This is a genomic window from Aromatoleum bremense (assembly GCF_017894365.1).
Taxonomy (GTDB): domain Bacteria; phylum Pseudomonadota; class Gammaproteobacteria; order Burkholderiales; family Rhodocyclaceae; genus Aromatoleum; species Aromatoleum bremense.
On the sequence record NZ_CP059467.1, the window covers coordinates 1 to 115,343 of the forward strand.

Annotated in this window: 90 protein-coding genes and 6 pseudogenes (1 of these 96 running past the window's edge); 46 read left to right on the top strand and 50 right to left on the bottom strand. The window is 61.1% G+C overall.

Annotated features, from left to right (window positions below):
* Positions 1-50 precede the first annotated feature (50 nt).
* From pbN1_RS00005 to pbN1_RS00080, 16 genes are all read right to left on the bottom strand, one after another.
* On the bottom strand, positions 51-800 hold the full coding sequence (locus pbN1_RS00005) for an SDR family NAD(P)-dependent oxidoreductase (RefSeq protein WP_169203730.1): 750 nt from the start codon (positions 798-800) through the stop codon (positions 51-53).
* Positions 801-983: 183 nt separating this feature from the next.
* Entirely contained in the window at positions 984-1,649 is a 666-nt protein-coding gene (gene ebdD, locus pbN1_RS00010) for an ethylbenzene dehydrogenase subunit delta (protein ID WP_169203729.1), read from the bottom strand.
* A gap of 10 nt (positions 1,650-1,659) precedes the next feature.
* Positions 1,660-2,304, bottom strand: coding sequence for an ethylbenzene dehydrogenase subunit gamma (gene ebdC / locus pbN1_RS00015; RefSeq protein ID WP_169203728.1), 645 nt, complete (start codon positions 2,302-2,304; stop codon positions 1,660-1,662).
* Positions 2,305-2,321: 17 nt separating this feature from the next.
* Complete coding sequence (ebdB, locus tag pbN1_RS00020) at positions 2,322-3,380, bottom strand: ethylbenzene dehydrogenase subunit beta (RefSeq protein ID WP_169203727.1); 1,059 nt, start codon at positions 3,378-3,380, stop codon at positions 2,322-2,324.
* A 30-nt stretch (positions 3,381-3,410) separates the two neighbouring features.
* The gene (ebdA, locus tag pbN1_RS00025; RefSeq protein WP_169203726.1) at positions 3,411-6,344 is read right to left on the bottom strand and encodes an ethylbenzene dehydrogenase subunit alpha; all 2,934 of its coding nucleotides are present in this window, start codon (positions 6,342-6,344) and stop codon (positions 3,411-3,413) included.
* An 803-nt stretch (positions 6,345-7,147) separates the two neighbouring features.
* Positions 7,148-7,378, bottom strand: a complete 231-nt coding sequence (locus tag pbN1_RS21080) for an EthD family reductase (RefSeq protein WP_169203725.1) — start codon at positions 7,376-7,378, stop codon at positions 7,148-7,150.
* Entirely contained in the window at positions 7,338-7,517 is a 180-nt protein-coding gene (locus pbN1_RS00035) for a hypothetical protein (RefSeq protein WP_169203713.1), read from the bottom strand. Before pbN1_RS00035 ends, pbN1_RS21080 begins: the two co-directional genes overlap by 41 nt.
* A 12-nt stretch (positions 7,518-7,529) precedes the next feature.
* The gene (locus pbN1_RS00040) at positions 7,530-8,483 is read right to left on the bottom strand and encodes a YCF48-related protein (protein ID WP_169203724.1); all 954 of its coding nucleotides are present in this window, start codon (positions 8,481-8,483) and stop codon (positions 7,530-7,532) included.
* Positions 8,484-8,561: 78 nt separating this feature from the next.
* A complete protein-coding gene (gene bal, locus pbN1_RS00045; RefSeq protein ID WP_169203723.1) occupies positions 8,562-9,947 on the bottom strand; it encodes a benzoylacetate-CoA ligase Bal in 1,386 nt (461 codons plus the stop codon).
* Positions 9,948-9,963: 16 nt separating this feature from the next.
* The gene (gene apcE, locus pbN1_RS00050) at positions 9,964-10,845 is read right to left on the bottom strand and encodes an acetophenone carboxylase subunit epsilon (protein ID WP_169203722.1); all 882 of its coding nucleotides are present in this window, start codon (positions 10,843-10,845) and stop codon (positions 9,964-9,966) included.
* A 45-nt stretch (positions 10,846-10,890) separates the two neighbouring features.
* Positions 10,891-12,945, bottom strand: a complete 2,055-nt coding sequence (locus pbN1_RS00055; protein ID WP_169203721.1) for a hydantoinase B/oxoprolinase family protein — start codon at positions 12,943-12,945, stop codon at positions 10,891-10,893.
* Between the two features lie 25 nt (positions 12,946-12,970).
* Positions 12,971-15,172 (bottom strand): acetophenone carboxylase subunit gamma, encoded by a 2,202-nt coding sequence (apcC, locus tag pbN1_RS00060; RefSeq protein WP_169203720.1) that lies wholly within the window; start codon positions 15,170-15,172, stop codon positions 12,971-12,973.
* Entirely contained in the window at positions 15,169-15,576 is a 408-nt protein-coding gene (apcB, locus tag pbN1_RS00065) for an acetophenone carboxylase subunit beta (protein ID WP_169203719.1), read from the bottom strand. The genes apcC and apcB overlap by 4 nt, the downstream gene beginning before the upstream one ends.
* A 26-nt stretch (positions 15,577-15,602) precedes the next feature.
* Entirely contained in the window at positions 15,603-17,579 is a 1,977-nt protein-coding gene (locus tag pbN1_RS00070) for a hydantoinase/oxoprolinase family protein (protein ID WP_169203718.1), read from the bottom strand.
* 892 nt (positions 17,580-18,471) lie between these two features.
* Positions 18,472-19,551 carry an NAD(P)/FAD-dependent oxidoreductase gene (locus pbN1_RS00075; RefSeq protein WP_169203717.1) on the bottom strand — a complete coding sequence of 360 codons (1,080 nt, stop codon included), beginning with the start codon at positions 19,549-19,551 and terminating at the stop codon, positions 18,472-18,474.
* 562 nt (positions 19,552-20,113) lie between these two features.
* Positions 20,114-21,925, bottom strand: coding sequence for a sigma-54-dependent Fis family transcriptional regulator (locus pbN1_RS00080; RefSeq protein ID WP_244857070.1), 1,812 nt, complete (start codon positions 21,923-21,925; stop codon positions 20,114-20,116).
* Positions 21,926-22,393: 468 nt separating this feature from the next.
* Here pbN1_RS00080 and pbN1_RS00085 point away from each other — a divergent pair, with 468 nt between their 5' ends.
* From pbN1_RS00085 to pbN1_RS00095, 3 genes are all read left to right on the top strand, one after another.
* On the top strand, positions 22,394-22,660 hold the full coding sequence (locus tag pbN1_RS00085; RefSeq protein WP_169203716.1) for a hypothetical protein: 267 nt from the start codon (positions 22,394-22,396) through the stop codon (positions 22,658-22,660).
* Positions 22,661-22,763: 103 nt separating this feature from the next.
* Positions 22,764-24,470, top strand: coding sequence for a PAS domain-containing sensor histidine kinase (locus pbN1_RS00090; RefSeq protein ID WP_169203715.1), 1,707 nt, complete (start codon positions 22,764-22,766; stop codon positions 24,468-24,470).
* On the top strand, positions 24,436-25,116 hold the full coding sequence (locus pbN1_RS00095; protein WP_169203714.1) for a response regulator transcription factor: 681 nt from the start codon (positions 24,436-24,438) through the stop codon (positions 25,114-25,116). Before pbN1_RS00090 ends, pbN1_RS00095 begins: the two co-directional genes overlap by 35 nt.
* Before the next feature lie 157 nt (positions 25,117-25,273).
* On the opposite strand, the gene pbN1_RS00100 is transcribed toward pbN1_RS00095, so the two are convergent.
* Positions 25,274-26,455, bottom strand: coding sequence for a transposase (locus tag pbN1_RS00100; protein WP_169204315.1), 1,182 nt, complete (start codon positions 26,453-26,455; stop codon positions 25,274-25,276).
* Between the two features lie 166 nt (positions 26,456-26,621).
* Between pbN1_RS00100 and pbN1_RS00105 the strand changes: the two are divergent.
* Positions 26,622-26,909 (top strand): annotated as a pseudogene (locus pbN1_RS00105) (transposase); the annotation flags it as partial.
* Between the two features lie 335 nt (positions 26,910-27,244).
* Positions 27,245-27,820, top strand: coding sequence for an IS3 family transposase (locus pbN1_RS00110; RefSeq protein ID WP_210147606.1), 576 nt, complete (start codon positions 27,245-27,247; stop codon positions 27,818-27,820).
* A gap of 146 nt (positions 27,821-27,966) precedes the next feature.
* Here the strand turns inward: pbN1_RS00110 and pbN1_RS20905 are convergent, their stop codons facing one another.
* The 5 genes from pbN1_RS20905 to pbN1_RS00135 form a co-directional block, all read right to left on the bottom strand.
* The gene (locus tag pbN1_RS20905; RefSeq protein ID WP_280516169.1) at positions 27,967-28,095 is read right to left on the bottom strand and encodes a hypothetical protein; all 129 of its coding nucleotides are present in this window, start codon (positions 28,093-28,095) and stop codon (positions 27,967-27,969) included.
* Between the two features lie 23 nt (positions 28,096-28,118).
* Positions 28,119-28,646, bottom strand: a complete 528-nt coding sequence (styC, locus tag pbN1_RS00120) for a styrene-oxide isomerase StyC (RefSeq protein WP_210147607.1) — start codon at positions 28,644-28,646, stop codon at positions 28,119-28,121.
* Positions 28,647-28,764: 118 nt separating this feature from the next.
* Positions 28,765-29,742, bottom strand: coding sequence for a helix-turn-helix domain-containing protein (locus tag pbN1_RS00125; protein ID WP_169202408.1), 978 nt, complete (start codon positions 29,740-29,742; stop codon positions 28,765-28,767).
* Between the two features lie 190 nt (positions 29,743-29,932).
* Positions 29,933-30,466 (bottom strand): flavin reductase family protein, encoded by a 534-nt coding sequence (locus tag pbN1_RS00130; protein WP_169202407.1) that lies wholly within the window; start codon positions 30,464-30,466, stop codon positions 29,933-29,935.
* 15 nt (positions 30,467-30,481) lie between these two features.
* Positions 30,482-31,729, bottom strand: a complete 1,248-nt coding sequence (locus pbN1_RS00135; protein WP_169202406.1) for a styrene monooxygenase/indole monooxygenase family protein — start codon at positions 31,727-31,729, stop codon at positions 30,482-30,484.
* Between the two features lie 371 nt (positions 31,730-32,100).
* On the opposite strand from pbN1_RS00135, the gene pbN1_RS00140 reads away from it, so the two are divergent.
* Together pbN1_RS00140 and pbN1_RS00145 are read left to right on the top strand one after the other, a co-directional pair.
* Positions 32,101-33,153 carry an AraC family transcriptional regulator gene (locus tag pbN1_RS00140; RefSeq protein ID WP_169202405.1) on the top strand — a complete coding sequence of 351 codons (1,053 nt, stop codon included), beginning with the start codon at positions 32,101-32,103 and terminating at the stop codon, positions 33,151-33,153.
* Positions 33,154-33,359: 206 nt separating this feature from the next.
* Positions 33,360-33,635, top strand: coding sequence for a PAS domain-containing protein (locus pbN1_RS00145; RefSeq protein WP_169202404.1), 276 nt, complete (start codon positions 33,360-33,362; stop codon positions 33,633-33,635).
* A gap of 126 nt (positions 33,636-33,761) precedes the next feature.
* On the opposite strand, the gene pbN1_RS00150 is transcribed toward pbN1_RS00145, so the two are convergent.
* Positions 33,762-33,974, bottom strand: a complete 213-nt coding sequence (locus pbN1_RS00150; RefSeq protein WP_169202403.1) for a hypothetical protein — start codon at positions 33,972-33,974, stop codon at positions 33,762-33,764.
* Positions 33,971-34,408: an ATP-binding protein gene (locus pbN1_RS00155; protein WP_244857072.1), complete on the bottom strand. Its 438-nt coding sequence runs from the start codon at positions 34,406-34,408 to the stop codon at positions 33,971-33,973. The genes pbN1_RS00150 and pbN1_RS00155 overlap by 4 nt, the downstream gene beginning before the upstream one ends.
* Before the next feature lie 65 nt (positions 34,409-34,473).
* On the opposite strand from pbN1_RS00155, the pseudogene pbN1_RS00160 reads away from it, so the two are divergent.
* The 3 genes and pseudogenes from pbN1_RS00160 to pbN1_RS00170 form a co-directional block, all read left to right on the top strand.
* Positions 34,474-35,388: pseudogene (locus pbN1_RS00160) on the top strand (ISAs1-like element ISAzo3 family transposase); the annotation flags it as partial.
* Between the two features lie 557 nt (positions 35,389-35,945).
* Positions 35,946-37,196 carry a group II intron reverse transcriptase/maturase gene (ltrA, locus tag pbN1_RS00165; protein WP_169202402.1) on the top strand — a complete coding sequence of 417 codons (1,251 nt, stop codon included), beginning with the start codon at positions 35,946-35,948 and terminating at the stop codon, positions 37,194-37,196.
* A gap of 76 nt (positions 37,197-37,272) precedes the next feature.
* Positions 37,273-37,485: pseudogene (locus tag pbN1_RS00170) on the top strand (transposase); the annotation flags it as partial.
* 159 nt (positions 37,486-37,644) lie between these two features.
* Here pbN1_RS00170 and pbN1_RS00175 read toward each other — a convergent pair.
* The 3 genes from pbN1_RS00175 to pbN1_RS00185 form a co-directional block, all read right to left on the bottom strand.
* Positions 37,645-38,592: an MBL fold metallo-hydrolase gene (locus pbN1_RS00175; RefSeq protein ID WP_169202401.1), complete on the bottom strand. Its 948-nt coding sequence runs from the start codon at positions 38,590-38,592 to the stop codon at positions 37,645-37,647.
* A gap of 150 nt (positions 38,593-38,742) precedes the next feature.
* Positions 38,743-40,326: a UbiD family decarboxylase gene (locus pbN1_RS00180; protein WP_169202400.1), complete on the bottom strand. Its 1,584-nt coding sequence runs from the start codon at positions 40,324-40,326 to the stop codon at positions 38,743-38,745.
* 43 nt (positions 40,327-40,369) lie between these two features.
* Entirely contained in the window at positions 40,370-40,969 is a 600-nt protein-coding gene (locus pbN1_RS00185; protein ID WP_169202399.1) for a UbiX family flavin prenyltransferase, read from the bottom strand.
* A gap of 788 nt (positions 40,970-41,757) precedes the next feature.
* On the opposite strand from pbN1_RS00185, the gene idi reads away from it, so the two are divergent.
* The 6 genes and pseudogenes from idi (at position 41,758) to pbN1_RS00215 (ending at position 48,673) form a co-directional block, all read left to right on the top strand.
* Positions 41,758-42,297, top strand: coding sequence for an isopentenyl-diphosphate Delta-isomerase (idi, locus tag pbN1_RS00190; protein ID WP_169202398.1), 540 nt, complete (start codon positions 41,758-41,760; stop codon positions 42,295-42,297).
* A gap of 2 nt (positions 42,298-42,299) precedes the next feature.
* A pseudogene (aroC, locus tag pbN1_RS00195) lies at positions 42,300-43,385 on the top strand (chorismate synthase).
* Positions 43,386-43,392: 7 nt separating this feature from the next.
* On the top strand, positions 43,393-43,908 hold the full coding sequence (locus pbN1_RS00200; protein ID WP_169202397.1) for a pyridoxamine 5'-phosphate oxidase family protein: 516 nt from the start codon (positions 43,393-43,395) through the stop codon (positions 43,906-43,908).
* A 67-nt stretch (positions 43,909-43,975) separates the two neighbouring features.
* The gene (gene ribBA / locus pbN1_RS00205; protein ID WP_169202412.1) at positions 43,976-45,064 is read left to right on the top strand and encodes a bifunctional 3,4-dihydroxy-2-butanone-4-phosphate synthase/GTP cyclohydrolase II; all 1,089 of its coding nucleotides are present in this window, start codon (positions 43,976-43,978) and stop codon (positions 45,062-45,064) included.
* Positions 45,065-45,636: 572 nt separating this feature from the next.
* Positions 45,637-45,936 (top strand): annotated as a pseudogene (locus tag pbN1_RS00210) (integration host factor subunit alpha); the annotation flags it as partial.
* Between the two features lie 691 nt (positions 45,937-46,627).
* A complete protein-coding gene (locus pbN1_RS00215; RefSeq protein WP_169202395.1) occupies positions 46,628-48,673 on the top strand; it encodes a putative bifunctional diguanylate cyclase/phosphodiesterase in 2,046 nt (681 codons plus the stop codon).
* 126 nt (positions 48,674-48,799) lie between these two features.
* Here the strand turns inward: pbN1_RS00215 and pbN1_RS00220 are convergent, their stop codons facing one another.
* The 4 genes from pbN1_RS00220 to pbN1_RS00235 are packed head-to-tail and all read right to left on the bottom strand — an operon-like array spanning position 48,800 to position 54,929.
* Entirely contained in the window at positions 48,800-51,625 is a 2,826-nt protein-coding gene (locus tag pbN1_RS00220) for an ATP-binding protein (RefSeq protein WP_169202394.1), read from the bottom strand.
* Positions 51,622-52,689 carry a PDDEXK nuclease domain-containing protein gene (locus pbN1_RS00225; RefSeq protein ID WP_244857074.1) on the bottom strand — a complete coding sequence of 356 codons (1,068 nt, stop codon included), beginning with the start codon at positions 52,687-52,689 and terminating at the stop codon, positions 51,622-51,624. The genes pbN1_RS00220 and pbN1_RS00225 overlap by 4 nt, the downstream gene beginning before the upstream one ends.
* Complete coding sequence (locus pbN1_RS00230) at positions 52,682-53,344, bottom strand: AbiU2 domain-containing protein (protein ID WP_169202392.1); 663 nt, start codon at positions 53,342-53,344, stop codon at positions 52,682-52,684. The genes pbN1_RS00225 and pbN1_RS00230 overlap by 8 nt, the downstream gene beginning before the upstream one ends.
* 7 nt (positions 53,345-53,351) lie before the next feature.
* Entirely contained in the window at positions 53,352-54,929 is a 1,578-nt protein-coding gene (locus tag pbN1_RS00235; protein WP_210147609.1) for a DUF1156 domain-containing protein, read from the bottom strand.
* 101 nt (positions 54,930-55,030) lie between these two features.
* Here pbN1_RS00235 and pbN1_RS00240 point away from each other — a divergent pair, with 101 nt between their 5' ends.
* The gene (locus pbN1_RS00240; RefSeq protein ID WP_169202411.1) at positions 55,031-56,170 is read left to right on the top strand and encodes an IS630 family transposase; all 1,140 of its coding nucleotides are present in this window, start codon (positions 55,031-55,033) and stop codon (positions 56,168-56,170) included.
* 1,088 nt (positions 56,171-57,258) lie between these two features.
* Here pbN1_RS00240 and pbN1_RS20620 read toward each other — a convergent pair.
* The 4 genes and pseudogenes from pbN1_RS20620 to pbN1_RS00260 all read right to left on the bottom strand — a co-directional run.
* Positions 57,259-57,510 (bottom strand): annotated as a pseudogene (locus tag pbN1_RS20620) (DUF1156 domain-containing protein); the annotation flags it as partial.
* Entirely contained in the window at positions 57,507-57,785 is a 279-nt protein-coding gene (locus tag pbN1_RS00250; protein ID WP_169202391.1) for a hypothetical protein, read from the bottom strand. The pseudogene pbN1_RS20620 and the gene pbN1_RS00250, both read right to left, overlap by 4 nt.
* Entirely contained in the window at positions 57,779-61,324 is a 3,546-nt protein-coding gene (locus tag pbN1_RS00255) for a helicase-related protein (RefSeq protein WP_169202390.1), read from the bottom strand. Before pbN1_RS00255 ends, pbN1_RS00250 begins: the two co-directional genes overlap by 7 nt.
* A 3-nt stretch (positions 61,325-61,327) precedes the next feature.
* Positions 61,328-62,221: a WYL domain-containing protein gene (locus pbN1_RS00260; RefSeq protein ID WP_169202389.1), complete on the bottom strand. Its 894-nt coding sequence runs from the start codon at positions 62,219-62,221 to the stop codon at positions 61,328-61,330.
* Between the two features lie 188 nt (positions 62,222-62,409).
* Between pbN1_RS00260 and pbN1_RS00265 the strand changes: the two genes are divergently transcribed.
* The 6 genes from pbN1_RS00265 to pbN1_RS00290 all read left to right on the top strand — a co-directional run bounded on the left by pbN1_RS00265 (position 62,410) and on the right by pbN1_RS00290 (position 67,335).
* Complete coding sequence (locus tag pbN1_RS00265; protein ID WP_169202388.1) at positions 62,410-63,360, top strand: CBASS oligonucleotide cyclase; 951 nt, start codon at positions 62,410-62,412, stop codon at positions 63,358-63,360.
* Positions 63,357-63,851, top strand: a complete 495-nt coding sequence (locus pbN1_RS00270; protein ID WP_169202387.1) for an HORMA-1 domain-containing protein — start codon at positions 63,357-63,359, stop codon at positions 63,849-63,851. Before pbN1_RS00265 ends, pbN1_RS00270 begins: the two co-directional genes overlap by 4 nt.
* Complete coding sequence (locus tag pbN1_RS00275; protein ID WP_169202386.1) at positions 63,848-64,744, top strand: AAA family ATPase; 897 nt, start codon at positions 63,848-63,850, stop codon at positions 64,742-64,744. Before pbN1_RS00270 ends, pbN1_RS00275 begins: the two co-directional genes overlap by 4 nt.
* Positions 64,744-65,907 (top strand): hypothetical protein, encoded by a 1,164-nt coding sequence (locus tag pbN1_RS00280; protein ID WP_169202385.1) that lies wholly within the window; start codon positions 64,744-64,746, stop codon positions 65,905-65,907. Before pbN1_RS00275 ends, pbN1_RS00280 begins: the two co-directional genes overlap by 1 nt.
* Entirely contained in the window at positions 65,904-66,458 is a 555-nt protein-coding gene (locus pbN1_RS00285) for a 3'-5' exonuclease (protein ID WP_169202384.1), read from the top strand. Before pbN1_RS00280 ends, pbN1_RS00285 begins: the two co-directional genes overlap by 4 nt.
* Before the next feature lie 553 nt (positions 66,459-67,011).
* Positions 67,012-67,335, top strand: coding sequence for a TrfB-related DNA-binding protein (locus pbN1_RS00290; RefSeq protein ID WP_169202383.1), 324 nt, complete (start codon positions 67,012-67,014; stop codon positions 67,333-67,335).
* 55 nt (positions 67,336-67,390) lie between these two features.
* Here the strand turns inward: pbN1_RS00290 and pbN1_RS00295 are convergent, their stop codons facing one another.
* The 7 genes from pbN1_RS00295 to pbN1_RS00325 form a co-directional block, all read right to left on the bottom strand.
* Complete coding sequence (locus pbN1_RS00295) at positions 67,391-69,679, bottom strand: SNF2-related protein (protein ID WP_169202382.1); 2,289 nt, start codon at positions 69,677-69,679, stop codon at positions 67,391-67,393.
* Positions 69,680-69,789: 110 nt separating this feature from the next.
* Positions 69,790-70,752, bottom strand: a complete 963-nt coding sequence (locus tag pbN1_RS00300; RefSeq protein WP_210147610.1) for a hypothetical protein — start codon at positions 70,750-70,752, stop codon at positions 69,790-69,792.
* A gap of 258 nt (positions 70,753-71,010) precedes the next feature.
* The gene (locus pbN1_RS00305; RefSeq protein WP_169202381.1) at positions 71,011-71,346 is read right to left on the bottom strand and encodes a hypothetical protein; all 336 of its coding nucleotides are present in this window, start codon (positions 71,344-71,346) and stop codon (positions 71,011-71,013) included.
* Positions 71,347-71,432: 86 nt separating this feature from the next.
* Positions 71,433-72,077, bottom strand: coding sequence for a hypothetical protein (locus tag pbN1_RS00310; protein WP_169202380.1), 645 nt, complete (start codon positions 72,075-72,077; stop codon positions 71,433-71,435).
* Between the two features lie 170 nt (positions 72,078-72,247).
* Positions 72,248-73,351 (bottom strand): DUF6094 domain-containing protein, encoded by a 1,104-nt coding sequence (locus pbN1_RS00315; protein WP_169202379.1) that lies wholly within the window; start codon positions 73,349-73,351, stop codon positions 72,248-72,250.
* A gap of 503 nt (positions 73,352-73,854) precedes the next feature.
* Positions 73,855-74,514, bottom strand: coding sequence for a DUF3275 family protein (locus pbN1_RS00320; RefSeq protein ID WP_169202378.1), 660 nt, complete (start codon positions 74,512-74,514; stop codon positions 73,855-73,857).
* Positions 74,515-74,843: 329 nt separating this feature from the next.
* Entirely contained in the window at positions 74,844-75,323 is a 480-nt protein-coding gene (locus tag pbN1_RS00325) for a DUF3577 domain-containing protein (RefSeq protein WP_169202377.1), read from the bottom strand.
* A 239-nt stretch (positions 75,324-75,562) separates the two neighbouring features.
* Here pbN1_RS00325 and pbN1_RS00330 point away from each other — a divergent pair, with 239 nt between their 5' ends.
* The 10 genes from pbN1_RS00330 (at position 75,563) to pbN1_RS00375 (ending at position 96,128) form a co-directional block, all read left to right on the top strand.
* Positions 75,563-75,736, top strand: a complete 174-nt coding sequence (locus pbN1_RS00330) for a hypothetical protein (protein ID WP_169202376.1) — start codon at positions 75,563-75,565, stop codon at positions 75,734-75,736.
* A 326-nt stretch (positions 75,737-76,062) separates the two neighbouring features.
* Positions 76,063-76,380 carry a hypothetical protein gene (locus pbN1_RS00335; RefSeq protein ID WP_169202375.1) on the top strand — a complete coding sequence of 106 codons (318 nt, stop codon included), beginning with the start codon at positions 76,063-76,065 and terminating at the stop codon, positions 76,378-76,380.
* 102 nt (positions 76,381-76,482) lie between these two features.
* The gene (locus pbN1_RS00340; protein WP_169202374.1) at positions 76,483-77,457 is read left to right on the top strand and encodes a replication protein RepA; all 975 of its coding nucleotides are present in this window, start codon (positions 76,483-76,485) and stop codon (positions 77,455-77,457) included.
* 1,270 nt (positions 77,458-78,727) lie between these two features.
* The gene (locus tag pbN1_RS00345) at positions 78,728-85,465 is read left to right on the top strand and encodes a hypothetical protein (protein ID WP_169202373.1); all 6,738 of its coding nucleotides are present in this window, start codon (positions 78,728-78,730) and stop codon (positions 85,463-85,465) included.
* The gene (locus pbN1_RS00350) at positions 85,462-88,266 is read left to right on the top strand and encodes a DISARM anti-phage system protein DrmE domain-containing protein (protein WP_169202372.1); all 2,805 of its coding nucleotides are present in this window, start codon (positions 85,462-85,464) and stop codon (positions 88,264-88,266) included. The genes pbN1_RS00345 and pbN1_RS00350 overlap by 4 nt, the downstream gene beginning before the upstream one ends.
* A gap of 34 nt (positions 88,267-88,300) precedes the next feature.
* The gene (locus pbN1_RS00355; protein ID WP_169202371.1) at positions 88,301-89,086 is read left to right on the top strand and encodes a hypothetical protein; all 786 of its coding nucleotides are present in this window, start codon (positions 88,301-88,303) and stop codon (positions 89,084-89,086) included.
* A gap of 68 nt (positions 89,087-89,154) precedes the next feature.
* Positions 89,155-90,372: an IS256 family transposase gene (locus tag pbN1_RS00360; protein WP_169204317.1), complete on the top strand. Its 1,218-nt coding sequence runs from the start codon at positions 89,155-89,157 to the stop codon at positions 90,370-90,372.
* A gap of 51 nt (positions 90,373-90,423) precedes the next feature.
* Positions 90,424-93,249 (top strand): helicase C-terminal domain-containing protein, encoded by a 2,826-nt coding sequence (locus pbN1_RS00365; protein ID WP_169203985.1) that lies wholly within the window; start codon positions 90,424-90,426, stop codon positions 93,247-93,249.
* A 12-nt stretch (positions 93,250-93,261) separates the two neighbouring features.
* Positions 93,262-95,331, top strand: coding sequence for a hypothetical protein (locus pbN1_RS00370; protein WP_169203986.1), 2,070 nt, complete (start codon positions 93,262-93,264; stop codon positions 95,329-95,331).
* An 11-nt stretch (positions 95,332-95,342) separates the two neighbouring features.
* A complete protein-coding gene (locus tag pbN1_RS00375; RefSeq protein WP_169203987.1) occupies positions 95,343-96,128 on the top strand; it encodes a phospholipase D-like domain-containing protein in 786 nt (261 codons plus the stop codon).
* A 453-nt stretch (positions 96,129-96,581) separates the two neighbouring features.
* Here pbN1_RS00375 and pbN1_RS00380 read toward each other — a convergent pair whose 3' ends face one another.
* The 8 genes from pbN1_RS00380 to pbN1_RS00415 form a co-directional block, all read right to left on the bottom strand.
* Complete coding sequence (locus pbN1_RS00380) at positions 96,582-96,998, bottom strand: single-stranded DNA-binding protein (RefSeq protein WP_169203988.1); 417 nt, start codon at positions 96,996-96,998, stop codon at positions 96,582-96,584.
* A gap of 532 nt (positions 96,999-97,530) precedes the next feature.
* The gene (locus pbN1_RS00385) at positions 97,531-98,676 is read right to left on the bottom strand and encodes a PFL_4669 family integrating conjugative element protein (protein ID WP_169203989.1); all 1,146 of its coding nucleotides are present in this window, start codon (positions 98,674-98,676) and stop codon (positions 97,531-97,533) included.
* Positions 98,677-98,687: 11 nt separating this feature from the next.
* Positions 98,688-99,083 (bottom strand): hypothetical protein, encoded by a 396-nt coding sequence (locus tag pbN1_RS00390; protein ID WP_169203990.1) that lies wholly within the window; start codon positions 99,081-99,083, stop codon positions 98,688-98,690.
* Between the two features lie 163 nt (positions 99,084-99,246).
* A complete protein-coding gene (locus pbN1_RS00395; RefSeq protein WP_169203991.1) occupies positions 99,247-99,801 on the bottom strand; it encodes an STY4526/YPO1902 family pathogenicity island replication protein in 555 nt (184 codons plus the stop codon).
* 150 nt (positions 99,802-99,951) lie between these two features.
* On the bottom strand, positions 99,952-101,475 hold the full coding sequence (locus pbN1_RS00400; protein WP_244857076.1) for a ParB family protein: 1,524 nt from the start codon (positions 101,473-101,475) through the stop codon (positions 99,952-99,954).
* Entirely contained in the window at positions 101,450-102,352 is a 903-nt protein-coding gene (locus pbN1_RS00405) for a ParA family protein (protein WP_169203992.1), read from the bottom strand. Before pbN1_RS00405 ends, pbN1_RS00400 begins: the two co-directional genes overlap by 26 nt.
* Before the next feature lie 205 nt (positions 102,353-102,557).
* Positions 102,558-104,714, bottom strand: coding sequence for a MobH family relaxase (gene mobH / locus pbN1_RS00410; RefSeq protein WP_169203993.1), 2,157 nt, complete (start codon positions 104,712-104,714; stop codon positions 102,558-102,560).
* Positions 104,711-105,178, bottom strand: coding sequence for a hypothetical protein (locus pbN1_RS00415; RefSeq protein ID WP_169203994.1), 468 nt, complete (start codon positions 105,176-105,178; stop codon positions 104,711-104,713). The genes mobH and pbN1_RS00415 overlap by 4 nt, the downstream gene beginning before the upstream one ends.
* 596 nt (positions 105,179-105,774) lie before the next feature.
* Between pbN1_RS00415 and pilL2 the strand changes: the two genes are divergently transcribed.
* The 13 genes from pilL2 to pbN1_RS00480 form a co-directional block, all read left to right on the top strand.
* The gene (pilL2, locus tag pbN1_RS00420) at positions 105,775-106,290 is read left to right on the top strand and encodes a PFGI-1 class ICE element type IV pilus protein PilL2 (protein WP_169202861.1); all 516 of its coding nucleotides are present in this window, start codon (positions 105,775-105,777) and stop codon (positions 106,288-106,290) included.
* Positions 106,287-106,979, top strand: a complete 693-nt coding sequence (locus pbN1_RS00425; RefSeq protein WP_169202860.1) for a hypothetical protein — start codon at positions 106,287-106,289, stop codon at positions 106,977-106,979. Before pilL2 ends, pbN1_RS00425 begins: the two co-directional genes overlap by 4 nt.
* 12 nt (positions 106,980-106,991) lie before the next feature.
* The gene (locus tag pbN1_RS00430; protein WP_169202859.1) at positions 106,992-107,492 is read left to right on the top strand and encodes an integrating conjugative element protein; all 501 of its coding nucleotides are present in this window, start codon (positions 106,992-106,994) and stop codon (positions 107,490-107,492) included.
* A complete protein-coding gene (locus pbN1_RS00435) occupies positions 107,489-108,076 on the top strand; it encodes a transglycosylase SLT domain-containing protein (RefSeq protein ID WP_169202858.1) in 588 nt (195 codons plus the stop codon). The genes pbN1_RS00430 and pbN1_RS00435 overlap by 4 nt, the downstream gene beginning before the upstream one ends.
* 192 nt (positions 108,077-108,268) lie before the next feature.
* A complete protein-coding gene (gene traD, locus pbN1_RS00440) occupies positions 108,269-110,410 on the top strand; it encodes a type IV conjugative transfer system coupling protein TraD (protein WP_169202857.1) in 2,142 nt (713 codons plus the stop codon).
* On the top strand, positions 110,407-111,183 hold the full coding sequence (locus tag pbN1_RS00445; protein WP_169202856.1) for a TIGR03747 family integrating conjugative element membrane protein: 777 nt from the start codon (positions 110,407-110,409) through the stop codon (positions 111,181-111,183). The genes traD and pbN1_RS00445 overlap by 4 nt, the downstream gene beginning before the upstream one ends.
* A gap of 12 nt (positions 111,184-111,195) precedes the next feature.
* Complete coding sequence (locus pbN1_RS00450; RefSeq protein ID WP_169202855.1) at positions 111,196-111,504, top strand: integrative conjugative element protein, RAQPRD family; 309 nt, start codon at positions 111,196-111,198, stop codon at positions 111,502-111,504.
* An 11-nt stretch (positions 111,505-111,515) separates the two neighbouring features.
* On the top strand, positions 111,516-111,746 hold the full coding sequence (locus pbN1_RS00455; RefSeq protein ID WP_169202854.1) for a DUF3262 family protein: 231 nt from the start codon (positions 111,516-111,518) through the stop codon (positions 111,744-111,746).
* An 82-nt stretch (positions 111,747-111,828) separates the two neighbouring features.
* The gene (locus pbN1_RS00460) at positions 111,829-112,263 is read left to right on the top strand and encodes a TIGR03745 family integrating conjugative element membrane protein (RefSeq protein ID WP_169202853.1); all 435 of its coding nucleotides are present in this window, start codon (positions 111,829-111,831) and stop codon (positions 112,261-112,263) included.
* An 8-nt stretch (positions 112,264-112,271) separates the two neighbouring features.
* Complete coding sequence (locus tag pbN1_RS00465) at positions 112,272-112,703, top strand: TIGR03750 family conjugal transfer protein (RefSeq protein WP_169202852.1); 432 nt, start codon at positions 112,272-112,274, stop codon at positions 112,701-112,703.
* A gap of 13 nt (positions 112,704-112,716) precedes the next feature.
* On the top strand, positions 112,717-113,484 hold the full coding sequence (locus pbN1_RS00470; protein WP_169202851.1) for a PFL_4703 family integrating conjugative element protein: 768 nt from the start codon (positions 112,717-112,719) through the stop codon (positions 113,482-113,484).
* A 5-nt stretch (positions 113,485-113,489) separates the two neighbouring features.
* A complete protein-coding gene (locus pbN1_RS00475) occupies positions 113,490-114,533 on the top strand; it encodes a TIGR03749 family integrating conjugative element protein (RefSeq protein WP_169202850.1) in 1,044 nt (347 codons plus the stop codon).
* Positions 114,534-114,542: 9 nt separating this feature from the next.
* Positions 114,543-115,343, top strand: the 5' portion of a protein-coding gene (locus tag pbN1_RS00480) for a TIGR03752 family integrating conjugative element protein (protein ID WP_169202849.1). Its footprint extends 672 nt past the window's final position; 801 of the gene's 1,473 nt are visible here — the first part of the coding sequence; the start codon lies at positions 114,543-114,545; its stop codon lies off the right edge, out of view.

Below are 115,343 nucleotides of genomic sequence, written 5' to 3' on the forward strand. Positions count from 1 at the left end.
CACAAATGCCGGGCGCGGAGAAAAGCGTGCGCGAATTTCACGGCCGCCTCTTAGTGCCTTACCATGCCGCCGTCAACGGCAATCGTCTGGCCGGTAATAAAGCTGGCATCGTCGGAGGCAAGAAAGGTCGCTGTACCCGTCAGGTCCTGCGGCACCTGAAGACGCGGAATCGCCTGAAGCATATTCGGTAGCACATCGAACATTTCCGACAACGGCGAAGCTTCGGTCGTTGCTGTGCGAACAAGGCTGGGCGCGATGGCATTGACAGTGATGCCATGCTTCCCAAGCTCCGAGGCTAGCGCACGTGTGAAACCAATGTTTGCTGCTTTGGTGCTGATGTAGTGGGTGTACGCCTCGATCTTCAGCCAATACGTTGTCGAGGTCAGATTGATGATACGCCCCCATCCCGCCTTCTTCATTCCCGGCACGAAGGCTTTTGCCATCAGAAACCCGGAATCGACGTTGATTTCGAATGTCTTTTTCCACTGTTCGAAGGTGAGGTCGTCGAACGGGATGAGCGGATAGATGCCGGCATTATTGACAAGGATGTCGCAGCGACCGAAGGTCGATATCACCTTCTGGCCGAATGCCTCGACATCATCCGGCTTCGAGACATCACATTTGACCGTGAGCACACGCCGACCATACTCCTTGACTGCCGCCTCGGTCTGCGGGGCCAGCGCCAGATCAGCAATCACAATATCTGCGCCTTCACTCGCAAACCGTTCAGCAATCGCCTGGCCTATGCCGTTAGCGCCACCCGTGATGACCGCAATCTTGTCTTTCAGTTTCTTGGTCATGGGACATCCTCCTAATGATTGGCCGCACGCGGCAAATATTTTGACTCTGTTTGAATCGCTTGGTTGGTCGCTGCATGGCGCACCCATGCAGCAAACCCCAATGCACCAGCCGTCGAATCATGAAGCCGAGGTCTTGATCCCGGCCTCATCGGTTACTGCCAAAGTTCAAACGTGGCATCTCAGCTACTGAATGGTCCGACGACGTCGGTTAAATTCCGTATCTCCCTCGACAAACTGTGCGAGAACCTGGGCCAAGGACCCGTAAGGGGTGTCTTCCGCCATTGAGCGAAGTTTCTCGCTAAACTTCGGAACCCAGTCGGCAACATGTTTTTCCAGAAAGTCGCCTTCGGCCGCCACGTAAATGTCTGCCACGTCCTCAGGCGCCCCAGCCTCCAGGAATGTCAGGTAATGCAGAAATTCAAGTTGAATGCCAACGTGATCGGGCCATTCCTTGCATCTACCGAGGTCGTAGTTCAACCCAAAATGCTCATAGAATCGAATCAGTTCTTCCCAGACGTACTTGGTGTCTTTCTTGGAATAGTCCTTTTCGTGCAATGACACGGCTGGCCGCCCCGAGCAATTGTCGAAAATACCGCTGTACATCACCGCGAAGTTCTCGGCATCCGCCCCCTGCGACGCATCAAACTGCGCGATGGATTCGATTGCGGGAACCGGGAATGGAAGTTCGTCCGCCGCCTCACGTAACTGACGCCTGGTTTCAATCAAGAAATCCTGCTGCAAGCCGTCCGGCGGATAGGCGAAAACCCGACTCAATATCTTGTAAAATTGCGACCGAGCGGCCGTGATTCGGTTGTGCGACGAGAGTTCAACATCAAGATCGCTGTTCATTTGACGGCCCTCATTTCCGAATATCGAAATCAACAAAATCGCCGGAAAAGGACTTTCGTCCCGACCGCTCGGCATTCCCACCGCTCCAGACGGCAAATGCAATCTTCGAACTGCCGCCGGCCTGAAGCGTGGCGAATCCTTCGCCGCTCGTCAATGACCGGCGAAGGATCACGTTCCATTCTCCGTTCCGATGCTGGGCAACAGCCTTGAGGTCGCTGCCCGCATTGTCTTTCAAGCGACGAACCGCAGAAAACCCTTCGGCAACAATCTCCATTGGCTCTTTCGCATTCGCCTTCCAGTACCACGCATTTACCGGCTTGCCCTTCGCGCCCATCGTGACTGCGGTCGCACCTCGTGCCACAGGAAAAAGTACGCCGACACCATCGACAAAGGAATCCAGATCAGCCACCTTGTCGTGCTTATCCGACGCCCACTTAAGACGAAGCGCAAGCATGCTTCCGTTGTGCAGTGCCGCGACCTCCAAACGCCTTATCACCCCGTGGCCTTCACTCAGTGCCAGGAAAGGGGAAACCTCCTGCACGATTGCCAGAGGTGTGGGAAACATCTCGAACGCCGCATTTTCAGCACCTGACCAAATTGCCGCGTCCAGATCAAGCAGCGCGTCGTTACTACCCTCAATTCGTTTCGCTTTCATCTCTTTCCCCGGTACCGTTAGGACTGAGTCAGCGGGTCATTGGTGAACCCCCCGAACCGATCGGTCCACGTCTTGCTAATCAAGATGTCCATCAATTCGGATCCACGGCCAGCTTTCATGTTTGCCCTCTCCGCGTGCAACACCCCCAACACGCGCTTTACCTCCAACCCGAACAGCCCTTCGAGGACATCGAGCGGGATGCGGGTCTCGTCAGTAATTTCACCATCCTGCCCGAAGCCGCGCGCACCCATCGGCGGCACATAGTAGATATTTGGGCCTGTTCCGTATTCAGCATGAAGCGGCAAGGCAACCTTCCATTTTCGAACCAGCTTGTAGACTTGACTGTCCTTGTCATCGAGATAGCCGAAGGCGCGGACCCGACCGGGACATTGCCGGTTACACGCATTCGCGATCCCCTTCTCGAGCCGGGGATAGCACAAAATGCACTTCTCGCTCGTCTGCGATACCGGATTGAAATAGATTGCCTTGTAGGGACAAGCCTCGACGCAATGGCGATGCCCCTTGCAGCGCTCTTGGTCAACAAGAACGACACCGTTGTCTTCGCGTTTGTAGATTGCTCCGGTCGGGCAAGCGGCAAGGCATGCCGGATTCGTGCAGTGGTTGCACATTCTCGCCAGATAGAAGAAGAAAGGATTTGGCCACTTTCCACCGCCCTGATCCTCGTCCCAGTTGTACCCCCAGTCGGGGTCCTTGCCGGTCGCCTTGCTGGTCGGGTGAAATCGAACTGTCTGCCCTTTTCCCTCGTAAAACACCTCGTTGTGGTTGAACTGGAAATCATCTCCAGAATCAATCATCGTTGGCAGCTTTCCCGGTTGCGGCTGGCCCTTTTGGAAGCCGCCCCCCTTCTTCTCATAGTCGCGCGGGTACCCCTTGCCGGGATAGGTCGTCACATTATTCCAGCGCATGTGTTCTGTTCCCGGCCGCTTGGTCCAAAGATTCTTGCAAGCGACGGTGCATGTCTGACACCCCATGCACTTGTTCAGGTCAATCACCGTGGCGAGTTGCCGCTTCGCCTTTCTCAGTTCACTCTTGTTACCGTCTTGCACGTAAGTCATGTTCGTCTCCAACGACTGATCCCAGAGGCACTATGCCTTTTTGATGCTCACCCGTACGCCACGGTCCGTTACTGGCGCTGGACTTCCGTTCATGAAGTAGTAACGGAACTGTTCGTAGCCGCCTGCCAGGTGAAGGGGCTTGGGCATTCCAATGAGCAGGATGTCATAGGGCTTCCAGTCCTTGTATTGGTGGGCATCCCAGAAATACACGATGCACTGCTTCGGCTGAACATTTGGTGCCGTGCGGACCATGATTTCGCAATCCGCGAAATCGTTGAACAACTTAGCCATCTCTCCGTCCTTGATGCCGAGCTCTGCAGCATCCTTGGCATTCATGTGGACGACCGGTTGTCCGCGATGTAGCCGAGACAGGTGGGAGTTCGTAAGGTGAGTGGAATGGATGCTCACGCGCGGGTGTCCCCCCGTAATCTTGAAAGGATGATCGCCACCCACCATTGGCGTATCTTTGTGCGTCGGCAGCCCTTCGCCCGCCTCAAGATACCAGTCGTGATCCAGGTAGAACTGTGCGCGCCGCGTGTGCGTCGGGAATACCTTCTTGTCCTCCACATGCCAACGCAGCGGATAAATCGGCTTGGTCACGTCGATCTCGTTGCCCTGCGCATATTTCGAAGCGCCTGCGCCAAAGCTCAGAAACCGGGTCTGGCCATCTTTCTTGAATTTTTCGTAGCTATAGTCCTTGGCGAACACGCCGACCGCCTTGTTGATCTCCACCATCTCCTTCATGCAATCGTCGTTGGTAAGGAGGCGACCGTTCATGGTGAATTTGTCATACAGTTCGCCATACTTGCGTTTTTTCCCGTTATGGTCGGTGTACTCAACAAGCCCCCTTGCCTTGGCGCGCTCGCCCATCTTTTTCAGGATCAACGCGATTCCGTCCCACTCCTCGCGGCATTCGCCCGGTGGTGGCACGGCGCGATCGACAAACGTAAAGAAGGGATTGCCGCTGCATGGCGTAGTCATTTCGTGCTTCTCGTAATACCACGCACAGGGCAGCACGATATCCGCGTACATCGCCGACGAAGACATGCGGGTTTCCAAGGCAAAGATCATCTTGAGCTTGGGAAACAGGACTTCCGGGAACATCTTGGCGCCACTGCGCTTGCGCCGCATCGGATTCTGGGAAAGCAGCATGTAGACGTGCGGCGTCTTGTCGGGCGCGGGGCGAATATGATCTTTAGTCCACCACCCTTTCTTGATCGCCTCGTCCAAATATCCGCCATAGGACTTCTTCAACGCCGGATCTGACCATGCCTGGTTGTTCCACAATTGGTCGTAACCGACGTGGTAATACAGCCACATCGCCGGTGGCACCAGACCCACCGCAGCAGTCACTGCCTTGATGAATTCGATGTTGCTCATCTCGTCTGTGGCTGTGGAATCTGCCGCGATGGTGCGCTTGTGGAAGTCTTCGGCCATGTGATGCAGTTCATCCATGCCGCCTTCCGCCACGGGCTTGTTCATCACGCCCAAGAACAGCATGTTGTCATCGGCATATGACCACGCAAAGAAACCCGTGCCCGGCTTGCCCCAATTTCCACTGAGCGCCATCGCCAGGAGCAGGCTCCGCTCCATCAGGTCGCCGTGGTAGCTCTTCGCCGAAGAGAAGCCGATGTAACTACTCGTGCGTTTCTTGGCGACCTTGCGACCGATTTCCCGGATCAAGGATGCGGGAACGCCACTCTTCGCACTCGCCTGCTCGGGCGTATATTCCTTCAAGTGCTCCTTGAGCGCCTCGAAAACAGTTCTGACCTGAACGGACGTTCCATTTTTCAGCTTGACAGTAGACGCCCCCTCAAGGGCAGGCACAATATCCAGCTTCAGCGTGCCACGGTTCGCCTTGTGCAAGGCTTTCGATTTCTCGTCGAAGAAGTAGAACTGCTTCTCGTCGCCGCCATCAATGTCCGCGGCGCTCAAGAATTTCCCCGTGTCCATCCGCACCAACAAGGGCATGTCGGTCTGCTCGCTGACGAACTGGCGATTGATCAATTTCTCCTCGACCATTACCTGGGAAACGCCAAGCCAGAAAGCGGCGTCGCCACCGACCCGGACCGGGACATGGAGATCGGCGGCAGGGGTCGTCGGGTTGAAGTCGGGCGCAACCACGACTACCTCGGCGCCCTTGTAGCGCGCCTCGGTCATGAAGTGATAACTGGACGGATAGGTATACGACCAGTTGCTGCACGTCATGAAAATCAGTTCGGAGTCCAGGAGGTTATCGGCAGAATAGCCCATATGCATCTTGCCGAACGTATGAAACGCCCCCATGTAGGTGTCGCCGATATCGACGTTGATGTCCGGCGAAACGCCATCCATCAGATAGGTCATCCGGAAGCCGGCGCCCCAGGCAATCGAACCCGCATGCACGTGCGGTGCATCCAGAATGAACCCGTCCGAAGTTTTCTGTTCTTCGAAGCTGTCTATAATGGAATCGGCAATCGCGGTCGTCGCTTCGTCCCAGGAAACCCGCTTCCATTTGCCTTCGCCACGCTTGCCCACGCGCATAAGCGGGTATTTGACGCGCTCGTCGCCGTATAGGTTGTTGTTGAACGCGGAACCCTTTTGGCAACCCAATGGATTGTAATCGACATAATCGACGCTGCATGCCGCCGTCTTGGCCGCCTGCTCCTCGCGCCAAACAATTCCATTTCGGACGTATACGTAGAACTTGCACGACCCCTGTGGCCAGCAAACATTCAAATGGGAACCCCAGGTGACCTTGTCCCATTTCCACTCTTTTCGATAGATGTCTTCCCAACTCGCATACTTCGGCGATGCTGTACCGGCGTTCGCATCCTTCACGAAACCAGGCGCCAGCCCACTGGCCAGCGACGACAACGACAGGGAAAGCACACCCGCCCCGCTGCGCTTCAAAAAATCGCGCCGGTGTTTGTCGGGTACGACGGTAGTTTCGGGTTCCACAGAAATCGTTTTGTCTCGAGTCATATCAAGGCCCCTTCCTGTTGATCGCGCAGTCCGCGCTTGCCAATCCAAGTACGGTTCCGACTCTATGTCGAATTGCGAAGCCGGAAAATTGGCAATGGACACCTAAGAGCTAAAGAACTACCCGTATTGCGGCGCACCACTCAATAGGTCGGAAGGAACAAATTTGCCGCGCAGTCTCGATGTGCTTGCAGCCTGCTTGATATACTCAGCGCCAGCGCGGACCCAGGTGACAGTTTGGCGAGTCGATTCCGCGGGATTCAGCCAATCGCGATAGACGTTGTCGATCCGTCCATTGCAGGCCATAACACGAAGTTCGCCTCCTCGCTTGTCGTGAGCCGATGCGGTTCGCGTGAAGTGCGCCGTGGGTTTCGAGAATTGTCTGGCAAACCAGTGACAGCAACCGGCGATTTCGTAGCATAGGCCGCCGTCGCGTTACCAGCCCGGAGCCCGGTCGACTACGGCTGCGGCCCGGGGGAGGGGCGATCGCACCACCCGGGCGCGTGCCGGTAAATTCACGCACGTCTCGCGACGACGCCCTATCGTCCCGCTGGTCGCCTGCTGCGCAAAGTACCCCCTGGATCTTCGTGCCAACGAGACCGTTATGGATGCGGTCACCGCCGTTCTGGTACAGCGTCAACATCAACGCCGTGCATGCAGCAAAGAATGCTTGCATCATCTTGGCGATGATGGCCGGAGGTACTTGGCCCGGTGGCTGTACAAGCGACCGGGGCCAGCGCAGAGACAAGTCACACTGCCAGGTTACCCGGCGCCAACCGCAGTCCTGGACCTACTACAACACCTGGCTATATAACTGCATCGCTGATCTGAATTGTGGGATTAATGTTGGTAAACATTGGAAGGTCTCTCATGATCGCTTCGGCGTTTGGTCCGAAAGCGGTTTGGAAGGCATCAACAGAATCAAATGTCAGGTGAGCCATCGCAGCAAACGTTGCCGATAGTTCTGGCTGCGCGCCTGCCAGTCCATGGTCGACGTCAATCCGCTTGCACGCTATTCCGAGTAACTGTTTGACCATAGGGCAGGCACAGGGCGAACAGAATGGTGACAGTGAAGATGAGGCTCAGGACGATCTTGGGGTTAGCAAACAACCATTCCTCACCCTGTTTGAGGACATGAGTGATCTTGTGGCGCAGGGCATGCGGACTGCTGACCATGGGTATCTTCCTTCAGTTGACTTGGGTGCTGATGACGCGGACGAGTCCGCCCGGCCCACCGATGGCTATGGCGGCTTGTCCGGGCAGCGCCGCGCCAGCACCGAGAAACACCGGCGCGACGTCCGGGTAGGGCATTGGCTGGAACGCGTTGCCTTCCAGCCGGGCGACGATACCGCCGCCGCCGACGCCGTAAGGTTTGCCTTCATGCAGGAATAACCGGTACAGAGGCGCTTGCGCGGCGTTCTCGATCTTGTTCCAGGTATTTCCGCCGTCTTGGGTACGCAAGATAGTTCCGGCAATACCGCTGGCGTAGCCTTCCTTGCGGTTCATGAAGACTGTGCTGTATGGGTAGAACTCGCCGCCAATGCGCGCGCCCTTCTTCCATGTGGCGCCGCCGTCTTCAGTAGCGGCGACGAGACCGAATTCGCCCAAGGCAATCCCAACTTGAGCGTCGACCATGTCTAACGCAGTGATTTGCGCGTCCTCTCCCATGTCGGTGACTTGCCAACTCGCGCCTCGATCGGCGCTTTTGGCGATGATGGCGCGCGACCCGCCAATATGCCATTGCGCTTTCGCATCGCAAATGATCGTGAGCGGAATCCGCGGCTTCTCGAGGGCGATGCTCTTCCACCCTGTGCCTCGCGCATCCGCGCTCCAGACCTTGTGGTTGAAGTCGATGCCGACAAAGCTGCCATCCGGGCATGCCGCGAGCCCGATCATTGAGACCGGGCCAAGAACTTCCCGCGACCACGTCTTGCCCTGGTCCGCTGACACCACCACCGCGCCGCTTTGCGTCCCCGCCACCACTACTGTTCCATTCGCTGCCAGCGATTGGGAAATGTCGTAACGTTTGATGGGTTTGGCTCGCTCAGCGTCCGTCGTGCGCAAGTCCTGCGCTTCGGTGCACGCGCCGAGCAGCATGGCCAGCAACAACGTGACAACGATTCGGCTGTTTGGCATGTTCATTCCTGGTTCAGTTGCTGTGTCATGATCATCTCGATTGTTCGACCACGGTGCGCGGCAACGCGCTAGCGCCCGTTTGGCTCAAGCAGCGCCACGAATCGCGAGCAGTGAGTTCTTGTAGACGCTGCGGGGCAGGCTGCCTGGTGCCAGCACCGTGACCGCAATGCGGACCTGCAATTGCGTGCGGACGCATTGGACGATGGCCTCGGCCAAGCCCGGGTAGATGCCGGCATCCATCGACGGGTGCGCCTCAACGTCAACCGGGATCGGATCGTCGAAGCGGACCTGGTCGGCGCGCTCCTTCCAGATACGCAACATCGGCTCGATTTCGCCGGCGAAGCGCTCGGTGACCAAATCCCGGATCGCGGTCGGAAACACGTTCATGCCCTTGTAGATCAGCATGTCGTCGGTGCGTCCGATGCAACGGATTCGCGGGCTCGTACGTCCGCAAGCGCATTCGGTGCCGATCACGAGCGCGTGGTCGCGGGAGCGATATCGGACCAGAGGGGTCGCATCCCGCGCAAAGGTGGTATAGACGATTTCCCCGGTTGCTCCCGCCTCCCAAGGAACAAGGTCGCCGGTATCTGGTTCGATCAGCTCAATCGCGACATGTTTCTGCGCATTGAAGTGCATGCCATCGTGCTCCTCGCACTCCCCCCACATTCCGGAAATGACGTCTCCCAGTCCCATCACTTCGCGCAGTTGCGATATACCCAAGCCGCGCATGATCCGGTCGCGGATTTCCGGCTGATTCAGGCCAGGCTCACCGCCGCACAGAACCTTCCGCAGGGCTGACGGCACACCTGTTTCACGACCGACCGCATCCCACTGCTCGGTGAGGTAAAGGCCGAATGACGTCGTCGCAAGCAGCGCCGAGGTGCGGAGGCGCCGCATTTCCCGCAGGATGCGGTCGGTTGGAAAGCCTCCGAGCCAGCATAACGTCGCGCCAATGCGGCGAAATCCGTCGGCATAAGGAAGGCCGCCGGCCACCATCGGCAAACCGACCAGGTGCGCGACAACATCCGATTTGCGCACCCCTGCGGTGAAGAAGTTGTTGGCGATAGCATCCGACCACACCTCCATGTCCCGTTGCGTCAAGGCATAGTAGAGCGGCCGGCCGGTAGTACCCGACGACGACACCGCCTGTACGATGTCAACGAGCGGAGCCGACTGATTTCCACCGAAGGGCTCGGTATCGCTCGCCTGATCCTGAGCATTCCGAATGGCATCTTTCATCGTGAACGGCAGCTTGCTTAGATCGGCCAGGGAGCGGACTTTCAAATCCGCACTCAGATCAGCATGCAGCGTCCGATAAAGCCCCGAGCGCTCGCGGAGTGGCAACAACATGTTGCCGATTTGCTCTGATTGCCAGCGCTCGACTTCCTTCCACGGCATCGTTTCCAATGCTTCATTCCAGTATTCGCGCGTCCCCGTATGGCGGCGCTCGGCGACAAGTTCGGTGTGCATGACTTCTCCTCCCAATTTACTGAGCACGCACGTGCTCGACGTGCGCCTTGAGCACTGCGATTTCCGTTTCCGGTGGAACTTCGCATTCCGTCGTAATTACTCGCTCGGGCGCCGGTTCCCCCGACAGGACGGGCCACGACGCCGGATCGCAAAGCCAGGTTCGTCCATGAATCCGCGCCGGCGGCAGCGGCGGATGCCCGATTGCCGGGCACGGCACGGCTTGCCCCGGCCAGACACCCGGCAATCCGGCGGCGGGGAGCACCAGCAGTGGCGGGACGCGGTGGAAGCGCGCGACATTGCCTGCGGTGGCGAGGGCGGCTTTCCAGAAATCCTCCTGGCCATCCCCCGGTCGCTCCGCTTCGTGCCACGCAAGGAGATTCACCCCGGCCTCGGCATACATGCTTGCCAGCGCAGCAAGCAGTCGACCGGCAAAGTCATAGGCCGACTCGTCGTTCGCCTCGATGCCCGCAGCGCGCAATTGGGACACCAACGAGGCCGGTCCGGTCAGCGCTGCGGCGATCACCGGTTCGCTGGCATCCGTGGCGGCGATCTGGCGCACCGCGTCGAGCGAGGCGGCGATCCTCGGGCTGGCCCTTAACCGCCCGACATCAATGTCGCCGGCAACGGCCACACGCCCTGCACCCGATACCCGCGGCGGCCAGACATCCTGCGACACGTCGACACCGACGGCTTCAACTTCCATGCACGACGGCACCGCACAGATCAGCGCGTCGAGCTTCAGCATGCGCCTGAGTTCCGTGAGGTTCTTGCGCAGACGCGTGCCGTCACGGACCATGTCGGTGACCGAGATCGCCTCAATCTGGGCGGCGCTGCCCAGAATCAGCGGGGCAAACAGCGGAGCATGGGGCTTGCCCGCACCGCGGGCGAGTTCCTGCATGCGCCGTCGCCAGGTTGCTCCAGCGGCATCCATGTCGCACTTGTCCTATGCGCGCAGCAGCGGCTGGATGACTTTCGCGTCGGGCCAAGAGCCGTAATACTTGAGGATCTCGTCCGCCGGCTTCTGCTTGAGCCATTCCGGCTCAAACTTGTCATAGGACACGCCGCGCTTACGACGTGCGCTGTGCTCCTCGGCACGCAGGCGCGCCGTGCCATCGAGATTGACCCGGCGCTGCACCTCATCCCAATCCACTTTGTAGATTTGTCGGGCGGTGTCCGCGGTGAGGACGCCCTTGATCAGGTCGACTTCGACCGACTTGGGGTCGCGGTCAAGCGGATCACCATAGCCGGTCCCTCCGCAGGAGAAGGCGAAGGTGACGACATCACCATTGTCGTATGGCCTTACCGAACGCCCCTGAAACTCGATTTCGTAGTCGCCTTCGATCGTCCGCTCAGCCAACAGGGTCTCGACGTCCAGTTTGATCTTGTCGTTACCCTCCGCCATCAATTCCTTGATGTTGGCTTTGCGGATGCCGATGCCAGGAACTGTGCATGGTGCATAACCACCAAACAACGGCTGCGGCGTTTGCAGCTTCGTGTTGTCGGCGATCGCCATCATGTAGAGATTGGGTACATGGTGAGCGACCCACACCTGCGCCGTGCCGACGCCGCCACGGTACTTTCCATGGCCGCAAGAGTCCTTCCAGTGATTGGAAAGTGGCACCAGCAAGGGAAACTCGTTCTCCACCGATTCCGTGTTGGGCGCGCGGCCGAACACGCACCACGGGAAGCCGAACGCATCCATGCCGTCCTCGGTCGGACGCGCGCCTTGCCCCTCGGTGTTGATCGAGTAGGCGAGCATGTCGGCAAACGGTGCTCCCCACTGGTTTTGCCCAGCCAGAACCAGTGCATTACCGCCATTGCCCATGGAAGCCCCTGACTGCTTCCACAACGAGGTCGAGAACATCGCTTTGGCGCAGGAGTTGTGCACCGCACTCATGACGCCGGTGGATATCATGACCGAGCACGATGTTGCCGCGCGCGGATCCGGACTCAGACAGGTGCGCTCGCCGAATTTGAAATCGATATTGGCGAACGTGCCGTTGCTGATCGGCAGGTCATGAAACAGATACTCGTAGATGTAATTCGAGAAGTGGGCGATCGCCGCCTGCGGGTGGGCGTTGTACGGCGACGGCGTCTCGGGACCGGTTTCCGACAGGTCGACCAGCATGCGGTCGCCTTTCTTTTCGATCGTCATATAGCATGAGCGCACGAGACCCTGCTTCAGACCGACTGCGTCGCTGAAAGTCACGCAGCGGTACTTGCCGTCGGGCCACTGCTCGATCAGTTCCTTCGCGCCCGCTTCCGACACCTGCAGCATCTTGCGGAACAGTCCGGTCACATAGTCCGCACCTTCGCGCTCACACAGTTCGATAATGCGCGTGCGGACGCGGTCGGTAGTGGTGCAACGGGCCTTCAGATCGACTGCGATCATCGAGGGCGCGCGAAGGCCGAAGGCGGTGAACATCGTCACCACGTCTTCGCGAAGCTTGAAGTTATCGCCGATGCGCATCGGCGGCAGGTTCATTCCTTCTTCGAAACGCGTCGTCGCCGACACCGGCATGCCGCCGGGCTCGATGGCGCCAGTCTCGGTGGTATGCACCAGCGCCGCCGTCCAGGCGATCAACTTGCCTTGATAGTACACAGGCATGCACACCATCTGGTCGGGGTTATGTACCCCGCCATAGACTGCGTCGTTGGCGAACCACAGGTCACCATCACGAATTTCATCGCCATAGGTGGCGAGGATGTACTTGATGATCAGTGGCGGAATGACTGCGTGCAGGTAGGTACCGCAGGAACCATTCACAATGTCGCCGTCGGCAGTCATGATCGCGACCAGCGAGTCGCCGGCAACGCCCATCGCGCAGCGGCAGGAGCGGACGAACACATCCATGCCTTCGTCGAGGATGTCGTTGGTACGCTGAAAGCCGATTTCAAACTGCGCCGGATCAATCTGTGCCGCCAGTTCGAGTTCGCGCGAACTCGCCGGTGCCGGCTTAAGCCAGGTCAGCTTCTGCTCGAGTGTTGGAATAGCCATCTTCTGTCTCCTAATCGTGCCGTTTTCAGGCGATCGCTGCGTGTTCGACGCCACCAATCCGGCGCGTTTGCGGTGCGGGACCAATCGCCTCAAGGACGCCAAGCCCGTGTTTGTCGATCGTCAGTCGCTGCGTCGGCGGGACCACGATCGTCGTCAGTTCGGCCTCGACGATCGCCGGTCCCGCGATGACGTTCCCGGCCTGCAGTTGTTCGAACTGGTAGGTCGGGGTGTCGACCCAGTGCTTTGTTTCCGGCCAGTAGGCTTTGCGCTTGCCCAGGAACGCGGCGGACGGATCAGCGCCTTGCAGCGGATATTCGGGGATCGGCGGCTTCCAGGTCGGCAAGGTCACCCGTAGCACGAAGTTGTCGAGGAACACGCCACCTGGCTTATTGACGACCAGCGGACTGAAGGCTTCGGAGAATTCCTTCTCGAACGCCTGGTACACCAACAGCGCATCTTCGTCGTTACGAATGTGCAGCAAAGGCGACGACATGCGCTTGAGGTTAACTTGACCGCCGTACAGCATGTCGAGCTCCAGGCCGAAAACGGCATCGTCGACTTCGAGTCCTTCGCTGCTCAATTCCTGACGGGCACGACTGATCATTTGATCAACGGTCCGGTTGAAGTGCTCGTAATCGACGACGAATTTCTCCGTGATCGGCTCCATAAAGACCATGCGTCGCGACTGCTCGTACATGTGGACGATGTCCATGATCGACGAGCCCATTGCGCAAAATACCGGTGCTGCCGGAAAGACGACCGCCGTGGGTACATCGCCCTTGAGACCCGCCATATGGGTGGGACCGGCACCGCCAAAGGCAAACAACACGAAATCTTCCGGGTGATAACCGCGCATGTGGACTTCGCGCTTGATCGCCGAAGCCATGTTCTCGTCGACGATGTGGCGAATGAGCGCGGCGGCCTCAATGGTTTCGATGCCAAGCGGTTGAGCAATCTTTTCGCGGATTGCCTTTTCCGCCTTCGCCTTGTTGAGCGGCATGCGCCCGCCGTAGTAGGTGTCCGGGTTGATGTAGCCCAGAACCACATCAGCATCGGTCACCGTCGGCTCGGTGCCCCCGAGGTCGTAGCACACCGGCCCGGGCATCGAGCCGGCGCTGCGCGGACCCACTTCGAGACGCGTTCCGTTACGGTCCACCTTCGCGATCGAACCGCCGCCGGCGCCGACCGAAATCGTCTGCATCATCGTGACGTTCACCGCCCACTTGTCGATGACCGGGCGGAACGTATAGTTGCGCACGCTGGACTCGACCACCAGCGCGACGTCGAAGCTCGTCCCACCAACATCGCCGGCGATAACGTTCTTGTAGCCGAGCTTGCTGGCGAAGTAGGCCGACCCCATCAGACCGGCAACCGGGCCGCCGTTGAAGGTCCGCGACGCCGGCGTCTTGAAGATGTCGGCGCTGCCGCCAGAGTTGTGGATCATCAGGAAGGCGCCGTGGTAACCCTTCGCCCGCAGCTTGTCCCAAGTGGCGCCAATGTCGTTCTGCATGGACTGCTGCAAATAGGCGTCGAGCACCGCGGTCATCGTGCGCTCGTACTCGCCGATCTTGGCGGTCACCGAGTGGGACATCACGACCGGCACGAAGCCGATGTGGTACTCCTTGTACTCCTCGCGGATGATCTCCCGTACCCGCTTTTCATGTACGGGGTTCATGAACGACCACAACAACGACACGACAATCGCCCGCGCGCCACGGTCCATTAGCATGCGCAGCTTGGTACGCACGTCCTCCTCGTCGAGGGGGCGAACCACGGCTCCGGATGAATCGACGCGCTCACGAATGCCGAGGATCAGGTCGCGCTCGATCAGCGGTAGCGGCTTGTTCTGCACCGCGATATTGCGCCGCTCGGATACGCGCTTGCCGTCGGTCCATTGCGCGCCTCGGCCGATCAGGATGCCGTCCTCGTGGCCTTCGGTCGTCAACAGGCCGATACGCGGCCCCTGGCGCTGCAGCAGCCGGTTCAGAGCAACGGTGGTCGAATACCGGATGATGTCGATACGCGGCAGCAGTTCCTCGACCGACAGCCCCACCTTGTCGCCTCCGGCCTCAACCGCGTTCAGGAATCCAATTGACAGGTCGTGCGGCGTCGTTGGACATTTTGCAATGTGGCGCTCGCCATCGAGCGTCAGAACAAAGTCAGTGAACGTGCCGCCGACATCGATATCGATCGAATTGATCGCGTCCAGGGTCGTCAGCGAGCTCATGCCATCACCTCCGCTTCGGGCTTGGTCAGTTTTCCGTTCTTGATCACGATTTCCCCCCCCTTCAGCCGCGCCTTGAGGCTTTCGATGTCGACTTCAATATCCACCGTGATCGGGTGACCCGGCGGCAGGTACTCCGTTTCGATCTGCCGGGTACAACCTGGGCAGTAAAACTCCAGGATGCGGACCCAGTTCTCGTCCGGCGCGAAGGTGTATTCGCCGGCGATGACGGGGTTGTGGATCTCCTGCGGACGACGCTCGGCAACAAGGCAACCCTTCTTGTAGCTTTCGCGAGCCGAGATCAGCTTGGCTCCGCAGTCATGGCAGTACCAATGCTCGTCGTTCAGGTCGAGATCCAGGTACTCCGTAAAGCGAATACGTTCATATGTGATGTCGTGCGCATGCATTGCGTTTTCTCCTCTTGAGCTGCGGCTCATTTCGCTCGGGTCATTTCGGCATTGCCGTAGTCATCAACGCGAAGTTTCCAGCCGGGCGGGACCGGGCATGTCAACGTACTTCCGTTGATTACAGCGGGACCTTCCGCCACGTCGCCCACGTTCATCGACTCCCAGCTGTACACCGGAGAGGCCGACTCGGCGGCACCGTTGAAACGCATCTCGCGTTCGCCTGGAGCCTTGATCGCAACGCGATCCGCCCGCTTCTTCATGCCGTGTGACCCAACGACAAAGCGGCTCGAAAGCCGCACGCCCAAGAGCGGCAGACGGGATACGGACGCCGCAGAAACGGCCTTGCTGAGAGCGTCGAACACATTCTTCGCCTCAGACTGCGACAGTTCGACGCGGACGGTAGACACGTCCGCCTCGGTCGCACCGAAGTCGATCTCCCACGTATAGACAGCCTTGGCCGGATCGAAGCTCTCGCCACGCAGATCGCGTTCGGCTTGCGTCTGCAAGCCGGAGAGGATGGGAAGCAAATTGTCGCGAACTGCCGCATCCCAGAGGAGATCGACACCGCGCTCGTAGACGTGCACTACGTCGGAAATTGCAGAGCCGAAGGCACTAAACACCGGGCCGAGGTTGAAGGTGTACGCGACAGGCATCTGGAGTTTCTCGGCCACGAACGCCGCAAACATCGGACCATTGCCCCCAAAACAAAACAGCGCGGCTTCACTGGCCGAGAGTTTCGCTTCTGCGAGGGTCGCCTGTAGCAACTCCGCCATCATTGCCACTGCCTCGTCGCGGATCAGTAGAGCCGCGACCTCCGGCGAGACTCCCATCGGCTTGGCCACCATCCGCTCGATCGCGGCACGCGCCAAGTCGACCTTGAGTTGGCGGCGACCGCCGAGAAAGTTGCAGGGATCGAGATAGCCAAGGACGAGCAGCGCGTCGGTCAGCGTCGCCTCGTTGCCACCAAGGCCATAGCACGCCGGCCCCGGTGCCGCCCCCATGCTTTCCGGACCGAGCACAACACTCCTGTCCTTGACTCGCGCAATCGAACCACCACCGACGACTGCAGAACGCAACATTGCGAATGACGATTGCACCGGCACTTCCATCAATTCGCCACCGCGCTGGAACATTGGCTGCCCATCGCGGATGATTGAAGCCTTCGTCGTCGTACCACCCACATCGAAGCACACGACGTTCTTCAGACCGTAGAGACGGGCCATATACGCGCCGCCAAACGTGCCGAACACCGGCCCCGATTCGATCGTATCAACCGATTTTGTCTTGCCAATGCGGGCGACTCCGCCGTTCGTGTTGCCGATCAGCAGCGGACCAGTCCAGTTGTGCTCGTCCCGCAACACGTCCTCCGCTTTGAACAGCGAAGTCGCCAGCTGCGTGTGCGTGTAGGCATTCATCAGCGAGTAGTGCACCCGCGTCTGATCGTGCCGCAGCGTCGCCATCTCACTACCAAGGAGCACCGGAACCGCGCCGATGATGTGATCGGGATACTGATCCTCGATCACGGCCTTGATCTCCCGCTCCGCACCGTTATCCGGAAAGGAATTCGCCAAGCAGACGCAAATGCGGCGCACCCCACCTTCAAGCAACTGCTTCACGCCTTCGAGGATATCGACGGCTGTCGGACTAGGCGGCAGACCGATGACGTTGCATTCATCGATCAGTTCGCCGACGACTGGCGACTTCGCCGTTCCGTAAAGTGTTTCCTCATGACCTTCAGTGACCAGCAGGCCGACCTTCGAGCCGCGTCGCTCGCCGAGCACGTTCGTTGTGATCGTCGAGGACCAGCGAATCATTCCGACCTTCGCGAGAAAGGCTTCGGTATTGGGGTAACCCAGCCTCTTTGACGCCTCGCTCAGGCAACCGATGAAGGAAACGGTGTAATCGTGCGGTGTGGTGTCCACCTTGATCGCATGCCGCTGTTCCCCATCGGAAACCAGCGCATCGGTCATCGTGCCGCCGGTGTCGATGTCCACGGTGTACATGAAGTTCTCCTGTATGTACGTTCTTCAATCTACCTGGCAGACGAACCTCTTATTGCCCGCCAGTCGTAAAGGCTCAATACGGCTGCACTGTACCGATCGAGCATTCACGCCGCATCGGGATCAAGCACCTAGGCAATAAAGCAAACCCGTAGTGCGCCGCAACACACCGCCACGCCCGACCCTATTTCTTTGTTCTTGTCGCACATGAATAGGTGTAAGACCAGGGCGCTACGGCGGCACGGCGATTCTGGGACTTGCAAAATGCGCCGCCCGGAGTTCCGCCGCCGCCCATTTGAGAACCCCTGACTCAAAGCACCTCGTTATACACAAGTCCGTTCAGGATGCTTTCTTGGGCCGTGAAACACAGGCTTTCGCCCAAAAATTGGGCAAATCTGAGCATTCTGCGGCTCTATGCGCTTGTCCGGAGCGTGTGATTATCGTTGCCAGTGCCGCATCGGTCGCGCAGAAACGCGCATAGCGCTTTGTTTTTAAACACTAAAAGATGTGTATAACGAGATGGACTCAAAGACGTCGCCATTCTCGCGTCGTACGCTTGAGAAACACGCGAGTAGGCAATTGCTATTTACAGAGGCAGTTCTGGTGACAGGCGTGAGGCACGGCGGTGCGAGGCAATAACTATGCTCACTGCAATAGTCAGCATCGCCCACGACGAAGAGGCGGCGCCGAAAGCATGGCAGCGAACGGAGTTCAGCGATCTTGGCGAAACACCGGTTGAAAGCCGACTGCCGCTCGATATACGGCGAAGAAAGATGAGCCGCCGGTGCCCTAGCCAAGCCACGAACGTGCGGGCGGCTCCGCTGACGCGCGCATCGTCACTTGTTTCCGCAACCTCAACGATTTGATGTTCAAGCCCGGATTCAATACGACCAGGTCATGCCACTTGTGAGGCTAGAAAGCGAGCCTGGGAAAGACATTTCGTGACATGCGCGACGATATCCATCGAGTTCTCAGCATAGCGCGGCAGCGCGCTCTTCCCTTCGCGGAATGACTGGGCTATCGCCTTTCCGCATCGATATCCGCTGTCGATCGCTGCACTGATTCCCTCCCCGTTCAGGTACACAAAGTTCGCAGCCTCACCCGCGAGTAGCACGCGTCCCCGACCCAAGTAAGGCGGCGCGATCTGCATTTGGCACCCCTCGTTGCGCCACCAATCGCCCAGGCGTACGTCAAACTGCTCAGCGAGAAAGCACCGCAACCTGGCCATCGACGCCTTTAGTTCTCGTCCCGCAAGCCCGCCAACGCTGAGGACCAGATACTCGTCTTTCTGATGCACGCAGTTAAGCATTTCGCCGACTTCTGGAAGAAAGAATACGGTCCAGGCATCCCTGTTCAACAATCCGAGCGACTCCAGTTTGAAGTAACTCTGCAAAGTCTCTACTGCAATGCCGTTGCCGACTCCCAGGGATTGGGGGGTCAGCAGTCGCCGGACGATGGAATTGCCGCCATCAGCACCTACGAGATATTTGCAGCGATATCCTCTGACGCTCTCCTGCCCATTTTCCGAAGACTCGTCCACCCGGACCCGGACGTAATCCGCAATCTCTCCGAATCCTCTGACGTTTGATTGGTCGCGACACTCCGCCGCGGAGAGTTCCAACAGCCACTTGTCGAATAGGTTGCGCCAAACATTCACATACCGCTCCGAAAAGCACCGGCCGTCCTTGGCTATTTCCAAAGGGTAACGGCGATAGCCATATTCAGCGCCCCACTCCCGAACGTTGCGCGCCTCAATGACCTCGGGAGAGCAATGAATGGACGCCGGCGTCTCGGCTTGAAAATAGCGCCGAACAAGCGCTTGCGTTTGCCCGAACAGGACGCCTGAACAACACTTGTAGCGGGGCAAAACTTCCTTTTCCAGCACCAAGACGTCGATACCTTCGTCCCGGAGCGCCTTGGCACAACTTGAACCTGCGGGCCCCGAACCGACGACGATAACGTCCCGTTCCTCCATGCGTCCCTCCCCAAGTTCCATCCGAGGCAGCAGCGTGACGGCAGGCTGCGCACATCCGCGGCAATCCATTCCGCATTAGCCGAAGCCGCCGGGAACTGATCCGAACGGAAGTCGGCCTGATTCGTTCGCCTGCAAACCTGAGTCGTATCCGCCGCTGCGGCTAATCCCGATTTGGCCTGCACATTATGAGTTTTCCAACGAGTTGCTCAATGCATAGCCGCAGCGAAGTAATCGCGCTGACGTGCTAGCGGTGGGAACCTTAAATCAGATTGGAGTAGTTCAAAATCGGTGTTGAACACCTAAGAGCTAAAGGTGTACCCGTATTGCGGCGCAATACGCGGGTGATGGATCGGAAAGAATAGGGTTCAGGGAAATAGCGATCGATCGCAGCTGAATAGCCGAAACCGCGGGCTCAGCCTTCGCGACCGCGCCGTCTTGCGCTGCCCGGAAACCACTGAACGACAGCAGCAGACAAGATTCGATCAGCGCCGATGGGTCGCTGATGATGGGACACACAGAGGACGTCTAGCGGGATTCGCGGTTCACACCGGCCCGCGGCCCGTTATCGCCTGGCGCGGCCCGATTCTATGCCGTACTTCTCCATTCGATAGGCCAGGGTAGCCCTGGAGATTTCCAGCATACGCGCGGCACCGGATAGATTGCCCTTTGACTGTGCCAGCGCCGCTTGAATTAGAGCCGCTTCGGCTTGAGAGAGTGACGGCACCTTGCTCTGCGCACCGCTCGCTCGAAATGGCAGGACAGCCCCCTGTGCTGCGAGCACTTCAGCATATCCGTCTTCCTGCACGGTTGGCCCAACTCTGCCACTAGCATCGAGAGTGAAGGACTCCGCGCTCAACTCCTCGCCGCAGAGAAATAGATGACCGACGTCAAGCGCGCTCCCATCGTCGGCGAGGATTACGGCGCGTTCGATCATGTTCTCTAGCTCCCTGACGTTGCCTGGCCAGTCATAATTGATAAGAGCATCGACGGCGCGCTCTCTGAAGCCTGTGACGTCTTTGTTGTAGCGTTTTGAAAACCGCTGAAGAAACCAGTCCATTAGCAATGGTATGTCGTCGCGGCGGTCTCGAAGGGATGGCACCCGGATAGGAAACACGTTCAGCCGGAAGAAAAGATCCTCCCTGAAACGCCCGGCTTTTGCTTCATCGCGCAGGTTAACGTTCGTTGCGGCAATCACCCGTACGTTAACCTTGAGAATCTTCGTTCCGCCCACCCGCTCCACTTCACCTTGCTGTAGCACGCGGAGCAATTTTCCCTGGGCGGTGAATGGGAGGGTTCCGATCTCATCCAAGAACAAAGTTCCGCCGTCTGCTCGTTCGAATCGGCCAGGACGCGACGCGGTGGCGCCCGTGTATGCGCCCTTCTCCACCCCGAACAGTTCTGATTCCGTCAGGTGTTCTGGAATCGCCGCGCAGTTGACAGCAACGAACGGCCCGTCTGCTCGTCCACTCAATGCGTGAAGGTTATTGGCGAATATCTCTTTCCCTACGCCGCTCTCGCCCAGGAAGATGACTGTCGCGTCGGTCGGGGCAGATTTCTTTACCAGATGGCAAACTGTGTTGAAACCCGCGGAAATCCCCACCATGCCAAAGTCGCTTGCATTTGCCGATTCTGTGGGCTTGATGTTGAAATTTCGCGGCTTTCCTCTTGTTTTCGAACTCAAGGTGGCGAAATCGCCAACTTGCAGGAAGCGCGCATCCTCTTCAGCGTCATCCCACTCGTCCAACGGTTTCCCGATTACCCGGCAAAATTCGTGCCCCATCCCCTGGCATTCCACCTCGCGATAGAAGATTGGCTTTCCCATGAATGTGCTCGTAAACCCGCACGCATACCCTATTTGCATCCAACACACGGGGGCACTGCCAATTCCATAGGCGCCAATATGAGCCTCGTTTTCCGATGAATCGCGCCAAATCCATTCACCGAAATAGCTGCCGCGCTCGACATCCATCTTAAGGTTCAGCGGCTCCGAATAGACAACCCCTTCGAGTGAAAGAAGTTGGGGGCCGATCAGAAAGTCGTCGTAGGTGTCTCCTTTGCGCCGTACCTTCTTGGTCAGTTCGGCGTCCTTGGCTCCTGCCAGATAGCCCATCCGGGTCAGGATGCCTCGCGCCGCTTCAATCCCGACGCTGTCAATGAGTTCTCTGCGCAGGATGCCGAGAGACGATACATGCAGAAGGATCATCCTTCTATCGTCGAGCATGATCCTTCCCTGTTGAGGCGAGAACCGCAAACGCTTGGACAGGTCGCGAATATCGGGGAAATGCGGGACGTACTTCAGATCCCGCGGGTCGACGAACGGAATTTCGTTGATGGAACTATCAGATTCCTTGGGCGCTTCTGGCTTTGATCGCACTCGGCCCTCCTTTTGACCTGCCGGTCTGTGGCTGAAAACGGCACGCACCGCCAGTTAGATTCTGGCACACTTTCATGTACAGGTGAAATCAACTTCATCGTGTTTCAACCCATTTTTTATCACTACATAAAACTTCGAGCTGCATCCACGGCATGGTGCCTTGCAGCATAGTGGTTGCCTTGCAGTGACTGAACGCTCGCCTATCGGCTGGATAGCACATTGGTGCAGCGCAAGCAGAACCGGCGCCGCTCAGCCAGTGGCACACACGTTGCTCACAAGTGGGTGTCGGAACAACGTCTTTAGCCTTTTGCGAACCGGGCGTTAAACGAGGAGGGGCGTAATGAAATCGGAAATCCGCATCCAAGTGCGCTCGGCTGCGACGTTGCTTTCTGGCAAGGATCGAGAAACTGAACCAGCAACCACGCGGGTGCACATAAACGGCAGTACCGCCAATCGCAGACCGAGAAAATGCTGGCAATCGAGCAGTTGGCCGCCGGAGTCGCCCATGAGATCAACAGTTCCGTCGCGTGGATTCAATCCAATCTGGGTAGCTTGGAGCGATATATGAACGACCGTCTGGAACTAATGCAGGTCTATGAACACACCGAGAAACTTCTGCCCCCCAATTCATTAGCGGCGCGTGCAGTCCGGGCAGCAAAATCCAAGGCGAACTTGAGGTTTCCGAAAGTAGATTTCCCGGCGTTGTTTCGAGTATCGATCGCCAGTGGCGCATAGTTGGTTGCATGTGCATACAGCAAGTCAAATTGGACATACGTCCGTGACTAATAAGCAACCTTCGAGCAGCGCTTCTCATTGCCCATGCCAAGAGGAACGCGAATTGATCACTCAAACGGGCAGTTCCACAAATGAGCCAGACGAAGAAATTCGCTGTGTCGCACACGAGGCCGACATCCCATTTGACTTGATCTTCGACAACGCTTTCCTCGGCATATGCATCATGCGGAATCGGCAGTTTGTCAAAGTGAATCCAAAAATGGAACTGATGTTCGGGTACGGGCCGGGAGAGCTGACGGGAAAATCCGTACGCGTGGTCTATGCAAGCGAAGATGATTACGATTCAATAGGAAAATTGTATCCCACTTTCGCGCGCAACCATGGCTATGTTTACGAAAATCCGCTCGTAAGGAAGAACGGCGAAATCTTCTGGTGTCTGATCTCCGGACACGTTGTCTCTTCGGACCCAACCCGCTCATCGGTCTGGATTGTGCAGGACATCGACGCACGAAAGACCGCGGAGAACCAGCTCAATCGGTCAAAGGAGCGCCTCGCGCAAGTAGTTGAGCGCCGTACCATCAATTTGCAACGCACCAACCACGCCTTAAAGGAAGAAGTTGTGCGACGCAGAAATACAGAACGGGAGATGCTCGAGAGCCGAGAGAAATACAGGGCGTTATTTCGCCACATTCCGATGGGAATACTTGCCACCGATGATGCAGGGAATGTCATCGAAATCAATCCGGCGATACGAAGCATGACCGGTACGTCGACCCTGGAGGACTTCGAGCGCGTTGCCTGCGATCCAACTCGTGTCATCACCGAAGACGGCCAATTGCTGTCTTTGAATCAACTCATCCATTCCAAGTCACCTCACGACGGGCGCCGTGTGGAAAGAGCCCATATTCATTGGCGCACAGCCAGCGGCACCTTGGCGGAATATGATGTCAGTTGTATTCGCCTGGCAGTCAGGGGACTGGGAGCAGCTTTCGTCTTCGAGGATACGACGGAGCAAAGCCGCGCGCGCCAGCGCGAACACGAACAGCAACAGCGACTGGCTCATGCAGCACGTTTGGCGTTAATGGGGCAGTTCGCGTCAGCCCTGGCGCATGAACTTGGGCAACCTCTCAACTCGTGTCGAAGCTACCTCGCCGGGCTTCAACATCGTTTCGCACCGGAACTATCGAGCCGCCCGGAATGGCGCGACGTGATAGATAGAGTCGATCTCCACCTCGAACAGGCCGGAGACATCGTGCGGAATGTGCGCAGCTTTGTGGCTCATCACCGTCCGGACGATACTGAAATCCATCTATCCACATTGATTGCGCAAACCCTCGATCTTCTTCGGTTGCAGTTGCGCGACGAGGGCGTTCAGGTGCGGGTGCATGCGAGATGCGAGTTGCCTCCCGTTCGCGGGAATCGAGTCGAGCTGCAACAAGTACTGATCAATCTGATGGTTAACGCGCTGGACGCAATGCGAGATACACCCATTGGCAAGCGCGTGATCGAAATCCGTTTGTCACGGGAAAGCCAATCACAGGTCGCAGTACGATTGAGCGACAGCGGAGTCGGAATTCCTGCCGACGCTTGTAGCAAGATTTACGAACCCTATTACACAACAAAACCCGACGGACTCGGACTGGGACTGATGATGTGCCGAACGATACTTGAATCACATGGGGGAAACCTCAAGCTGATTCCCACCTCTCGTGGCGGCGCAACATTCAAATTTGTGTTACCGAGTCGCCTCGCGGTGAATGATGAGGAGGAGGAGAATGGAACCGCATCAAGTGAAGGTATATCTGGTTGACGACGAGCCAGACGTGACGCGCGCGTTGACTTGGCTATTGGATTCGATCCATGTGCCGTCAACCGCATTTTCCTCACCCCAAGGATTCCTGAGGGAGTTTGACTTCTTCGCAGGTCCCGCCTGTCTCGTGCTCGATCTGCGCATGCCTGAAATGGGTGGCCTGGAGGTGATGCAAAAGCTAACTGAACTGAATTACGACCTTCCTGTGATTTTTCTATCAGCCCATGGCGACATTCCTGCCGCGGTGCGCGCAATGCAACTCGGCGCAATGGATTTCTTGCAGAAGCCCTTCAAGCCACAAGACTTCATCGACTGCATAAACAGATCGATTCGCGTTGCTCGCGAGAATTTCGAGCAACGACAGGCAAAGGAAACAGCTGAAATATCCTTACAACGATTGTCACCGCGAGAAAGGGAAGTACTTCATCACCTTCTCGATGGTGCCACAAGCAAGGAAATCGCCCGTATCCTCAACATCAGCTACAAAACGGTTGATGTTCATAGATCCAATGTCTTGCGCAAACTCAAGGTGGTATCGTATTTGGCTTTAAAAAGAAAATTTGAGCAAGGGTCACCAATGGCAAGTAAATGTCAGGCCGAGCCTGTCAGAAGAGCCTCTTGCAAAAGTCCCACTTCGGAATTGTGAAGCTGAGGCACTCGCCCGCCGGGAGCGAGATTTCCTCGTTGGCGAAGTCGGCAGGGCTTTTCGGCCAGGTCATTGGCATGTTCTTGCTATTTTTGGACGTAGGAGTCCTGCGTCATCGATGGCAGCGATGTCAGCGTAGGTGTCGCGGTGCGGAGTGTCATTGCCGCAATCGCATCAACTGATCAGCAGACAGCGCCAAGACACCGAACATCAGGTGCCCCATGACCTTGGTGCCGCCCTTGACCCGGAGAGTGTTGCCGCCGAACTCATCCTTGAGCCGCGCATTGCTGCGCTCGGCGACGGTGCGTTCGTTGTAACGGATCGCGTCAGCAGGCTCGAACGCCTCTTTCATCCCGCCACGCGGATTGTGGTCGATCAAGGGGACATGGCCGAGGCTGCGGCAGTGCTCATGCAACTCGAAGCTGCAATAGGCGGCATCCATGACGTCGTAGAGGTTGGTGACACGCTGCGCGCTGATCAGCGACAGGGGGATGGCAGCGCGGCTGTCGTGCATCGAGGCCGACGACAGCAGCGCCGCAATCGGCACGCCACAGTCGGCGGTGTCCAGGTGCAGCTTGTAGCCGTTCCAGCTGACTTTGTACCCTTGGGCATTGCACTTGGTGCCACGGTCGCACCCCGAGGGGATATCCTTGAGCATCTGCGCCAGGCTCTGCTGACGTTGGCGCTGGATGGGCGAAACCTTGGCAGGGGCACGGACTTTGCCGCGCCGGGGGCGGCCGCGGCCCCGTTTCTTCGCCGGAACCGCGGGCGTTGGCGCAGCCGGCGCCGCCTCGGTGATCAAGCACGATTGGGCCGCCGGCGCCGGCGCCGGGGTCGCCGCTGCACGCCGGCTCTGGGCCGGGCGCTCGCGCGCTTCGATCGCGGTGCCGTCGCGGCTGAGGTGCCCGATCAGTTCATTCCCAAGGTGTTCCTTGATGAGCGCCTCATGCACCCGTTCGGCCAGACGCGCCGCGGCGAACTCGTCAAACGCGCGCGAGAACGTGGACTCGGAGGGCAGTTTCCGGCACAGCGCAAAGCCACAGATGCGCCGCAGCGCACGATCGACCGTCAGACGCTCAATCAGCCCGACCGTGGTCGTCAGCCCCAACACGGCTTTGGCTACAAAGGCATTCGCCAGCCAGCTGCGCTCATGGGGCGGACGGCCCGTACCGCACCAGGATGCCGAAACGAATTCCTCGATGCGCACCCATTCCAGGGTGTGGATGACCCGCTCCAGCTTCGGCGTCAGTGCGCCCACCTCGTTCTTCAACTTGGGCAGCAGTTCGTGCTGAACCACATTCCACCGTTGCAGGATTACAGCGCGTCCGATAGCATCCATTTTGCGGGCGTTATGATGTTTGTGTGAGAACTTCATCATGCCAGAAATGGCCGCCCGCCCCCTCCGCCTTTGCCTCGCGCTGCAAAAAATTCCCCGCGCAGAGCGCTTTTTGCAAGAGGCTCAGAAATTTTGTGTGTGAGGCATAACATGTCACCAAGGAGCATGTATGCCAAGCAAGACGAGCCAGAAGAAAGCGGCAGCGGAGCTGCCCACCATTCCGAACGAACTGATTGACCGTTTCGTCCGTGGGCCAATGAGCGCGGAGGCGGGCAATGCCGCGTCGATGGCCTTCAAGAAGGCGCTGATCGAGCGCGCGCTGGGCGCCGAACTCAGTCATCACCTAGGCTACGCACCCGGAGCGGAGAAACCCGGCGAGGTCGGCAACCACCGGAACGGCGTCACCAGCAAGACCGTTCTGACGGAAGACGGTCCATTGCGGATCGAAATCCCTCGGCGCCCTCCCCCGAAAGCCTTTCTCGATCGGTAGCTGGCACACCGATCCCGGCGGCTCACGCCGACCGTTCCTGCCAGCCTTGGAGTTCCTTCCCTTAGCGCCGACCCGGATGGTTCCGGGCCGGTCGTTCAATCACCCCCTATAAGCTTACGCCTCCAGACGTGATGCACGTTGCTTCCTGCTTTTCATTGGAGACAACGATGCTGAACCCGCCACTATCCACGCCTTCCCCCCGAGCCGCCCGCTCCGCACCCGTTGGGCCTGCATTGCCGCCCTATGCGGCCACCTCCCGTCACCGTCCGGCGGCGATTCCAGATCGCGCTGCCACGGAGCAGTTGCTCGAGGACGAGGACTCGCCCGTCGAGTGGAGCGAGGAGGACGTCGTCTTCCTCCATTGGCGCCTGCTGCGGGAAGTCAGCCAACTGGCAGCCCCTGCGACACCGCTGGAAGAGACGTTCGACACCCTGCGCCGGGTGTTCGCCGAGCGCGAGAAATACGGCATGCCGTTTTCCTTCGTGAGCTTCCTGCGCGTCGTCGGCTGCAGCCCGTTGTCGCCGATCGCCTATTGCGGCCGGGTCGCCCACCGCCACCGCGGCAAGTATGGACGGCCGCGACTGACGGCCGATCTGCGGGCGGCATGCTTCGCAATCAATCCCAAACGGGTACGCCGGCTGATGCTGCGCGAGGGGCTGTGCGCGCAGCGGCGGCGTCGCTTCGTGCGCACGACCGATTCACGCCACCGCTTCGCGGTGGCGCCCAATCTGTTCGGGCAGCGTTTCGAAGCCGAGGCGCCGGACCGCATCTGGCTCGCCGACATCACTTACGTCGGCACGGACGAGGGGTGGTTGTTCGTGGTCCTAGTGATGGTGAGGTTGCCCCCGAAAAACGGACGCCATGAAGTGGAGCTCTAAAGCTTCATGGAAGACAGGGCAATGAAGACGAGAATACCGAAACGGGTCTACACCGAGCAGTTTCGAGACGCCGCGGTGCGTCAGGTGATCGAGCCGACTACGCCGAGCGGCTTGCGATGCACTTCGACGCGCGCCTCGTCATTGTCCTAAATGATCTCGACGGGCAATGACAACGACGCCGTGTAACGAGTCCACGCCGGCGAAGCGCCGACCTCCATGCCGGCGCCGTTCAGGCCACCGAGCGGCTTGCCGGTTTCGCGGGTTACGAATTCCATCATTTCCGGCATGTGAGCGGGACTCAGCCCACGCTCTCGTGCATTCGCGCATCCGTCCTGGAAGCGGTGACCGGCATCGCGCCCGGGGCGGTCTGCGAGGGCTCTTCATCCCTGAACGCCTTTCGCGCAATCACGATCAGCCCGACCATGCTCAAGACACCGAAGAAATAGGCCGGGGCAAGGGCGATGAAGCTCTCGATACTCCCCGGGCCGAAATGATTCGCGCCAAACGTGAGGCCACGGTTCTGCGCGAAATTCGAGAAGAAATAGAAGACGGTGTTCGACCAACCGGTAGCGACGATGGTCCAGCCGAGCAGGGATTGCGCGCGCGCCGAAAACCCCAGGCCCGGCAGGATCAATGCGACCGCGATCACCATGAAGGCGTTGAGCGGTGTGCCGCGGTGGGCACGCGCCCAACCTTCAGGGGTGCCGGGAATCTGAAACTCGATGACGGAGCCGGGAATGAACTCGAAGCCACCGACGAGCGACATCCACAGTCCCAGTCCTGCCACGAGGGTCATGAAGAGGATCAGGACGCCATGGGCGACCATAAGGCGCTGGAGGCGGGTGAAGCGGTAGGTCTGTGTGGCGGCGGGATCGGCGTATTGCGAAGTCGTTCTCATTTTGAATGTCCTCGGGGTGGGGGTTGTGGCGGTAGAAACTCCGTCGTCACGGAGGCACGCCTGCGAGGCAGCGTTCGGTCGCCGGTTTGGAGGCGACGCGCTGCCGGTAAGCGGAAGGGCTTTCCCCGTAGCGCTCGTGAAACCGGCGGCTGAAATGCGCGGCGTCGGAAAAGCCATGGTCGTAAGCAATCGTGGTGATGGGGTTGCGCGCCAGGAGTGGATCGGCGAGGGCATCCCGGGCGCGTTCGAGTCTTCGCCTTTGCAGGTAAGCGCAGGGGCTGTCGCCGCTGTGCTCGAACAAGTTGTACAGGCTGCGTCGGGACATGTTCAGCGCGCGCGCCACAGTGGCCGGCTCCAGAGTCGCATCGTGCAGGTGCCGGTCGATATGGCTCCGTGCCGCGGACAGTCGGTCGCCGCAGTGCGCATCCGTGCCGACGCGCGACATCAGCTCCAACCGCAGTGATGCCTGAAGCATGTTCATCAGCGACTGATGTAGCAGGGATCCGCTGAACGCATCGATTGGACTGCTCGCGTGCAACATCTGGCGCAGCAAATCCAGGGCGACCCGTGCATACCCCTCGGTCTGCAGCGCCGATGCGGCGAGGCGGCGTACGAGTCTCGGCGTTTCGTCCTTATCGCTCCAGGGCATCAGCAACGTGATGAAATGCGAGTTCGCGCTGAGTTCCAGCGCGTAGGGGCGACTCGCGTCGTAGGTCGCCCAGCTTCCGGGCCCCAGGCGTGCCGCCGCACCATCCTGCTCAAGGAAAGTCTCGCCATTCAGCTGCCATAGCGCCTTCACGTACGCGCTGTCCGAACGGCCCGCGAGTTGGGGCGTACGCGCCACCTTTTGCGCCGATGCGCAAATCTCGGTGGCCCGTCCTGCCCCGATCGAAGCCATCCGCGCCGTGCCATGGAAATCGGCATGACGGTGGCACCGGAACTCCAGCGGCAGGAAGTTCTCGCCGATTGCTTCGCTCCACTGCGCAAGGCGCGCAGTCTTGAGCAATACGGGTACGGAAATCACATCTTCCTCCAACGAGTGCGGCACCGACGGTCAGGCGGTCGTTCGGTTGATAAGCGAACCCGAAGGGAATATTCACAACCGGCAGCCGGCTTGCATTCGGTAGCCCGACCTCGGTGCCGGACGACGTACGCGAGGGGAAGCTGTGCTTGCCGTATTTTGCCCGCAGCCCACTGATGACCGCATGGCTCCCTCACGCACAAGCCTGCTCTTCAGAAGCGATCTGCTGAAACGCGCCGCCATGGAACAGCAAGGGGCGACCGGAAAACCGTCGGAAACGCTCGACGTGACCGATGAAGATCACGTGGTCGCCCCCCTCATGCGACCGCACCATGTGGCACTCGAACTGCGCGAGGCTGTGGGCGAGGAGGGGAGCGCCGTCCGCACCGGGCTGCCATGTGATCCCGTCGAACTTGTCGAGCAGGGGCGTTGCGAACTGCCGTGCCGTCGCCTCCTGGTCCTCGCGCAACACATTGACGGCGAAGTGCGAGGCGTCGAGGAAGGCCTGCAGGTTCGGCGAACGCTGCACAAGACTCCACAGGATCAAGGGCGGATCGAGCGACAGCGACGAAAACGAGTTCGCCGTCAGACCGATCGCCCGACCATCGGCCGCACGTGCGGTGATAACCGTGACGCCGGTTGCGAACTGCCCGAAGGCGTGGCGCAGTTCGCGGCCGTCACTTGTGGTTTGCGGCGCAGACACCGCGGGGGTTGCAATCGCATTCATGCGGCTTCTCCCTGGTCACGCGGTCACTTCGAGGCTGCCGGTGTGGCTCCCGACGTAGCGTTCGCAGGCCAGCGGATCCATCCACAACCGGTAGAGCTTGCGGGGGTCGTCGAAGCCGTTGACGATCGTCCGGGCAATATCGGGGACCTTGCCCGCCGCACCGAGCAGATTCAGCACGTGCGATTCCGGCGGCAACAGCATCGCGTTGGTCCACGCGCTGACGTCGTGCGCATAGGCCCAGAAGCGCTCGAAGGTTTGCGTCATCCATTCCTGCGTCGGCGCGCGCTCGCCGAGTTCGAGGATCGACTTCAGGTAGGACGTGGCGCACTTCGCGGCGTTGTTCGATCCCTGTCCGGTGATCGGGTCATTGACCACCACGGCGTCGGCCATGCCGAGCACGACGCGCCCCGAGGGAAGGCGCGCCAGCGGCTTGCGCACGGTCGGTGCGAAGCGTCCGGAAAGGATGCCGTTCGGGTCGGTGAGCTCGATGTTGCGGCAGCGGTCCGCCTCCCACGGGAAGAAGGTATCCAGCAGCCACCGCGTCTTCTCGAGGTGCTGATCCGGTGTCACGACGTCGGACCAGCAGTCCATCGGTCCGCCGGGGATGCCGAAGAAGGACACGATCTCGCACTGCCCGCTGACGGTCAGCGCGGGAAAGATCACCAGTTCGCCAAGGCCCGGTCGTGCGTTGAAGGAGATGCCCGGCAGCGGGCTGCGCGGTACGACGCCTCTCACGTAGGTGAGCGCAAGCGCGCGCTGCGGCCGGTCGAACTGGCTGCGTTCGGCGTCCCGTTCGAAGAGCTTCACGATTTCGCCCTTGCCGGCGGCGACGATCACGAGGTCGTACGCCGCCGCGTACGCTTCGAGATCCTCGATGCCGGCGTCGCAGATCACCAGGCGTCCGCCGCGCCGTTCGAACTCGTCCATCCACGCGGGCATCTTGACCCGTTGATCGACCGATTGCGCGTAGCGATCGAGCGGAGCGACGAAGTGGATCTGCTTCCGGCGCGGTGCGTCCGGATCGGCAATCGCGATGCCGAAGCCTTCGATCTGCGGGGTGTCCGCCTCCCAACCGTTCAGACCGAGATCGCGCTCGATCTGCAGTGCGGTGTCGAACATGCACTGGCTCGACATCACCTTGCCGGCGCGGATCTGGTCCGCGGTGCGATTCGAAATCAGCGTGACCTCATAGCCGTGTTGCAGCAGTGCAAGGCCGAGTTGCAGGCCGGACTGACCGGCACCGACGATAGCGATCGACTTCATCTTCCATCTCCTCTGTTGGCTATTCGCCGGCGCGCGTTCCCTCGTCCGGGGAACGTCACGCCAAATTCTTTTCGCCCTGCGATGCATTTCGCATCGGCTCACGGCGTGAATGCTGATCCGCATGCTACGGTCCGCTCGCACCAGCCGCCCGGCCGGGAGTGCAGACTTCTTGTTCCTGCGTGCACCGTTGCGGTGCTCTCGCGGACTTTGCGGAAGGGGCCCTGGCCTTGCCTTGGCTGCGCCTCATCCACGCGGTCACTTTGCGACCGGGGGCGATATCTGCGCTATCCTTGAAGCGAGGCCGTTGTCCCGTGACCGCCGGAACTTGCAGGTGCGCCGGCACGGCGAGAAGCTGCAGGAGGAAAAACAGGATGGCCGGCTTGATCGACGCTCGTAGCGTGAAGACCTGCCTCGCGGCGCACCGTCTGATCGCAGCCGCGGACGATGTCGAGGAAACGTGCACCCGGGTCGGGGAGGTTTTCCGACCCCACCGGCTCGGCGTCGTGGGCCGCGAGCAGCGACTGAGCGCCCGGCTCGACCACATGCCCGTTTCGCCAGCATCGACCACGACCTTGAATCTGCTGCATTACGGCGCGGACGTCTCGATTGCGTCCGAGCCCTTCGACAGCTTCTACCTCGTGATGATGCCGCTGCAGGGGACGGCGGAAGTCAGTTCACGCCAGCAGAAGATCGTATCGACGCCGGATGTCGCCTCCATCGTCGGCCCGGTGGCGCCGATGTCGATCCGCTGGCACGACGACTGCGAGCAGTTGATCGTGCGCGTCGACCGCAAGATGCTGGAGGACGCATGCGCCACGCATCTCGGGCACGAGCTGAACCGGCCGCTGGAGTTCGAGCTCGGCATGGATTTGCGTCGGCAATCCGCGTCGAGCTGGGAGAGCGTCGTCGGATTTCTTGCCTCATCGCCCGCATTCCTGTGCAGCACGATTGCGCACCCACTCATCGCTGCGCAGGTTCAACAGCTGCTGATGTCCGCGCTATTGACCGGCCAGACCCACAACTATCTCGACGAACTGCTGCGCCCATCGCCCGCGTTGGCGCCTTACTACGTCAAGCGCGCGGAAGAATTCATCTGTGCCCATGCCGATCAGGCAATCACGGTCCAGGAAGTCGCCGCACATGTCGGGGTGAGCACGCGTAGTCTTCATACGGGCTTCCAGCGTTATCGCGACACGACTCCGATGGCGTTCCTCAGGAACGTCCGGCTCGAACGCGTCCGCCTGGATCTCCTACGCGCCAAGGAAGAAAACCGGCCCGCGACAGTGACCGACGTCGCATTGACCTGGGGTTTCAGCCACCTGGGTCACTTCACGGCGGCCTACGCACGGAAATTCAACGAATTGCCCTCCCAGACGCTGCGATGCGCTGGCTTGCTGCCAGCGTCACGGAAGAAGGCGCAGTAGGGCGGGGTCAAGGAATCAACCGGCCAGGCGATGGCCTAAAGGGAGGCGACCTGACACACCGACAGTCAGCGCTTGTTCCGTGGCGACCGCAATGACGCCTCGCTCGGCGCCTTTGTCTATAGTCCGCGACTGCATATCGGATCCACTCGTAACGCGACCACGGGCGACCGGCGCCACGGTTCGGCGGATTCCGTAGGAGGTGACATATGCCGACGACTGATCGCCCGTTGTTCTCCGGGACGCCCGTGGTTCGCATTCGCGATGTCACGCTCAACGCGTCGGATGATGCCCCGACCTACCAGCACAAGCTGGCGCGCATCATTCTCGACGTGATGTTCGAGTTCGTCGGACTTCTCGACCCGGATGGCACGATCGTCGAAGTCTCCCAGGGGGCCCTCGAGGGCGGCGGATTGCACTTCGACGAAGTCCGCGGGAAGCCCTTCTGGGAAACGCGTTGGTGGGCTGTCTCGGACGAGTGTTAGCGGCGGCGTGAATCCGCACAAATCTGGCGGCAATAAATGGCGGTGGATTGTGGCGTCGACACGGGCGGCGGGTGGAAACGAAACAGGGACCACTGGGGCCCCTGGGTAGTGAAGGTTTGATTCGGCTCAGAACGGCGGATCGGTCGTCGGTACGTCGTTGCGGCTGACACGTTCGTCACGAAGTTTGGTCACCAGCGCGAGTTCGTAGTGCGCCCAGATCCGGTCGCGCAGATCATCGAGCAACTCGATGACCGCCAATGCCTGCTCGGGCGACCAGTGGGGATCGATGACTAGTTCGACGCCGCGGTGCAGGCCGGACGGTTGATGAGGTCGTTTCACGGCGCCTCCTTCGCCTTGCGCTTGCTGGATCTGGCGGCGGCATGCTCCTGTGCCTCCTTGCGCCGGTAGGATTCCCCCTTGATGGCGATGATCTCGGCGTGATGCACGAGGCGGTCGATCATGGCCACCACGCAGCTGGCGTTGGGGAACACTTCCGACCATTCCGAGAACGACTTGTTCGTCGTAATCAGGGTGCTCTTCTTCTCGTGACGCCGGTTGATCAACTCGAAGAGCAGATCGGCGTGGCGGTTCGAGTACGACAAATAGCCGACCTCATCGATTACCAGGAGATCGGGCGCCGCATAGCGGCGCAGCCGGTAGCGCAGCGCCGAATCGCTGTCGAGGCCGGCCAGATCGCCGAGCAACTGCCCGGCGGTGGCAGGGCAATCGCATATATATTGCATAGGCAATACAGGTAAACGGTTTACGATCATTGACTTAGCGACCCCCTGTTCACAACGTCATATTTTGTGTAGCTTACTGTCTTTTTGGGACTCCCATGAAGACAGGCCAGTTGATGCCCGTGAGCGAAGTGTTCGTGTCGGTACCCGACCCGCGCAGCAAGCGGCAGGCCAGGCACGATCTGTCCGAGTTGCTGACGGTGGCGGTGTGCGCGGTGCTGTGCGGGGCGAACGATTTCGTGGATGTGGCGCTGTGGGGCAAGTCCAACCTGGCCTGGCTGCGCAAGTTCCTGAAGCTCAAGGCGGGCGTGCCCTCGCATGACACGTTCTGCCGGGTGCTCGCGATGATCGATCCCGCGGCCTTCGAGGCGGCCTTTTTGCGCTGGGTGGGCGTGCTGGTGCCGGCGCTGGCGCCGGACAGCGTGGTGGCCATCGATGGCAAGACCAGTCGGCGCAGTGGCGGCAAGGATACGTCGGGGCCGTTGCACATGGTCAGCGCCTTTGCCGCCGGGATGGGTCTGGTGCTGGGGCAGCGCGCCACCGATCAGAAGAGCAACGAGATAACAGCGATTCCCGAGTTGCTCGCCATGCTGGCGCTCGAAGGCACCATCGTCACGATCGATGCGATGGGCACCCAGGCAGCGATTGCCCGCACCATCCGTAGTCGTGGCGCAGACTACGTGTTGTGCGTCAAAGACAACCCCCCCACGCTGACCGACTCGATTCTGCTCACCCTGGCCGGCGTGGCGGAAAAGATCGCGCCGGCTTCGCATTTCGAAGAACAAACCAAGGGCCACGGCCGTGTGGAGGTGCGCCGCTGCTGGGCCTATGATGCGGTCAGCCAGTTGTACAAGTCCGAGCAGTGGGCCGGGCTGCAATCGTTTGCGCTCGTCGAGCGCGAACGCACCGTCGACGGCAAGACCAGCGTCGAGCGCCATTACTACATCAGTTCCCTGCCCGCAGATGCCGCCAGAATCGCGCAGGCCGTGCGCAGCCATTGGGCGGTCGAAAGTGTGCCGCAGGCACACAGCAAGGAAGTTCAGCATGAACCGACAAACTGTGTCGAAGCTGCACGGAAGATGAGGGTAGGTCCCTCGGAGTCGGCTTTCAGGAGCGGGCTTCAAACCACCCCAAGCTGCTGCGGTCAAGAGCCGTCGGTGGTGAGCGTTGGGGTCAAAGCGTCGGGGACGTACCCCGAGCAGGTAAGGATCAGAGAGACGAACGAAAGTGAACCCTCGATGACGCGTCGTTATCCAAAGAATTGTCGTCAAAACCAGGGGCGTTTCCACTTCCTGGGACAAGCTTGCCGGGCACCTGATTACTGGGCAAGCGGCGGCCGGCGTATAGGGGGCGTGAAGCTGATCCAGGCTTCCGTGCGGAACTGCGGGAACCAGTCGTTGCGATGTCAAGGGAGAAGCACAAGTGGCAGAAACCACGAGGCGAGAGTACCGATGCGCAGCACTGGGACGGATCGACCCGTAGTAGTGATGAAGGCCGGTAATGCGGCTGGAGCGAAGGGGTCGAGTCAAGCGGTTGCATTCAGCGTCCAACTGGCAACAGGAGGAGACGGATGAGTGCAACAAAACCATTTGCCATCGACAAGTGGCAAGTGTACGAGGCGTATCAAGCGGTCAAGGCCAATGCGGGCTCGGCCGGTGTGGATAGGCAGTCGATCGAGGCGTTCGAGCAGGATCTGAAGGGCAATCTCTACAAGATCTGGAATCGGATGTCCTCGGGAAGCTACTTTCCGCCGCCGGTCAAAGCGGTCGCCATTCCGAAGAAGAATGGTGGGGTGCGCATATTGGGCGTTCCGACAGTGGCCGATCGCGTGGCACAGATGGTGGTCAAGCGGGTGATCGAGCCGGAACTCGAGGCGCGGTTTCTGCCGGACTCCTACGGGTATCGTCCCGGAAGATCGGCGCTGGATGCCGTGGCGGTAACGCGTCAGCGTTGCTGGCAGTATCCCTGGGTGCTGGAATTCGATATCAAGGGCCTGTTTGACAACATCGACCACGCGCTGCTCCTTCGGGCGCTCGGGAAGCATGTCAAATGTGAGTGGGCCATGCTGTACATCAAGCGCTGGCTGACGGCGCCGCTGCAACATGCGGACGGAACCTTGGAGGAACGTACCAAGGGGACCCCACAGGGTGGTGTCGTCAGTCCGGTGCTGGCCAATCTGTTTCTACACTACACGTTTGACGTCTGGATTACGAAGCACTATCCGGATAACCCCTGGTGCCGGTATGCCGACGACGGGGTGGTGCATTGCCGGACTGAACAGGAAGCGCTGGCCCTGCGGGCAGCGCTCGATGCGAGGTTCGCGCAGTGTGCCCTCACAATGCATCCGGACAAGACCAAGGTCATCTATTGCAAAGACGGCAGCCGCAAAGGAAGGTATCCGAACACGCAGTTCGATTTCCTCGGATACACCTTTCGGGCGCGGACGGTGAAGAACAGCAAGAAGAACAGCCTGTTCGTCAGTTTCACCCCTGCGGTCAGCAGCACGGCGGTCACGGCAATGCGGCAGAAGACACGCAAACTGAACTATCGGAATCGAACGGACCTGAGTCTGGCAGACATTGCACGCCTGCATAACCCGATCCTCAGGGGTTGGCTGGAGTATTACGGCAAGTTCTGTCGCTCGGCGATGTACCCCGTCCTGCGCCATTTCAACATGACGCTGCGAGCGTGGGCGATGAAGAAGTACAGACGGCTGAAGGGTCACAAGATACGCGCGGCTCGCTTTCTCGAAGGTCTCGCCGAAAAGCAGGCGTACCTCTTCGTGCACTGGCAACGAGGGATGGTCGGTGCGTTCGCTTGATGGGAGCGGTGTGAATCGAGAGGTTCACGCACCGTTCTGTGAGAGGCTGGGGGTGCGATTCCCCCGGCCTACTTGCCATCAGCTTCACTGGTCGCTCGATGTGCAGTTCAACGATGATCAGTCCCGGGTGCGCCGAGGCTATGCGGCCAACAACTTCGTGGTGCTGCGCCACATCGTACTGAACCTGCTGCGCCATAACACCACCCGCAAGGCCAGCATCAAGTCCAAGCGACTGCTCGCCTGCATGGAAGACGACTTCCGGGAACAATTACTTGGGCTGGCCATATGAGCGCCTCGAGTTATGACAGGACGGTGCGATTGCCCTGCCAGGCAGGCGCGTTTGGGCTACCTGTCGCCGGCTGCTTTCACTCAGAAATTCTATTCAGAAAAGATAGCTGCTTAAACCGTTGGACTCCACGCTTGCCGACCAATCTCACACCGCCGAGCATCAGCTCAAACTGTCTAGCCAAACTTCCAACCCTTGGGCATTGACGTCCAGTTCGTCGCTGAACATGTCGAACAATTTGGCGTCGCCGATCTGCCATCCCTGACGGACTCGCTCCTCGACCAACAGCTGGCGCAACACATCGACAAGACGGCTATGCCGCTCCTCCTTCCCATCGGCGTTCACCTTCCACGCCACAGTGCAGTGGGCATCAACCAGCCTGTGCAGATCACTTCCAAGGCGGTGGACGTCAGTCACCTGCCCAAAATGCGCGAGATAGATTGCTCCGGGTCGTTCCGAGAGAACGTTGTCTATCGACGCGTGTATTGCCTGAGGATCGAATTGCACTGGCGATGTCAGCGCAAAGACGAATGCGCGACCCTCGACATCGAGCTCACGATGGGAAACACCGAACGCGTCGCCCGCAAAAATGTGCCCCGTCCGGTTGTCCCGCAAGCAAATATGATGTTTTGCATGTCCAGGCGTGTCCAGCACGGAGAGAATTCGTCCAGCGAGGTCCAGCACCATTCCGTCGCAGGCCTCCACAATTCGCGAGAGCGGCACAGGCTTGAGATCGCCATATAGCGTCTGCGCCGTTGCTTCTCCGTAAACTGACCGGGCCCCCTCCACCAGTCTCGACGGGTCGGCCATATGCCTTGCGCCACGCGGGTGCACCACCAGCGTGGCATTCGGAAAGACTTCCATCATCGCGCCGGCACCTCCGGCATGATCAAGATGGACATGCGACGGAACGACATATTCGACCCCGCTCGTGGACACCCCGAGGGATTCGAGGGCGTAAAGAACTTGTGGTATCGAAGCGTTTGTCCCGCAGTCAAATATGGCAGCACGGCCGTTTTGAACGATCAAATAAATCGCTGCGAGACCAGGTCGAATATACATGGCATCGATTGCGTAGATGCCGTAGCCATAGTGAATCACCGGGTTCATGGGCAGGATCTCTTGTGTAGGTAGCTGGCCGCCCACGTAACAAAGCATGGATCGGCCAGCAACCGCCCGGCGAGCCAGCCGGTGCGGTTGCTGAGATCCAGGACCCGGTATGCGCTTAACATGGGCGCTCCTTGTCGTCCTGGTGGTCTCTTAACGTCCGGTGCGTGCCAGCGACAGCACCCATCCGGCCATGCGCGACTTCATCTTGTCGATGTCCGTGCCGTCGAAGAAGTTCTCCGGCCTGACCAGATCGACGCCATATACCGGGCGGTGGAAGTCGTTCTCGTAGCCGTACGGCACCGTCGCGTCGATGCCCATGCCGCCCTCGAACTGGGTGTTCGAAGCGGTCCATTGCTTGTCGCCCGAGGTCATGCGCTCGGCCGGCATGAAGGTCTGGCCGCGCCCGCCCGGCAGCGGATTGAGGATGTCGGTCTGCGGATTCACGCGCGTGGTCAGACACCACATGATGTCGTCCATCGAGTAGATATCCACGTCCTCGCTCACCGCAATCGCCAGCCGCATGCCCTGCGAGCAGGCGAGGATGGCGGCGAGGAAGTTGCGCTGCCAGCCTTCCTCGATCTGGTTGCGTTTCTTCACCTGGATGATGCAGCCGCCCCAGTCGGTCATGCAGTACGGGATGTGCACGTTCTGCACGATGCCCGGTTGCAGCCGCTCGCACAGCGCGAAGATCGCCGATTCGCGCACCGAGGTGTCGATGTTGGCGTCGTCCGCGGTGTGCACGCCGAGCGGGAAGATGATCGGCTTGCTCTCGCGGCGCCGCATCGTGATGGCGGTGACGTGGAAGGTCGGCGCCTTGTAGGCCTTGCCCATGTAGCCCGCCCATTCGGGGTGGAAATGGAAGCGCCCCTGGATGTCGGCCGCCTCCGACTCGGCAGTCTCGTAGCGCTTGTCGCGCGGGTGCAGGTAGCCTTCCAGCACGTACTCGGCATCGGCCAGCGTGTAGGCGTCGATGGTGCGGCACTTGACCAGCCGCACCGGCGTGCCCTGGATGGCACCGGCGATGCCGATCTCGTCACAGCCCTTGGGCAGGATCGCGTAGTCGAAGCCCGCACCGGCGACGTAGGTGCACGACGGCGGCACGCCGAAGCACATCGTCAGCGGAATCGGCTCGTCGTCCTTGTAGTGCTCGGTCATCACCTGCCACATGTGCGATCCCGGCGAGATCTGGAAGGTGCCGACGTTGCCCCAGCGGAAGTTCATGCGGTTGTAGCCGATATGGCTGCCCCCGTCGAAGTACGGGCCGACCACGCACGAGATGCCCGAACCGATCGTCATCTCGGTCTCGAGCGGCGTGTGGCGGATCGCGGTGAGCCACTTGTTCACGTCCAGATCGCTGGTGAGCACCTCCTCCTGCACCGGCGCCTCGCCCTGCTCGATGATCACCGGCTTCAGCGGGTGATCGATGGCGTGGGCGACCTTCTTCACCCGCTCGAGCGAGTCTTTCCAGCCGAACAGTTCCTCGACGACACGGATGTCGCCGAACAGGTTGGTGATGGCACGCGCGTGCGGCATCCCCTTCACGTTGTTGAACAGCATCGGCAGGCTGCCGTCGAAGATCTTCTGCAAGCCCGTGATCTCGAGGTCCGGATTGACCTCCTGGTTCGTTTCGACCAGATAGCCCTTGCTGCGGAACCACTCCAGCGCCGCGCGCAGGTCCTTCTCGCCCACCCGCTCCGCCGCCTTGCCAAGTCCCTTCGTTGCCAGATCGTTCATCGCACTGCCTCCACTGATTTTGTCGAAAATTGAGGGTTACGGATTACTTTTGCGGCTGGAGTTGCGCGACTTTCTTGCCGCGCATCTCCCCCTCCCACCGCCGCGCAAATTCGGCCGGTATCCCGAACTGATCGAGTATCCGCGCCACCACGTGATCGACCATGTCGTCGAGCGTCGCAGGATGGTTATAGAACGCAGGCATCGGCGGCATGATCGTCGCCCCCATGCGCGAGAGCTTCAGCATGTTCTCCAGATGAATGTCGCTCAGCGGCATTTCGCGGGCCACCAGCACCAGCCGGCGACGCTCCTTCAGGATCACGTCCGCGGCGCGGTGCACCAGGTGGTCGCCCGTGCCGTGCGCAATCGCCGCGAGGCTGCGCATCGAACACGGCGCGATCACCATGCCTTCGGTGACGAACGAGCCCGACGAGATCGACGCCCCCATGTTGCCCTCGACGTGATCGACGTCGGCCAGCGCGCGAACCTGCTTCGCCGTGTACGGCGTCTCGTGCTCGATCGTCTGGATCGCCCACTTGCTCAGCACAAGGTGCGTTTCGACATCCGTCGCCTTCAGCGCCTCGAGCAGGCGAACGCCGAAAATCACCCCCGTCGCACCGGTGACGCCCACAATCAGTCTTTTCATTTGATCCCTCGCACAAGAATTGAAAGCGACACCGGTTCCATTGCATTAGTCCACATTTCGGACTTCATTTAATCGTCGCCACACACCCTGATGCACTGTTTTCGCGGCGTGCTGCTAACTTTATGTATGTGCACGTGCACAAACAACCCACCATACTCAATTCGTGTTCCACATATTGAACTTCTTCAGAGCGCCATGGGCAATAGCGGATGAAACGTGCACCTGCGGACAGGCAGACACAGGCACGCCCGGGGGCGATCCAACTTCACGCCGCAGTCACACCACCCGACTTGTCCGTATGAAGACGGATATGGCAGCACGCCCGGACACGAAGATCAGACACCCCGGAAAGTAGCGGCACGTCTCTACAACCCGCCCGGACAGCCCTCTGCAATCAGGCATTTCAATATCCGATGTACGGTCGGCCGCTCAAGCCTCGCAAAGGCGAAGATATCCACCAGGCGCACACCGCGGTCATTGCGTAATGCGATGACGCGATGATGCGCAAACATGTGCCGCATGCCGGACGCCCCATGCTCCAGAACTAGGAGAAACGTTGTCACTCATGGCAGTCTTTCTTATGAATGTCCACATATTGAAACATTAATGCCAACCAGAGGCTTGCCAATCTTCACTCTGATGAATAGATTCAGCCACACAAGGCGCACGACCCGGCCACCATGCCCAACACGAGTCTGTATGCTGGACATAGCCACGGCGTGGATACCGTTGCAGGGCGAGTGACACTGCAACCCCTGTAGCACCTGTTTTTCAGATATGGAGCGCTTATGGAAGACCAAGTGATACTGGTTGACCTGAATGACAATCAAGTCGGCGTGGCCGACAAGATGGCGGCGCATCGCAGCGGCGAGCTTCACCGCGCGATTTCCATATTCGTCTTCGACCGTACCGGCCAGGTCCTGCTGCAAAAGCGCGCCTCGACGAAATATCATTCAGGTGGGCTCTGGAGCAATACATGCTGCAGCCATCCGAGACCGAATGAAGACACCACCAATGCAGCACAACGCCGACTGCGCGAGGAAATGGGCGTGAATTGCGAACTTCAGGAGGTTTTCAGTTTCGCGTACAAGACGCGGTTCGACAATGGACTAATTGAAAATGAATATGATCATGTATTTTTTGGTGATCATGATGGCGAGCCCGTTTTGAATCCGGAAGAGGCCGACGACTGGAAGTGGATGGAGACAAAACAGTTGGCCGCCGATCTGCGCGAACATCCGGAGACCTACAGTTTCTGGCTGGCAGCGTGCTTTGATCGCGTTGTCAGCTTTCGCACCTCGATGCGCGCTGGCGGCCTTGCGGAGTAGATATGTCGGGAAGTTCGATTGGCAAGCTCTTCGTCGTAAGCAGCTTCGGCGAAAGTCACGGACCCGCACTGGGGGGCGTGGTGGACGGATGCCCTCCGGGACTCGAGTTGTCAGAGTCGGATCTCCAGCCCGATCTCGACCGCCGCAAGCCAGGCCAATCGCGCTATACGACCGCACGAGCCGAAGACGACAAGGTAGAAATCCTGTCCGGAGTATTTGAAGGACGTACTACCGGAACGCCCATAGGCCTCCTGATTCGCAACACGGATCAACGCTCAAAGGACTATGCCCGGATCAAGGATCTTTTTCGCCCCGGCCATGCCGACTACACCTATCAGCAGAAGTACGGCGTACGGGACTACCGGGGTGGCGGCCGATCATCTTCGCGCGAGACTGCTGTACGGGTCGCAGCGGGAGCCATCGCGAAGAAGTATTTGAGGGAACGCTTTGGGGTGCATATCCGCGGTTACCTGGCGAAGCTGGGGTCGATTGCCGCGGCGCACGTGGACTGGGACGAGATCGGTCGCAATCCGTTTTTTTTCCCCGATGCATCAAGGGTGGATGAGCTCAAGCACTACCTGGACGCATTGCGTAAGGACGGAGATTCAGTCGGTGCCCGCATAAACGTGGTTGCCGGCGGCGTGCCGGTGGGACTCGGCGAGCCGGTATTCGACCGCCTCGACGCCGATATCGCACACGCACTGATGAGTATCAATGCCGTCAAAGGGGTGGAGATCGGTGACGGTTTTGCCTGCGTCGAGCAGCGGGGCAGCGAACATCGCGACGAAATCATGCAGAACGGATTCGCGAGCAACCGGGCGGGCGGGACGCTAGGAGGCATTTCGTCAGGCCAGGACATTCTTGCCAGTATCGCGCTCAAACCCACATCGAGCATCCGTATTTAGGGAAGGACCGTCGACGTCACGGGGGCCCCCGCCGTGATCAAGACGCATGGAAGACATGACCCCTGCGTCGGAATACGCGCAGTCCCAATTGCAGAGGCCATGCTGGCACTCGTGCTGATGGACCACGCCTTGCGCGACCGCGCCCAGAACGCCGACGTGTCTCGGGCACTGCGCGAAATGTGATCCCATTATGCAAACCGATCCACGCAACGAACCGCTCACCTATCTCGAGCACCACCACGTGATGACGCTCGCGACCCAAGGTCCCGAGGGACCTTGGGCAGCGGCAGTATTCTATGTAAATGACGGAGCGGACCTGTATTTCCTTTCGGCTCCAAGCACACGGCATGCACGCAACCTCGAGAGAGACCCGAGAGTTGCCGCGACCGTGCAGGAAGACTACTCCGAGTGGCAAGAAATCCGGGGGATCCAACTGGAGGGGGAAGCACTGCGGTTGAACGCACTGGATAGCGTGCGCGCAGCCAACCTCTTCGCCCGCAAGTTCACTTTTACAACCCGCGACCACATGAATGGAGCAATTGCGGCAGCTATGAACAAGATTGCCTGGTACAGACTTCGACCTGCGAGGCTTTACTTCATCGACAACTCTCGCGGACTCGGTTGCCGCGAGCAATTTGATGTCGCATCCGTCGACAGACCGAAGTCGGCCGCGAAGTTGTCGCCCTCGCCAAGCAAGACAACTTGAAATGGAATGCGACATCTTCAACTGGAGGGGCTCTGAGCATGCTGACTTGGCGCAAGGAGAGCACACAATAACCACCCTATCCCCGATCCCCGAAATCGTGGAAGAGATCCGCGCCGGCCGCATGGTCGTGCTGGTCGACGAAGAAGACCGCGAAAACGAAGGCGACCTCGTGCTCGCCGCTGAGCACGTCACGCCCGAAGCGATCAACTTCATGGCCAAGTATGGCCGCGGCCTGATCTGCCTGACGCTCACCGAAGCGCGCTGCCGGCAGCTCGACCTGCAGCTGATGGTGCGCGACAACCGCTCGCCGCACGGCACCGCGTTCACCACCTCGATCGAGGCCGCCGAAGGCGTCACGACCGGCATTTCCGCCCACGACCGCTCGCGCACCGTGCAGGCAGCCGTTGCGCGCAACGCCCGACCCGCCGATATCGTCCAGCCGGGCCACATTTTCCCGCTGATGGCACAGAACGGCGGCGTGCTGATCCGTGCCGGCCACACCGAGGCCGGCTGCGATCTCGCCTCGCTCGCCGGACTCGAACCCGCGGCGGTGATCTGCGAGATTCTCAAGGACGACGGCACGATGGCGCGCCTGCCCGATCTGGTCGAGTTCGCGAAGGAGCACGGCCTCAAGATCGGTGCGATCCGCGACCTGATCCAGTATCGCTCGGCGCATGAGCACCTGATCCGTCGCGTTGCGGAAAAGGACGTCGACACCCCGCACGGCCGCTTCCGTCTCGCTGCCTTCGAGGACAAGACCACCGGAGAGGTGCATTTCGCGCTGTCGCACGGCGAAATTCACCCCGACCGCGAGACGCTGGTGCGCGTGCATGAACCGATCTCGGTGGTCGATTTCCTCGACCCGGACAGCGGCCGCCACAGCTTCCCGGTCAACCAGGCGATGGCACGCCTCGCCCAGGCCGAGCAGGGCGTGATCGTGCTGCTCTACCGCCCGCAGTCGGGCACCGAACTGCTTGCCGGCCTGCGTGGCGACGACAACCCGCCGGTGAAGTGGGACGCACGCCTGTTCGGCGTCGGCGCACAGATCCTGCGCGACCTCAAGGTCGGCAAGATGCGCCTGCTCGCGAGCCCGCGCAAGATCCCGAGCATGGCCGGCTTCGGCCTCGAGATCACCGGCTTCGTCGAAACCACCTGAGGGTATTACCCTCCCCCGTTCAGTCGGCAGGGTAACGCCCACTTGGCATTGCCGCCCGAACGTCTCCGAACCCGTATTGGGGTCGCTTGAGTCACGCGGTCCCAGCCATGAGATTGACGGCGCGACCACGCGGTCTCTCTCCCCTGCCGACCGTGATTTTCGCGCCGTCGCGTCCCTCCATCGGCAGGTGTGCGCGCGAGCTCACACTGACGGGACAACGGCGTGGCCGCTCCGCGGATCTTACGAACTTTGCAGGATACGAACGGTGGCCGCCGAGTGATGCCACATATGCTGCGGAAGTACTCAAGGAGACATACCAAAGAGATCTACGTCGCCGTGGAAGTCCTCGGACACAAGGACATGTACCCTCGTCTTGGATTTCGTCCGCCCACGAGCTTCGGCATCGCAAGGCATTTCGACGTGCCGCCGCGCGCGCCCTTCGTCCTTCAGCAGTCAGGCGCTTTACCTCGCCGCGGTAAAAGTGCTATATCAGCCGGAGATCGAGACAGTGGCACTATAGGCGACAACCGCCCAGCCGCCGCGGCCAGGCTAAGGGATAGAAAGACAAGAACATGACGCTAACAAAAGCTGAAATCGTCCAGGTCGTCGTCGAAAACGTCGGACTGAACAAGCGGGAAGCCTTGGAGATGGTCGAGGCCTTTTTTGAGGAAATCAGCGCTTCGCTCGAAACTGGTGAGGACGTCAAGTTGTCGGGCTTCGGCGGATTTCAGCTGCGCGAGAAGCCCGAGCGTCCGGGCCGCAACCCGAAGACCGGTGAGACGGCGCGGGTGTCCGCGCGCCGCGTCGTGACGTTTCACCCGAGCCAAAAGCTCAAGCTGACGGTCAGCGGCCTTGCGAGCAAGAGCCAGGAGTCGCGCCAGGCCGACAAATCCGTCGGAGGCTCTTTGGACGTTCAGCGCTGGCGCATAACGGAGCCGGCGTAAGCGACCGGATCGGGCCTCGTCGCCCCCCCACTATGCGACCAACCGTCACATTGTTACGCGAATGACCTACCCGTCCCGTGTTTCAGTGGCGGTCTACCGCATCTGGCCGATCACCCTGCCCCCGGCGAATCGAAGCCCGATGAGGAGCAGGTGAAGCTTGGAAAGACCCTGATCATGAACCACAATACGTAGAAACGTTGTGACTCGACCGGCTCTTCAAAGCTGCGTGACCAGTCAGCCCCTCGAACTGGTACGGCCTCCGGCCCGGGGCTCTTATGTTCGATCCACCGATCGGAAGGATTTCGACGACGGTGCGCATGAGTCCCTCCGACCGCCAGTGACATACTGCTGCCCCAGCCAACAACAAGACTCTTGAGAATGTGCCCTCCAAAGGCTACATTTCTTCTAGCGAAACGGCACGGTTTCCGTGTTGTGCGCGCAGCGACGGCCTCAAGCGTTGCATAGCCGCCCCCGCGCGGTCGTTTTTGCTCATGGTTGAGCCACGCACCGCGCCGCTCAACCTCGTTGCTCCCCGCACTCCGCTCTTCCGCGTCGCACATCCATGCGTATGGCGTGGACGTTGCGCCGCCGAATTCGCGCTTCAGAACCCCGAAAAACGTTGCTCGCCCCGTCGGCGCCTCACCGCTTCGACGCATCAACCGGGTTACCCGCGGCCCGTAGCGTGCGTCCTCCTCGTTGCCAGTGCTCGCGCGTAGCTCAAGGCTGCGTTGCGGCTCGGCCCTTCGGCGCCAAGAAATTTCTGAAGGGCAAGGCCAATAGGCCATCAACCAACGAGAAAACACGATGGAGAGACGCCATGCATACGACATCCAACCTTTCTCTCGAAAGCCACTACCATCCGAGCGCATCGACGGCCGGGCGGCTCGAGGAGCACCAATGTACCGAGGCGGACAGACTCCCCGAGGATTCGAGGAGACCACATGTGCTCGTCGTCCGCGACGACCGCAGCACACGCCCGGGGCTGCGCGACGCGCTTGAACGCAATGGCTTCGTCGTCGACGTGGTCGACAACGCAGGGTTGGCGATCGCGCGCCTCACGCACACCGTCCCCGACCTCCTGCTACTCGATGCGGCGAGCCCCGGCGCCGACGGCTTCGCGACCTGCGTGCGGCTCAAGGCACTGCCGCAATGCACGGACCTGCCGGTGCTGATGATTACCGCTCCCGACGAGCGGCAGATCGAGTACGCCTTTGCGGTCGGGGCGAGCGACTGCATTTCGGAACCCCTGCACCCGAACGTCCTGGTGCACCGCGTGCGCCACACCCTCGATCTCTGCCGCGCCGAACGCGACGTGCGCCACCTCACCTACACGGACAGCCTCACGGGCCTGCCGAACCGCACCGCCTTTCAAGAGTGGTTGCAGGCGCGACTCGACCCCGCACGATCCGACACGCGGATGCTCGCGCTGCTCTTCCTCGACCTCGACCGCTTCAAGTTCGTCAACGACACGCTCGGACACGAAATCGGCGATCGTCTACTGAAAAGTGCCAGCCGACGGCTCGCCCGTAGCGCCGGGGCTTACGTCGCGCGCCTCGGCGGGGACGAATTCGCCGTGGTGCTCGAAGATCTGCCCTCGGTCGCCGCCGCCGCGTCGGTCGCGCAGGCCATCGCGACCGAGCTTGCGAAGCCCTATCTGATAGACGGCCACGACCTCTTCGTCACGGCAAGCATCGGAGTCGCCTTCTACCCGCGCAACGGCGCCGACGTGGGCACCCTGCTCCGCCATGCCGAGACCGCAATGTATCGCGGCAAGCGCACCAACCACGGCATCATGTTCTATGAAGACGCAATGGAGACGAACGCCAGTGAGCACCTGCAGCTCGAAAGCGATCTGCGCCGTGCGGTCGAGCACGGCGAGTTTGTGCTCCATTACCAGCCCGAGCGAGAGGTGACGACCGGACGGATGGTCGCCGCGGAAGCGCTGGTGCGGTGGCAGCACCCGTTACGCGGACTGATCGGCCCGGACCAATTCATCCCCCTCGCAGAGGAAATCGGTCTCATCGGACCGATAGGCGCGTGGGTGCTCGACACGGCTTGCGCGCAGCTCAAGGTCTGGCGCGAAGCCGGGAACAACTTGCGGATTGCAGTCAATTTCTCCACTGAGCAGCTGCAGGACCACGGCATCGCCGACGCAGTCGAAAACGCGCTCCGCCGCAGCGGGCTGAGATCCGACGATCTCGTCGTCGAGATAACCGAAAGCATGTGGCTGGACCGTCGCGGCAACGCGATCGATAACCTCTTCCAGCTCAAGCGCCTTGGGGTGCACCTCGCGATCGACGATTTCGGCACCGGCTACTCGTCCCTCAGCTACCTGAAGCGAATGCCCGTTGACATCCTCAAGGTCGACCGCAGCTTCATCACCGAGCTCACCGATACGGGCCCGGAGCCCGCGATCGTGCGCGGCATCATCGCCCTCGCCCACAACCTGGACCTCGAGGTCATCGTCGAAGGTGTCGAGACCGCGATCCAGTACGATCTGGTCCGCAAGATGGGCTGCGACGTCGTACAGGGTTACCTGTTCGGCAGAACGTTATCTCCGACGGCGTTTTCGGATGCGTATTTCGGCGAAGCGTCGTGCGAAGGATCGAGCTTGTCGGCCGAAGGCGACAGTCATGACCAACATGAAGCGGTCTTTCGTCATTGACCGCTTCTACTGATCCCGAACTCTCGCCGACCGTTTCGAAATGGTCAGGATTGCAGAAAACAGACATATAGTGTCGAAACTAGCGCAGCGCGGCTTCCATTTCGTGGTTGTGCAAGTGGGTAGCGCTTATTCGCCCTGTTCGAACTCAGCACTCCTGAACTTGAGAACTTTGCAGTTCTCCTTCACCGCCCGCTGCACGTTGTCATCGAAACCGGTCTCGGTTTCGGCCTGAATCTCGATCGCGATCTTCACCTTCACACCCGGTCGGGCGGTGAACTGCAGCACGACCTCATCAACCAAGTCGGCGAACTGCTTCTTTGCCTGGAAAGGATCCAGCTCGATGCTGCCATAGAACTGGCGCTTCGGTGGCTGCTGCGAGGTGGCGCCAGGGACCGCTGGATAGGTTGGCTTCGCCGAGTCCTCGACGCGCGGCGGGGTCGTGGTGCCGGTGCCTGTAGTTGGCGTTGCGCCCTTACGCGCCTCTTCTGCCGCTCGCTGGGCCTCCGCAAACATCGCCGCCGTCACCGGCTCGATCAGCAGGAGCGACGAGTCCATGAAGATCGACGTTTTCTTGCCGAAGCTGAAGCCTACATAGCGGCCTTCATCCTTGCCCTGCGCGATGCCGAAGAAGTCGCGGCTGTCGGCGCCGGCACCAACTGTGGTCTGGAACGTTACGTCATCCCTGAGGCGGGGTAGATAAAGGTACTGGCAGCTCTTCTGCCAAACGTCCACCGCGCTTACCTCGCGAATCTCATCTTTCCAAAACCAAGTCTTCAACACCCCTACAAGATGGATGGGAGCCCACTCGGTAATCAGCAGCTCGTTTTCCTTCAGGACGCGCTCGATCTCTTGGGATGGGTTCAGTGCGCCGGGATTGAGCGGGAAGTGTTCCCACTGCACTTCTGACATTGCCTTTCCGGGGCGGGCCTCCTGCATCGGCGCAAGCAGCCATTTGTATGTCTCGCGCACCATGCGCCTGAGTGCCTCGCCTGCGTCCTCCAGGCTTTTGCTGGCTTGCTTGGCCTGGAACTGGTCCAGGTTCAGCTTCATCTCCCTGATGTCGCTGACGATCGACTGCCAGGCCAGCATCGAGCGGACTTGATCTTTGAGTCTACTGACGTTGTCATAATCGGCCGCCAGGAAGATGAGCCGGTTCTGTTTCTGCCTCGGCTGCTCACCGCGGGCCTTCAGAATTTCCTTGGCCCGTTCGGTGGCCAGGTTTTGTCCGCTGCGGCTGAATGCCGCATCAGGCGGTAGTACCACCAAGCGAAGCTGCCAGTCGTCTGGCACGTCGCCGCTCGCCGTGAAAACGTGGATGCCACCAAACACTCCGGTTGCCAGGCTCCTCTGCACACGTTCGCGAACAGCCGGGAAGACATCTTCCTTATCCTGGAAGCGGCGTTTGCGCTCTTCCATCTCGCGCCGCAGGTTCGGCCGGGTGTCGAACCAAAAGCGGTTGTTGGCGCTGTTCAGATAGTGCAGCCGGTCACCGAGCCGGCGGAGTGCGTCCTTGTACAACCCGATCTGCTGGCCGGGCTGAACCACACCAAGCACAACCCGTTCAAGTTCCAGGCCGCGCACAAGCTGGTTCGACGTGCTCGGGGCACTACCCAGAAAGATCGCCCGTGTCGCGCGCCGGCACGCCTGCACGCTACCGAACTTCGACTCACGGTTCTCGATCTCGACGGGCTCTGACCGCTCGCCGTCCACGTCCCGCTCCAGCACCGGGTCCCATCCCTGCGGCAGGTACTGGATTGCTTCGTTGCGGGTGTCAGCGTCGTAGATCGGCAAGCTGCCCGGCATGATCAAGGGGTCGTTGTTGCCGTCCTTCCAGAGGCGGTGGATGACCTTGGCCATCAGCTTCAGTACACCGCGCGTGCGCTGGAAGTTGTCCAGCGTCGACCAATCGTCGTACAGCCGATCGAACATTTCAGGGTGAATGGGATACGCGTGAAGCAGCCGGTCGAAGTAGCGGCTTTCCTGCGTCTCGTGCGGCAGATCGTCCTTGTTCGCGACGTAGAAGTCCGCGAACGCGCGGCATACCGACTCGGTCGCCAGCTTGTCGCCGATCGTAGTGAACAGCCTCCGGCGCACGATCTCGAACGCCTCCTCGGTGCCAACGGGCTTCCAGAGCGCCTGAACACGGCCGAAGTAGTGCGACAGCGAGGCGAGCGCCTTGATGCCGCGTTGACTGCCGGCTTCCCTGTCGGACTCGGGCAACGATGCGAGCAGGACTGCCGTAGGCACGGCTTTCAACGCCTCGGTCAGCGCCTGGACGAACGTCAGGTTCGAGTCATAGGTACCGCCCGTCAGCGCCTTGCCCTCCTCAAACTGGCGGACGTACGCAACCAGCTCGTCGATCAGGATCACACAGGGCGCGCAGCGGCTCAGCAGCTCTTGCAGAACGGTCTTGCCGGGTGACGTGCCGGACGCATCAGCGTCTGCCACCATCGAGTAGCCCTCATCGCCGCCAAGCTGCCAGGCAAGATCGCCCCACAGCGTGCGTACGGACTGCTTGCCCCGCGTGACTGGCTGGTTGGGGGATGACTTGATGCCGTCCAATACGGCGACGCGCGCGCGGGGTAGCTCCGTCACCCCCGCAGCGTCCAGGATCGCCGGAACGCCAGGCAAGTCGCTCGGCAATGCCTTGCCATTCGCCAAGTGGTAGATGGCCAGCATGGTGTGGGTCTTGCCGCCGCCAAACGCAGTCTGCAATTGAATGACCGGGTCGCCGCCCTTACCCGAAAGGCGCTTGACCACTGAATCGAGCAGCAATCGCATGCCCTCGGTAATGAATGTGCGCTGGAAGAACAGGCTCGGGTCCTGGTATTCGGCGGTCGCCGTACCGTCATGCACGCGCGACAAGTCGGCTGCGAATTCGGCCTGCTGAAATGTTCCTTTCAGCACATCCTCGTGCGGAACGGCGATCTCGCGCCACGGCTTCAAGCTCATTGTTCTTCCCCACCCATGTCTTGTTGATGCGTCAACAGCCCTTGCGCCGCGCGCTCTCGCGCATGCTCCACCGCGCGATGCAATTGGCGTTGCAGCAGCTTCATGTCCGGTATCTGCGCGAGGTATTCGGCGACCCGAATGCCAGCCGATTCCAGGTCCATTAGCTCTACCTGTTCGCTGTCTGCACCTGCGCACAGAATCAACCCCAGTGGCGAGGCTTCGCCCTCGACGCGGTCATGCTTGTCCAGCCAGCGCAGGTACAGTTCCATCTGACCTTTGTGGGCGGGCGCGAAGGGCTCGAGCTTCAGCTCCACGGCGACCAGTCTGCGCAGGTGCCGGTGATAGAACAGCAGGTCGAGATAGAAATCGTCGCGGCCCACGCTGATGCGCTTTTGCCGCGCGACGAAGGTGAAGCCCGCGCCAAGTTCCAGCAGGAAGCGCTCCATGTCACGCAGGATCGCGGTCTCCAGGTCGCGCTCGCTGTAGCCGTCGGGCAGGCCCAGGAAATCGAGCATGTAGGGGTCGCGGAACACCATGTTCGGCGTCATCTGCCCCCCCACGCGCAGGTGGCTCAGTTCCTTGCGTACGACCGCTTCGGGCTGTTTGGTTAGCGCAGTGCGCAGGTAGAGCTGGCTAGCGATGCGCTCGCGGAGAGTACGCACACTCCAGCGCTCGACCCGGCACATTTCGGCATAGAACTCACGCTCCAACGGTTGTTTGAGCGGCAAAATCTCGACGAAGTGGCTCCAGCCCAGTTCTCGCGACAGCGTCGCGACGATCTGCTCGTCCGGAAAGGCCTCGGCGAACTGCACCATCCGGGCGAGATTGCGAGCGCTGAAACCCTTGCCATATTCGGGGACCAATTTTGCCGACAGTGTCGGCAAAATCTCCTCGCCATACTGAGCGCGTTGCCCTTGCAGTATCTCCCGCTGGATTCGCTCCCCCAGCTTCCAATGCAACAGCGTCAAGGTGCTGTTGGCTGTCTGGGCAAGGTGCTGCCGGGCCTGTTCGATCAGCCCGCGCAGGTCGGAGAGGAGCGACGGGGTGTGCGCCACATTACTCATGTCCCGCCTCCTGCCACGCGCGTTGCAGGAATTCATGGTCTGGCAGCAACGTGAAAAACTGCTCTCCACCCAGCAGCGACTTGCTTAGAACACGTAGCTCGTGTTGAACCTGAACGTCTAGCCTTTCATCTAGGTAGGCAGTCCCAGTCAGCTTGTGATTGACGCTCCGCCTCAGCTCGCGCAAACCACTCGCAAGCGCCTGCATCGCCTCAATGTCCGCAGTTTCAAGCGGAATGTTCAGCGTGTGTGCTTCTTTCAACGCTCGGTTCAAGTCATTGTGGCTCAGATACTTGTCACGGACGGTTTTCAAGCCGGAGCCATCCCAAATCGCCCGAATGGCCTTCTCGTCGAGACAGATCCTTGAATCCTTCTCCACCAACCGTTTCAAGCTCAGGTTTGGCCTCTCGCCTTCACGCCTGCCGCTGTTTGCCGGGTCCATCAATCGAGATACCCGCATCAGCAATGATTCTATAAAAGCCGTTTGCATCAATCTGAAGAACAAGGGTGCGTCCTGTCCCAGCGTCGCCAAGCCTTTGCCCTGCGGCTGGAAATACAGGCCATCCACGGCTTCCCAAAGGAGCTGAATGCCCGTGATCTCTCTATTGATGATTTCCCATAGCTCTGTGGCGGAGGGTTGTGGTGTAGTGGCAGTCATGGCGGTCTCAAATGTCCAGACGCGCCTGTGAGCCAACGATGCCCGCGTCAGCAGCCGCTTGTTCGATGCTCGACCATGCGCCGACCAGTTCGTTGTAGGCGCGTGCTTCTTCGGCCCAGCCTTTGCGTTCGCAAAGTGTGTACAGGCGATAGGCCAGCGCGCGCATCGGTTCAGCCCGTGCTGGCATGCGCGCGAGCAGCGCGCCAGCGGCCGATTCGCCGTCCTGGTTGAGGGCACGGATCAGGTGGTGCAGGGCTTCCCAGATCGGCGTGCGGGTGTCGGTCTCGGGCGACCAGTCCTTGGGGAGTTCAGCCCAACGCAGCAGGCGCAGCTTGCCAGCACCACTCTCTACGACGCCGGAATCTTGCAGGCTACCGACGCTGGTGCCCTTGGCGCGAGCCAGCACATCGGCATCGCCGAACTTGCCCACGGCCCAGCCTTGCCCCTCGAACCAGTGCAAGCAGAACTGGGTGTCGTGGTCGAAATCGTCCTCGCTCAGGAAGCGGTTGATGAGTTGCAACGCGGTGCGCACGCTCATCGGCGTGCCGTCGGCTTCGAGCACCGCCGCGTACTGGCTGAAGATGGCCATGCCGGGTCCGATGATGGCCTGGCTCAGGTCGACCGGGGCCACGGGACTGTTGACACCATCGCTGGTCATATCAAGGAGCGCCGCAGGCAGGACAGCGTTCAACTCTCGGATGAATTGGCGCCGACTTATCGCGGGAGCGTCAGCAGCACGCTGCCGACAAACAAGCACTATGCTGGACGCAAGTGCGTTGTTCCCAACTCCAACCTGCCGATTGTCGCCCTCAGTGCGCATCGGCCATGTGCCAGTGATCGCAAAACCGGCTTGAAGAACAGCCTGGAGGAAAGTTTCCCAGCCGGTGCTGTGGGTACCGGACTCATCGTCAGTTTCGGCCTGCTTGTATGCATAGTAGATCGTTACTGGATATGCAGGATGGGATCGCTTAACAAGGTTAGCAATCGCACTCCCCATACCGTCTAGGAAAAACGCCTCCGCCGCCTCTTTGCCGCCATGCCGATAGGGGCTCGCCACCAATTCCTCTTCTTTGGGTACGGCCAGCGTTGCGAAAAGGTCAGGAAACACGGAGCGCAGTGACCTCCGCAACCAGACATAAAAGAAGTCCGAGAGGTCCGCGTAACCGATATTGGCGAAATACGGAGGATCTGTACTTACGACCACCGATGACGGGCCGCCGTCAAGAGCGTCTGAGGACGCGGCGCTGCTTTGCGTCGCTACGCCTGGTGACACGCAATTGAGGGCAGTCTCCAGAACGTTTGCGACGACGCTGATGCATCCCCCAAAGCCCGAGCTGGACTTCGCGAGCGGCGAACCCTCGGCATAGTCCCAAGACATCTGGACTGCCTGCTTTGGCATTCCGGAGCGCATGGCATTGTCTTTCGGTCGCCAAGTTGCGAGCGAGCAACCATAGTCGGCAAGCCGACTGACCGCGCAAGCGAGGTAGACACCGACCGCCTGGGCATACGCCATTGCTCCAGAGCCGCCTGCATCGAGGCTGTGACTATCGTCGGACCAGCCAGCTTTCTTGGCATCAGCCAGCACGTGCGCAACCGCCTCGGTTACTAGTATATCGTTCCGATAATATATTTACAAAATGACCGGCAAGCGCCATGCTTCCTGCGGCTATCGGACAGGAGGCGATCGTGGGGCGGAAAAGCGGACGAGCGGCGTTGGTGCTGTCGGAGGAGCAGCGGGCGATGTTGTCTGAACTGGCGGGGTCGCGGACGGCGCCGGTGCGAGAGGCTGAGCGGGCCGGGGTGTTGCTCCGCTATGCGCAGGGCGCGTCGATCAGCGAGATTCAGCGACAGTTGGGCGTAAGTCGGCCGATGATTTACAAGTGCATCGACAAGGCTCTGGCGGCAGGCGTTCAAGTCGGTCTGAAGGACGCCTATCACCGCCCGTTTGCGCCCGAGATCACCGAGGAGGCGAAGGCCTGGGTGGTGAGCGTAGCGTGTGCTAAACCGAAGGAAGTCGGTTTGGCTGCGGAACTGTGGAGCATCTCGGCGCTGGCGAGCTATGTCGCCGCGCATGCCGAAGAGGCGGGTTTTCCGCGTCTTGCCGCTGCCGGCAAGAGCACGGTCTGGCGCATTCTCAACGAGCACCAACTCAAGCCGCACAAGATCAGCTACTACCTTGAGAAACGGGATCCCCATTTCGACCGAAAGATGCATGAGGTCCTGATGGTCTACCGGGACGTTTCGCTCTACACCGAAGGCGCCGTTCATGATGGGCGGCCGAATCCCATTTACACCGTCAGCGTCGATGAAAAGCCGGGGGTGCAAGCAATCGGCCTGACGGCCCCGGATTTGCCGCCGGTCCCGGGCAAGGCGCCAGCGGTTGGCCGGGATTATGAGTACGTCCGCCATGGAACCGTGTCGATCCTGGCCGGCATCGATTTGCACTCCGGCCATGTGTTTGCCCAGATCGAAGACCGGCACCGCAGCCGGGAATTCATCGCCCTGCTCAAATCGATCGATGCTTACTATCCGCCGGCGGCCATCATTCGCATCGTCCTCGACAACCATTCCTCCCACATCTCTCGCGAGACAATGGCATACCTCGCCTCGCGGCCTGGACGCTTCGAATACGTTCACACCCCCAAGCATGGTTCCTGGCTCAACCTGATCGAATGCGCCTTCTCGAAAATGGCGCGCACCTTCCTCCGCCACATCCGCGTCGCCTCCGTCGACGAACTCAAGGCACGCATCGCGATGGGCATCGACGAAATGAACGCGACCCCCGTCGTCTTCCGATGGAAGAAATTCGACTTGGAGGTCGCGTGATTTGTAAGCATATTTCTGGAACGAACTACTAGGTCGGCGAAGCAAGTCAGCGCGACAAGTTGGCGTGGGGTGAATAGATCACCCCATTGCGTCAAGCCGTACGGCACGCACGTGCCCCCCGTAAGGCGAGCAGGAACCTCCCCGACAGGGCGCCACGCCGGAACTGCGCTTCGCGCAATTGCTTCGTGATCAGACGTCGGTGGCAGGTATACGCGACCACGACTGCCTTCAGCCACGATGGCCATTAGGCGCGCGCTCATACGACCGGCTTGGCCCTCGGCCTTAATGTAGTCACCAGAAATTGGCGTTCCAGACGCGCCAGATAGCAAACATATGAAATTGGAGCTGCGCCCGTTGGCCTTGGTACCATTTCCCGCGCCTTCTGGGGGCTCACCGACCTTGACCGTAAACCGGTAGCTATCACCATCGACGATGGGCTGCACATAAACCTGCTTACCGGCCTTGCTTGACAGCACAAAGGTCGACACAAGCGGCACATCAGCATGACTGAATGCGGGGTTGGGGCTTTTCACCGTACGCGCCCATAGCCAGGCGATCACAGTGAGTTTGTCGCCGACATAGGGTTTGAGGTCCGGACGGTCCTCGGCCATCGCCGCCGTGACTTCTATTGGGGGGTACAGATGGCCGATACGCGATTTAGCCTCGGCGCGCATCCAAGCCCCGTAGCGCCTCACGCTCTCCGCAAGGCCTCTTGCGCCGGACCAGTCCTCGTGCAATTTTCCCTGTCGCTGGCCATCTAGCACCGACCCAACTGGCAGGCGACCGACGAACTTGGGCGGGATTTGTACCATTGCCTTGTTGATCGTCACAGCAACTGGATTCAAGTCAGACGCATAGCTTTCCAACCCGAGGCGTTGCGCTTCCAAAGGCAACGCGCCGCTACCCGCGAAGGGGTCGTAGAAGGCGGGAAGTCGTTCAGGGTTGAAGAGTTCGGCGGCTTCTGGATGCCCCTTGTTGAGTTCGCACGTCTCGCGCCAGCTTCGCCAAATCTCGGCGCTCGCAGCTTGGAGTACGGTCTCGTTGTTGGTGTTTTCCCAAAGCACGAGGTCTTCGATGATCTTGAAAAGGCGCTCGCGCTCGATTGCCGCCTTTTCCTTGTTAACGCCGTAACGAAAGCCTCCGCCCTGTTGGTATCCAGGATCGTTGACCATTTGAGCAAATACAACTGCGCGAGCAACAGCCACAGGCCGCTGGGCCCACCACTTGTGTAGCGTTGTGGGGTAACCGCCTGGGGCCTTTCTCTTACGAAGTGCCGCCTCAGTGTTTATTTTGTCGAGCGGGAGCGCAACCTCGATGAGCTTCTTCGGCGACTTGATCATTCAATGATTCCTGCTGCGCGGTAGGCCCGCTCCATTTCGTCCTTGGGTACGGTCACGGTGTCGTACTCACCGCGCCGTCCCATGCAAGCGCACCAGTCGTGCAGTGTGACCTTCTGGCGGGGCGTGAGGCTGAAGCTCTCAAAGCCGGTCTCGCCTCCCTTGGTCATGTACACGTAAACCCCCTTCTCGTCCTTGCGGATGGATAGCTCCCCCACGCCCTCGCAGGTCTTACCGCTGAACCTATCCACGCGGATGAGCTTCACTTGAATCAGCATTGCTGTACTCCTTCGGCAAACTCCGCACGAGCCAGCAACTGATCCAGGTCGAGGTTAATGCTCGTGACCGCCCAATCCGGCTCCTGGGTGAAGGGCTTCTTCACGTAGAACGGACCTTCATGAGCGTCGCCATCCACTAGCACCACGGCGAGCATAAATTTCTCCTGCTGGTTCAAGCCGTACAGCACTTCGTTACGCGTGACGGTGATCGTGGTCTGGCCTTTGGCGCGGCCCTTGACCTCGATGTGCCGCGACGGCGGAATGCGGCCGTCTACATGCCCGGGGATGCTGGTGACATCCCAGCCGCATTTCTGCGCGGACACGTCGATGACTTCATGCCCCATGGCGCGCTCGGCCGCCATGACCGCGTTCATGGCAACCTGCTCGACGCGCGTGCGCGCGTCGGCATCCGCCGACCAGCCAGGCTCGGCCTTTCGCTGCATCAGCAGACCCACGGGGATGACCACCGCGCCCCCGGCGACGACCGGTGTAGCCGACACGATGTGCCGCAGAGCTTTGAGTTCCTTCTCACGGGACTCGCGACGAGCCGTGAGGTCATCGATCGAACGGCGGACGTTGTCGAGCGTCAGCCGAACATCCTTGCCCGCCGATAGATCGTCCTGCAGCTTGATGTAACGGTCCGACCAATAGTTGATCTCCCGAACCAGGCGCTCGTGCACGGCCGCCATCGTCTTGTCGACGTGGGCCTCTCGCCGTTCGCGCACTTCGTTGAAGTGCTCGGGCACGAGGTGAGCCGATGCATGAGAGAGGGCAAGCTGCTCCAGGTCTTGGGTGATCCATGGCGCGGCAAGCACATCCTGAACCAAGGCCAGATCCGATGCGCTGATGGCATGCAGGTCCAAGTGGGGAGCCCAGCCGGCGTTGGAGGCCGAGCCCTGCAGATCGATCTCGACGAACTGCATACGCCGCGATGCTACATGCGCGAGGTCTGGCCCTTCCTTGACCGAATGGTCGATGATGAACATCACCTTGGGGCTCAGACCCAGGTCGCTAGGGTCTACGAGCACCGTGCCCTGCTTGAGCTTGTTGCGGTGCTGTTCCAGCACGAGATCGGTCACCGACTGCATGAGCGGATGTGCAGGGTGCACGAGGCTTGCCATGGGTGCGCCAACGCGACCTGCGAGTCGCACGAACTGCTTTTCGAAGCAGACGCGTTCGTAGCGGCGGAGAACAGGATCCGGATTTCGGCGGTCGCGGCCGGCGATCTGGCGGTCCCGCTCGCGCACATGGGCCGGCACGTGGGTGATCTCGTACCGTCCCTGTTCGCGTGGGCGCAGCTCGCCACCGAGCTGCTGGAAGGCCTGGTTGAAGAATGACCGGATGAAGTAGGGCTGCAGCTTGCGGGCCTCTGCCTTCTCCATTTCTTCCTTCACTGCGAATAGTCGCTTCTCATCCATCACCTCTTCGCACAAGGCGTTGCGCTTGATGATGGTTTCCAGATGCTGGGTGTCGAGCGCCCCCTCCACCTTGCGATGAAGCCGGGCCCGAATCTCGGGATCGTCGCCGTAGCGAATGGCGTCGATCAGCAGGTCCTTCAGGCTGCGGTCTTCGAAGACCTCACCCAGGATGTCGAACACCCGGCCACCGAGCGCCTTGCGCTCGACTTCGAGCTTTTCGAAGAGGCGGTGAAACACGTCGCCTTCGCGGGTCTCCGACGCGACCATGTTCCAGAGGTGGCAAACCTCGGTCTGGCCGATGCGGTGGATGCGGCCGAAGCGCTGTTCAAGCCGGTTGGGGTTCCACGGCAGGTCGTAGTTGACCATCAGGTTGGCGTTCTGCAGGTTCACGCCTTCGCCGGCTGCGTCGGTGGCCAGCAGCACGCGGGCGGCCGGGTCGTTACGGAACAGCTCCTGGACCTTGCGGCGGTCTTCGCGTTTGACGCCGCCGTGGATCATGACAACCGACTCTTCGCTGCCGATCAGGCCGCGAATCTTCACCGCCAGGTAGTTGAGCGTATCGCGGTGCTCGGTGAAGATGATGAGTTTGCGCTGACGCCCTTCGGCGTCATGCATCTCGGGCGTGTTCTGCAGCAGCTTGGACAGCTCGTCCCACTTGCGGTCCTGGCCCGAGTGAACGACTTGCCGCGCCTGCTCCTCCAGCGATTCGAGGATGATGATTTCGGCTTCAAGTTCCTGGATGGTCTGCGCTGCAGTGGCTTGGTCAACGACCGCTTCCTCGAAGTTCTCGTAGTCATCGGGCGACAGTGCGTCGGCCGATTCCCAGATGTCCTCGGGGGTGCCGTTGAAGCTGATGGTCTCGGCGAGCGACTGGCCTCGGCTTCGCAGCTTCTCCTCTTCAACTCGGCGCTTGAGCTTGTTTCGGCGCCGCTTGAGCGACTGGTAGATCGCCTCCGGGCTTGAGGCCAGACGCCGCTGCAGTGCGGTCAGCGCGAAGCCGACCGTGCCTTTGCGCGCGCCGTCCTGAAGCTGGTCGGCGCGGTTCATTTCATCCTTCACGTAGCTCGTGACGGCAGCATAGAGCTCGGCTTCCAGGTCAGACAGTTTGTAGTTGGCAGTGGTAGCGCGGCGCTCGGGGAACAGCGGCGTGCCGTCGAACTTGAGGAGGTCTTCCTTGACCATGCGGCGCATCAGGTCAGTGACATCGACCTTGTGGGCGCCCGTTTTTCCGTCACCCCGGAACTTTCCATAGAAGCGGTCCGAGTCGAGCAGCGACATGAAGAGCTGGAAGTCCTCTTCCTTGCCGTTGTGCGGCGTAGCCGTCATCAGCAAGAAGTGCCGCGTGATCGAGCCCAGCAGCTCGCCAAGCAGAAAGCGCTTGGTCTTGTTGATCTTGTTGCCGAAGTAGTTGGCCGAGAGCTTGTGGGCTTCGTCAACGACGATCAGGTCCCAATGCGACAGCTTCAGCTTCTCCTGCAGGTCTTCGTTGCGAGAGAGTTGATCGACACGCGCCACCATCAGGTCGATGTCGTCGAAGGGGTTGCCGCTGCGTGACTGCTCGACCTGCTCGCGCGAGAACAGAGTGAAGGTCAGGCCGAACTTCTCGAACATTTCGTCCTGCCACTGCTCGACCAGGCTGCCGGGGGCGACGATGAGCACGCGTTTGGCGTCTGCGCGCATCAACAGCTCGCGGATTAGCAGGCCGGCCATGATGGTCTTGCCGGCGCCGGGGTCGTCGGCCAGCACGTAACGCAACGGCTGGCGCGGCAACATGGACTCGTAGACGGCGGTGATCTGGTGCGGCAGCGGTTCGACGTTGGAGGTGTGCACGGCCATCATCGGATCGAACAAGTGCGCGAGGTTGATGCGGTAAGCCTCCACGGCCAGCTTGAAGTCTTCGCCGGGCGCGTCGAAGGCCCAAGGGCGGCCAACCTCCGCTAACGACAGGTTGGCCTCGTCCGCACGGAACAGCATGCGTTCCTGCAGGCGCCCGTCGGATGTCTTGTAGTAGACGGTGACCGCATCAGGGCCCACGGGCTCGGTGGTGACGATGCGGACGACCTGGCCAGGCTCGATGCCGCCGATTGCCGCGTTCCTCTTGATGGATTCGAGCTTCAGCACGGGTCAGGCTCCTTCGTCTTCGGGCTTGTAGCCGGGCGCAAGCACCAAGTTCGCCACGCCGTACAGGGCCTGCCGGTTCTTCAGCCAGAGATGGTTTTCACCGCCCTTGAGGCTGTGGTCGGGTGTGCAGTCGACATTCCATCGCCGGAGCATGTAGCCCACGAGGGCTGCGCGAACTCGGGTCACCAGCTTGCCATCGGACATGCCGTATTCGGTCTCGATCGTGTCGGGGTTGCGCATGTTGGCCGGGTGCGGCACGAGTTCCAGCTCGACAATTCGGTTCCATTGGATGTCTTGATCCGGCCGTTCCGCATCCGCGATCGGACCATCGACGAAATGGGCATCGGTGATGCGGGCCAGAACGAAGTCACGGAACTCCTGGGATCGACGGTCGTAAGCACGCACGTGCCAGCGGCTGCCGCTGTCGGCCAATGCGAAGGGCACGATCTCACGCGTTGTCAGCCCACTGGTAAGGGCTCGATAGGTGATCTGCACCGCCATCTTCCGGTGGACCGCCCGCGTGATGACGGACAGCGTTTCCAGGTCGGGCTGACTGATCTCTGTCGCGGCTTCGGTCGCAATCAGCGGCCGATGGCGTACAGGCTCGTTGTCGCCGTACCCCTGGGTCAACCAGGTTAGGACCCGCGCGGTGCTGAAGTCGAACAGTGGCCGGAACCACTCGGTGCGGACATACACCTTGCTCTTGCTGTCGTAGTCGATGTTGCCTGGCACTAACTCTTTGTAAGTAGCCAGATCACGCGTCGCGGCAGCTGCCTGGATGCTGAAGCGAGTAAACAAGTCCTGGCGCCGAACCTCCCCTAGGAAACGGACGCGCAGCTCTATAAACGCGAGGCGGTCGCGCTGGGGTTGGGTGAGGTCTTCTGGTTCTGTGGCCATGTCTTCAGCTTGGCTGTCTTTGCCGCGGATAGATCCGTCGGACCACGAGCATCATACCGGCTAATAAAAAGTTTCGATACGCCTCTTTTTGATGCTATAGTCAGCCTTATGTTGATCTCAACATGGCTCGTCGATGTCAACTTTCCCGCCGCCGAGCCAGCGCAGTCGTCGCCACTCGAGTGAGAGCCATGCCGCTAACCGATACCCAGCTTAGTTACTACGACAGCAACATCCTTCGCTTGCCGGCCGACAAGCGCAAGGAATACCACGCTCAGGTTGACAGGCTAGTTGTTGAACTGAGCACGAGCGTTCGCGACAAGACTGAAATCAAGATCACCAAGGTGATCAAGGCCGGCTCGTTCGCCAAATTCACGATCCTGCGCAAGACCTCGGTGGACCCGGTTGACGTGGATGTTGTCTTCTACGTCTCCGGGCGCAACGTCGAGCAGGAAACCCTCGCGAGTCTGACCGACACGATCTACGACCTGCTCATCAAGATTTACCCGAACAAGGATGTTGAGCACTTCCAGATTCAGCGAAAAGCGGCAACGGTCGCGTTTGTCGGCTCGGGCCTGAGCGTCGACATCGTTCCCGTGATCGAGGACGCCGCGCGGCCCAACTACGGCTGGCAGTTCGATATCCAGAATGGGTCGAAAGTGCAGACCTGCGCGCCGTGTCAAATTCAGTTTGTGCGCGACCGGAAGGCCGCCGACAAGGACTTCCGGACGCTCGTCCGGCTCGCAAAGCGCTGGCGAAACCAAGCGGAACTGAAGCCGCTTAAGTCGTTCATGATCGAACTAATCATGGCCTACGTTCTGGACACGCAAGGGTCTGGCGGGTCAATCGAGCAGCGCTTCCGCCGATTCCTCCACTACGTCGCGCAGTCGGGATTGAAGGAGGTCATCTCGTTCCCCGAGAACACGACGCCGATCGGTTCTTTCTCGGATCCAGTAGTCATCATCGATCCCGTCTGCTGCCGCAACAACGTTGCGGCTCGCATTACTGAAGCGGAGCGCAAGGAAATCGTGACCGCGGCGACCGAAGCGTGGGAGACAGCGCACTTCGCGTCGGCCGAGGATGACATTGACGCCTGGAAGGAGGTGTTCGGCCCCCGGTTCAAAGTGGAGGATGACGAATGACTTACACGGCATCCGACACCTATACATACACGGACACGGACATCGAGAAGGTAATGCGGCGATTTACCGCCGACATCGTAATGATCGCCCAAAGCACCGGTGCGATCACGGAGGCCAAAGCGCGCGAGTACGCCCACGACATGGAGACGCTCGCGAAGAATGGCTACCTGAAGAAGGTGGACTTGACGCTGCTCAGCGGCATCAATGAAGTTCGCGCCACCCAATACACCGTCAACACTGTGGGCAGCGATCTCACGTCGAGTAGACCGGGTGGCGTGATGTGGCCGCGCGTGCCTAGCCCAGACCTGCGCGTCATAGTCTTCCACACCGACGCCTACGATGCGGTGGCAAGGGAAGTGATGAAGCCGAAGCTGAAGATCGGATGGACCCCCACGAGGGCCGACACGAGCCACTCCGGGCTTACCAACGGCGTGGGCCGCGACTATGCAAGTAACGGTTGGGGCCTGCAGCGAAAGGACTTTGGACAGTGAATCAACCCAAGATATTCGACAGCGAAACGGCCCTCCCCGACGAACAACTGACGCGCAAGGAGAAGACGCTTCTCGGATTTGATGTGCGGTATGGTCGTGTACGGGACCAACTGCGGCTTCTGCTCAACATCGGCGAGCTCAAGACCTGGAACCAGAAGCACCACGGCGGCAAGCTTGCACTATGTGACCTTGTCGCCGAGCAATATCCGTTCATCATTTTCCATGGTGATGTTGGCACAGGAAAGACGGCCACGGCCGAGTGCATTGCGAACAGGCTGGTAACGGAAGCCAAAGCCGAGGACTCGGTTCTGTTTAAATTGAGCAATCGAGTTCGCGGATCGGGCAAGGTCGGCGAGATGGGAACGCTAATCGCCGACGCGTTCCAGAAGGTTATCCAGGCCGCCGGCAAAGGCCGGCGCGCGATCCTGATTATTGACGAGGGTGACTCCCTCGCTGCCGCACGTTCCCAGGATCACAGCCACCATGAAGACAAGGTGGCTGTTAACACGCTTATCCAGGGCATTGATGACCTCCGCCGCTTTGGTGGCCGCGTTGTTGTGGTGCTATGCACCAATCGCGTTACCGTGCTCGACCCGGCCCTTCAGAGGCGGGCAGCAATGATCGAGGAGTTCAAGCGCCCTTCCATGGAAGAGCGTCGGCAGCTCTTTACGACAGACCTGGCCGCACTCCATCCGACAGAGCCGCAGCTTGCAAGCTTGGTCACCGCAACGGATGCTCGTAACGGCCTGCCCGGCTGGACCTATTCCGATATCCGTACACGCTTGTACCCCGCCGCGCTCGCGCTGGCATTCCCAGATTCACCACTTCGGGTCGACCATCTCGTGACAGTTGCTGGCTCGATGAAGCCCTCGCCTGTTGTGGAGGATCGTTGATGCCGAAGTCTGCGCTGTTCGGTCGCCGGATTCACATCGCCGGCAGCATTTCCACTGAACTCTCGGTGGCGCCGGCTGCGGAAGTTGCAGGGGCCCGTGAACTGGTGAAGGGATTGGTCGTCGAGCTGATCAAGCGCGGGGCTACATTCGTGCTGCCGGTCGATGCTGAAAAGTTGCGAGCTGCTGACAATCTACCCATTTGCTTCGACTGGTTAATCTGGCAGACACTTCGCGAGAATCTTGTGCGTCGACCCGCCGGAGCGGAAACCCCCCTCGTCGTGGCGGTACAGCACCACAAGACCGAAGATCAGATCCCAGCGGAGGTTGAGGCGCTGTGGGATGAATTGCGGACCTCGGACTTGGTTCAGATCGAGAACGTCTCGCACTGGAACATGAACAGTAAGCGGATGGAAGCTCAAGCGCGATACGGGGACATTCTCGTAGCGCTCGGCGGCTCCGAAGGCGTCATGTTCCTCGCCAACCTTTACCACGATGCCGGCAAGCCGGTGGTTCCGCTGAACCTGCCCATTACTGCTCCGGATACGGGGGCACGTCGGCTCTTCAATCTTGGGCTGACCAGTACTCAAGCGCAGCGCCTGTTCCATACAACGGACCAAAGCACCCACGCGTGGATTAATCGAATCAACTTCGCACGTCGAGTTTCAGTAGCTGATCGTGTCGTCGGAATCGTCGAACTGTTGGAGGCGCTGGAGAAGCCGAAGGCGTTCGTCGTTCGACTTCTCAATGCAAGCCATTCAGACTATCCGGACGTACAAAATTTCTTTGATACGGTGGTACAACCCGTGGTCGAAGGGGAACTCGGATATAAGCTGGTCGTCGTAGATGGCCGCCAAACTTACGAGCATGCGCGAATCGACCAGGAAATCTTCGTCAAGCTCCATCGCAGTAGCGTAGTCTTGGCCGACATTACGGGGATGCGCCCGAATTGTTTTCTTGAGCTTGGCTACGCTCTCGGCAGGGGCTTGCCCACGATGGTCATGATCAAGGACGGTAGCGAGCACCCATTCGACATCTACACCATTGCCGGTCTTCACTGGAAAACGAGTGGCTCGGCGGATGAACGCCGCCGCGCCTTTCGTGAGCATTGGGCTGCTATCCGCAACAGGCCGGCACTCGTTCCTACGGAACCCCTAATCTCATGAGCTACAAGCGCGAAGTGTTCGTCTCAGTTGACGTGGAGACATCAGGGCCAATTCCGGGCGAATACAGTTTGCTATCAATTGGCGCTTGTGACGTGGACGACGAAAGCCGGACCTTCGCCTGCGAAATCAAGCCCCTCAATCGAAATGCGGACCCCAAAGCCTTGGAGGTCACCGGCTTGTCGTTGGATGAACTCGACCGCATGGGACTCACGCCGGAAGATGCGATGAAGCGCCTTCGAGAGTGGCTTGGTGGCCTTGTCAGTGCAGATGACTTGCTCGTCTTCGTTGGATTCAACGCGCCATTCGACTGGTCGTTCGTCAACTACTACTTCCATCGCTTTGTTGGCGCCAATCCGTTTGGCTTTTCCGCACTGGACATTAAGGCGTACTACATGGGTGCGACGGGGTGTCGATGGGCCGATACTCGGTCCAGTCGCATCGCAGCTGAGGTTCACCCCACAAGCCGGGGTAACCATAAAGCACTTGACGACGCCATGTATCAAGCGGAGTTGTTCCGGTTGATCAGGCGACGCGCTGGCACGAAAGAGTGAGGTGCTTGGAGCGGCCCCGTTTGATGGACGCCAAGAATGGCGCTGCGGCAGCAAGTTATCCACGGTCGCGCGCGGCGGTGGGTAACTTGTGGTGCCTCCCTGTTGTGATTTCTGCTGTTTGATCGCCCATCATCATTCCGGCGTTTCGTAGCCGAGTGCGCTGTGTCGCCGAATAGCGGACAACCGCATGGCCTGACTGTCACCACTGGACCGTCTCCTGCGACCGATTACATGCCGGCCGGCTGGCAGTTTCCGATTCGCGGCTCAACACTCGAAGCTGACGGACATCAGCTCGAAAGTCAGACGTCGCTTCAGGTGCGTTATCCCCCTTGCATGGCAACATGCTGTCCGACCGCCGGCGCTAGACGGTCGCGTACGGTTGAACAGCCGGCGATCGAGGCAAGTGTCGTAAGAGGCCGTTTATCGGGCAGAATCACGGCCTCCTGGCTGATCGTACACACCGCGGGCACCTTCCTTCCGGTTCACTTCCCGACGACCCGAACCATTGAGATGGTCATTTCTCCCCAAGACTGTGCCGAAGGTGCGCCCAGCCGTGCACCGGCTGATTCCATGCCATATGATGCAATTGGGATGGCGCGACCAGAGCAGTTACCAGCGCCGTTCCCACGACGAAAATCGCTCGATGACACCAGAACAATTCGAAGCAATTGCCAGACTCGTCCGCGCACGAGAGGGGCCCGCACGATCCGCGGCGCGGCTCGTGCTCATAGACGGCATGAGGGTGAAGGCCGCCGCCGAAGCCTGTGCTTTGACGAGCCAGTCCGTCAGCAAGGCCGTGCGCCGCTTCCGGGAGGCGCATGCCCTACTCTGCGCGGCTTACCCACCACAAGCCGAGAAATCCGAACGCGAAGCTTGAACAGCTGCGGGGGCAGCGTGCGCTCCCCCCGCAAAGATGCCCCTGCTGGGGCCGGTCAGGCGATCAACTTCTTCGCTAGCGCGACCTCGATGCTGTCGCCCGACTGATTGAGGACGTCCAGCCCGGTGTCGGGCATGTCGCCCGACGTCGATTGCGCGACCGCGATCTTCTGGGCCATGAGGGCGAGGCAGGCCATCTGTGCGGTGTCTGCGTAGCCGAAGAAATGCACATCCACCGGGTGCGTCTGCCCGATTCGCCACGAGCGTCGGGAGGCCTGCTGAAGGGTGTAGACGTTGTAGCCCGACTGCATGTAGGCGATCGTCGGAAAATCCAGCAGATCCAGGCCGGTCTTGACCAGCTCCGGGTTGGTGATGAGCACATTGATGCCGCGCTCCACCTGATCGGCAACCCAGTCTTCCCGCTTCGCCGCATCCACGCTCGCGCGCAACACGGCGACCTTGAACCCATGCTGCTCGAGTTGGGCGCGGAGCCGCATCGTCGTGTCTCGCGTCCCGGTGTAAATGGAATAGACGAGCACTTTGCGGCCCCTGCCCTTCTCCCGCCGGCAGAGGTCGATCAGCGCCAGTTCCTTCGGGCTCACCTCGCCATCGCCAAAAATGGCTCGCTGGAAAGCAAGTTGTGCTCGGGTTCGAGGATGCCTTACCAACTCGTCCCGGAAACAACAATCGGGCCACGCCAGCAGCACCTGCAGGACCACGCCCAGCAAGGTCGCATCGCCACAGCGCAGCGCCTGCACCAGCTCGGCCCTGAGCACGCCCGCGAGCTTGGCATACTCCTCGCATTGCGTGTCGGTCATGTCGACGGACTCGAAAGTCTCACGATACGCCGGCAGCACATTTCCGCCGATGTCCTTCAGCTTCAGGAACACCGTGCACGGCAGGACGTAGCGCATGATGCCTTTCGGCCCGAAACCCGGTGCCTTCGCAGTACGATGGCTGATCGTCTTGCCCTTGGCGGTGCGGTGGGCGTGCGCCCCCACTTCGCGGTAGATGTCCTTCACGACACCGTGATCACGCATGAAAGCCATCGCAGCAGGCCCCAGACTGCCCCGGACGTTGGCGCGGTAACCATCATCAATCATCGCCCGCGGATTCAGGCGCCACAGCAGGTAGAAGAGATCGTCCGCGTAGCCGCCCATGAGCGTCCCGGTCAGCAGCAAGATTTTCGCGCACTTGCTGGCCAGAACAGCCATGGCCTGGCCCTGCGCGCTCCCGGCGTTCTTATACTCGTGCCCTTCGTCCACCACCAGGAAGCCGAAGTAGCCTTGCGGCAGGTAGCGTTTGATGAACTCGGTCGCCTGATAGTCGCCCTGCCCGAAGCTGAACTCCATCGCGGCCATCGCACGCTCCATCCGCGCGGCCTGCCGATCGGAGAACACGAGATCGCCCTGCTCGTCCATCAGGTTGATGAACTCGTAGAGGTTGTCCGCCAGCATGGCGCCGAGCATCTCTTCACCAAATCGGCTCACGAGACGCTCGGCGGTCTTCGCGCCGATGGTTGGGAGTTGCTGGAGCGCGTCGACCACCAGCTCACGCGGCGTCCGCTGTGGCTTGCCTTTTCGCATAAGGGTCCACAAACGGGCGCCGCATCGGCTGCAGGCGCAGCGATTTTCATCGAGCACCTGTCGCGCGCGGGGTACCGACAAGGGGATGTCGGTGCCGTCCTCAGCCTTGTTCGTCAGCCATTCCCCGCAGTCGGGGCAGCTCGCGTAGGCGTCGAGATGGCGTGCGCCGAACTCGTCGTGATAGACCGTCTTGCGGACCGCGAACGCGGGTCGCCAGTGAAAGCCCATGCGCATGCGCACGCGCCCCAGTACAAAGAATTCCGGCACCGTGGGCCGCGTGCGCATGGCACGCAAGGTGAGCAGCTTCTGCAGGGTGTCCGGCCCGTTGAGAATCCACACGCGGGCGTCCGGGGTCGTCGTCTTGATCTCCCGGCGCCACTTGTAGACCAGGTGGGGCGGCGAGAGGACGAGGGTACGGTGGTACCCGGCGTCGTGCATCAATGCAGCGGCGGCGATCGCCATGATCGTCTTCCCGGTACCCATCTCGGCGTTGAGCACGGCTGCAGGCTCCCCGGCATCGAACAGGAGGCAGGTCAAGGCCTGAACCGCTTCGCGCTGCGCTGGAAACGGCCGGCGAGCGAGCCGATCCATCAGGGCGTCCCGATACGGATCGGACTTGCCGTCGTAGATCGGCGGGTTTTGGCGACGGACGGCCGCGAGGAGGCTGTCTCCGAATTCGTCGACGAAGTCAGACAGCGCGAGGTTTGCGGGCTCCGGGGGTGCGACCGACGGAGCGCGTTGTACCTGGACAAGGTGCATGATGGTCTCCTGGAAGGAGGCGGAGACCGAACCCCGCGGGTTCGTGTCCCCGCATGGGTTGATGACAGCGCGTCGGAATGACCGATGCTGTGCCGGCCGGAAGCGCTCGGTCAGTACTCTTCGGGCAGGAGCAGCGTCGTGACACTCCGGTCCGCTTCAGTGATGATCCACAGCGTGTTTTCGCCATAGCCGGCGCAGGGTCGCGCCGGATCGATCGGATAGGCCGCGAGGATGCGCCCGTCGCCCGAACTCACCGCCTCGTCATTGAGCTGTCGGTCGAGACTCACACCCCAGTCACCACGGGTATAAGCAGCAAGGCACCGGTTGATCAGCCGCGGGTGCATGTCGAGGAGGTCTTCGACGCCCGGCGTCATGACCACCCTGCCCAGTTCGAACAAGGGGTCCTCAATCCGCTTTGGCGGCAAGTCGTTGGCGATCGCCGCCATGCTCAACGCAGCATCGGCGGGCAGCGCGTCAGGTTCAAGCGAGAGCACGCCCGCGCTGACGCCCATCGACACGATGTCCTCGAACCGGTCACCGAGGCTCACGCGGACGCCATCAAGCTTTCCGATGGGCGGGAATTTGAACGTACTCAGGGGAGTGCAGATGCGCGCCCCGAGGCCGTCCAGCAGTGGCTCCTGCCAGTGGTCAAGGAGCGGCAAAGGACTGAGCGCTTTGACGACGGTCCACAGGCGCAAACGCGACACCTCGACGCCATCGCTCAGCAGCCAGGCCGTGCGCCCGGCCCGGTCAGGCTGGACCAGGATCGGATCGTAGAGCCACGTATGGGTGAGCGTGCCGAAAAGGTTGCGATCCGGAAACCGGCCGGTCAGCTTCTGAATGCGGTCGGGATCGGGGACGTATGCCGTGTGACGGTGGTCGGACTCCACCATCGTGAAGCTGGCCTGTCCGCCAGTCAGCAGGCCGCCCTGGTCATGCGGCACCGAGAATGCCGACATAAACTGGAGCACCGACGTGTCACGCCCATACAGCGAGAGCAGCAGGAGCTCGGACTGCTCGCCGCGGATGCAGGCATCCGCGAACAGGTCCGAGAAAGACTCGATCGAGAACATGATGGAGACCTCCATGACAGGGAGCCGATTGCCGGATGGCGGTCGGCTCGGGTTGAAAAGAACGTGTGAATAGATCAAGAGAACCCCAGGCCCAAGGCCGTACCTGTTTCAGGGGCTGACAGGTCGCGATAGGCCGACTCCACGGAGTCGGCGTCCATCAACCGGCAATTCCATTCGCGTGAATCGCTTTTTCCAGTGTCGCTGTGGCAGGCACTCGAAAAAGGCCCCGCGCCGATGGCGCAGGGCTCGCAGGATCTTTCAATTCGAAGATAGTGCTTCGTGTAGGGCCGGCACCCAGACACGGCCGTTGTAGCTGATATAGGCAACCTGCTGATCGCAACCGTCGAGCACCTGGCCCCCTGCCCAGTTACCGGAACCGAGCGCGTGCTGGTCGATGAACGCGCGCACCCGCCGGCGTGCATCCAGGAGCGATGTGACCCGTGCAAAACGGTTTGGGATCTCCAGCAGCGGTTGGCCAGGATCCTGTCCAAGATCCGGATTGCCGCGTGTGAAAAGTGCCACCCGCAAGGCTTGAATGCGCTGCAGCGTCCACTCGTCGGCTTCCCGGTCGAATTTCATCTGTCGGATGATCATGATGAGACTCCCGTCAGGCCCGTCGGGACGCCCCTACGGGGCGGAACCCGATAGGCGTGGTTGAGATACTTGCGCCTTGAGGATGCTCAGGGGCCGATGCGTCGCACCGGCACCAGTACGAGCTGCTCGCCGGCGGCAAGCGCCGATTTCAGGGTTGGATCATTCGGGATGTGGACCGAACGAGCGCTGGCGTCGAAGAACGGCGACTGCCCGGTCAGCCGGTCGGAGAGCAGTGTCGCCAGCTCGGTGAGGGCGTCATGCACGGCGTCTTCAGGAAAGGGAGGGTGTCGCGCGACATCCGCGTGGTCGGCGCCTTCCACCATCCGGTCGGCGAGGTAGGTCAGGAGCGCGGCCGCCATCGGAAAGAGGGCTTCCTGCCAATCGACGTCGCCGTCGGCTCCTACCGGAATCTCCATCTGATCGGCACCCGCCTCGGGGAGCAGCTCGCACAAGCGGTTCAAGGCGCTCGCGAGCGCGTGATTGAAGGCGGTTCGCACCCGTTGGAGGATCGCCCAGAATGCGGCCGGCTCATCCCGCGCGCGGCATGCCAGCGGCCAGATCACCTCCGTGGTGGCGAGACCGGAGGCGTGACACAACAATCTGGTGCGTAGATAGTCCGTGCAATGGGCTCGCCACTCGGCCTCGATGGGCACACGGCGCGGCGCTTGGGTTCGGGCCGAGGCAAGCACATCGCCCTCTCGCACGAGCACCCACATAAGATCGTAATTCATGGCGGTCTCCTGACATGATAAATGGTTACGCTGGCAACAGGAAGGGATCACCCGAAGGACACTCACCTTCGGGTCACGTTACTGAGGAGGGTTGGGCGCCGATGAGCGCCGGGTCAGCGATGGCGGAAGCACTCCGCCGCAGGCGTGAAGCCGGGCCATGCGCCCTGCTTCTACTGGATGGTGACCACAGACCCCAGGCTGGGTCCCGGCGTGAAGTCGATAGCCCTGATTACGGGCACAAAGCGGTCGGTCAGGATGACGGTCTCGTTCGCGGTCCCGTCCGGGTTCTCGCCCAGTTCAACGGTGCGAACCTTGTCCTTGTAGGTATCGCCCTTGATGAGGAGGACGCGTCCGCTCGCGGAGGTGACCACGCCTTGCGCCTGGCCTGCCGCCAGTGCAAGGGCGAGATGCCAGCGCCCCATCGCTTGCAACGGTGGCCGGTGTTCGGCCTCGCCGCCACCGAAGTGGATGCCGAACTGCGGCCACAGACTGTGTGCGTACAGGCGTTGCACCTCGGCGGCGAGCTGCGCCGCGTCGATCCGCACGGCATGGAAGCGAAATACCTCCCCCGTCATCACTTCGGGCACCAGATAGGGCTCCTCGGGCCACGTTTCCGGTAGCACACGATCCAGGAAGTCGCCCTTGCCGGCCGCTCGCAACAGGGAGGAGATCGCCGGTTCGGGTCGAGCCGACCGTCGCCGCACACCGAATACGACACACTGCCTGAAATGCTGTTCGGGTGCCATGAAGAAGCGGACGCGGTCGAAGTTCCGCGCGATCGAGCTCGCGAACTCGTCATCGAGGACGTGGTACGGCACGATCAGGACCAGGATGCCGCCGTAGGCAAGGCTTGCGATCGACCTGCGGAAGAAGATCTTTTCCAGACGTTCGGCCTTCGCCCTGTCGCCCGTGTGGGCCCGGTCGGCAACGGCGTCACCGTAAGGTGGATTGAGGAACAGCACCCCCATCGTACGCGGGCTGACGACGACGTCCTGGATGTCGCTGTGGATGACGACATCGAGCAAGGCCTTTGCATGCCAGGCGCGATCGGCGTCGAACTCCACGCCGAGTGCCTGGACGGCGGCGCCGCACCCGACCAGCGCGCCCTTCAGCGCGTGCAAGGCACATCCCTCGCCACAGCACGGATCGAAAATGCGCAGATCATCCCCGGCGATATCCAGGGCGCCGATGATGCGCCCCAATGTCGCTTCGTCGGTGGGGAAGTAACCGTTCTTGATGAAGTTACGCGCCAGGCGCGGGAAGATCAGGGCCATGATGCCTCCGTGAGGGAATCGCGGGAGCATCGGGCGGGACGGGCCGACGACGACCCGCAGGGGTGGGAAGAGATGTCCCGGAGCGAAGGCTCCTGCCTGTTGCAGGGACTGACAGGCTGCCGGGCAGATTGCACCGGCCACAGACAACACATGAACGAACTCCCAGAGACGGCCTGAGCCCAGGCGGCCTATGGGAACCCGCTGGTTCCGCTTCGGACGGAGTTTGGACGATGCCTTCGTCGCGCCGGTCGGCGGTATCGCCAGATGCCTGGGAGCCACGCGGTGCACCGGTGCGAGACACCCCAATGGAAGGCCAGGGTGCCGATGAGAACGCCGCGCGGGCCGAGTCGTCCACGCAAATGCCGCAACACATCGGGCGTGTTGCTGCCCAGCTATCGATGACACCCTGACGGGCTTTCCGAATCAGCGCCAGGCACCAGAGCAGTGATCCGGAAAGCCCGCGAACGGGCGATTGTTCCGTCGGCCGCCATGGCCGACGCACGTTACGTGTCGGACTTCGTGGCCAGGTATTCCTGGTATCGCTCCGACTCCTCCGGATACCACGTCTGCTCCTCCGGAATGAATCCGTAGTGGAGACCGGATTTCAGGCGGTTCCGTTGCGCCCGGAAGCGCCTGCGGTCATCGAGCGCGGGGTCGAGCTTCACCGGCCGGCGCGACGCCACCAATGCGTGGAGCTCCTCGCCGAACAAGGCCCCGTCCGACGAATCGTCGGGGACCGGGGACGGAACCGCTTCGGACGCGTCAGGTGTTAAATCGGCAGGCGTCCCGCTCGGACCCGGATCCTGCTTTTCGGCGGCCGGTAAGCGCTCGGGCGGGGCCGCAGAGGAATCGTGGGTGGATTCGTCGGCCGGATCGGGCTCGGTCGTCGAGTCTGGAAGCAGGCTTTCCGTGCCGGCATGGATCTGCAGGTCGGCCAGGCGCGCCCGGATCTCCACCACCAGTCGGCCATTCGCGTTGTAGGACCACGAGAAAATGCGCTGGATGGTGTAGTGGCCGGTATAGACGCCCTCCTCGAACTGATCGAGGACGGGGTCCTTGACGCGGAACTCGCCAATATCGGTGAGCAGGTCGCCCACACTGAATGGCCCGTTGGCGCCGTTGATGCGCTTGATGCAAAGGGAGCCCTCGACAGTCACGCTCATGGTTTCAACCTCCGTAGGATGGATCGGAGGCCTGCCCCGTCGGGGAGACGCCCCGATGGGTGACAACTTCATGCAAGACGGATGCGGTCAGCCTGCCGGAAGAGGACCGCCAACTTTCGTCGGCGGGTCCGGTTTCAAGGACGCACTGGTATTCCGGACCAGCGCGGGGGTGCTGACAGGCAAGCCCATGTGAAAAGACCCCGGGCCGAAGGCCGTACCTGTTTCAGAGGCTGACAGGTCGCACGGCGCACGTTTTTGCCGAAACGTGCAAAACGGCGGAAAGTCGGAAAGGCTCCCGAAGTGTGAATCGACGCATCCAGGGTGACGCGTCACCCGTGGGTACCGCTGCGTGGCTCGATTGGCTGCTGCGGACGCTCGTATTTCGTCTCGCCATCCACCTTGACGTGGCTCACCAGGAAGAGACGGCCCTTGATGATGGCTCGCGGCTCCTGGGTCACCTGACCGGAGGTCTTGTCCTTGACCTCGGTCGTGTAGGAATGCGGGTAAATGTCCCCGATCTTGAACGCGACGAAAACCTTGCGGCCCGCATCGACGTCCTCTTGCAACGACTGCACCAGATCGACGCAGGCGTCATCGGTGACACGCACGTCGAAATAGCTATAGCCGGGATCCGTCGTGTCCCCGTGCAACGCGTTGATCGCGCAGGCAAGAAACGGCTTGCCTTGACGACCTCCGCCGTTGCGCGGATTCACCCAGCGAATGCGGGACAAGTATCCGCATCCCTGCGTGTGCAGATCGAAATACTCCTTCTCGGGAGCAGCGGTATTGGAGTGAGCCTGGTCGGACATGATGATCTCCAAACAAAAAAATCGGGAGATCACACGCCCGACATCGGGAAGAGAGATCTTCCCGATCGGGTGGGTGAGACTGACGAAACCCCGAGCCCGAAGGCCGTTCCGGTTACAGGGGCTGACCGGACGCTGCGCAGCCACTCGGCTGAACACTACGATTATTCTTACGCGCTACGAGCGCGGCCGTCAAGGGGGTTGATCGCCGGTGGTCAAGCCAATGCCCCCTGCGATACGCCTTGAAGGAAGACAACGGTGTCGCCTGGCGGCAACCGCCGACGCAGATTCCGGCCTTTGGCTCGCTCAAGCCGTTGATTGGATTGGAGGTGAGCCCCCAGGGGGGATCGCAATCGCAGCTTGAATTTTGCGTGGCGATCAGCGATATTTTGAAGGCGGATCGATCGCGTTCGTAATGCCTGCCCGGGTAACGGGCTCCCTTGAGTTCGCAGCGATCCTTGTTTTTCGGTTTGGGCGAACCCTGATCGTCCCTCAGCCTGGCGCACCGACGGCGAGCCCGCGAGCAATCCGATAAAGATGCGCCTCACGAGGCCTGCATGCTGCGCCCAAGAGCGGCGCCCCCGATTTCCTTGCGCCGGATTTCCGTGACCTGCGGTTGCGACGAGGTTAACTCCGGCCTTCCCGCTGCAAATCGTTCGATAGGGGACGGGATCGAGGTGACCACCACTCGCGACCGACGCAATCGACGCATGGCATTTCAACTCCCGAGGAGATCACCTCGATGAACGTCGTTCACATCAACACCCACCCTGCCCGCCTGCGGCCGGGCGAGATGGCAATCCACGACGAATATGGATGGGTGGAGATCGTGGAACGCACCGGTTCACGACGAAAAATCCGCTGGATTGAGCGTCGGCCGGAGCCATCCGGAACACGCCATCCCGACGAGCTGGATGCGGAGCTGCTTACCATCTGGGAAGACTGGGTCGACGGCGACACATTGACGGCGACCTCCCGCCGGAAGGCCACCCCCATGCCGGGTAGCGGAATCAGCCTCCTCGTGGGCACGCGGAAATCATTGGGAGAGCTGGCGACCTGACGGGTCCCGGATGGCGTCGGGCCGATAGGTCAACGCGAGCGAAGCCCGACGTCACGGCCCCACCTACGACAGCATTGAAAGTGACAGGAGCACCGAGGAGCCATGCCCACAACGAAGCCGAAAAACCTGTCTTTTGATTTTCGTTCGGGACAACCCATTCCGGCGTGGGTGCGCGAAGTGATCGACACGCATCTGGCCATCGAGGCCGAGGACGCCAGGAGTGCCGGATCCCTGGGTTTCCTGGCCCGCGCCCTGATCATCGCCACCATGCCGTACAAGGATCCCAAGACCGAGGTCTTCAAGCGTCAAAACGGCGACTTCCGCCTGCGGATCATTGCCGGTTACGAAGGAGGCATTCCCTACGGTATCTATCCGCGTTTGCTGATGTCGTGGGTATCGACCGAGGCCGTACGCAAGCAAACGCCGGTGATCCAGTTGGGAGATTGCCTGCGCGCCTTCCTGCACGATGTAATGGATTTGCGCAGCAGCGGCGGCGGCGCCCGCGGGAGCGGCAGCCGCGTCACCGAGCAGATGAAGCGACTGTTTGGCTCGCTCATTACGGCGCACTATGCCGGCACCCAGCAGCAACAAGGCTTCCTGCTACGGAATGTGCTCATCGCCGACGAGCTGCAACTCGACGACGCCGTGCTGACCGGCCTGTGGACGCCACAACAGGCCCACGAAACCGGCCGATGGCAATCGCAGGTGCGGCTTAGCAGCGGGTTCTTTGAGGAATGCATCAACAACCCCGTGCCGATCGATCTGCGCGCTTACAAGGCGTTGCGCGGCTCGCCGCTGGCGATGGACGTCTACACCTGGCTTACCTACCGAATGAGCTATACGCAGCGACGCAGCCGCCCGATTCGCTGGGAACCGCTGATGTTGCAGTTCGGCTCCGATTACGGCACCGAGACCGCGCAAGCCGTGCGCGACTTCAAGAAGGCGTTTCTCAAGGCATTGAAGCTCGTACTTGTCGTCTATCCCCAGGCCTGTGTGGAGGTCCGCGATGTTGGGGTCGTGCTGCTGCCCTCTCGCCCGCACGTATCGCCGCTGCCGGTCCAGCGCGACCTGTTCTGACGCGCTGAAGAACTCCCGCCACCCCCACTACCCGGGCACGCCGGCCGAGAATGGACCGGCACGCGTCGTCGCGCCCTGCCGACCCGGCGATTCCTTTCCGCGCTGACGAACTCCCGGTCACGGGTGTGCGCTGAAGAACTCCCACACCGCCCTCGCCGGCAGTGGAAAACCCTGTGGATAGACAAAGTTATCCACGCTGAACAACTCCCGCGGCCAATTCTTTTGCAACTCAATGAGTTACGACCACCCGGAGCACTTATCCACGCTGAACAACTCCCGCGATCTTGCGCTGAACAACTCCCGCCGACAGTTTTGCAGCGCGCCTGAATGCCTTGCCAATACTGGCTTTGCGGCGAACACGACGAAGCTCCCCTGTAGTTATTCTTGTATACCTATATGTATTACCTGTAGTTAACCTCGCGCGGCCTGGGGATAATTTTCGCGCATGAGCAATGACAACACCGACGGGGAGTTCTGTTCTCGATCAGGGTGGTTTCCCGGGCGTGACGCAAGAAGCGGTCGGCAGCCCTCGCGCGGAGAGTCCAGAACAGGTTCAGCAGGCCAGACCTGAGCGACGATAATCAGCGCCCCGTCCGACCCACTTCAATCGGTCGTCCCTCAGGACGGGTAACGGCTCCCATCCGAGGAACGCCTGCCACACGTGCTGCGCTGTCGACGTCCCTTGCTCGTTGCGGCCACTCAGCTCCTGCTAATCGAGCGCCCGCTTCGCGAGCCAAAGCAGCCGTAGACCGAGCAACAACCCTCAATGGCCACCACACCCGCCTTCGAACGGCAGGTCGCGACCTATGGCGACCTTCCATCCCTGCACAGTCTGGCCAGAACTTAGATCGCCTTGATAGGCACCAACCCAGACACCATGGGCTAGCAGCAGCTCGACCTCGGTGGTGGCTACCAACACGACCGCCGGAACGCGAAGTTCATGCTGTTGCTGGAAATCCGAAAAGTCTCCCAGCTTTGAGGGCGTTACTGCGGTTGCGTATGCTGTATGCCATACGCTTCTTATCAGAAAGAACGACCTCTAGTCAACCACCGAAACTCGGTAAACGCTCGTTGACCAACACGGTGTTGTCCGCGATGACTGTTCGCTTCTCGTGGTACGGTAAGATGAAATATCTTCAATCAACGTGACATGTGTTGATCAGCATTTCACAGGTATGTGTCGGCGTGATTTTGGACTTTGAGATGGCATACGGACTACTACGGCAGCTAGAGTCCCGTAAGTTTGAATTTATATGGCGAACGAATAACAATGGAAAAAATCGACCTTGAGAGCATTTCCAACAACGCGAAGGGAATGCCCGACTGTTGGCACATTGACGCCAGCGGCAAGTCCTCTCCCGAGGTTTTTCAGAAGCACTTCGGTCTTCCCCGAAGTCTGCGCAACGACAAGAAGCTCCTGGAGGTTTCAGTCTTGCGTCAAAAGCGTGTGCTGCACTTCATGTGGCGCTTGCTGCACTACCGCAACCTAGGGTTGCAGATCATGCTCATGGGCGACAAGCACGCCAGCCCCGAAGCGCATGCCATGGCGCGCTATGACGAGGGCTGGCATCTGCGCAATGAGGAAGATCTCATCGAAGTCGCCAAACTGGATGAGGACGACCTTAATGCCAAGCTAACCGACCTGCTCGCGCAAAAGCGCGACAAGGAGTACAAACTGCAGCAGGTCAAGGTCCAGATGCTGGCCAACCGGGCCAACACAACCGTCGATCGCGCCTTCGAGGTCATGGGGAAGTGCGCCATCGAAACTTGGCTTCGCGCGCGAAACGACCTGGCGAATTGGGACAAGCTCGATGACCAAGAGAAGGAGCTCCTAGCTGAAGTCATTTTCTGCGGCTACACCTTCTTTGGGAAAGCGGCCTTGGAGGACGTTGCAACCATCGAGCCTAGCGTTTTTGCTTACTGCCGGACCTTCCGGGGCTTACCCCCGTTGGTGGTGAACATCGCTCCGGTGGTGCCGGCGGTTCAGGCCGTTCCCCACAAGCCTGTGGACGAACTGCCGACTAAGGTGTCCAAGGACGTGCCTGCACGTTCGGCCCTGGGCGATTCTACTGCACGTAGTGTGGTCGAGCCTGCATCCAAGATGGAACAGGCGGCCCCGGTCAAGACCGTGGCCAAACCCGCGGTGGTTCCTACCCAAGCAGCCCCCGCATCCGCTGCACCGAAGCAGGATGCGGCGTTGCCCGCAGGGGCACCAGCACCGAATTCATTACAGCAGCTATACAGCCTGATCGGCTCCCTGAGCAAGGAGGCCCTGGACAGCAACGACGTCGGTCCCGAGCAGGCCCAACAGATCCGAGACCTGCTGGATCAGCATCTGGAGCGTCTAACGGAGCTCTATGCGCGCCTGACGCCCGAGGACGTGCGTGCGCTGATCGAACGCTATAGCGATGCCGTCCTCAACATGGCCAAGGCTCTGGAGTTCGACAACAGCGACCAGCGCGATCTGGTGCCTGTGCTGCGCACGGCCTGGAAGATAACAGTGGTTTCCGCTCTGGAGGATGGGCGTCCGCGTGCCTGGTTCGAGGTGAACCTGAGCGAGCGCCAGCAACTGCCGGAGTTTGTGGAGCGCTTCGAGGCAGAACAGTCCCGGATTGCGGCGGCCACCAAGGAGATCGATGCGCTCAGGACCCAGCTGGCCCAAGCTAAGTTTACCGCCCGGGCGTCTCTCAAGGCCAAGGAAACCCACAATAACAACGAGATTAGCAGCGCTCACCAGGAGCTCGAGACGATCCGAGTGGAGGCGGCTCACTACCTGGTGCCTGAAGGGAGAACCCTCGACGACCTGATGGAAGACGAGTCTCTGCTGGCGGAGGTCAACATTGAGGTGGAGGGCTTTAACCCGCAAACCGTTCAGGACTTGCAGGCCGTCGTCTCGGCGTTCGAACCCTTGAAATTGAGCCCGCAGGCAGCCGTGCCAGCACCATCCGCTGACACCTCGTTAGGGCCTGTGTCAGCCGCGGCTCCAGCTCCTTCTTCTTCCATTATTGAAGCCACCCAAGACGGAGACGAGGTCATTCAGCCGGAAGCCGAGGTGGCGGTTGTCCATGTGGAACTAGCACCTGTGCAAGCTCCTGAGGCGGAAGATCCCTCCGTTCCGGAAGCAGCCCCACAACCGGAGCACGAGCCGGAGCATCTAGTGGAACTTGCTTCCGTGGCCCCATCCGAGAAGGCACCCGCACAAGAGCCCGTCCCGGTCATAGAGCCCGAGAGGGAGGTTGAAGAGCCTCAAGAGGCTACCACCTTCGGTGTGGATGAGGCCTTGCGCCACTTGCATTGGGCTGAATCCAAGGAGGAGGCTCAGCAAGCTTTCCGTATTGCCTACGAGCAGTATTCCCAGGTGCCTCGCTACATTGCGGAGGCCGTGGCCTTACACTGGATCGAGGCGGGCCACCTAAATGTGGCGTACCAAATCCTGCGCGACGCGAATGAGTCAACCCTGCTCTCGGATCGCGTGCTGGACGCCTCGCTCCTGCGCTCAGCCTTCTATGGCATGAACCTGTGGCCCAAGGACCGGGATGCACTGAGCTACACGCAGCGCGACCTGAACCTGCTCAACCACAAGGACCTGGAAGACCAGCTCGAGCGTAAGCCCACTGGCAGAGTCGTGCCTTACCTGTTGGTGTGTGCCACCTTTCAACCAGCACTGTTTGCAGGCGGGGAGACTCAGGCGGCAACCTTGCTCAAGCTCGCGGCCGACCACTTTGAAGACCATTTGAGTCGCCTGATCACGCACACGGCCGAGTTCACCTTGAGGGGCGGCCGGCTCGACCTAGACATCCTCCGCAATGAACAGGCCCAGGAAGTCCATCTGGCGGCGGCCAAACTCCAAGATCAGGTCAATACGTGGGTCGAGCTCAACCAGCAGCGCACCAACCGTTGGCATGCCCTCCGCCTGGCCCTGCGCAGCTGCATCAAGCATCCGATTATTGCCGAGGCCATTGCCGCCATCAAGGCGGGAGAGCAGGGCGATGCTGCCGCGGTGCGGCGCTTCCGTGACACGTACTCCGTGCATGCCGAGTCGCGCCGCCTGCTCGACGATCTGGTGGTCGAGATCCGCGCCGATGCCGTCGTGAGCGACCAAATCGACAGCCAAGCCTACACTACCTTCTGTCAGCAGATGGATGGTCTGGTGTCCATCGCCCAAGCCTGGCTGCTGGAAGTGACGCCGGCCGACATGCGGCCAAACGAAGTCCAAGATTTCCTGCAGAAGTTCCACACCTTGCTGGGACGCTCCATCCACAACCTGGAAAGCCACCCGGAACACGCGGATCTGGAGCACCGCGCTGGCAGCGCCATCCTGCTCAAGCTGCTACGCAAGCTGCAGGCCGAGATCAAGACCGCATCTCACGACACCTGGCGTTTCGACCAGACAGATGCGACCTTCCGCTTGCCGGAGACGCTGGCGCGTCTGGACATGGGGCACGTGGGAGTCGACCTGCGACTGGAATGGTTCGCCATGCGGTTAACCTCTCCCAACTGGCTGGCCGATATGCTGGATTTGGCCCGTCGCCACCAAGCGCATTGGGTGCGGTTGCTGCTCCTGCGCCAGCTCGAGGAAATCAGCGGGCCGCGCGACGCCGAAATTGACAGCGTCAGCAACGACATTGCGGGCGTGCGCGCCGAACTCAAGAAGGCTATTGAGCAGTTCCGTAACCTCTCGCTGCAAGCGATGTCCGTGGACATCATCAGCGAAGGCGAGCACTTGGCAAACATTGACCAGGTTAATGAGTGGCTCGAAGAGCTTTCCGACCGCAAGCCCTACGTTGACGTCGCTGACATCGACGACGATGTTCAGCTTCGTGTTCGCTCCATGGACAAGCTGCTAAACAGCAGTGCTGCGCAGCTCGAAGAGGAGCTGAATCGGGAGCTGCTTAGCATCCGCGTCAAGGTCGGTCCCGCCGCCGTGCCTGAAGGCTGGGACACACGTGCCCGCCATGCGCTGGACAAGCGCAACCTGTCGCTGGTGCGCGAACTGATCAACCAACTTAAGGAGCACAGCGAACGCAACGCCCGTCTTGTGGAGACTTCGCTGCTCGACAATGCCGAATTCTCTGCCTTCCTCCAAGCGGAGAACGGGCTCTACACCCTGCTGCACGAGCACCCAAGCCCCCGCGAAGCAGGGGATCTGGTCATCGATGAGCAGCCCGGCGGACTGAACTATGCCGTGCACAAGGCGGACTTCAACGACGTTATCGAGACTTTGCTCGAATGGCGCAGCAAGGGCAAGAACAAGAAAGCCACGCTGGAGATGCCCACATACGAAGGCATTGTGTCGGTGTTGCGGTTCCTAGGGATCGAGGTGGTCAACAAGATCGGCAAGACCGAGAGGCTCAATAACTGTGAGTACACCCCGACAGGCGACTTCCGACGCCTCAAGGTCCGCATCTCGCGTCCCACCTTACCCAAGGGTTTCCCTTTATTCGAAGGGGACGTGGGATCGTCCCAGCCCCTGAACATCATCTTCGTGCAGGGGAACTGGAACCAGGTGGGCCTCATCGATCTGATCGAGCGCCACGGTCAGCCGGACCGCGCCATCCTCATGGTGGGGCAGCCCCTGAGTCCCGAAGAACGCAGAGGCTTCGCGGCCTTCTGTCGTGACCACAAGTGCACCATCTTCTTGCTCGATCCTGTGATCCTGTCCTACGTGGCCACCGCGCGCCATCGGCAGATGATGCTTGAGACCTTCTTGCGGGTCAGCGCCGCTTGGACCTCCTACAACCCGTACACTAAGGGGGATGCCCGTCTGCCGGCTCCGCCCGAGATGCGATTTGGCCGCGAGAACGACATCGCCTCGCTCGTCGAGCCTCGCGGCGCGGCTCTAGTCTACGGTGGCCGTCAGCTGGGCAAGACGACGCTGCTCAACGCCGCGGTCCAGGAGTTCAAGAAGCGCGATCCGCTGCAGAACCACGCCTTCTACATGCCTATGGATGGAATCTTCCAGCATGTGGTCGAGCGCGGGATCAACGTCAAGAAGCGTCTTTTCGAACAGCTCGTCGTCAAACTGATAGATGACGAGGTTCTAACCAGCAACCTCAGCAATGCCCAGATGGATCCGGAAGACCGGCTGCGTCAGGAGTTTCTGCGCCCCGGCACCAAACGAGTCCTCTTTTGTCTGGACGAAATCGATTCCGTCCTCAACAAGGACGCCGCGACCAACTTCGAGTTGGTGCGCTCCCTCAAGGCACTGGTCAACGACCCCCACCATCGCTTTCGCGTTGTGTTTGCAGGTCTCAACAACGTTAACCGCTTCCGGACGTACCCGAACGTCCCGCTGGAGCAGCTGGGCAGTCCGTTGGAAGTCGGTATCCTCTCATCCCAAGATGCACGCAGTCTCATCCTTCAGCCGCTGACTGCCTTGGGCTATCGCTTTGAGGAGCCCGAACTGGTGGACCGCATTATGGCGTTCACCAACAGGCACCCCAGCTTGCTGCACATCTTCTGCAGCGAGTTGGTCGAGCAGCTGGGACGCGACCGCAGCCGCCAGGACGGTTTTCGCCTGATTCGCCAGAGCGACATCGAAAACATCGAGAACAACTCAGATGTACGCCGACTCTCGGGCGAGCGCTTCGACATGACGCTTAACCTAGACAAGCGCTACACGGTCGCTGTCTACGGCTTGATTGCTGCCTACGACAAGGGCATTGGTAAGTTCACCGTGAGCAAAGCGCTCGAGGTGGCACGCACCTGGGTCCCCGAAGAGTTCGAGCAAATGAGCGAATCGGGCTTCGAGAGCCTGTTGCTGGAGCTTGTAGGTCTGGGTGTGCTTCGCGTTGACGACAAGGCCAAGCGCCAGTACGCCTTGCGCAATCAGTCCATCCTGCAGCTTATCGGCTCGATGGATGATATCCAGCACAAGTTGCAAGTGGCGATTGACGACCTCAAGAACCACGCCGAGGATGTGCTGACCTGCCACGCCACGTGCCCGGCGCCCAACCCCATCCCGTCCCCGCTGTCCTTGCAGGACGAGCGCATGATCCTGTCGGCCAAGCCGCCCGAGGGGGCACCGAAGTATTCGGTCTCGTTGATCATGGGTACACCGGCGCTGGGCATGACCCTTAAGGGGATGCAAGAGGGCTTCGGCGCCATCAACGAGTTCCAGTCGGGCACCCAGATGTTCAACTACGAGACACGCGTCGTCACCGATACGGCGACGATGGATCTCAAGCGCTTCTCGGATACGATCCATACGGCCATCGGGGCCTGGGCCTCGGCCAATCCGGCGGTGGTGCTGATTTCGCTCGAGGATTGTTCCTCGATCGATCGGATCATGGACCTGATCAGCATCGCCAATGAAAAGGCTTCGCAAGCGACAAGGCTCAAACATCCATTGCGTCTGGTCTTCCTGCTGGGCGCGCGCGCCATGTGGAGCTGGCATGCCCACTCTTGGCTCACGACCGCGCCCAATGAGATCGGTGGCCAGGTGGAGCTCAACCGCTGGACGCGCCACGCTTGCGAAGGCCTGCTGGAGCAGCAGGGTATGTCGGTGACCTCCGAGCAAGGCGACATGCTTCGCAGTGCCACCGAAGGTTGGTATGTCTTCCTGATGAAGTTTATCGAGGTGCGCAAGAAGAAGGCGTCGGCTTCTAGCTTCAACGATTTCTCCAAGGTTTTCACGCCGCTGGTCGAGCTGCCACCCAAGGAATTCGAGAAGTTCCTCCTGCAGTCGGGCATGAATTGCGTGGAATGGTCCTTGCCTCTGGCAGGCAAACTCAAGGAGTTCGAGGCGCTTAGCAACTTCTCCAAGGAAGACCTGCAGACCGCTATCGGATTCATGGGCGAGGAACAGCCTGATTTTCCCATCACGCCCGAGCAGTCGGATGCCGTGGTGCGTTGGTGGGCCGCATTGCGGGTCATTGAGGTCAACACCAAGGCGAAATCCAAGGCCGCCCACCGGGAAGGCAAGATCACCTACAGCTTCATTCGCTCGATCCAGCGTGCGATCGGCGAGCATGTCAATCAAAGTGGCGCCAAGGAAGCGCGGCCGTGAAACCCACCTTCCCCGCAACCACGCCAGTCCCCAAAGGCTGGCGTGGTTTGGTTGAAGAGTCCTGGCCGGCGGTCACAGCGTCGGAGTTGCTGCGCGGCGGCGACGAGATCTGGCATGCCGAAGGCTTGAGCACGCCCAAGGAAGAAGAGGCCGTGGCCTTGGCCGCCATGGGGCGGTTGCTGCGCTACGGCCAGTCGGTTCACCTGAACCTGCCCATTGGCCGTGAACCAACCTTGCCCCGTCTGGCCTTCTACCTTCACCGCCTGCGACTGGATGCCGCCGGCGGGCTGATGCGGTCGGCCTGGCTCAATCCAGTGACCATTGCCCACCGCAATGACCTGATCGTTTTCGGACGACCGCGGCGCATGCTGCGCGACTTCAGCACCTCGGCCGTGATGCGGCCGATGGTGGTGGATACCATCCGGCCTTTGGCTCCGTCGGAATTCCAGCGGACCTTGCTGGTGAACGGCCACGGGGACCTTCTGGAAACTCTGAAACTACTCTCCGAAAAGAGTCTGCCTTTTGCCATAGTGGTGCAGGTAACGCCCCAAGGATGCGATGGAAACTCGGTAAGCATAATCAAGGTCCTGCCTGATTTCTTTCCTGGCATACCCATCGTGGCCCTAGGCTACACTGGTCAGGTGCTCAGCGAGCCCTTGCCGATGCATACCTGGAACACTCGTATCGGAGATGTGGTTGCCTTGCGCCATGCCTCATGCGAGCCGCTGACCTGCACCCCAAACGTCGAGGTGGTTGCCGCGCGCGACCCTGTGATGGATGCCTTCGTCAAGAAGCTGGGCTTCATGGTCTGGAACTTGAAGCGCAAGATGGAGGAAACCGGAGGGCTCTCGCGGGAGCTCTCCGCCTTGATGGCGGTCGATCGGGCCCTGCGCTGCCTCAATGTACCCCTGCCCGTGCACGAGCAAGGCACCTTGCGCCATGTACGTGGCGGTCGCTACCCCGTTCGCATGATTGAGTCGTGGCTGGAGATCGCCTCTCGCCTGAAGGGGCGACGCGGCGACATCCAGGAATTGCACGCCCAGATTCTGGTTATGACGCGCAACATGATGAAGGACCTCACCGAGGCCAAGCCTGGGAGGGGCGAAGCCCTCATCCAGTTGTGTGGCCAGGTCTTGAACAGCGATCAGCGGGCCTGCGTGCTAGTGGGTGGCCGGCGCGACGCCGAGATTCTGCAGAGCTACATCGAAAGGCGTCTCGGACCAGAGGCGATCGAGAACATCACGGTCTCCCAGATGGACGGCTCAACGGCGGTGCCACCCGAAGGGATCGATCTGGCCATCTACGCCGGAGTGCTTTATCCCTCGCGCATCCATTGGCTGGGCTTGGCCGCCAAGCGCAAACTGGTGCTATGCCACCCGTTCGAGCAGGAATGGGTTTGCCAGCAGATCGATCGCTGGTGGCAGGGCTATGCCTTGCCCAGTGCCCCTACGGGCGACAAGCAGCGCCTGTGGTCGCTCGAATGGCCAGCCCAAGGGTGCTTGAAGGATGCGCTCATCGACAACGAAGCCTTGTGCGGCAACGAAACGTCCTTCACCTTGTTCGAGATCGATGGCGAATACCCGCGCCAGATGCGTGTAGCCCAACTCGAAGCCACCCGCGGTTTCAAAGACTGGCTCAATGTGCTTATGACCGAGCCGCTGCCCGTGCAGCGCGACGATGAGATTGCACCGGAGCCCACGCGCGATGTCGTCGTGCTGCACTTGGAGGGGCAGTCCGAGCCCATCCGTTGGGCCGTGAACCACCAGATTCTTCGCCTTCAGGACGATGAATTGGTCGTCTGCACCGCCAGGGACCTGGAAGTCGGTAACGAACTGGTCATGCTTGTCAGCAGCGATGAGCGCGTCGCCACACAGCGCGATCTCTTTGACATGTTCGTGCAGAACAACCATGGCCTATCCCAGACCCTGCGCATCGCCGAAAAATGGCAGGAGTTTGTGGATGCCGGCATGCAGAAGTTCGAAACCGCCATCGAATTGAACAGCTATCTTAAGTCCAAGCGCTACGAGGTACATAACAACACAGTGCAAAACTGGGCCCACGGCGGCGTGATCGGGCCAAAGGACCCGGCGGCCATCCGGTTGCTGGCTGAACTGGCTGAGATTCCGAGTGCAGACAAGATGACTACAATGGTGGCCAATGCGATTCAGGTCATCCGTGCCGAGCATCGCCGCATCGGTTCGGACCTGCGGCGGGCCATTGCGGTGTCGCGCAACCGGGACGTCTCGGCAGTTCAGGTCGGCTCGCGGCGGTTTTCGCGCGACGTCTTTGACGCCATGGTACAAATCAGCCGGGTGGTGGGCATCGAGCGCCCTTCCCTAGAGCAGTCAAGCTTTGCCCAGCGACGCTCCCTAAAGGACCTAGCTCTGGACTTTGCAATCGAGCACGGCAACAAAGTCCTTTTCACCTCCGGATGCGAGCGTTCCATGAGCCGTTCGGCTTACGCCGATCTACAGGCTTTTGGCGAGGTTCTCAAAGTGCTGGTCGATGGGTTCTACCCCATGTACGCCAAGCACAGCAAGTCACTCAAAGACGTCGAGGGCATGCTGGCCCCTATTCCTGCATCCTATGCTGGAGGCATGTCCGATGTCACCAAGGGCAAGCACGAGCAGCACTATTTCCGGCAATACGAAGGCCAGCGTGTGGACATCTCGCGACACATCAAGCTTGGTCGGGCATACGACCCGCGCTACACACTGCGTCTGTACTTCCACTGGGATGCGGAACGCGCCAAGGTCGTGGTGCACCACGCCGGCGAACACTTGCCGACCCTGACTAGCTAAGCCCATCCTCCACATCAACCTTGATCCTTTGCCTATGACACCAGCTCAGACACTGACCTACAAGGACAAGATGGCGATCTCCGAGCGTCTGCTCGAACTCATGCGCATGCGCCTCACCGGCAAGACTTCGCTGGGTTTGTGGCCTGAGGGCCAAGTTTCGGCGCAGGACCCAGCGGCGATTTCGCTAGTGGGCGGGCTGGCGCCGTTGCCTGACCCGGACTACCATCGCGAGCAGCCCCCGAGCGCCATGGGCATGGTGCTGATGGTCGAGCCCGACGGCCAAGGAAAGGTAATCGTCTCGGTCAATGGGCGGTTTGACGTCACGCACCGATATGTGCCGTCCCTGCAGACCATGAAAGAGCACGTACAGGTCGGCGCCGACGGCGAGCGCCATCAGCAGAAGCTCCCTGACTGCTTCATTCGCTTCTCTGTCCAGTTCTCGGACGTGACCTTCACCTTGGACACGGCCCATTTGAACCAGTGGTCCGAGGAGAAGCTTGAGCCCTTGCTCAGATCCTTGCACAAGGTTTGGGAGACCGATCCGCGCATTTTCCGGATCTGCCAAGTCAACGACAAAGGCTACATCAACACGACCATTCCCTGGGGCAAGGACGACTGCGCCGGCGACCAGGAACTGGCCGACCTGGTGGCACGCAACCTCTTCATAGGCGACAGCATCCTGTTGCACGATGTCAGGCTGCGGGCTCGCCTGCGCCCTCCTCCGCCCAATTTTGTGTGCAATGATTCGCGCTATCTTCTGGAGCTTTACCTCCAGAACAAGATTGAGTCCGTAAACTGCTGTAAATCGAGTGGCAGGTAGCCACCGCTTCAGTTCGGTACGATGACGTTGTCGAAGCGTTGATCAACCGAAGAAAGGCAGGCGAAGCGATGGCTGGATATGATGTTAGCGTAGGGCGTGATTTGTTGCCAGGGCTGTTGAGCGGTCAGGACGGGCTGGCGAAACTGGTAGAAGCGGTTCTGAACCAGATACTGGAGGCGCAAGTGACAGAAGCGTTGGGAGCGGAGCGGCACGAACGCACGGAAGAGCGCGCCGGCTACCGCAACGGCACGCGAGCACGCACGCTCTACACACGGGTGGGGCCGGTGACGCTGCTGGTGCCGCAGACGCGGGATGGCAGCTTCTCGACAGAGATCTTCAAGCGTTACCAGAGGAGCGAGCAGGCGTTTGTACTGGCGCTGATGGAGATGGTCGTGCAAGGCGTCTCGACGCGGAAAGTATCGGCGATCACCGAGGAGCTGTGCGGCACGAGCTTTTCCAAATCGACGGTCAGCGCGCTCTGCGCCGGACTGGACGGACGTGTCGGTGCCTTCAACGAGCGACGGCTCGAAGGCGATTACCCGTTTGTTCTGGTCGATGCGCTGTTCATCAAGAGCAGGGAAGGCGACCGCGTCGTATCGCGCGCCGCACTGGTCGTGTCGGGCATCAGGAGTGACGGCTACCGCGAAATTCTCGGCGTGAAGATCGGCGACACGGAGAGTTTCGCCACTTGGGATGAGACGTTCCGCTGGCTCAAAGGCCGGGGGTTGAAAGGCGTCATGTTCGTCGTTTCCGACAGCCACGGCGGGCTGACGCAGGCGGTCGCAAAGCATTTTCAGGGGGTGACCTGGCAGCGCTGCCAGGTGCATCTGATGCGCAACATTCTGGGGAGCTGCAGCGCCAAGATCCGGGCCGACGTGGCGGCGGCAGCCAAACTCGTCTTCCAGGCGGCGGACATGGCCGAGGCCAAGCGCCGGCTCGCCGAATTCGTCGAGCGCTTCGAGAAAACGGCGGCAAAGGCCGTGGCGTGCATCGAGGAAGGTTTCGCCGACGCAATGGCGGTCATGGCGCTGCCAGAGAAATACCGGCGGCGGCTGCGCACGACCAACATGCAGGAGCGGCTCAACGAAGAGATTCGCCGTCGCGAGCGGGTGATCCGCATCTTCCCCAACGACGAATCCGCCCTGCGCCTGATCGGCGCCCTGTTGGCCGAGCAGAACGAGGTCTGGCAGGAAAGACGATATCTGGATATGGATGAATTCGCGGAGTGGGTCGCCGCCCGCGCCGCCGCCGGCGAGAGCAACAACGTTGTTGCTCTCGCCGGATAAAAACCATTCGTCATCATCCGGGCTGAAGAGAATTTACAGCAGATTTTGGACTTGACTCAGAACAACACCGATTCCATGACGGGCCGTGCCTACGGCCTGCTGCGCCCGAGCTTGCTCGATGTGGGGTTCGAGGCGAATCTGCTCATTGGCCGTCAATTCGACGTCCCGCACCGCCTGCAGCCCGAAGACTACCGCTACCAACTCGAGGATGGGGTGGCTGGATACGGTGTCACCTGTGCGATCGAGAAGGTTAGCGAGCAACGCTTCCGAACCAATTCGATGCCGGTCTTTGCACAGGCGAGGGTAGATGCTCCGAGCCCGAAAGATGTCGGCATGCCTTTGCCCGCGAGCTTCCAGCTGCTCAAGGACCAGCCGCTCGAGGTGCTCAACGGCTTCCTGTCGGCACTCAAGAACTACCGCTCCGTCTGGGACAGCGTGGAAGCCGACCTGGGCCAGGCCGGCAAGACGGCCGAGCTCGATGCGGTGCGCAAGGACCGCCAGGACTACGACCGGGAGATCGACCTGATCGAGGACGGCATTGATCTCTTGCGAGAGCACGATGGCTTGCGCCGGTGTTTTTCCCTCATGAACGAGGCCATGAAGCGTGCCATCGAGTTGCAAGGCAAGGCGTTCGATGGCTGGCATCTGTTCCAGCTGGGCTTCGTCCTCATGCAGGTGAGGTCGGTGTACGAGCGCCACGCGCTCGTACATGAGCGCAAATGTGTCGCCAAGACCGCCGATGTGCTCTGGTTCTCCACGGGCGGCGGCAAGACCGAGGCCTATCTGGGCATCATCGCCTTTGGCATGCTCTATGCCCGGCTGCGGGGTCGCCTCTACGGCACCACCGCCTGGATGCGGTTTCCGCTGCGCATGCTTTCGGCTCAGCAGTTCCAGCGCCTGTCCTACGTTGTGGCGCAGGCCGAAGTGCTGCGTTGCAGGGAGGGCTTCCAGGGGCACCCCTTCACAGTGGGCTACTACACGGGCAGCGGCACACCGAGCCGCATCAGCCGCTCGGACGTCAAGGGGGCCGACATCTGGTTGCCGGAAATCGATGAAGACAGTTTGGATCGCTACCGATTCATCACCGACTGTCCTTACTGTGGGCAACGGGGTTCGGTTCACATGGCCCGCGACATCGACAAGGTCCGGATGTTGCACCGTTGCTCCAGCGTCGATTGCTGGAGCAATACGAAGGCGAAAGAAGGCGCTTACGGAGAGGGCATCGCAGGCGAAATCGGGATTTTCGTCAGCGATGAGGAATGCTACCGATACCTTCCCACGGTGCTGGTGGGCACGGTCGACAAACTCGCCGTGATCGCCCATAACGAGAAATTCGCGGGCTATCTGGGCGCGTTTCGGCATTTCTGCCCAGAGCACGGCTTCACGGCGGATGCCAAGTGCAAGCACCAGCGCATCCGCAAGGTCTTGCAGGGCAATGGCTACGAATCGGCTGACTGCGGCAACAACTCGCGCACGAGCAAGATCCGAACGATGCAGTTGGCGCCCATGCTGGACCCGGGCTTCAGTTTCCTGATCCAGGACGAACTGCACTTGCTGCGCGAGTCGCTGGGCAACTTCGATGCCCACTACGAAACCCTGTTGCAGACCCTGCAGGTGGGGCATGGCGGCCAGGCCTCCAAGGTGCTGGCGGCCACAGCCACGATAAAGGACTTCCAGAACCACATCCTGCACCTCTACATGCGTCCAGGCCGACGCTTCCCGTCTCCCGGGGCGCTGCGAGGCGAATCTTTCTATGCCCGTATCAGCCGGGATGGGGATGAGCCCTTGGTGCGGCGCTGGTTCGCCGGTGTATTGCCCTTGAGTTTCAGCCGCGGCGGGACGGAGAAGGCCGCCGCCGAGGTCGCCACGCGTTATCTGGACCAAATCGACGAGTGGTTAGAAGGTTTGGCGGCCCAAGATCCACAGATCCTGGCCCAGATCGGGATAAGCCCTGAACGAGCTGGCGTGGTACTGGATTACGTCGGAAAATTCCTCAACACTGACCTGATCTACGCCAACCAGAAGCGCCAGACGACCGCCATCATGGAGCACCTAGACAACGTCAATGCGCGTGATAACAAGGCGCGGTCATACCGGTTGTTGGACGGTCAGACCCCCTTGGATAACATTCTGGACGCCATCCACCAGGTCGAGAACAAAGCGCCCAATGATCCGATGCGCCATCTGGTCGCCACCAGCGTGGTTTCGCACGGCGTTGATATTGCTGAATTGAACTTCATGGTGCTCGATGGCTGGCCGAGGTCGACCGCTGAATACATCCAGTCGTCCGCCCGCAGTGGACGGGTACAGCCGGGCATCGTGATGTCGATCTTGAGCTCGGGCAAGCTGTTCGAATCGGGGGTCTTCCTCAACTTCGATGATTACCATTTCTTCCTCGACAAACTGGTGGACTCGGTCCCGATTAACCGCTTTGCGCCCAATGTGATGCAGCGCACGCTGCCCGGGGTGTTCACCGCGGTGATCCTGAACTGGGCCAAGTTCCAGCCAGGTTGGGGCGTGATGCTCAATCGCTACGCCAGTCAGCTGCACAAGGTGCTCAACGACGCCACAAGCGATGCCCGTCAGCGGTTGCGCGAGATGCTGGTGCGCACACTCGATGTGCCGGCAGATGTCGTCCATGAGTTCGACATACGGGTGCTGGCGTCCTTCAAGATGCAGTTGGAGGATGAGGTCGACCGAGGTCTGCACCGCCTGCAGAACCTCAATGCGGCGAGTGCCGACAAGGACTTGGGGACCGCCCTGGAGTCGATCTACCAATTCCCGCCGATGCGTTCCTTCCGAGATATCGAAAACCAGGTCGAGGTCGTCTCGGCCGGCCTCAAAGAAAAACGCACCTTGAGTGCTCTGGGTCGTTAAGGGGGGACAGAGATGTCAGAGAACATCGAACAGGAACTGGTCCAGAACAGCCGCATCTTCTACGAAGCGTTTCTGCCTGGTGCTGTGACGCGCCTACGCAACCAGGCCTTGGCCATGGTCGTGGGCGTGGCCGACAAGGAAGATGCCCTTGAAGGGCTGGACCGCACCCAGTTGGTGGATGCGGTGCGCAAGTTCCTTGCGGACTGGAAAATCGCTGGCGGCTCGGTCGATGCCCTGGTGGAGGAGGCAGCGGAACGCAATGAATTCCGGGTTCAGGCACCGTCCGAGATCTACGTGACGCCGTTCCCCCTAGTTCTGCGGTGCCAGACCTGCGGGGCGCTGGAAAACCACGACAAGCCGCGACGCCAGCATGAGCACACCTTGGCTACCACCTACACGCGGACCTCCGGCGGAGATGGCAGCTCCAAGGCCTTTATCCGTTGCTCCGAGAAGGGCTGTGGGGGGCGTATGCAACAAGTGCCCTTTGTGGTGGTACACCGCTGCGGCCACATCTCGGCGATGAACACGCCGGCAGCCGCGCGCGGGGTTAACCGCCTGGGACTGCGCCACAACAACGGGATGTTCCGCCAGAACACCTTCTTCGACCTCGCGAGCAACGACAACGTCTCGGCCGCCTACACGGAGATGTGTCCGACCTGCTCGGTCAGCCACCAGCCCGACCCCTCGATGCTTCAGAAGGGCACCGCTGTCAGTGGCGGCGACGCCTTCTTCCCCCAGGTGATCCAGTTCGTGGCGCTATCCAAGAAGCCCGGCGAGCTGGTCTCCAGCGTCCAGTCCGAACTGGTCCGCTTGCCCGAGAGCACCTTATCCGGTCGCGCAAAGGACCTCGCCGAAGGCGTGGTCTATGGCCTGCTGGGCTGCATTGACAGCGAGGCTCTGCAAGCCCAACTGCTGCAAATCCTAGAGGGCGGCGAAGTCAATGCCGATGACTTGGCCAAGATCCAGACCGAGCGCGAGAACCTGGAGAAGGAAATCGCAATGCTCGATGCGCTAATTGCGAACGGCACGCCACTCGAGTCCGTGCGTGATGCATCCAAGGAGCGCCTGTCCAAGCTCATCAGCAAAATGGGCGCTGCTGAAGGGACCTTCGTAGACGTTCGCAACTACATCGACAACGATACGGTCCTGTTAGACCTGATTCGCCAGCGTCGCACGATGGAAGCCGTGCTGCTGCGTCACGACGTTGGGCGCCAAGGCGTGGCCGAGTCAATCGAGAGCACCACCGATTCAGTGGTCAAGTTCAGCCGCTCCGAAGACTGGAAGCATGTCCAGTCCACCTATGGCATCCAAGACATCGCACACATTCCCGACTTGAAGGTGGTCTTGACCGCGGTGGGCTTCACGCGCGAGAAGCGCGAACCTGAGCGCACCCAAGGCGAGATCCCTGTCAAGCTCAACCCGTTTGAGGATCGGATCCGCTCGTCTGCCAAGGGCAAGGCCGTGCTGTATGCCTTCAGCGCCCAAACAGAGGCTTTGTGGATCCGGCTTGACCCCATAAAGGTCTTGCAGTGGTGCGTCAAGCACGCCGGCTGGGATGCGCCACCGCCTGAGGCGCTGCAGTCACGAGAGCGAGCCCAGGCCCATTTGCTTGCGCTCAGCCCCGCCTTGACCGCGGCCCCGGGCTCGGCTACCGAGCTCACCAAGACGATTGGGCTGTCTGCAGCAGCGCCGTTTCACTTGATGCACACCATGTCGCACTCGCTCATGCTGACCGCGCGCCGCCACAGCGGCTACGACAGTCAGAGCCTGACCGAGTACCTGCTGCCAATGGATTTGAGCTTCCTGATCCACGTGACCTCGGTGCAAAACTATACCGCCGGCGGTTTGTTGACGCTGTTTCAGCACTACCTGCGACGTTGGTTCGAGGACGCATCCTTGCATGCGTTCAACTGCGCGTTCGATCCGATCTGCTCGGATGTCGGCTCGGCTTGCCCCGGTTGCATTCAGATACCCCGGGGGTGTGAGACCTTCAACGCTGGGGTGTCCCGGTCCTACCTACACGGTGGTTACGTCGACAAGACGCAGAGCCTGTGGGCGCCCACGGGCTATTGGCAAAGCTGAACATAGACGATATGGCTAACACACTCCGAAGCATGCTCGTCGCTGGCCTAGCAGATCATATGCGGGTCTTGCCAGAACCCGTCGCGCGCAACCTCGCCAATGAGCTGACTTGTGAAGTCAGCACTTATGTCGCAGGAAGTCGTGGAGCCTGTCATCAGCTGCCCTGTTTTCCGCTGGTGACCTGGAACGTCTTTACCGTGGGGGTGCCCTGGGAAGCATTTGGCAATGCCCACGGCGGTCTTAATAACAGTGGCGTTGCCTCGGCGGTTAAGGCTCTGTGCAGTGCTCCCGCTCACATGGATGCCCAATTGGCAGCGCAAGCAGGGGCTTCAGGTCTCTGGGGAGGGAGTCTGCTGGTGGCGCTCGGCAAGATTCTCGGGGGAGTCAGTCACGACCTCATTATCTTTTCGCCTTACTGGCGCACTCATGGCGTGCAATCGCTACTTGCCGCCGCGGGCCGCAAGAGCTACCCCGGCGTGAATGTATTGGTCTTCACACAACCCAGGTGCAGGATGAAGTCTGGCGATGAAGAGGGCCTAGCCTTCTTTATCGACATGATGAAGGCAGGCGGGGCTTCTGTGTTGGTGATGGTGCCCTCGGCGCACGATGGCCTAACCCCGATCCTGCATGCCAAGTTGATCATTGCCGACGGCAAGACGGGCTATGTCGGTAGTGCTAACTTCACCCAATCAGGTCTGGATCACGGACTGGAGGCCGGTGTTTTAGCGGAAGGCGAAATCGCAAATGCGTTCTCGGGTTGGTCAAAAGCCATTGCGGCCGCCTGCGAGCCTTGGTAAATGCAGGATCAAAGGATCCCGATTGTTGGTGCCGATCAAGAATTGACCAAGTGCACCGAAGGGGAATTGATCAGCCCGATTCCATATTTTTTGTTGGAAGTTCAACGCGCTCCATTCGATGATGGTGATCAGCGCTCGGCCGGTATACGGCCATCAAGCTGGTCAATTCTTGATCGGCGCCAACACTCAGGGTGAAAAAACCGGTCGCGCCGCAACAGCTGACGCTGTTGTAGTGGAGCGTTCTAAAGTCGTGCTTAACGAAATCAGATAGTTACGCAATTAACTGTCGAACTCCGGAGACCCTACCTGATTGCGGAACCGCGAGTGAAATGGGCAATAAGGAGGTGTGGAACAGATGGAACAGCTCGGATCCGCAGATTCGCTCACTGGTGTACCATCGGTTGTGACTGGCCGACCTACCGCAGGGCGAACCCGATGAGAAACTGAATCGGACTAGCTGGCGTCGCTGGACGCCTCGCGCGGCAGGGTCGCGTCCCCGCGCTTTGGCTTGTACTCGACACCGGCGACCCGGCCAAGGCACAGCGTGACGTCGTCGGCAGTGACCTGGAAGCCGGGGATCTTGTCCGACGCACCATCCGGCAAGAACATGAACTGCTTGAGCACCCCTTCGACGTGGACACGCGCGCCCTTCCTCAGCAGGCGAGCGGCATCCTCGCCGCGTTGCCCCCAGAGGGAGACACGCATCCAGAATCCTCCGACTTGCTGATATTCGTCGTTGGCCTGGTCGTATGCGTAGTCATCGAAGAACACGCGCATTTCGGCGACCACTTCGTCGCCGCCGTTCACGGGAATGCGCTTGAGGATGGGTGCATCACCGAGATTGCCTTTTCCCTTGAAGACATTGGGCATGCTTTTCTCCTTGGCGTCACGTTGGAACACGGAGGCAGCCGACGCCGGCGCTCCCACCGTGCGGAACACTACAGGCTTCGCTGTTGGGCATGCCGCAGCGCCAACCGCGCCTCGATCTCACACTGATTGAGCTCGAGGGCGCGCCGGTGGGTACGCTCATACCACTCGCGCAGCGCCCCGGGAAGTTGGGCGAAATGGGCGTGGATTGCGCCCCACGGGATGTGGCCGGCCCGGGGCCCGGCGCCTGCCGCACGCCAGCGCAGGTGAACCTGACCGGTGGCTTTGCGCCGATGCAGAGACAAATAGAAGGTGCGTCCCCGCACGCGCCGAGTCAGCCTGGACAGGTCATCTTGCGCGCGGTGAATCCTGTCAACACTCGCGGCGGCTTGGCGCACGTCGGTCGGGGTTCCGCCCCTACCCGTAAAGGCCTTTGCGTCACACTCCTGTTGACGTGCCGGCGCGTTGTCGCACGTGCTGGGGGTTGCCGCACGATCCGGAGTATTGGATTGCGCCATGTCCGCGCCACTCGCGATCAGTCGACCAGGCCGTCATCAGTTGCGTCATCGACAGCTGCGCCACTCTCCTGACTGATTGCCGCAAGCTCCTCCGCCACGCGTTCGAGCATTGCCTTCTCGGTATCCGAGATTGCGACACGGCGCTGGGAGTGACGCGAGACTTGCTGGCTGGCATATACGCCGGGCGGCACGGGACCAAAAATGCCGGTGACGGCTGCGACACGTCGCTGGGCATTGGTGTCGGCGCCCGGCAAGAAGTCGATGCGGCTGAGTGGCAGCAATTCGGGTTTGGTGAGCCACGTCTCGAACCGGATGAACTCCTCGAAAGCCGCACGCATCGGGCGGGTGAACTGCCGGATCGCATCGTGCTCCTGTTTGTCGGAGAACATGGCCTTGCGTCCGAGGGTCTTGACGACCCGGACGTAGAAATCGAACTCGACGATCAATTCGGCAATCGCGTAGCCGTAGGGGCTGCGGAACCCGAGTTCCAGTACCTTCGGTTCACGCGACTTGAGAATCGCAAAGCCGAGACCTTTGTCCGCCTTCTTCTTGATCTCGGCGTCGAAGGTCCGGGTTTGGTGATCCAGGCCACGTCGCAGTTCGGGGATGCGGTTATCGGCCCGCAAGAGTGCCCAGTCGGCGTAAGGGTTGTTGTTGCGGGTCAGCGTCCACAGCGCCTTGAGGCTGGACGCGACGCGCTTTCCCCCGGGAATTGCGTTGTACTTTCCCGCGGGGTCGCGTCGGCGCCCCATGAACATTCGAAATCCTTCCTTGGTGTGCAGCGTCATCGTGTCGACGCCGTCGTCGACCAGCCCCCCGAGGTCGCGGAGCTGGTTGGCAACGCTTGCTTCGACGACATGGTCCGCCCCGTTGGTGACCCGATAATCCGCCTCCATCTGATTCAACCTGTCGCAACGCTGCAGGTAGAGCTCATAACGTGGCCAACGCGGATCGGTGGGATCGGGATCCTCCGACTCGATGAGATCGAGGAGTTTCGCGCGCTCCCTTGTGATGCTGTACCGGTCATCAAACGGCGAGGCGTCATCGGTCTCGAAGGGAATGGATGCGCCGCCCGGAAAGATCGGCTCGATGAGACCGGGTTGGCTGGATGGGAGGAGTGGGGAGCGGACAGGAGGGCGAGTAGTGGAATTGGGCGAAGCCATGAGACGTTCCCTCACGTAACGTGGGTTAAAGGGGCCGCTCCGACGTCCTGGACGTCGCGCAGGCGCGAAAGCGCGGGAATCGGCGTGAAGCCGGGGATGAACTCGACGTCCGGAAGCGGGCGGCGCAACAACTGGCGCAGTGCCAACACATTCACCCGGTATGCGGCAGTGGCGCGCGGGATCTTCTTGCTCGTGACCAGGGAATCCTGTTCGAGACGCTGCAGGGCGCGCTGAACCACTTGATGACCGAGCCGGGTGCACGTGGACAACGTGCGGCTCGAGATGCGCACCGACGTTCGATCGGCGGAGCGCCACAGCAGGGCGAGCAGAACCGCTGTGGCGGGATAGTCGCCGTCGAGGCGCACGAGGAGGTCGAGGGCGATCTGTTGCTCGGCTGTCGCAGTCACAGGCCGTTGATCTGGACCTGATGAATCCAGCGGTAAAGGCCCTTTCGCTGGGTCGATTGAATCCACAGGAAAGGGATTTACTGCTGGGTCGATTGAATCCAGACAGGCCGTTTGCGTGGAGAATCGTTCCGCATCCGCTGGAGGCGCCGCCGATGTCGGCGATTCAGGCTGTCTCACAGTCGTCGAATTCGTGCACGACATACCAGAGCGTCGCAATCGAGAGATCCGGAAAAACGTAATGCAGCTCCACGTACTGACGTTGCGGCGAGAACCTGCTGCAGATCTGCGGCCATGCGTGCTGCACGGCCTCGCGAACCTCCGGTTTCGGCAACGGAGGACGGCCTCGCGGCTGGGACTCCGGACACAACAGGGCGCGTTGCTCGCGAATCTGTTCCATCGTCATCTTGAACAGATGCACCAGTAACTGGGGGTGAGCGCCGTGCTGGACGTGGTACTCCATCAGTTGCCGAGATTCCGTCATCGCTTCGTGCCGACGATAGGCGGCCTCGAGGGTTGCCGGCGCGAAGTGAACGGAAACGTCGAGCTGGGGCATGCCGGCGATCGCGTTGAGATCCCTGACGGAGGCTGTGCGCAGGGTATCCAGGAGGTCCGGACTGAGGCCCGCGTCGAGCAGTGTCTCGACCTCACCCATGTCGAGCAGATGGATGAGATGGGACAGGAGCGCAACCCGTAGTTGTTCACTCTTTATCGGGATCATCCCGCTACCCCAATTCTGTTAAGCCTCCGGATTTGGCCGCGAGCGGTGCTCACGACCAACGTGCCTCCGCGAACATTTCTCCCGCCTGACAACGTGCTTCCGGCAACGCGGTGCGACGGCCGAAAGCGGAGGTCCGGGAGCCGATTACATTCACTCGGGCGAGTGTTCATCCGGAAACTGTCGGTGGTAGGTATCCATCAGCGTTCGCATCAGGGGCCAATAGGTCGGCTGCAGAAGCAGCGAAATGATGTGCTGTGCATCGGCGTCGGCGACATCGCTACCGCCTGACAGGCTCACCAGGAGCCGGTGCGCTGCCTGCCGTGTGCGCGTTTCCGGCGCGCCAATTGAATGCTCGCTATCGGCAAGCGGCGCCATGCAGAACCCGTGCGCCTGGGCGCTATCCCAGCGTACGCACGAGGAAATCTGGAACGGAGCGGCGAAACCGTTCAGGGCCACGGCAAAGGTAGGCGTCCCGGCCGGTCCGCTGTCGGTGCGGCCCCTTCCCGTTCGCTTCCGCGGCGGCACCGATTGCGGCTGCGGCGGAAAAGCGATGTGGTCGCCGGTCCGTGTTGCACTCTCCGGATCGAAGTGACCGGGCAGCGTGCGATCAATCGAGATCGGCCCCCCGGCCGGCGGGTCGCCGGCCAGCCGGGCGCGAATTTCGGCGGACGAGAGTTGTTTCGCCGCCCCCATCATGGCGAACAGTGTCTGTTCCACCGCGGAAACAGGACAGTTCGCCTGCCGGGCGAACTGGGCGTTCATTTGCGCCAGAATCCTCTCGACTTCCACGGCGGCAAGCCGCGGCGGATCATCCTGCTCCCGCACGGCGTTGATCTCGTTCGCGGCATCGGCCGCGAGCTGCTGAAACTCGGTCATGCGAACGTAGGGATCCAGATTGAGGGCCTCGGCAAGCTTCTCGAGGTGCCCAAAACGGCTGCGAATTGCCCCCGCGCTCTCGTGGGTAAGATGCGGGCCGAACGGCGCCAACTGGTCGACGGCAAACAGGTAGTTCGTCGCGGTGACCGCGTGCAGTTTCAAACCGCACTTGTTGGCATGTTCTGAAAGGGCACGGAGACTCAGCGGTCCTGCGAGATCCGCCTCCAGCTCGGACTTCAGAAGCGCCACGCCGCGGGCCTTCTCCCAGAATGTGGTATCCGCCCGAAGCTCGTTCTCGATCAGATGGGCGGCGATGACGTCGCTTTCACTGACCCACGGATGGACGACAGCGCGGATCCATTCGTACCCGGGGTCTTTCGTCTCGTGCCATAGCTCCTGAACGATCTGCAGGCGGGTGTTGCCTCCCATGTAGCACATGTACCGATCGGACTGCGGCCTGCGAGTGACGGATAGCGCCTCGCCGAGCCCGCCGCGTGCTTCGATGGAGGCCCGGATCTCGGCGTAGCGCGGATTGGTTTTCACTCGCGGATTGCGGTCGTAGCAATCGATTTCGGTACACCGCAGCATCATCCAGCCATCAACGGCCTGACTCGCCTTGATACTTGCGGCAGAAGTGTCGGGACTTCTCACCGCAAGGCTGTGCGCTGCGACAAGCGCCCGCCTTTCCGCGGCGTTCGATGCGCATGAGGGGGCGGGCCGAAGTTTTCCCTGCTTTTCCATTTGCTGCGCCAGATCCTTGATGGAGATGGTTTCAGGCAGTCGTGTCTTGGAGCGCATCGGCTACCTCGGCGCCTGAACCGGTCGATATCCCACCGGCGTAGTTCCCTTCCAGACTGGGAATCAGTTCCCACAGGAGCGTGTGCATCGTGTCGCGCGCCTTGCCGGGATCAATCCAGTGAACCGGGAGTTGGGCGGTCGCCGCGTTCTTGTAGGCCACCGCATGCGGGACGACGGTGTTCAGGACACTGACCCGGCATTGCAGCTTTCGATACTCCTCGCGAATGGCCTGGGCGATCTCGCGCGAGTCGCGGGTGTTTTCCTGCCGGTAGATCATCGCCTGCATCGGAGGAACGGAGAATCCGAACGAGCGGGCGGTTTCGACGCGATTCAGCAACTTCTGCGTGCCGTCGAGGAATTCGCGCGCGGAAAGGATGTCGGGCGATACGGGTGACAACAGGATATCGGCAGCCAGGACCGCGGCATCCTGGAGATGGCCGACCGCGCCCTGCGTGTCGATGAGCACGACGTCGTAGTTCTCGGACAGCAGCGGACTGCGTAGCGCGAGCTTGATGCGAAGTGCGCTATCCATGCGCGGCGCCAGCCAGTCCTGTAGCGTCCCCTCGGGCGCATCGGAAACGACGAGGTCAAGGCAGCCGTTCGGATTGAGTCGCGGCTGCCCGCGTGGAAGCATGGGCGCAAGGGCAAGATCGATCGTCGAGATGCAATCGTCAGTGAGTGCACCTTGCTTGATCATTTGCGTCAGCCCGTGGGGAGCCAGGCGCCCGATCGGAAAATACCGGCTGAGACTGGGCTGGACGTCCGCATCGATCAGCAGCACCCGCATTCCCAGGTCCGCCAGGAGCGCGCCCAGATTGGCGTTCACGGTCGTCTTGCCGACACCGCCCTTCGTCGATACGACGCTGTAGACGATCATCGAACCCTCCGTTCTAAACAACAGAAACGGTGGCGATTCTCAAAGGGACGGAGAGCGATGGGAAAAGCATGAGTGCCGCGGGGCGAAGCCCCGACACCAGCTCGCGTTGCGATGAGCTGTGTCCCACATGGAATTTGCCTGTCAACAAATAGAATTGGCCAACATTTGATACTTGTCAAGCATCCGACATGTAAATGACGCTCTTCTAGCCCTCGCGCGCAGGACGGGCGAGGTTTTCGGAGAATGTAACAATGTTTGGATTCGGAAGCGGGACAGGGTTGATCCAGCGCTCGGGATGCTTGATCACTACCGCGGCGAGCTTGCCGACAGGCTTCCCGCCGCGCCCGAGCACCGTGTAGTGATGAACATTGGAATTGCCCGCCCCGACGACGTGCCAGCGTGCCTTGATGACCTGCCGCTGGATGCCGCTACCCGGTTTGTCGTTGACGCCCGAAGCGCGAACGGGCCCGTTGCCGTCGTCGCCATAGAGTGTCGCGAAGTCACGGAATGTCCGCGGAGAGACCAACGCCATTCCCTCTGGCACGAAATGGACAGGGGCTCCGGCTTCGTTGTAGGGAATGGATCCGTCTGCGATGCCCTGTTGCAGCCACGCCATGAACAGGAGGGCAGCATCACCGGGTTCCGGCGCGTCGCTGGCCTCGCTCCGTGCGCCTTTCCGGGGCGACCCGGGCACGTGCGCAAAGGGCGTGACCGGACGGCTAGCCGGCAGGAGTGCGGGACGCGGAGCGCCGACGCGTGTCGCAGCGTCCGAAGCGGCAGCGGCAGAGTCGTCTTCGGACAGGTAGTCGTCCTCGATAGCGGCACTTGCCGGTACTGCATTTGGCGGTGATGGTCGTGGGGTCGCCCGCCGCGGCTCGTTGAACCCGGTCGGCGGGGATGCAGCATGTGCCGGCCTGGGCGGGGGCACGTCGAGCTCCTTGCGTGTTGTCGACGATCGCTGTCCGGATTCCTTGTCACGGTTGCGGCCCGGATCCCCTGGCTCCGCGGCTTTCGGCTCGTCGCTGTCGCTCTTCTCGCGCGCATGGCGCGGCGCCTTCACGACGATCGCACCATCGAACGCGGGCGGATAGTCTTCCGGTCGGTCGAACAGCGTCGCGAGCGGGAACTTGAGCATCGCAAACTCATGCCCATATCCGCTGCCACGGATTTCCACGTACCAGATGGCCTGGCCTGTATCCGGGTTACGCTCCAACAGGCCATAGTCCTGCCAGGTGTCGAACAGCCGGTCGTTCTTGCTCGGCCCCGGAACACTGTCGGCGCAGTCGGGATCGGTGCGCGAGATCTCCTCGCGCACGGCATCGGCCAGACGTTTTGCCACGAACCAGGCGGCGCCCTCCGCAACCCAACCTGCCGCACCGTCCCGATTCAGTGGCAATCCCCCTTGGCGCAGCAGGCGGCGCATTGCTTCCATCAGCCGCTCGACCAGGGGGACGGCTGTTGCAGATCCGAACTGGTTGCGCGGCCCTTGCTGCAGGTTGCTCGCGGCCGAGCGCTGATCCGCTCCGCGCACAATCCCGGTCAGCACACTGCTTGCGTCATCCCCTGACAATACGGCGTCCAGCTCGCGCATGACGGCAGGTTCGCGCGCCAGAAATGCGAGCGCTGTTGCAGGCACGATGCGTGGCGCCAACACTTGCGGCAAACGCCGGTGGGCTGCGTAGTTGCGTTCTGCTGCCGGGGCAAAACGGACTTCGTACTCCTCTGCGCCAGCCGTGACCATGTCGCCCGACATCGGAAGCCAGGGGCGCGCAGGGCCGTCCGGACGATCCGCAAGACTCACGCGAAGGTCGGTTATGGGCTTGCCGATGTCGTGAAGGAGCGCCGCGAAAATGACGGCGTAGGTCCAGTGATCCCGCTGCGCATCGATCTGCTCGGCGGCTCCGCCACGCGGTAGCAGATAGCCGTTGCGCAGGCAGACCGCCGCATACACGACCTCGATGGTATGTGCGGCAAGCCCGCCGAGGTGGGCGTGATGATGGGCCTCGCTTGCTGGCAGAAGCTGCACGAACCGCAGGTACTGTTGCATCGCGGGTGCAATGTCCCGCTCCCACGCCAGGTTGCCCAGTTTGGATTCGCGCTGGATCTGTTGCAGTGCTCCGGCCAGGTGGCACACGTCAATCAATGCCGCGACATCAAGAACCCTCAGCCATCCATGGCGGTTCGCGGCCAGCCGGTGCGCGTCGCCAACCGCGATCGTGGATCGTGATGCGGGAGTCGAACGCCGCGAGCCGGCCGCCGTGCGATATGCCGCCATCTTGCCTGTGACCGGCCACAGCAACCAGGCGCCCAGTCCTGCCGCCGCAAGAAAACAGCCCACGGCCAATACCGCCAACACGATCACCCCCTGCGACTTCCAATCTGTGCGGTACAGAACTGCGTCAAGAGCCAGTTCTGCAGCACTTCGCGTCGCGGATAGGGGCCTTCGGATTCCCACACTTCAACCGTTACCCCCTCGCAGAATGCGGTGAAGGTCTCGGTGAGAGGCTCCCACTTCTTGCCGTCGCGGCGTTTGGCCCGGTAGCGACAAAACGGCAGATCCGACAAATCGGCCGCCAGTTGGCCCGGCTCGGCGGGTTTCAGGGCTTCAACGTAGTGGGCGAGAAGGTTTCGCACGGAAATGACCGGATCGTCCTCGGCGTAGAGGTACGTTTCCAGCCCGTCGTACCGGGCCAGCCAACCGAACAGGACGCTGCGCCAACCGGGTTCCCCCAGTCCCTCCAGAAAATGCCCGATGGTGACAACCGCCTGAACCCGCGCCTCTTCCTGGTGCGGCGGGATGGGCGGCGGCATAGTGTTCATCAGCATTCCACCTCCAGCAAAATGCCCGGTTCCCTTCTTGTTTGCGCATCGAACGGCCGGGGGTGAGCCGCCGTCGCTTCACCATACTTTAGTCGTACGCATGCGTCAGCACCACTTCGCCCTGCGTGCCGGAGCGTAGTCTCCCCAAGCGTGCGGCACGCCTGCCCTTTCCGTCCTTCGTAAAGCCGCGTCAATTTCCAGGACTTTCCACTGGGCATGGGGCCGACGGTGTGCTACGGCCCTTTCCGGGGCCTGCCACGGCAGGCTTCGGCCCCCCTGGCCGGTAAACCCTTGCCGCAAGGCCCCCCTCCCCGTGAATCCTTCGCCCAGCCCCGACTGTAGGGGCTGGGCGCCCTTTCGGGTTGGGCCCGTACCCCCTACGCGAAGGCCCGCCGCCGGGCCGCCCCCTTTGCCCGCCGCCATTTCGCCCTACCACTGCCTTAAGCATTTTGCAAGCATAAAGCCGCGCAATCTTTTCCGATTTCACACCTGCACCGCACGGACGCCCTCGCCACACTCTGCTCCGTGACTGGCCGCTGACAGCGGGCCGCACCCCCACCGCCAACACGGCAGGGGTGCCTTTCTAACCGACGGAGCACCCAATGCCACGCATTGTCGCAATCGCTCTCCTTCTGACGGTTGGCGCGTCGTGGGCGGAGGCTGCTTCTGACGAACTCCACCTGGCCCGATACTCGACGACTTCGATCACGCCCGACCCGTCCGCATTAAATCCGCTGGCGGCCATCGCCACCGTGCGCTTTCCCCGCGACCACGTGCGCACCGTGGGTGATGCCGTCGACTACCTGCTCCTTCGCACGGGCTATCGTCTCGAATCAGTCGATTCCGCCGCACGCGAGCTCTTTCCGCTGCCCTTGCCCGAAGCCCACCGCGAACTGGGCCCTTTTCGCGCGCTGACCATTCTCGAGCTTCTCGTCGGCGAGGCCTACAAGGTCGACGCCTCCCCGGTGCATCGCACCCTGGCTATCGGTCTTCGCCTCCACGACGGACCTTCACACCTTTCCGGTCCGCGTCAGGAACCGGCCTCAAGCCAATCCGGCGCGGCGACCTTCGACGACGCGGTGAGCATTCCCGTCGTCACGTCGGAGCCGCGGCAATGAGCATGCCCCAGGCCACGCTGACGCAAGACGGTGCCGGCGAAACCGTCGCGCTCCCGCCCCGTCATCACCCGGGTCGTCGCCGGGTCGTCTTCGTGCTGATCATTTTCCTTGTCATTGCCGGTATCGCCCTTTCGGCGCTTCACGTTCTCCGTGCGCCGGCCCCGCCCGAGGCGATGCCGCAGGCCCGGTCGCAGCACGAGAGTGCAGGTGCGCTTGCGCCCCCTTCGCTGTCCGATCCGCTCCCGGCACGGGGGGCCGAGTCCTCCGCGCGCCTGGACAGCGTTGAAGAACGCACCGTCGAATTGGCGCGACGGGTGGATGGACTGGTCACGACCCTGGCCGAACTCACCACGTCCCTCACCACGTCCGTGACGGCGCTTTCCGACGCCAACGCCCAACTGCGCTCGCGGCTCGACGTCGTGAAACACCCCCCGCAGCCCGCGATTCACCGTCCCCCGCGCATCAATCAGCCAGCGCCATCCAAGCCCAGGCTTCCCGAAATCGTGTCGATTGACAGCTGGGCCAACCAATCTTCCGTTGCCATTCGCGACGCCGACGGCCACCTCGCCTTCTATCGCGAGGGCGACACGGTCGGTGTCGCCCGTATCGAGCGAGTTGACACTTACGCCCGACAGGTCCAGTTCCGCCTCCCAGACGGAAGTACCGCCACGGTCAGGGTTCACGACTGAAGCGGGCCCCATATGAAAAAGGGACTTCTTCCGCTTCTGCTTCTGCCCGTTCTCGCGGACGTGCGCGCTGTGGATACCGCGACGACCGAAGTGGCCGCCACCCGCCCCGGCATCACCGACAGGCAGTTCGCCGGCACATCCGATACGGGCGTATCCAGCACCGACATCCTGGAGGCGCGTTACTGGGGCATCACCGTGGAAGAGCTGCAGCGCGCCCGCATCCTCATGCGCGGTCCGCGTGGTGCCTTCAGCGATCCGCGCATCAGTCCGGTGGAAGTGCTGGGTGTCCACGCCCGCTCCGACGCGGAGCGCACGCGCTACGGCGAACTCTTCGCAAGGCTGCTACACGACGATGCCGAGCGCGTTCTCGCATGGCAACGGGCCGGCACCGAAGCCATGCGCCGCCTCTATCCGAACGACAAGGTGGTGGACTTCTCCGGTCTCCGCCCGGCCAGTGCGAAGGGCAAGGTGCTGCCGAACTGGTTCTTCGCGCCGGGAGCCAGCCGCGAATGACGACGCACATGCAAAATTCCCGGCGGACGTTCCTCGGCACGGCGACATCGGCCCTGGTCCTCCTCGCCGCACCCGCGTTGTCGTACGGCCGAAGCGACGACAACGGCCAACGGCGCACCTATCCCCCCATCCCGCCGGCGTATGGGCAGGTTGCCCGATCCCTTGGTCTGCCCGCCACGATCCTCTACGGCGTGGCGATACAGGAGTCGGTCATGGTGTGGAAGACCGTGGCTCTTCCCTGGCCATGGACGCTCAATGTGCGCGCGGTGCCGCGTCGCTACGCGAGCTACGCGGAAGCGGTAACCGACCTTCGGCAGGTGCTCGCCCAGGGGGTGCGCAACGTCGATTGCGGCACGATGCAGGTCAACTGGCGTTACCACTCCGACAGGTTGCGCACCCCGACCCTGGCCCTCGATCCCTGGCACAACCTGACCGTGGCGGCTTCGATTCTGCTGGAGCGGCGGGCTGCCGCAACGAACTGGTTTGACGCCGTGGGGGCCTATCACGTCCAGGACGATGAAGGCCGCGCTACCCGGTATGCGCGCTCCGTATTTGCGCACATCGCGAGGATCGAGCATGTGTGAGTCCGCCCTGCCCGCGTCCAGCGCATTGGCCGCTTCCGCTCCGATCACCGTCCCTCCGGTGATCCTCCGCCGCAGCTCCCGCGGCTCCTCCCCCACTGCAATGGCGGGTTCTGCACAACCATGGCCCCCCTCCCACCGGGCCTCCTCCCTGCCCACGACCATGGTTGTGCGTCCTTTTTCGGGGAGCGGAAAGTGAGCCGCGGCGTCATCGAGGCGTGGTTGCGGCCTCCGATCGAGATCTGGAGCGCGGTGACTTCCGCTTCTTGCGGACTGGTTGCCCTGGTCGCGCCATGGGTGCTGATGATGCCCCCCGAGCTGGGACGCGTTACCGCCCTGCTCGCCATCGGTTTCGCGGGCCTGCGCGGAAAGCAGGCGTGGCGCGTATGGCGCTACCAGTATGGACTCACGCGCTACAAGACCACCGCCATCGCACCGCACAAGCTGCCGTGCATCCCTGGCAAGTTGTACCTGGGCGAAGGATTTGCGTGGGGACAGCAGCATACGCAACGCCGAATGGATGCGGCCCGACCGGAAGCGCAGCCGTATCTCGCCCCGGGCCTCCTGATTACTGCAACGCGCATGACACTGAGGGGCCTGCGGCACACCCCGCTCAAGCCCCTCGCCGCGGCACTTACGGCACCACGCTGGTGGAATCCGCTGGCCGAACCGCCCGATCTCGGCGGCACACCCATTCTTCACGGCGTCGAGCCAAAGGAAGTCCACGTGACCTTGGGTCAGAAGCATCGCCCCGGACATCTCCTGTGGCTGGGCACGACACGCGTCGGCAAGACGCGCGGCATGGAACTGCTGGTAACGCAGGACATTCGCGACCGGAAAGTCGTAATCGTCATTGATCCGAAGGGCGATGCCGAACTCATGTTGCGCGTCTATGCAGAAGCGGCCCGTACCGGCCGGATGGACCATCTCTACCTCTTCCACCTTGGCTATCCGGACATTTCTGCGCGCTACAACGGCATCGGCAACTTCGCCCGTATCACGGAAGTCGCCAACCGCACCACCAATCCCCTGCCTTCGAGCGGGAACTCCGCGGCCTTCAAGGAGTTCGCGTGGCGATTCACCAACCTGGTCGCCCAGGCACAGGTCGCGCTGGGGCAGGTGCCCACCTACGATCTGCTGCTGCGCGACATCACGGACATCGAACCGCTCTTCCTCCGATACGCCACCCACATCCTCAGGATGCAGGGCCCGGACGACTGGGAACTGCGACTCGAAAAGGTCCAGACCCAAATCGAGAAGCGTCAGATCACTGTGCCACGCGCGCTGCAGGATCGCAGCCAACATCTGGTGGCGCTCGTGCATGTGCTGAAGGACCTGCAGTTGCCCGATGCCGTGTTGCAGGGTCTGGCGACTGCTGTGCGCTATGAACGCAGCTTCTTCGAGAAGATCGTGGCTTCGCTCGGACCGTTTCTCGAGAAGCTCACCACCGGCCCTGTCGGCAAATTGATTTCGCCGGACTATTTCGATCCGGCCGACACCCGCCCGATCTTCGACTGGATGCAGATCATCCGCCAGGGCGGCATCGTGTACGTCGGGCTCGACGCGCTATCGGACGCCACGGTCGCCGCCGCGGTGGGCAATTCCATGCTGGCCGATCTGGTCAGCGTCGGCGGCAAGCTCTACAAGACGGGCCTCGACCCCCATCATCCGGAGGGCAAGATCGTCCTGCCCGAAGTGGCCTGCCACTTCGACGAGGTCAACGAAATCGCCGGGCCGGAGTTCGTCCCGATGGTCAACAAGCTGGGCGGATCCGGTTTCAGCATCACCGCGTACACCCAGACCATTCCGGACATCGAAGCCAGACTCGGCGACGCCGCAAAGGCCCGCCAGGTCCTGGGCAACTTCAACAACATCATCATGCTGCGGGTCAGGGACCCGGGCACGGCGGAGTTCTTCTGCAGCCAGCTGCCCGAGGTCGATGTCCGGCACCTGATGGTGGTGACCGGTGTCAGCGACACCGACGGGTCCACGGCGACGGACTTCACCTCGCGCAACGAGGATCGCCTGTCCACCCAGCGGGTGCCGATGGTGTCGCCCTCCGACATCATGGCACTCCCGCAAGGACAGGCCTTCGCCCTGCTCGAGGGCAACCGCCTCTTCAAGCTCCGTTTCCCGCTTCCCGACCCGGCAAACGATCGCTTTGTGCCCCCGTCCCTGCAGGAGGTCGCGAACCAGATGCGGGCTAAATACCGTACATCCGAACACTGGTCCGCCCAGACCGACTGGCTCAAGGACATGCCCATCGGGCTCGTCGCCCCGCTCGGTTTCACGGTGGGCGACTCGGAAGGAAATGACGATGGGGAGGCTGCAGCATGAGTGCCGCCGCTTCATCGGCGCGCCCGCCACCTCGCGCATCCACGGCGCCGGCCTCGTCCGCGCCGCGCGATGTTCGTTCCAGGGGACCACTCAGCAGCCTGGCTGATCTGGTCGTGGGGCTGCTCTTCGCGACCATTACCTCGTGGGTGTTCGGCACCGCGCTGACGATCGCCGGTGACTATACGTTCTGGAAAGGTGAAGGGATCAGTCAGGCGCGCGGTGCCGTCGCGGAGGACTTCGGCTATATCCAGGGCTTTCCGCGCTCCCTCATCGTCGAGGACACCGTGGTCTTCGCCCGCGATCTTGCCGAACTCGTCACGCGGCCCTATGTGTGGCTCCACGCCCCGCTTTTCATTGCCCGTGCGAATGCGATCGATCCCGGTGCGGCAGCCAAACCCCAGGCACGTACTGCCCGGCGCATCGTCAGGGAAGCCGGCCGCTGGGTCGAGATCTCACTCTATGTCGCGCAGGACACGGTGATCCGGCTGGCCGTCGCCTTCTACGCGCTGCCGGCGTTCGCCATGGCCATCCTCCTCGGCCTCATCGATGGCCTGGTGCGTCGCGATCTGCGCAAGTGGTCGGGCGGGCGCGAATCCTCCTTCGTCTATCACCACAGCAAGCGCTTCGCGTGGTGGTTCCTGACCGCCGGATTCACGGCCTACCTGGCGTGGCCGTTCGGGGGTTTCAACCCGGCCTATCTCGTCCTGGCCTTCGCGATTCTCGTCGCCGCCTCCGTCTCCACCACCGCGTCCACCTTCAAGAAGTACCTGTGAAGGAGTCCCGTCATGCCCCGAATACTGCGTCCGTTGTTTCTCTCGTCGCTGTCCGCCGCCGCTGCGCTCGCCTTCATGCCGGCGCATGCAGACGAGGATACCGAGCGCGAAAACCTCGCGCGCCTGGAGCATGAAATCGCGCTCCTTGGCGAGGAGGTGCGCGCCGCGAAGGCGCACGCCCCGACGCTCGCGAGGGTGCGGTTCCAGTACGACGATCTGGCGCGCGATCTGGACCTGATCCGTGTCGGGATTGCGGAGCATCTCAACGCGCCTCGTCAGCCACGACCGATCGAACCGCTCAAGGGCGACTACCGGCGCTGACGGGAGCGGTCATGACCTCCGAACAAGTCCAGGCGTTCTCGAACTCGGCGGGGGTTTCCCCGGCCGCCATCGCCATCGTCGTTGCGATGATCGTCGCCGCGGTCGGCGTGCTATGGGCCGCGGACATGGTTCGCCGGCTGGGTATCGAGGGACTCCACGACCCTCGCCGCCTGCCAATGCTTCTTCTCTACAAGCTGCGGGTACTGATCATCGTCTTGCTGCTGATCTATTTGCTGACCTAGATCGCGGCCGGTCCGGCAGGCAAGGCCGCAGGTCTGCCGGTTTTTCCATGGCGCGGCGCCTCTTCACCCACCGGAGGGAATCATGAAACGTCTCACCTATCATTCAGGCGCACCGGGCGGAGCGATCCATCGCGCGGCCAGCGGTTTGGCACGCTGGTGGCGCTCGCCCACGACGATCCCGCGAGCCGCTCCGCTCGTGGTTGCGATCCTCGCCGCCGCCTTCGTCATCGAACCTGCCCTGGCCGAACTGCCGACTGCCGTGCAGGCAGGCAGCGCCGCCTCGGGCGACTACATCGAAATCGGCAAGCAGTATTTCAAGAACGGTCTCATCGTCCTCGGCCTGATCATCGCGACGCTGGGCTTCATCGCGGTCGCGGCCGGGGGCATTGCGAAGTTCAACGAGTACCGCATCGGACGCGCCGAACTGGGTGACCTTGGCGTCCTCGCCGTTGTGGGGGCCGTTGTGCTGGTACTCATGGTGTACCTCCTCAACGAAGCGGCGACCATCATCGACTAGGAGGCATCATGGAATCCGCGAGCCCCATGGTCCCTCAAGATGCGCCCCCCGGGCCGACCACTGCTCCGCTGCCGGATCGGGTGAATGCAGAACCGGCGATCATCAAGGGGCTGTCGTCCACCGAATCCCAGTGGGCCATCGGGCTGGCCGTCCTTGTGTGGTTTCCCGTAGGCAGCCTGGTTGGATTTGCCATCCATCACCTGCCGATGGCCGTGCTCATCATCGCCACCGGCCCCATCGCAACCGTCTGGCTCGCGGCGGGCCAGATGGCGAAGCTCAAACGCAATCGGCCGGATCACTACTACCTGCATCTGCTCCTGCATTGGGCGGCCTCCGTGCGTCTCATCCGATCCGGGTTCGTCACCCATTCGGGCGCCTGGGACATCGGCCGCACGCTCCTTCCGGCGCGCGCGCCGAGGTCACGCGTACGTATCCGTTGAGTCAGGAGAGCCCATGTCGCCCTTCACCAACAACCTCGCAAACGCGCAGGCAACCATACGCAGGCAATCCTGGTTCATCGCGGCACTGCTCGTCCTGTTGCTGATAGCCATGGTGAGCTGGCGCACGACGCAGACCCATCTCACCGCACATATCCCACCCGACCTTTCGCGGGGCGGCGCGATCCAGCTGGGGCGCACCGCGGAGGTGCCGGCACCGAACGTCTATGCCTTTGGCTTCTACATCTGGCATCAGGTCAATCGCTGGGCGAGGGACGGCTCGAAGGACTACGGCGCCCAGATCTATGCCCTGCAAAATTACCTGACGCCCTCATGCCGGGAACAACTGCTGCAGGACATGCGGGTCAAGGCAGGAGACGCCGAGCTGATCCAGCGCACCCGCGCGCTGATGGAGATTCCGGGCTACGGGTACACCGCGAACCGCGTCTCCGAGCATGGAAACGGCGGCTGGACCGTTCTCGTTGACGCGCAACTCGTCGAGACCTCGCGCGGCATGCCGGTCAAGGACACGTTTATCCGCTACCCCCTGCATGTGGTGCGCTACGACATCGACCGGGAGAAAAATCCCTGGGGCCTCGCCCTGAACTGCTTCGCGGGGCGCCATCCGGAGAGGATCGATCCGCAAGCGCTGCAAGCGGCCGTCAGTCCGACATCGCCCCCGACACCGACCCTGCCCAGGACTATCGTCGTCCCGGAACAACTCGCCCAGCCCGGGGCTAGCGGCCTTGCTCCGGCGGTGGCGCCCGCCCAGGCAAAGGAATAAACGCCATGTTGTCAGTACAACGCGCCTTGCTGGTTTCCGGTGTGTGCGCGACTGCCATGCTGCCGGCATTCGCACAACAGGCGCCGACGGCGCCCGCCCTCTCACTGCCGCAGGTATTCCAGCGTTCCGCCGCCATTATGGGACCGCCGACAAGCCTTGGCGGTGTGCCGCCTGACCTCGGTGCCTTACCCAAACCTGCCTCGCCGCCGGCAGCGCCCGCGGGCGACACCGCGACACGCACGACCGCTGCCGCCGAAACGTACGGCGACGACGCGCCTGCCCTGGCCAGGCCGGCAAGGCGCCTTGCCGCGCCGACACCCGCTGGCGGACGTACCGAGCATGTGCTGTTCGACCGTCTTCCCGTCCCGATCCTCCTTACGCCGGGACGCGAGCGTCTGGTGCGGTTCCCGTTTGTGCCGCTGATCGACGTTCCTCCATCCGTCCAGGGCGTCCTCGAGGTGCAGATCATCGAGGACACCGCGTACCTGACCGCCCGTGGTGCGGTCCCCCGCACGCGACTGGTCGCGCATGCGATCGAAGGGGGCACGAAGCTGCCGCTCGACATCGAGGCGGTCGACGGCAAGGACGCGATGCCGATTCTTCAGATCCATCTGCCGAACGAGGCAGCCGCCGACGATGACGATGCAGCGGCAAGTGCGGCGCGCAGCACCCCCGAGCCGGTGGGCATGATTCAGCTTACGCGCTACGCGGCCCAGGTCCTCTACGCCCCGAGTCGTCTGGTTCCCACGTACCCGGGCGTGCGGCAGGAGCCGGTCGAACGCACACCCGTGGTGGGCCTGTACCGCGGCGGCGAGGTGGAGACCGCGCCCCTGGGCGCGTGGTCCAGCGGCACGCTCCATGTCACGGCAATCCGCTTCACGAACCGCTCCACGCATCCGCTCGAACTGGATATGGAACGTCTACGCGGTCGCTGGATTGCCGCCACCCCGCAGCATTGGCTGCTGTTGCCCAACGGGTCGGAGGCGGACACCACGGCGGTGTACCTCGTCTCCGACCGGCCGTACGCCACCGTGGCCCTGTGGCGATAGGACGCCGCCATGCAGATCGCCCAGAACAAACTCGTTCCCGTGCTGACCGCGGTCGCCTTGGGCGTGACGGGTTTCATCCTCTACAAGCAAGGTCAGGATCCGGGCGTACCGGCCGGACCGCCAATGGCCGCCGTGCCCGAGGCGCCGCTGCCGCCCACGCAGAAAGGGGCGGACGCCGATACACCGCAGGAAACGCTGAACACCGTCGTGGCGGCGTACAGCAAGCTGAACGAGCAAACGCAGTCGCTCGTCGACGAGAACCGGCGACTCAGGGACGACAACGCGCGCAAACAGCGCAGCGAGGACCGAATTCGCGAACAGCTCCACCGGGAACTGCGCTCCGAACTCCTCACCGAGGTGGAAGGCATGAAAGCGCGCCAGCCGTCTGGCAGCGAACCGCCCTCCTCAGGGCTGCTCAACTCACCGCTGCTCGGCAATCTTCCTGCGGGTTTCGGCTTCGAGCATGGCGTTACCGGATCGGGCGCCCACCCGGCGGATGCCTCGACCCCCGCCATCGCATCGGCATCTCCGACCCGCATCCTGCCGCTGGGCTATCAGATGGGCAAGGGTGCCGACGGCAAGGAAGGCGTGGTGCGCGAGCTTCCCCCCGCCGGACCTGCTGCCGCCCGCACCCAAGCCGCTCCTGCGAAGCCGAAGAAGGCCGGCCCGGTACTCACGCCCTACTATACCGTCCCGGAAAACGCCACGCTGACCGGCGTCATCAACATGACGGCCATCGTTGGCCGGGTTCCCGTCGACGGCAAGGTCACCGATCCGATGCAGTTCAAGCTGCTGTTGGGTTCCGAAAAC

Excerpts from the sequence above, each read along its gene's own strand:
- pbN1_RS00005 (WP_169203730.1), bottom strand. The coding sequence starts at position 800 with ATGACCAAGAAACTGAAAGACAAGATTGCGGTCATCACGGGTGGCGCT.
- ebdD (WP_169203729.1), bottom strand. The coding sequence starts at position 1,649 with ATGAACAGCGATCTTGATGTTGAACTCTCGTCGCACAACCGAATCACG.
- ebdC (WP_169203728.1), bottom strand. The coding sequence starts at position 2,304 with ATGAAAGCGAAACGAATTGAGGGTAGTAACGACGCGCTGCTTGATCTG.
- ebdB (WP_169203727.1), bottom strand. The coding sequence starts at position 3,380 with ATGACTTACGTGCAAGACGGTAACAAGAGTGAACTGAGAAAGGCGAAG.
- ebdA (WP_169203726.1), bottom strand. The coding sequence starts at position 6,344 with ATGACTCGAGACAAAACGATTTCTGTGGAACCCGAAACTACCGTCGTA.
- pbN1_RS21080 (WP_169203725.1), bottom strand. The coding sequence starts at position 7,378 with ATGGTCAAACAGTTACTCGGAATAGCGTGCAAGCGGATTGACGTCGAC.
- pbN1_RS00035 (WP_169203713.1), bottom strand. The coding sequence starts at position 7,517 with ATGGTCAGCAGTCCGCATGCCCTGCGCCACAAGATCACTCATGTCCTC.
- pbN1_RS00040 (WP_169203724.1), bottom strand. The coding sequence starts at position 8,483 with ATGAACATGCCAAACAGCCGAATCGTTGTCACGTTGTTGCTGGCCATG.
- bal (WP_169203723.1), bottom strand. The coding sequence starts at position 9,947 with ATGCACACCGAACTTGTCGCCGAGCGCCGCCATACGGGGACGCGCGAA.
- apcE (WP_169203722.1), bottom strand. The coding sequence starts at position 10,845 with ATGCAGGAACTCGCCCGCGGTGCGGGCAAGCCCCATGCTCCGCTGTTT.
- pbN1_RS00055 (WP_169203721.1), bottom strand. The coding sequence starts at position 12,945 with ATGGCTATTCCAACACTCGAGCAGAAGCTGACCTGGCTTAAGCCGGCA.
- apcC (WP_169203720.1), bottom strand. The coding sequence starts at position 15,172 with ATGAGCTCGCTGACGACCCTGGACGCGATCAATTCGATCGATATCGAT.
- apcB (WP_169203719.1), bottom strand. The coding sequence starts at position 15,576 with ATGCATGCGCACGACATCACATATGAACGTATTCGCTTTACGGAGTAC.
- pbN1_RS00070 (WP_169203718.1), bottom strand. The coding sequence starts at position 17,579 with ATGTACACCGTGGACATCGACACCGGCGGCACGATGACCGATGCGCTG.
- pbN1_RS00075 (WP_169203717.1), bottom strand. The coding sequence starts at position 19,551 with ATGGAGGAACGGGACGTTATCGTCGTCGGTTCGGGGCCCGCAGGTTCA.
- pbN1_RS00085 (WP_169203716.1), top strand. The coding sequence starts at position 22,394 with ATGCTGGCAATCGAGCAGTTGGCCGCCGGAGTCGCCCATGAGATCAAC.
- pbN1_RS00095 (WP_169203714.1), top strand. The coding sequence starts at position 24,436 with ATGGAACCGCATCAAGTGAAGGTATATCTGGTTGACGACGAGCCAGAC.
- pbN1_RS00100 (WP_169204315.1), bottom strand. The coding sequence starts at position 26,455 with ATGGATGCTATCGGACGCGCTGTAATCCTGCAACGGTGGAATGTGGTT.
- pbN1_RS20905 (WP_280516169.1), bottom strand. The coding sequence starts at position 28,095 with ATGGAATTCGTAACCCGCGAAACCGGCAAGCCGCTCGGTGGCCTGAAC.
- styC (WP_210147607.1), bottom strand. The coding sequence starts at position 28,646 with ATGGTCGCCCATGGCGTCCTGATCCTCTTCATGACCCTCGTGGCAGGA.
- pbN1_RS00130 (WP_169202407.1), bottom strand. The coding sequence starts at position 30,466 with ATGAATGCGATTGCAACCCCCGCGGTGTCTGCGCCGCAAACCACAAGT.
- pbN1_RS00135 (WP_169202406.1), bottom strand. The coding sequence starts at position 31,729 with ATGAAGTCGATCGCTATCGTCGGTGCCGGTCAGTCCGGCCTGCAACTC.
- pbN1_RS00140 (WP_169202405.1), top strand. The coding sequence starts at position 32,101 with ATGGCCGGCTTGATCGACGCTCGTAGCGTGAAGACCTGCCTCGCGGCG.
- pbN1_RS00145 (WP_169202404.1), top strand. The coding sequence starts at position 33,360 with ATGCCGACGACTGATCGCCCGTTGTTCTCCGGGACGCCCGTGGTTCGC.
- pbN1_RS00155 (WP_244857072.1), bottom strand. The coding sequence starts at position 34,408 with ATGATCGTAAACCGTTTACCTGTATTGCCTATGCAATATATATGCGAT.
- ltrA (WP_169202402.1), top strand. The coding sequence starts at position 35,946 with ATGAGTGCAACAAAACCATTTGCCATCGACAAGTGGCAAGTGTACGAG.
- pbN1_RS00175 (WP_169202401.1), bottom strand. The coding sequence starts at position 38,592 with ATGAACCCGGTGATTCACTATGGCTACGGCATCTACGCAATCGATGCC.
- pbN1_RS00180 (WP_169202400.1), bottom strand. The coding sequence starts at position 40,326 with ATGAACGATCTGGCAACGAAGGGACTTGGCAAGGCGGCGGAGCGGGTG.
- pbN1_RS00185 (WP_169202399.1), bottom strand. The coding sequence starts at position 40,969 with ATGAAAAGACTGATTGTGGGCGTCACCGGTGCGACGGGGGTGATTTTC.
- idi (WP_169202398.1), top strand. The coding sequence starts at position 41,758 with ATGGAAGACCAAGTGATACTGGTTGACCTGAATGACAATCAAGTCGGC.
- pbN1_RS00200 (WP_169202397.1), top strand. The coding sequence starts at position 43,393 with ATGCAAACCGATCCACGCAACGAACCGCTCACCTATCTCGAGCACCAC.
- pbN1_RS00220 (WP_169202394.1), bottom strand. The coding sequence starts at position 51,625 with ATGAGCTTGAAGCCGTGGCGCGAGATCGCCGTTCCGCACGAGGATGTG.
- pbN1_RS00225 (WP_244857074.1), bottom strand. The coding sequence starts at position 52,689 with ATGAGTAATGTGGCGCACACCCCGTCGCTCCTCTCCGACCTGCGCGGG.
- pbN1_RS00230 (WP_169202392.1), bottom strand. The coding sequence starts at position 53,344 with ATGACTGCCACTACACCACAACCCTCCGCCACAGAGCTATGGGAAATC.
- pbN1_RS00250 (WP_169202391.1), bottom strand. The coding sequence starts at position 57,785 with ATGCTGATTCAAGTGAAGCTCATCCGCGTGGATAGGTTCAGCGGTAAG.
- pbN1_RS00260 (WP_169202389.1), bottom strand. The coding sequence starts at position 62,221 with ATGGCCACAGAACCAGAAGACCTCACCCAACCCCAGCGCGACCGCCTC.
- pbN1_RS00265 (WP_169202388.1), top strand. The coding sequence starts at position 62,410 with ATGCCGCTAACCGATACCCAGCTTAGTTACTACGACAGCAACATCCTT.
- pbN1_RS00270 (WP_169202387.1), top strand. The coding sequence starts at position 63,357 with ATGACTTACACGGCATCCGACACCTATACATACACGGACACGGACATC.
- pbN1_RS00280 (WP_169202385.1), top strand. The coding sequence starts at position 64,744 with ATGCCGAAGTCTGCGCTGTTCGGTCGCCGGATTCACATCGCCGGCAGC.
- pbN1_RS00285 (WP_169202384.1), top strand. The coding sequence starts at position 65,904 with ATGAGCTACAAGCGCGAAGTGTTCGTCTCAGTTGACGTGGAGACATCA.
- pbN1_RS00295 (WP_169202382.1), bottom strand. The coding sequence starts at position 69,679 with ATGCACCTTGTCCAGGTACAACGCGCTCCGTCGGTCGCACCCCCGGAG.
- pbN1_RS00300 (WP_210147610.1), bottom strand. The coding sequence starts at position 70,752 with ATGTTCTCGATCGAGTCTTTCTCGGACCTGTTCGCGGATGCCTGCATC.
- pbN1_RS00305 (WP_169202381.1), bottom strand. The coding sequence starts at position 71,346 with ATGATCATCCGACAGATGAAATTCGACCGGGAAGCCGACGAGTGGACG.
- pbN1_RS00310 (WP_169202380.1), bottom strand. The coding sequence starts at position 72,077 with ATGAATTACGATCTTATGTGGGTGCTCGTGCGAGAGGGCGATGTGCTT.
- pbN1_RS00315 (WP_169202379.1), bottom strand. The coding sequence starts at position 73,351 with ATGGCCCTGATCTTCCCGCGCCTGGCGCGTAACTTCATCAAGAACGGT.
- pbN1_RS00320 (WP_169202378.1), bottom strand. The coding sequence starts at position 74,514 with ATGAGCGTGACTGTCGAGGGCTCCCTTTGCATCAAGCGCATCAACGGC.
- pbN1_RS00325 (WP_169202377.1), bottom strand. The coding sequence starts at position 75,323 with ATGTCCGACCAGGCTCACTCCAATACCGCTGCTCCCGAGAAGGAGTAT.
- pbN1_RS00335 (WP_169202375.1), top strand. The coding sequence starts at position 76,063 with ATGAACGTCGTTCACATCAACACCCACCCTGCCCGCCTGCGGCCGGGC.
- pbN1_RS00340 (WP_169202374.1), top strand. The coding sequence starts at position 76,483 with ATGCCCACAACGAAGCCGAAAAACCTGTCTTTTGATTTTCGTTCGGGA.
- pbN1_RS00345 (WP_169202373.1), top strand. The coding sequence starts at position 78,728 with ATGGAAAAAATCGACCTTGAGAGCATTTCCAACAACGCGAAGGGAATG.
- pbN1_RS00355 (WP_169202371.1), top strand. The coding sequence starts at position 88,301 with ATGACACCAGCTCAGACACTGACCTACAAGGACAAGATGGCGATCTCC.
- pbN1_RS00360 (WP_169204317.1), top strand. The coding sequence starts at position 89,155 with ATGGCTGGATATGATGTTAGCGTAGGGCGTGATTTGTTGCCAGGGCTG.
- pbN1_RS00370 (WP_169203986.1), top strand. The coding sequence starts at position 93,262 with ATGTCAGAGAACATCGAACAGGAACTGGTCCAGAACAGCCGCATCTTC.
- pbN1_RS00375 (WP_169203987.1), top strand. The coding sequence starts at position 95,343 with ATGGCTAACACACTCCGAAGCATGCTCGTCGCTGGCCTAGCAGATCAT.
- pbN1_RS00380 (WP_169203988.1), bottom strand. The coding sequence starts at position 96,998 with ATGCCCAATGTCTTCAAGGGAAAAGGCAATCTCGGTGATGCACCCATC.
- pbN1_RS00385 (WP_169203989.1), bottom strand. The coding sequence starts at position 98,676 with ATGGCTTCGCCCAATTCCACTACTCGCCCTCCTGTCCGCTCCCCACTC.
- pbN1_RS00395 (WP_169203991.1), bottom strand. The coding sequence starts at position 99,801 with ATGATCCCGATAAAGAGTGAACAACTACGGGTTGCGCTCCTGTCCCAT.
- pbN1_RS00400 (WP_244857076.1), bottom strand. The coding sequence starts at position 101,475 with ATGCGCTCCAAGACACGACTGCCTGAAACCATCTCCATCAAGGATCTG.
- pbN1_RS00405 (WP_169203992.1), bottom strand. The coding sequence starts at position 102,352 with ATGATCGTCTACAGCGTCGTATCGACGAAGGGCGGTGTCGGCAAGACG.
- pbN1_RS00415 (WP_169203994.1), bottom strand. The coding sequence starts at position 105,178 with ATGCTGATGAACACTATGCCGCCGCCCATCCCGCCGCACCAGGAAGAG.
- pilL2 (WP_169202861.1), top strand. The coding sequence starts at position 105,775 with ATGCCACGCATTGTCGCAATCGCTCTCCTTCTGACGGTTGGCGCGTCG.
- pbN1_RS00425 (WP_169202860.1), top strand. The coding sequence starts at position 106,287 with ATGAGCATGCCCCAGGCCACGCTGACGCAAGACGGTGCCGGCGAAACC.
- pbN1_RS00430 (WP_169202859.1), top strand. The coding sequence starts at position 106,992 with ATGAAAAAGGGACTTCTTCCGCTTCTGCTTCTGCCCGTTCTCGCGGAC.
- pbN1_RS00435 (WP_169202858.1), top strand. The coding sequence starts at position 107,489 with ATGACGACGCACATGCAAAATTCCCGGCGGACGTTCCTCGGCACGGCG.
- pbN1_RS00445 (WP_169202856.1), top strand. The coding sequence starts at position 110,407 with ATGAGTGCCGCCGCTTCATCGGCGCGCCCGCCACCTCGCGCATCCACG.
- pbN1_RS00450 (WP_169202855.1), top strand. The coding sequence starts at position 111,196 with ATGCCCCGAATACTGCGTCCGTTGTTTCTCTCGTCGCTGTCCGCCGCC.
- pbN1_RS00455 (WP_169202854.1), top strand. The coding sequence starts at position 111,516 with ATGACCTCCGAACAAGTCCAGGCGTTCTCGAACTCGGCGGGGGTTTCC.
- pbN1_RS00460 (WP_169202853.1), top strand. The coding sequence starts at position 111,829 with ATGAAACGTCTCACCTATCATTCAGGCGCACCGGGCGGAGCGATCCAT.
- pbN1_RS00465 (WP_169202852.1), top strand. The coding sequence starts at position 112,272 with ATGGAATCCGCGAGCCCCATGGTCCCTCAAGATGCGCCCCCCGGGCCG.
- pbN1_RS00470 (WP_169202851.1), top strand. The coding sequence starts at position 112,717 with ATGTCGCCCTTCACCAACAACCTCGCAAACGCGCAGGCAACCATACGC.
- pbN1_RS00475 (WP_169202850.1), top strand. The coding sequence starts at position 113,490 with ATGTTGTCAGTACAACGCGCCTTGCTGGTTTCCGGTGTGTGCGCGACT.